The sequence below is a fragment of the Corynebacterium vitaeruminis DSM 20294 genome (assembly GCF_000550805.1).
GTDB lineage: Bacteria > Actinomycetota > Actinomycetes > Mycobacteriales > Mycobacteriaceae > Corynebacterium > Corynebacterium vitaeruminis.
Map to the genome: position 1 here is coordinate 2,340,857 of NZ_CP004353.1, position 113,867 is coordinate 2,454,723.

A 113,867-nucleotide genomic window follows, 5' to 3' on the forward strand; every position below is an offset into this window, starting at 1 on the left:
TCCGGCGTCGGTGGAGACGGCCAGGGGGACGGCGCCGCGGCCCGCGATGAGCGGCTCGGTCAGCGAGACCACGCCGGTATCGGGGCCGACGTCGAGCAGCCACTTGGCACCGGACTCGAGCGCGGAGGCGACGTCGCCCGGCCAGTTGGTCTCGGTGACCATGACGTCCTGGGCGTTGGCGCGCGCGAGGTCGGCGTCGAGGCCGACGGTCTTCGCCCACTCCACGACCTGCTCGACGCCAGCCTGCATGGCCGGGTGGTGGAAGCCGACCTGGACCGGGAGCGGGTTGACGACCGGCGCGAACGCCTTGCCGCCGCGCTCCTTGTTCTCGATGGCCTTGGCGTCCTTGGCTGCCAGCTTGCCCAGCAGCTGGATGACCTTCTGGTTGTCGTCCGGGCGGCCGACGAGCACGTAGCCGGTGCGGCCGTTGCGCAGGCCGACGACCGGGCGCACGTCGGCGTCGACGTCCGCGCAGGCCTTGGCGATGGCCTGCTCCAGCTGCTCGCGGGTGATCCCGTCGATGGAGATCATCGGCATGGCCTCGCCCTGGGCGACGAGCCCGGTCTGGCGGGCGCGGCGGGTGATGGCGGCGCCGATGAGCTGCGCCACGGCGAGCACCTCGGCGGCGCGGGTGAGGTCCTTGAGCGCGGTGACACCCAGGCAGCCCTGGGAGTGGCCGATGGCGGTGGCAGCGGACTCGAGGTCGAGGCCCTGGGACTCGAGCTGGTCGAGGACGGCCAGCTGGGAGACGAGGATGCCCGGCACGCTCACGGCCGCCTGGGTCGTGTCGATCCGGGCGTCCTCTGCGTTGGCCCAGGCCATCGGGTCGAAGCCGAAGGGGCGGGTGCCCGCCAGCTCGTCAGCGACGGGGGCGAGAAGGCTCGCGGCCTGTTCGACGATCGGGGTCACGGTGCGTGCCGCCCCGCGGGCGGTCGCCGTGCGCAGGGTCTTCAGCCAATCAAAGCCCTGTCCCGCGAAGACGAGGGCGAAAGGCTCTTCGCCGAAAGAAGCGACGAGGCGGTCTGTGCCACGCGCAGCCTGCATGCTGTGTTCGGTCACCGGAAAATACTCCTGTTTGACTTGTTCGTTGTCGTGTTGACGTTCTTGCCGTGTGGGTGGCGAACCAAAAAGGCTTTGGTCCCTCCCGCATTCGCGCGTCCCTGCCCGCGGCGGGCAAGGTGCGTCGATGCCACGGCACGCACACGCGTGCCACGACACCCAAAAAGTTTTGCCCACCTAATATGCCATAAAAGGTGAGGGTTTTGTCATCTTTCGAGTACCCCGGCGTGTCATAAATCTCAATTGATGCCCGCTATGACGATGTTGGCAATATTGGCAAAAACGCCTAGGAGCTGCGCAAAGCCTCTTCGACGGCCTGTTTCACGGCCTCGAGATCCTGCGCCCCATTCTCCCCCGCAGGCGTCTCGAAGATCTCGCACGGCCCCGCCTCTTCCGCGTCCGCCCGGACAGAAATCTTCTTCGCGGCCACATATTCGTCGAAATCGCAGGAGATGCTCATGACAAACAATTTTAGATGTTTTAAGCTAAGATTCTCCTTAACGTTTTCTTATTTCCTCACGCCTCATGTATAGGAACTCTTATATGCGCCACACCTTCGGCGTTGTTGGCGTCCTCGGCGCCGCGCTTCTGCTTTCCGCCTGCTCCACCCAGCAGGTCACCCCGCTCGCAGTCACCGTCAACGAGACCGCCACCGAGGCGACCCCCAGCGGCGTCTCCTCCCCCACCGCCACCGTCAGCGCCGATACGTCCACGCGGGTCACGGGCACCGCCATCACCATCGCCGCCGCCGAGCCCGTCGCCCACATCACCGGCGACCACACCGTCATGGGCTGCGGCGTCCCCTCGATCCACGCGATCGGCACCACCTTCTACAACGACGGCACCACCGCGTACACCGAGGACTGCGCCACCCTCATGAAGGCCCAAGCCGCCGCGGGCGAGGGCGCCATCCGCTGCCCCGGGACCACCACCTTCGTCACCGACCCCCAGGGCTGCCTGTCCAGCGCCAGCTCCTCCAACCCAGCGCTCGACTTCATCAACAACCTGCGCCTGCCCCAGTTCTGCGACATTTTCCCCCAAGACCGCAGCTGCTAGCGCTGTCGCTTGTCGACGGCCAAAGGCCGCGAACCTTGGCGTCGACAAGCAGCAGCCACCATCGGGTGGTGAGTTTCCTTTTCAACGCCTGCTCAGGGTAAGAAGAAAACTGAGCCGCGGCATCCCCCTCGCGCCGCCGCGCAAGAAAGGAACTCGCCATGAGCGTGAGCTCGGGACAGTATAAGAGCCCGTTTTTCCGTCAGATCCTCGCCTGGATCGCCCTTGTCCTCGGACTGCTCGTCATGTTCGCCGCGGGGATCTCCCTCGACAGCGTGCTGTTCGGCCTGGCCCTCATCGTGCCCGCCGGGTGGTGGTTCCTGCACGAGCGCGCCGTGAGACGCAACCCGACCGGCCCCCGACTCAAGCGCCACTGGGGCATGATCTCGGCCGTGGCGGCGGCGCTCTTCGTCGCGGGAGGGGCCGCCGCCCCCGACCCCGAGCCCACCGTTGAGCCTGCCAGCGACACGGCCACGGTAACCTCGACCAGCGCCGCGCCAACTGCCAGCAAGACGGCGAGCAAAACCACGAGCACGGCCTCAAGCACGACCACGCGCGCGACGACGTCCTCCGCCGAGCCCACGCCCACGATCCCGGCCACCGGCGAGGCCGTAGTCGCCGACCTCCCAGCGGCCGACGCCCACGCCGACGTCCCAGCCGTTACACCCGCCCCCGTGCAGCAGAACTTCGTCGCCCCGGTGGCCCCCGCGGCGGTGCCCGCGCAGGAGGCCCCCGCGCAGTCGGCCTACTACGCCAACTGCGCCGCCGCCCGCGCCGCCGGCGCCGCTCCCCTGTACGCTGGGTCCCCCGGCTACCGAGCCGCCCTCGACCGCGACAACGACGGCGTCGCCTGCGAGTAGCCCACTCCCCCAATCGCCGAAGCGGCCGGCCCCCGCATCGAGGACCGGCCGCTTTTTGTGCGCCTGGGGAGACTTGAACTCCCACGTCAAAAGACACTGGAACCTAAATCCAGCGCGTCTGCCAATTCCGCCACAGGCGCAAAGCATTCGTGGTGCGAGACGCACCCGATGCACGAATTCACAGTATAAGGGGTGCCCGCGCGTTTTTGCCAAATCCCCAATCGGGGTGCGGTTAACGCGCCTTTTTGAGGGCACGGTCCTCAAACTTTGGTTGGAACAAGGTAGAGTATCCCCTTGTGAGTTCCCAACCTGATACCCCGCGTCCAGCGTCGAAGGGCCGACACTTCAAAGTCCGCGTGTGGCACGTGTTGTTCCTCATCGTCCTCGTCGCGGCGACGTTGGGCCTCGCGTGGTGGCAATGGACGAGGTTCCGCTCCGGCTCGGGCACGTTCCAGAACCTAGGCTACGCCTTCCAGTGGCCGTTCTTCGGGGCCTTCTTCGTCTTCGCCTACAAGAAGATCCTCGAGTACGAGAACGACAAGTACGACCAGGAGCACGGGATCTCCGCCGACGGCGAGCCTGCCGAGCCGACCACCTACGTCGCGCCGGTGAAGAAGTCCGGCCCCGAGGAGATCGACGCCGACTTCATGCCCGAACGCCCCACCATGAGCGTTGAGGAATTCAACCAACAGTTTCAGCCGCGCCGTCATCGCGGGGAGAACAACTAGTTTTCAAGGATGAATATGACTAACTCGAACACCATTCACCCAGAGCGCAAGCGCCGCGTTGCCCAGGCCTTAAGGCTGTTCTCCATCGCGGCATGGGTCACCGGTGTGTGGCTCCTCGTGCTGGTTACCCGCATGATTCTCGACTACGGCCTGCACATGGACATCCCGACCTGGGCCCGCTACATCGGCCAGGTCCACGGCTTCTTCTACATGCTGTACCTGGTCGCCACCTTGAACCTGGGCACCAAGGCGCGCTGGGAGCCAGCGAAGTGGGTCGTCACCGCGCTGGCCGGCACCATCCCGTTCCTGTCCTTCTTCGTGGAGAACTGGCGCCGCAAGGAAGTGACCAAGGAGTTCCAGCTCGATCAGTAGCAGTCGCTTCACGACGACGCGCTGCCCCAGACGGCGCTTTTTCTTGCCCGCGGGATGCCCCGCGGGCTGTTTTCTTTTTGGCGCTGTCGCGCCGCGGCTAAAGCCTCCGCCCGGATTCCGGCAGACCGGCACCCGGCTTGCAAAGAAGCGCTTTTTTGACGAGCCCTCGCCCGAAAAACCGCAGGTGGCGTTTTCCCGGGACTGTCAAAGAAGCGCTCGTTTGCCCGAAACCCGCCAGCCGCACCGCCAGGTGCGCGGATTCGGGCCACGCCCCGGCAAATCGCCGCGCATCTGTGCCCCGCCCGCACCCAAACGCGCAGGTCGCCTCCCCGCGAAAACGACAAACGCGCGGATTCTGGCCGAGCCCGGCCAGAATCCGCGCATCTGAGTAAAAGGCTGCAGTCCTGGTGCCGCTAGGCGGCCAGCCCCCGGATCACCTCCACCAGCTGCGCCAGCGCACGCGCGCGGTGGGAGATCGCGTTCTTCTCCTCCGGCGCCATCTCGGCGGACGCGCGCCTGGTACCCGCGGCGTCCTCCTCGGCGGGGACGAACAGCGGGTCGTAGCCGAAGCCGTTCTCGCCCTGCTCTGCGCGCAGCAGGCGCCCCGGCCAGCGGCCCTCGACCACGTGCTCCTCGCCGGAGGGGGTCACCAGCGCGCACACGGAGACGAAGGCGGCCTGGCGGCGCTCGTCGGGCACGTCGGCCATCTGGGCCAGAAGCAGGTCGTTGTTGGCCTGGTCGTCGCCGTGGGAGCCCGACCAGCGCGCGGACAGCGTGCCCGGCATGCCGTTGAGCTCGTCGACGGCGATGCCGGAGTCGTCGGCGATCGTCACGAGCCCGGAGTGGGCGACGCCAGCGCGGGCCTTGATGAGCGCGTTGTCCGCGAAGGTCCGGCCGTCCTCGACCGGCTCCGGGTAGGATGCGACAGCGGACAAGGGCAGCACCTCGACGCCCGAGATCCCCGCGCCCTCGAGGATGACCACCAGCTCGCGGAGCTTCTTTGCGTTGTTGGAGGCAAGCAGGATTTGCATCTTTAGATCCCCAGCGCGGCCTTCTGGGCCGCGATCAGCTCGCGGCAGCCCTTCTCCGCGTAGTCGAGAAGCTCGCCGAGCTGGGCGCGGCCGAAGGTGTTGTGCTCGCCGGTGCCCTGGATCTCGACGAACTCGCCCGAGTCGGTCATGACCACGTTCATGTCCACCTCGGCGCGGGAGTCCTCCTCGTAGGGCAGGTCGAGGCAGACGTGGCCGTCGATGAGGCCGACGGAGACGGCGGCCACCGGCGGGAGCAGCGGCTCGCCCGGGACCACGCCCGCGGCCTTGAGGGCGGCGATCGCGTCGGCAAGCGCGACGTAGGCGCCGGTGATCGAGGCGGTGCGGGTGCCGCCGTCGGCCTGAAGCACGTCGCAGTCGATGTTGATGGTGTTCTCACCCAGCTCTGACAGGTCCACGGCGGCGCGCAGCGAGCGGCCCACTAGGCGGGAAATCTCGTGGGTGCGGCCCTTGACCTTGCCCTTCATGGACTCGCGCGGCATGCGCTCGTGGGTCGCGGCCGGGAGCATGGCGTACTCGGCCGTCAGCCATCCCTCGCCGGAGTCCTTCTTGAAGCGCGGCACGCCGAACTCGATGGAGGCGGTGCACATGACGCGGGTGTTGCCGAACTCGACGAGCACGCTGCCCGCGGGGTTGGTGGTGAACCCGCGGGTGATCTTCACGGTGCGCATCTGGTCGGTGGCGCGCCCATCGGCGCGGGTGAAAGTTTCAGTCATGGCTCAAACCTTACCCCGGCACGGGCGCCCAGCCAGGCGTAGCCGTCGACAAGCGACAGCTGGCTAGAGGGAGAGCTCGAGCCCCGGCGCGCCGAAGCGGATCTCGCCGTCGAACTCGCGGCGGGCGGCGGCGATGGCCTCGTCGGGGTCGCCCCACGGCGGGATGTGGACGAGCACCAGCAGCTTCACCCCGGCTAGGCGCGCGATGCGGCCGGCCTCCTCGCCGGACATGTGCATGTTCGGCGCCTTGCCCTCGCTGGTATCGCCCCAGGTCGCCTCGCAGAGGAAGACCTCGGCGCCGCGGGCGCAGGTGACGAGCTCGTCGGTGTAGGCGCTGTCGCCGGAGTAGGCGAGCACCTTGCCGGTGTGGTTATCCTCGACGCGCAGGGCGTAGGTCTCGATCGGGTGAATGACCGGGAACGGGGTGATCGTGCAGGCGTCGACCAGCTCGGTGTGGCCCTTGCGCCAAGCGGAGAAGGCGAAAGTGTCCGACATGTCGTCGACCTCGTCGAGGGAGTCGGCGCTGATGCGGCCCAGGTGAACCGGGGCGTCGGCGGGGCCGAGGCAGAAGTTGCGGCCCTTCGCCGGTGCCTCCGGGTGGAAGCGGCGCCACACGAGCAGCCCCGGGAAGTCGAGGCAGTGGTCGGCGTGCAGGTGGCTGAACACGACGTGCGCGTCGCAGGGGTCCTGGACCTCCTGCAGGCGTGCCAGCACGCCCGGACCGATGTCCATGAGCACGCTGGGCGCGTTGTCGAAGGAAAGCAGGTAGCCCGACGCCGGGTTGCCCGGCTGGCCCATGCTTCCGGAGCTTCCGAGAATGGTCACCTTCATGGGTTTTACTTTTTCATGAGTTCCGTCGATTTGTGGAATTTTGGCGTGGATTGCCTAAAAAATTACAGCCCCTTCGCGTGTTCGACGTGGGTCACATGCGGGCCGAGGAAGCGGGTCGACAGCTGCGCGAACAGCTCCGGGTCACCGGTCGACTCGAATACCTTGGTCGGTTGGGGGTTGTTGACCTCGTCGGCGAGCAGATCCATGTCGTTGAGCGTGCGCATGACGTCCTTGGTGGTCTCCTCGGACGAGGACACGAGCGTGACGTTGTCGCCGATAGCTAGCTGGATCACGCCGGTGAGCAGCGGGTAGTGGGTGCAGCCGAGCACGAGCGTGTCCACGCCCGCGGCCTGCAGCGGCTCCACGTAGGCCTCCGCGACGCCCAGGATCTGGCGGCCGGAGGTGATGCCGCGCTCGACGAACTCGACGAACTGCGGGCAGGCCTGCGCGTAGGCCTCGACGGTGGGGTTGACGGAGAAGAGGTCCTGGTAGGCGCCGGAGTTGATGGTTCCCTTGGTGCCGATCACTCCGATCTTGCCGTTGCGGGTGGTCGCGATCGCGCGGCGCACGGCCGGCTGGATCACCTCGATGACGGGCACGTCGTAGCGCTCGCGGGCGTCGCGCAGGCACGCCGACGAGGCCGTGTTGCAGGCGATGACGATCATCTTGCACCCGCGCGCGACCAGCTCGTCGGCGATCGCCAGCGCGTGCTCGCGCACCTTTTGAATCGGCAGCGGCCCGTACGGCCCGTTCTTCGTGTCGCCGATGTAGATGACCGACTCGTTGGGCATCTGCTCGATGATCTTGCGCGCCACGGTGAGCCCGCCCACGCCGGAGTCGAAAATTCCAATGGGGGAACTGGGGGTGATCTCCTGGTCCACGTGCATCCTTCTTACGTTGCTTTCGCTTGTCGACGCCTACGGCCTCGAACCCACAAACTCTACTCCGCCTCACCCGGGTTTTCTAGCGCTGCAGCCGCTTCTGCTCCCGGCGCGCCTTGAGCGCCGGCGGGTCGTCGGAGGTGATCACCGCGCCGGAGACGATGCCGCCGATCGCGCCGAAGAGGTGGCCCTGCCAGCTCACGCCCGCCTCCACCGGGAACACACCCCAGACGAGCCCGCCGTAGACGAACGCCAGCACCACGCCCAGGACCACCTGAACGAGCGAGCGGTTGAAGATGCCGCGGATGATGAGGTAGGCCAGCCAGCCGTAGATGAGCCCGGAGGCGCCGATGTGGGTGGTGCCCACGCCGCCGAAGAACCACGTGCCCAGGCCGCCGAGCACGCAGGAGATGGCCGTGACCTCCCAGAACACCCGCGCGCCAGACAGCCCGATGAGGAAGCAGAAGATGGCGCCGGGGACGGTGTTCGCCCACAGGTGCGCCCACGAGCCGTGCAGCAGCGGGGAGGTGAAGATGTGCCACAGCGAGGCGAGGTCGAGCGGGTGCACGCCGAAGGCGTTGAGCGCCCCGCCGAACACGCCGAAGTTGATGATGTGCACCATCCAGATGGTGGCCACGTAGCCGAACGCCAGCCCGATGCCCGTGCCCACCCGCGCGCTCGGGCCATTGACCACGGTGCCGTCGCGGCGGGTGCGGTGGGGCGACGCGTAGCTGCCGTACTCGTCGAAGGGGTTGTACTCGCTCACTGGTGCTGGGCTCCTCGCGGGGGTTAGGACTGTGCTATCTCGCGCCAGGCGGTCACGCCGTAGCCGGGGGCCGCCCCGCGCACGGCGTCCGCGATGGCGCCTGCCACCACCGTAGCCGCGGCGGCGCTCAGCTGCATCATCTCGGGGATGCCGACGCCCGTACCATCAGCCGTCGACAAGCAAAACAGCGTGTCGCCGTCGAGCGGCGAGTGGGCCGGGCGGACCGCGACCGCTATGCCGTCGTGGCCGACCATCGCCAGACGCTTGGCCTGCGCCTTCGAGATGGGCGCGTCGGTGGCGATGACGCCGATCGTGGTGTTGAGCTTGCTGGCCAGCGGCACGAGCTTCGAGAACGCCTCCGCATCCACGCGGGCGCCGTGCGGGTCGGCCCACAGGGCGCCGGACTCGGCGTCGACGACCGCGCCCACCGGGTTGGCCACGACGAAGGCCTCGACCGTCCACTCCCCCACCGCTACGTTCGCGCGGCCGAAGCCGCCGCGCAGGGCGCCCGCGGTGGCCGCGCACCCGGCGCCGACGGAGGTGCCGTTCGCCTCCCGCGCGGATTCTTCGGAGAAGGCCGCCTCCACCGCGCTCGCCCCGTCTTCGGCGGTGGGCCGGTGCGCGGCGTCGCCGACGAGGAGGTCGAAGATCACCGCGCCCGGCACGATGGGCACGATGGGTCCGGGGCGCCCCTCGCCCAGCACGGGGAAGCCGATGCCGCGCGACTCGAGCGCGCGCATGACCCCGCCCGCGGTGTCGAGCCCGTAGGCGGAGCCGCCGGTCAGCAGGATCGCGTGGACGCGCTGGACGGTGTTGGCGGGGTCGAGCAGGTCGGTCTCCCTGGTGCCGGGGCCGCCGCCGCGCACGTCCACCGAGCACACGGCGGAGTCGGGGGCGACGAGCACCGAGCAGCCGGTGTCGCCGAGGCTTGTGTGGCCGAGCAGCAGGCCGTCGATGGTGGTTTTCACGGCAGCGGCCCCATCATGGCGTTGAGCAGGGTCTCCTGGTTGTAGGCCAGCCACTCGACGAGGCTGTCACGGTCGGCCTTCGCCTCGGGCGGGCCCGCGACCTCGCTGGAGGCGAGGTAAAGGCGGATGTCGTTGGTGGCCGCAAGCCACGCCTTGGCCTGGTTCTCGTCGAGGGTGACGTTGACGGAGCCGTCGGGCCCGATCGCCTGGGCGATGACCTGCAGGTTCTCCAGCTTGGCGCGGGTGATGTCGTTCTCGTGGAGGGAGCGCAGAAGGGCGTTGTCGCCCTCGAACTCCTCGTCGCCCGCCTTCTCGAAATCGGGCAGCAGCCGCGCGAGCCCCGGGTCGGTGGGCGGCTCCTTGTGGCCCGAGGTGATTCCGGTGAGCTCCTCCAACGGGTCGCGCGGGACCGACTGCGCCCTGGCGATGAGCGCCTCGCTCACGGTGGCTGCGAGGTCGCCGAGCACCTCTCGCTCCATCGGCTCTAGCACGCAGGTGTACCGCGGCTTGGACAACAGCCCCTTCTTTTTCTTCCACGCCTGCATGGTCCCTCTTCCCCTACTGCCCTTTCTTCCCGTGCTTTCCCTTATTCTTTCGATGCCCTTGGTGGCATCCCTCTCGGCGCCGCTAGCCGCCCTGCTGCATCGTGGCCCACAGCCCGGCCGTCTGCAGCTTCTTCACGTCGGCCTCCACCTTGTCGCGCTCGCCGGAGGACACGACGGCCTTGCCCTCGGTGTGCACCTGCATCATGAGCTCGACCGCGCGCTTCTTGGAATAGCCCAGCACGGTCTGGAACACGTAGGTCACGTAGCTCATGAGGTTGACGGGATCGTCCCACACGATGCACATCCACGGGAGGTTTTCCGAGGACGCGACCTCGATCTCCACCCGTTCGTCCAGCTCAGGGGTGGCCATCGGCATGGACGCCGTGGGCACACCGAACTCGTTGGCGCGTTCGCTTTCATACATGCCTTTCATAGTAGTGCCATTTGCGGTTTCCCCACCTCCAGGTGGCTTAGCTTGTCGACGCCTACGGCAACGCACGTGCATTCCCACCCGAAGCCAGGTACAAATTGGATAAGGCATCCATTAATTTTCCCTTCGCCGAACGGAAACCCCGATGAACCACCTCACCGAGGCGCTCGATAACCTCACCCAGGCGCTGAACCTCGGGCGGCTTTCGATCTCCGCGCAGGTGTTCTTGCTCCTCAGCGCGCTCATCGCCGCGGTGCTTGGGCTTGCCGCGGGCGGGCAGCTGGGACCGGTGCTGCCCGCGCCGAGCGACCCGCCAGCCACCGGGATCGAGAAGCCCATCGACGCCTCGCGGCTCGACGCCGACGCCGAGATCAAGTCGACCCTGTTCCTGTCCATCGCCGAGACCCGGGCCACCGCAGGGCGGGGCCCGCTGGGCATGGGCGCCGACCTCGAGTCCCGCGCGCAGACCATCGCCGAGCGCAACGCACACGCCGGCAAGTACTCCCCCGCCGGCAGCCAGGCGGGCATGACGATCCTCCAGTCGGCCCTGCCCTACGACCAGGCGTCCGCGGGCGCGTTCATCACCGCGCTGCTGGCGGACCCGGCGAGCAACCAGGCCCTGGGCTCGGAGACCGCGACCAACGTCGGCATCGGCGTGGCCAGCGCCGAGGGGCAGACCTGGGTGGTCGTCGCGCTGTCCTAGGCGCCGCGGCCGCCGGGCGTAGCCGTCGACAAGCGAAAAACGCGCGGGAGACGACGAGCCGTGCTGAAAGAAGGGCTACAGTATGAGGGGTGACTGCTAACACATCAACGGCCCTTCTTACCGACATGTACGAGCTGACCATGCTGAAGTCGGCTCTCGCGGACGGCACCGCCTTCCGCCAGTGCACCTTCGAGGTCTTCGCGCGGCGCCTACAAAACGAGCGCCGCTACGGCGTCGTCGCCGGAACCCCGCGCGTGCTCGAGGCCGTGACCGACTTTGTGTTCACCGAGGAGCAGCTCGCCTCGCTCACCTTCCTCGACGAGCGCACCCTCGACTACCTGCGCGGCTACCGCTTCTCCGGGCAGATCGACGGCTACCGCGAGGGAGAACTGTACTTCCCCAACTCGCCGATCCTCACCGTGCGCGGCACCTTCGCCGAGTGCGTGATCCTCGAGACGCTCATCCTGTCCATCATGAACGCGGACTCCGCCGTCGCCTCGGCGGCCGCCCGCATGGTCACCGCCGCCGACGGCCGCCCGATCCTGGAGATGGGCTCCCGCCGCACCCACGAGGCCGCCGCGGTCACCGCCACCCGCGCCGCCTACCTCGCGGGCTTCGTGGGAACCTCCAACCTGGAGGCCGTCTACCGCTACGGCATCCCGGGCTCCGGCACCGCCGCGCACGCCTGGACGCTGCTGCACATCAACGAGGACGGCACCCCGAACGAGGAGGCCGCCTTCCGTTCGCAGATCGAGACCCTGGGCGTGGACACCGTCCTGCTCGTGGACACCTACGACATCACCAAGGGCGTGCAGACGGCCATCGGCGTCGCCGGCACTGAGCTCGGCGGCGTGCGCATCGACTCCGGCGACCTCGGCGTGATGACCCGCAAGGTCCGACAGGAGCTCGACGCCCTCGGCGCCTACAACACCCGCATCGTCGTCTCCTCCGACCTGGACGAGTACGCCATCGCCGGCCTGCGCGGCGAGCCCGTCGACTCCTTCGGCGTGGGCACCTCCGTGGTCACCGGCTCCGGCGCCCCGACCGCGGCCATGGTGTACAAGCTCGTCGAGGTGGAGGGCCACCCGGTGGCCAAGCGCTCCCGCGGCAAGAACACCGTGGGCGGCGGCAAGCGCGCGCTGCGCACCCACCGCGCCACCGGCACCGCCGTGGAGGAGGTCGTCTACCCCTTCAACGCCGAGCCGCCGACCTTCAACAATCTCAACGTCACCGAGCTGACCATCCCGCTCATGCGCGACGGCGAGATCGTCGAGGGGCTGCCCACGCTCGAGGAGTCCCGCGAGTACCTGGCCAAGCAGCTGGTCACCCTCCCGTGGGAGGGACTCGCCCTGTCGAAGGACGAGCCGGTGCTGTCCACCCGATTCGTCGGCTTCGACGCACAGTAGTACCCTGCCCCCGCTTTTAGACCCCAAAAGGTGTTGAGTGTCGCCCTCCCCCAGCCCTGAGTCCACCGACGTCCCCTTGACTAGCTCCACCACCGAGCTGCTCGCCCACGCCGTCGAGGCGCTGGGGGGTTCCACCCGCGCGGGGCAGGTGGCCATGGCGGAGGCCGTGACCAAGGCCCTGGAGTCGGAGCGGCACCTAGCCGTGCAGGCCGGCACCGGCACCGGCAAGTCGCTGGCGTATCTCGTGCCCGCCATCGCGCACGCCCAGGCCACCGACACCACCGTCATCGTCTCCACCGCCACCATCGCGCTGCAGCGACAGCTGGTCGACCGCGACCTGCCCCGGCTCGCCGACGCCCTCGAGCCGCACCTTGGCCGCCGCCCCACCTTCGCCATCATGAAGGGGCGCTCCAACTACCTGTGCATGAACAAGATTGGCGCCGCCGAGGACCCCGAGGACGCGCTCATCGACGAGGAGGAGCTCAGCTGGCTCGGCCGCCACATCGCGCGCATCCACGAGTGGGCCAACGAGACCGAGACCGGCGACCGCGACTCGCTCGACCCCGGCGTGCCCGACCTCGCCTGGAAGCAGGTGAGCGTCTCGGCGCAGGAGTGCATCGGCGCCAGCCGCTGCCCGCACGGCGAGGCCTGCTTCGCCGAGGCCGCCCGCCGCAAGGCCCAGGACGTCGACGTCATCGTCACCAACCACGCAATGCTCGCCATCGACGCCCTCTCCGACGCGACCATCCTGCCCGAGCACGACGTGGTCATCGTCGACGAGGCCCACGAGCTCGACGGGCGCATCACCTCCGTTGCCACCACCGAGATCGGCGTCACCGCGCTGACGATGTCCGCCCGCCGCGCAGGCAAGCTCGGCGCCAGCGGTTCCGACGAGAAGCTGGTCGACGTGGCCAAGGAGTGGGAGCAGCACATGCTCGGCCTCGAGCCGGGACGCCTCGAGGTGCTTTCCGACGAGCTGCGCCCCCTGCTCGTCGCCCTCCGCGACGCCATCTGGCGCTGCAAGGAGGCCATCGCCCACTCGCCCACCGGCGAGGCCGCCAACGACCCGGAGCGCAACGCCGAGCGGCTCTCGCTGGCCAACCACCTCACCGACCAGCACGACGGCGTGGTGCGCATCCTCGAGGTCTTCGACGAGGAGGACCCCGCCAAGCAGCTCGACGTCGTGTGGGTCAACCACGACGAGCGCCGCGGGGTCACGCTCAAGGTCGCCCCGCTCTCCGTGGCGGGGCTGCTCAACACCCGCCTGTTCGCCGAGAACACCGTGGTGCTCGCCTCCGCGACGCTGACCATCGGCGGCAACTTCGACGCCATGGCCGCCAGCTGGGGCCTGGCGAAGGGCACCTGGGACTGCCTCGACGCGGGCACGCCCTTCGACCCCGCGAAGGCGGGCATCCTCTACGTGCCCCGCCACGTCCCCTACCCCGGCCGCGACGGGCTCAGCGACCAGACGCTCGACGAGATCTACGAGCTCATCATGGCCGCCGGCGGGCGCACTCTGGGGTTGTTTTCCTCCCGCCGCGCCGCCGTCCAGGCCACGGAGGCCATGCGCGAGCGACTGCCCTTCGACGTGCTCTGCCAGGGCGACGATTCGACCGGCGTGCTCGTCGAGCGCTTCTCCAAGCAGGAGAACACCTGCCTGTTCGGCACCTTGAGCCTCTGGCAGGGCGTCGACGTCCCCGGTCGCTCCTGCTCGCTGGTCATCATGGACAAGATCCCCTTCCCCCGCCCCGACGACCCGCTGCTGCAGGCGCGCAAGGAGGCCGCCGACGCCGAGGGCCGCAACGGCTTCATGGAGGTCGCGGCCACCCACGCCGCGCTGCTCATGGCGCAGGGCGCGGGCCGTCTGCTCCGCCGGGTCAGCGACCGGGGCGTCGTCGCCGTCCTCGACAAGCGGCTGGTGGAGAAGCGCTACGGCAGCTTCCTGCTCAACTCCATGCCGCGCTTCTGGCGCACCAGCGATCCCCAGGTCGTCCGCTCAGCGCTCAAGCGCCTGGTTGCTTCCTAGCTTGTCGACGCCAAGGCAGTCTAGCTCAAGGGGCGGCGCAGCGCGCACACCGTGATCGAGTTGGGCGCCACCTCGGTGAACCCGGCGTCTTGAACCAGCACCGCGCCCTCCGCCGCGCAGCACCGCGCGAACTCGGCGGCATCCACCCCGCGCACCTGCAGGTCGAAGCCGGTTGCCGCCCACGCGCGGGCCTCCTCCTCGGTCATGGCCGCCGCGAGCAGCATGGAGGCGTGGCCTACCTGCGCGGCCGCCTTCCCCGCGGACATGGTCAAATCCCGGTCGACGTAGAGCGTGGGGACGTCGCGGACGGGGATCGTGGCGTAGTCGACCTGCGGCAGGTCGGTGTTGCCGATCTGCAGCTTCGCGATGAGCGGGTCGACCTCGCTCACCGCACTCGGGACGAAGGCCCGGGCCTGCGCGGTGCCGTGCGTGACCGTCACCCCGGGCAGGTTCTGGACGTGGGTCCAGCCGCTGTTCCTCGAGCGCCGGGCCACCTTGCGGATGCGGTGCCCGTACCAGTTCTTCAGCCCCTCCCAGAAGGCGCCGTCTTCGCCTGCTCGATCGTCGAGGCACACGCCGACGACCGCGCGCGCAGCGGCCGCGAGGACGTCGTTACGCGCGGGCGGGTCCTGCTTGGGCAGGTTGAGCACGATCTGCATGGCCTGGATCGTGCTGGGGTCGTCCGGGTCCTCGGGGTCGCGTTTCCAATTGCGATCCCCGCAGTAGGCGGAGAGACGCTCGTGGGCGATGGCGAAGGCGTCCTTAGACACGCTGCTCCAGGGGGACGCGGCGCAGGGTGCCCTCTTCCTCCTCGGCGGCGTCGATCTCGGCGCGGGTGATGCCCAGCATGTGCAGCACCTCGTCGAGGAAGGGCGAGTTGACGCTCGTGTCGGCGATCTCGCGCAGGGCGGGCTTGGCGTTGAAGGCGACGCCGAGGCCCGCGGCGGAGATCATGTCGATGTCGTTGGCGCCGTCGCCCACGGCGACGGTCTGGTGCATCTCGAGGCCGGAGTCGGCGGCGAACTCGCGGAGGAACTGCGCCTTGGCGGCGCGGTCGACGACCTTGCCGAGCACGCGGCCGGTGAGCTTGCCGTCGACGATCTCCAGGGTGTTGGCGCGCACGTAGTCGAGGTCGAGATCCTTGGCCAGGTCCTCGAGAACCTGAATGAAGCCGCCGGAGACCACAGCCGCCTTGTAGCCCAGGCGCTTGAGGGTGCGGATGGTGGTGCGGGCGCCTGGGGTGAGCTTGATGTCCTTGGCCACCTCGTCGATGACGGAAGCGTCAAGCCCCGCGAGGGTCTTCACGCGCTCGCGGAGGGAGTGCTCGAAGTCGAGCTCGCCGCGCATGGCGCGCTCGGTGACCTCGGCGACCTCCTTCTCCTTGCCCGCGTGGGCGGCGAGCATCTCGATGACCTCGCCGGTGATGAGGGTGGAGTCGCAGTCGAAGCAGATGAGCCGCTTGGAGCGGCGCAAAAGGCCCGCGCGCTCGATGGCGATGTCCACGCCCAGCTCCGGGGTGAGCTCGGCCAGCGCCTTGCGCAGCGGGATGCCGCCGCCGGGTGCTGCGTTGGCAACGGTGATCTTCATTTCGATGCCGGTGACGGGGTAGTCGGCGATTCCGCGAATGGTATCGATGTTCGCGTTGTAGTCGGCCAGGGTCTGGCCGATGCGGGAGATCGCCTTGGCGGAGACCGGGTTGCCGAGGATGACTACCTCATGGGTGGAGCGCGGGCGGGAGGACTCGGCGACGTCCTGAATCTCCACCGTGACCTTCTGCCCGTAGCCCTTGAGCGTCTCGTTCAGGCCCTCCTTGAGGGTGTCCAGCCCCTCCGGCTTGAGCCCCACGAAGGCGGCCAGCGAAAGGAAGCCGCGGAACTGGGACTGTTCCACGTCGAGGAGCTGGATCCCGTTGGCGGCGAGTACTCGGAAGAAGGCGGCGGTCACGCCCTGGCGGTCAGGGCCGGAAACGGTGACGACCGCGGGGGCGAGCCCCTCGCCCAGCGCCACGGTCAGGTTGGAAGCGTCAGTAGTAGTCACACACAGTATTGTTTCATGTGCCATCCCGGACACGCCAAAATCCCCCCATTTCGTCCAAGACGAAATGGGGGGATTTTCGTAATTTCAGTCAGCGAGGAAGGGATGCTTCCACTAGACGTTTGCTGGCTGCTTGTTCACCGGCTCGGTGTGGTGGCCAACGTGTGCCTCGCGGCGCATGCGCTCCACCATGTGCGGGTAGTGCAGCTCGAACGCAGGACGCTCGGAACGGATACGCGGCAGCGAGGTGAAGTTGTGGCGAGGCGGCGGGCAGGAGGTAGCCCACTCGAGGGAGTTGCCGTAACCCCACGGATCGTCGACGGTGACGATCTCGCCGTAACGCCAGGACTTGAAGACGTTCCAGATGAGCGGGATGACGGACATACCCAGCACGAAGGAGAAGATCGTGGAAACCTGGTTGTAGATGGTGAAGCCGTCGGACTCGAGGTAGTCGGCGTAACGACGCGGCATACCCATGTTGCCCACCCAGTGCTGAACCAGGAAGGTACCGTGGAAGCCGACGAAGGTCAGCCAGAAGTGAATCTTGCCCAGGCGCTCGTCCAGCATACGACCGGTCATCTTCGGGAACCAGAAGTACACACCGGCGAAGGATGCGAACACCACGGTACCGAACAGGGTGTAGTGGAAGTGAGCGATCAGGAAGTAGGACTCAGCGATCTGGAAGTCCAGCGGCGGGGAGGCCAGCATGATGCCGGTCAAGCCACCGAAGAGGAAGGTAACCAGGAAGCCGACCGCGAAGGTCATCGGGGTCTCCCAGGTGATGTGGCCGCGCCACATGGTGCCCAGCCAGTTGAAGAACTTCACACCGGTCGGAACCGAGATGAGGAAGGTCATGAAGGAGAAGAACGGCAGCAGGACGGCACCGGTGACGAACATGTGGTGAGCCCACACGGCCATGGACAGGGTACCGATGGACAGGGTCGCGAAGACCAGGCCGATGTAGCCGAACATGGGCTTGCGGGAGAACACCGGGAGGACCTCGGAGACGATGCCGAAGAACGGCAGTGCCAGGACGTAGACCTCAGGGTGGCCGAAGAACCAGAACAGGTGCTGCCAGAGCACGCCGCCGCCGTTACCCGGATCGAAGATGTGGCCGCCGAGCTTACGGTCGTACAGGACGCCGAGGGCCGCGGAGGTCAGCAGCGGGAAGATCATCAGGACGATGATGGAGGCAACGAAGATGTTCCAGCAGAAGATCGGCAGGCGGAACATGGTCATACCCGGTGCGCGGAGGCAGATGAGGGTGGTGATCATGTTGATCGCGGAAGCAATGGTACCGACACCGGTTGCGCCGACGCCGACGATCCAGAAGTCGGTGCCCACGCCCGGGGAGTGGATGGAGTCGGCCAGCGGCAGGTACATGGTCCAGCCGTAGTCAGCCGCGCCACCAGGGGTGAGGAAGCCGGCCAGCATGGCAACCACGCCGATCTGGGTGACCCAGAAGCCGAAGGCGTTCAGACGCGGGAAGGCAACGTCGGGTGCGCCAATCTGCAGCGGCAGAACGTAGTTGGCAAAGCCCCAGACGATCGGGGTACCGAACGCCAGCAGCATGATGGTGCCGTGCATGGTGAACAGCTGGTTGAACTGCTCGTTGGACAGGAACTGAAGTCCCGGGGAGAAGAGCTCTGCGCGGATGAGCAGAGCCATGAGGCCACCGACGAAGAACCAGACGAAGGACATCACGATGTACATGATGCCGAGCAGCTTGTGGTCGGTGGTGGTTAGCATTTTCCAGGCCAGCTCGCCCTTGCGGGCCCCGCCGGTCGGTGCGGGCCTGGTGGGCTCGGAGTAATTCTCCAGCCTTGGCGCCACAGCGGTCATACGATCCTCCTGACTAAGGGTTACCTCTACTACGAGAGTAAAGGCATCCAAAATTTACACTGCCTAATCCTATGGCAGCATAAGCCTTGAAGCCAGCCACTTCTGGCTGGGTTGCCCACTACTTTAACCGGCCAAAACACTTTTCCGAAACATTTTTAATGGCCAAAGCCACAAAGGACGCAGCTAGGCACCCTTTTGGCCAAATTTAAGTGACTGGCACCACATTTGTGACGCCTGTGAAGCGGGGTGAATACCCCCACCCGTAACCCCCCGTATGCCCCCAACAGTATTCAACCTAAAGGTTGATGATTGTGTCGCACCACGCGCTCCCCCACCAAAGAGGTTAGGCCGCGCAAAATGGGCAAGGCGGCACCCCACGCATCATGACAGATGCCCGAGGTGCCGCCGAATAAAATTAGGCTAGCCTGCTCTTTTTAGCGCGCCGACTAGAAGTCCCAGTCCTCATCGGTGGTGTTCTCCGCCTTGCCGATGACGTAGGACGAGCCGGAGCCGGAGAAGAAGTCGTGGTTCTCGTCGGCGTTCGGCGACAGGGCCGAGAGGATGGCCGGCGACACGCGGCACTCGTCCACCGGGAAGAGCCCCTCGTAGCCGAGGTTGTTCAGCGCCTTGTTGGCGTTGTAGCGCAGGAATCGCTTGACGTCCTCAGTCCAGCCCAGCGGATCGTAGAGATCCTCGGTGTACTTGGTCTCGTTGTCATAGAGGTCGTAGAGCAGATCGAAGGTGTACTCCTTCAGCTCGTCGCGGTGCGCCAGGTCGGTCTCCGCGAGCCCGACCTGGTACTTGTAGCCAATGTAGTAGCCGTGGACGGCCTCGTCGCGGATGATGAGGCGGATGATGTCGGCGGTGTTGGTCAGCTTGGCGTGGCTCGACCAGTACATCGGCAGGTAGAAGCCGGAGTAGAAGAGGAAGGACTCGAGCAGCGTCGAGGCGACCTTGCGCTTCAGCGGATCATCGCCTTCGTAGTAGGACAGGATGATCTTCGCCTTGCGCTGGAGGTTCTCGTTCTCCTCTGACCAGCGGAAGGCCTCGTTGATCTCCTTGGTGGAGGCCAGCGTCATGAAGATGTTGGAGTAGCTCTTTGCGTGCACGCTCTCCATGAAGGCGATGTTGGTGTACACCGACTCCTCGTGCAGCGTCTTCGCGTCCGGAAGCATCGACACCGCGCCCACGGTGCCCTGGATCGTATCCAGGAGGGTGAGGCCGGTGAACACGCGCATGGTGGTCTGCTTCTCGAGGTCGTTGAGCGTGCCCCAGCTCTTGATGTCGTTAGACACCGGCACCTTCTCAGGGAGCCAGAAGTTTCCGGTGAGTCGATCCCACACCTCGAGGTCCTTCTCGTCCTCAATCTCGTTCCAGTTGATGGCGCTCACGGGCTTGGGGTGAGAAGAGATATAGGAATCGTAGTTTTCCATAGCGGTGAATTGCTCCTAAACGTTTCTTCCAGCCACAGTCACAGTGTCGTGCCGCGCAACGTCCCTTATATATAGAGGTATCCTCCGGCGCGGCACCGTGGAAGGAAAATCGACGATATACAAGCGCTCAGCCTACTCTAAAAATCGGCCCAAAGCACCTCCCGCAAGCGCCCTCCCAGGGCCGCCAACTTCCCGTTTAATCATTCATAGATATGTGATGTTGCACACATTTCGCACCCGCGCCAGCGCCACCGATTTTCGCCACACCGCTCCCCTTAACCCAAAAAACGCGATTCCACCCGCCCATATAGAAGCCCGTGACCACGTCATTTAGATAACTGTCAATTAACAATACCCATTGATTGATTAGCTTTACCTCAATAAGGTGCGGGCGCAGAATTACCGGTAATGGTTGCCTAACCACAGCTGACGCGGCCAAAAACCGTCTTTACAATGCAGGTATGAGCATCAACGAGAAACTAGCAACCGCACTGAACAATCAAGTCACCGCCGAGCTCGAGGCCTCCGTCGTCTACCTCCAGCTGTCCTACATCCTCGACGACCTGAGCCTGACCGGCATGAGCTCTTGGATGAAGAAGCAGTCCAAGGAGGAGCAGGACCACGCCGACGCTTTCTCCCGTCACCTCCTCGACCGCGACTACACCCCGCAGATCGGCGACATCAACCCGCCCAAGGTCGACGTGTCCACCGCCATCGAGGCGTTCGAGGCATCGCTCGCCCACGAGCAGAAGGTCACCGCGCTCATTCGCGAGCTGGCCATCCTCTCCGACTCCGTCAAGGACTACGAGTCCCGCCCGCTGATCGACAAGTTCCTCCAGGAGCAGATCGAGGAAGAGGCCACCGTCAAGGAGATCCTCGACCGTCTGCGCATGGCCGACACCGGCACCGGCCTGCTCCGCCTCGACGACGAGCTCGGCTCCCGCTAGCATTCGCTTTCCGACGCCTACGGCGCCGTAGGCGTCGACAAGCAAACAAAAACTGCCTCCCACCTTTCGGTGCGAGGCAGTTTCCCTATGCCTTAAAGCATGCAGGAGACGCACCCCTCGATCTCCGTGCCCTCCAGCGCCACCTGGCGCAGGCGGATGTAGTAGAGGGTCTTAATGCCCTTGCGCCACGCGTAGATCTGCGCGCGGTTGATGTCGCGGGTGGTCACGGTGTCCTTGAAGAACAGCGTCAGAGACAGGCCCTGGTCGACGTACTTCGTGGCCACCGCGTAGGTGTCGATGACCTTCTCGTAGCCGATCTCGTAGGCGTCCTTATAGTACTCCAGGTTTTCGTTGTCCATGTGCGGCGCCGGGTAGTAGACGCGGCCGATCTTGCCCTCCTTGCGGATCTCGATCTTGGAGGCGATCGGGTGGATCGACGAGGTGGAGTTGTTGATGTACGAGATGGAGCCGGTCGGCGGCACCGCCTGCAGGTAGCGGTTGAAGATTCCGTCCGCCTGCACGTCCTTCTTCAGCTGCTCCCACTCCTCCGCGCTCGGGGTGTGGATGGAGGAGGCCGCAAACAGCTCCTTCACCCGCTCGGTCTTGGGCGCGAACTCGGCCGGGTCGAAGCGGTCGAAGTAGGCGCCGGAGGCGTAATCGGAGTCGGCGAAGCCCTCGAAGGCGTGGCCGCGCTCGACCGCCAGCTTGTGGGAGGCGCGCAGGCACTGGTACAGCACGGCGGCGAAGTAGGCGTTGGTGAAGTCCAAGCCCTCCTCGGAGCCGTAGTGGATGTGCTCGCGCCCCAAGAAACCGTGCAGGTTCATCTGGCCCAGGCCGATGGCGTGGGCCGCCTCGTTGCCCTTACGAATGCTCGGGACGGAGTCGATGGAGGTCTGCTCGGAGACGGCCGTGAGCCCGCGGATCGCGGTCTCGATGGTATTGCCGAAGTCCGGGGAGTCCATGGTCATGGCGATATTGAGCGAACCCAGGTTGCAGGAGATGTCCTCACCGACGCGCGAGTAGCTCAGGTCGTCGTTGTAGGTCGACGGAGTGTTGACCTGCAGGATCTCGGAGCAAAGGTTGGACATGTTGACCCGGCCCGCGATCGGGTTGGCCTTGTTGACGGTGTCCTCGAACATGATGTACGGGTAGCCGGACTCGAACTGGATCTCCGCCAGGGTCTGGAAGAACTCGCGGGCGTTGATCTTCTTCTTCTTGATCCGCGGGTCCTCGACCATCTCCTCGTAGTGCTCGGTCACCGACAGGTCGGCGAAAGGCACGCCGTAGATGCGCTCGACGTCGTACGGGGAGAACAGGTACATGTCCTCGTTGCGCTTGGCAAGCTCGAAGGTGATGTCCGGGATGACCACGCCGAGGGACAGGGTCTTGATGCGGACCTTCTCGTCGGCGTTCTCGCGCTTGGTGTCGAGGAAGCTGAGGATGTCCGGGTGGTGGGCGTTGAGGTACACGGCACCGGCGCCCTGGCGGGCACCCAGCTGGTTGGCGTAGGAGAAGGAGTCCTCGAGCAGCTTCATCACGGGGATGACGCCGGAAGACTGGTTCTCGATGTGCTTGATCGGCGCGCCCGCCTCGCGCAGGTTGGACAGGAGCAGCGCCACGCCGCCGCCGCGCTTGGACAGCTGCAGCGCGGAGTTGATGGCGCGGCCGATGGACTCCATGTTGTCCTCGATGCGCAGGAGGAAGCAGGACACGGGCTCGCCGCGCTGCGCCTTGCCGCAGTTGAGGAAGGTCGGGGTGGCCGGCTGGAAGCGGCCGGTCATGATCTCGTCGACCAGGTTGGAGGCGAGCTTCTGGTCGCCTGCGGCCAGCGTGAGGGCGACCATGCACACGCGGTCCTCGAAGCGCTCGAGGTAGCGGCGACCGTCGAAGGTCTTCAGCGTGTAGGAGGTGTAGTACTTGTAGGCGCCGAGGAAGGTGGGGAACCGGAACTTGTGCGCGTAGGCCTGCTTGAACAGGGACTTAATGAAGTCGAACTCGTACTTGCCCACGACCTCCGGGTCGTAGTACTTGTTCTTGATCAGGTAATCGAACTTCTCCTCCAGGTCGTGGAAGAAGACCGTGTTCTGGTTAACGTGCTGCAGGAAGAACTGGTTCGCGGCCTCGCGGTCCTTGTCGAACTGGATCTTTCCCTCGGCGTCGTAGAGGTTCAAAAGCGCGTTGAGCGCATGGTAATCAAGTTGCTCGGCGATGCTGGCCGGCTCGGCGACGAGGCGTCCGACGTTCATGCTCTTCTCACTCACTAGTACTACCGCACCTTTTCTTCTTGTAGTTTCACGTTCATTCAGTTATCCGCGAAGCAACCGCGCTGCGGGCCTGTGGCCCGCCGTCATTTCGCATTGTATATAGATCGCCCGACACGCACCGTGTGCGTTGGCTAGCTGGCCGTTTCCGGGACGAGGCCCAGCGACTCGGCGTTGTCTGTGAGCCCGCCTCGAACCAACCGAACGTCCTCCTCGGTGCCGAGAAGCTCGTAGCGGTACACGTAAGGCACCCCGCACTTCTGGGAGATGACGTCGCCCGCCTTGCCGAAGTCCGTGCCGAAGTTGGAGTTTCCGCCCGAGATCACCGCCCTGATGAGCGAACGGTTGTGCTCGTTGTTGAGGAAGCGAATGACCTGCCCCGGAACGGGCCTCGTGTTCTGGTGGCTGATCGAGGCCCCGCCGCCATAGGTGGGACAGACCAGCACGTAGGGCTCGTCCACAACAAGTTCCGGCTCGCTCTTGCGCATCGGGATCCGCTGGGCGGGGAACCCGAGCTTCTCCACGAACTTCTTGGTGTTCTCCGTGGCGGATGAGTAGTAGACGACGAGCATGGAATGCTCACCTTCCTTCGACATACAAACGCCCTCCCGCCATCGATGAACGGGAGGGCTGAACGTTCGAGGTTCTTGCCTTTGCCCTATGCGACCTGGGCAGCCAGCGAGCTGATGCGCTCCGGGCGGAAGCCGGACCAGTGCTCGCCGTTGGCCTCCACGACCGGGGCCTGCAGGTAGCCGAGCGCCATGACGTAGTCGCGGGCCTCGTCGTCAACGCTGATGTCCACCAGGTCGTAGTCGAGGCCGGCGCGATCCAAGGCCTTCTTGGTTGCATTGCACTGGACGCAAGCGGGCTTGGTGTAAACGGTAATCGACATGGCGTATCCCTCTAAAGTGTCAACGTTATAAGGTCGGGCAAAAACATTCGGCCAAACGAATCTTCGGGGGTTTCCTGACCCCGCTTCAACCGCGCGGACGGGACGTTTCCCACCCCTTCTAGCGGCCTTTTAAGGCCTCGCGCGGCGTTCGTGGCGACTGAGATAGACACTATACTTTGTGCCAAATTCCCGCAACCATCCCAACATGTAGTGGCTCCGGCAGGCATTTCCCCAGCACATCCTCGGCCACGGCACCACATGTTGCGACCCGACGCTCAGGAAAATCACACGATTGTGACTCCCTTAAATTACATTCCTGCGGTTTTCCTGCGAAGCGCCTCAAAACTATGACCTAATCCACTTTTTAATTCGATTGTGACGATTTCCTACCCCTCCGCGCCCGCCCAGACAAGCGCCTAACCGAAAACGCCGTTCGTCAAGAGCATACTCTTTACCCCTCCCCCACGCACTCCCCTCGGTTGCCACACGGCGCCCGCGGCGAGGGTGGGACGGGCTCCCCCAACGCCCCAGGGGCCCCTTTCCTTCACCGAGCCACCTGCCCATGCAAAAAGCGCCCGCCCCGAAGGGCGAGCGCTTTTCAAAAACCAAGGAATTAGCCCTGGCGAGCCTTGAAACGAGGCTCCTTCTTGTTGATCACGTAGACCTTGCCGCGACGACGCACAACCTGAGCGCCCGGCTTGTTCTTCAGCGACCGAAGGGACTTGCGGACCTTCATCGGGCGCTCCTTTCTTTAGATCCCGAACGCGAAGCAAGAAAGCTTCGCTACTTCTTTCAGCGGCGGCTTGTCACCCACCAAACGCGGCGAGGCAGCCAGCCACGACACGAGGAATTATGTTATAACAGTTCGCCCCCAAATACCAAACCCTCCCCCGCGACGGAAACTGCGAGGCGCCGCCGCCGCAAAACGGCCACCGCCCTGTTGCTTAATAGAAATTCGCTCTAGGATAGTCACCATGACTACTACTTCTGCAACCCAGCAAGCCATCATCGACGCCCTCGAGACCCGCCCGGAGATCATCCCGGCCGAGGAGGTCGCCCGGCGCGTGGAGTTCCTCGCCAGCTACGTCCGAAGTACCGGAACGAAGGGCTTCGCCCTCGGCATCTCAGGCGGCCAGGACTCGACGCTGGCGGGCAGGCTCGCCCAGCTGGCTGTGGAGAAGCTTCGCGGGGAGGGCCTCGAGGCCAGCTTCTACGCCATCCGCCTCCCCTACGGCGTGCAGGCGGACGAGGCGGACGCGCAGACGTCCCTCCAGTTCATCAAGCCCGATCACTCGGTGGTCATCAATATTAAGGAGTCCACCGACGCCGCCGAGCGCGCCACTGCCACCGCCCTAGGCGTCGAGGAGCTCAGCGACTTCAACAAGGGCAACATCAAGGCCCGTGAGCGCATGGTCGCCCAGTACGCGCTGGCCGGCGAGAAGCGCCTGCTGGTGATCGGCACCGACCACGCGGCGGAGAACGTCACGGGTTTCTTCACCAAGTTCGGCGACGGCGGCGCCGACATCCTCCCCCTCTTCGGCCTGTCCAAGCGCCAGGGCGCAGCCCTCTTGCGCCACCTCGGCGCGCCGGAGTCCACCTGGCAGAAGGTCCCCACCGCGGACCTGGAGGAGGACCGCCCGGCGCTGCCGGACGAGGTCGCCCTCGGGGTGAGCTACAAGGAGATCGACGACTACATCGAGGGCACCAGCGAGGTGTCCGAGGCCTCCCGCGCCCGCATCGAGCACCTGTGGAACGTCGGCCAGCACAAGCGCCACCTGCCGGTCACCCCGCAGGACACCTGGTGGAAGAACTAAAGATCACAGCAGCGCCCGCCGCACCCTCCCCGCGCAGCGCATGAGCTCGCGCCCGTACCCCGCGCCGTGCGTCACCGCGTGCACGGCCAGGGGGTGCAGCTGGTGCAGCGGGATGAGCTCCCGCCAGCCCGCGGGCGCGTTTCCCGCGGAGACGTAGCCGGAGAAGATCGACTCAAGGTACGGCGCCCCGAACAGGTCGAGCATCGCCAGGTCCGTGACGGGGTGCCCGCCGTGGGCGGCCGGGTCGATGAACACCGGCCCGGACTTGCCAAAGAGCAGGTTTCCCGCCCACAGGTCCCCGTGGATGCGGGCTGGCTCGCCGGGGAAGTCCACGGCCTTCAATTCGTCCATGAGGCAAGCCACCTCCTGGGCGTCGGAAAGCGACAGCGTGCCCAGCGCGACCGCCTTTTCGACGAAGAACAGCACGCGCTGGGACGCGTAGAAATCGAACCAGCTCTCGCGCGGGATGCACAGCTCTACCTGCGTGCCGATGTAGTTGGGGCCGTCCCAGCCCGCGGGAGGGCTGCCGAAGCCCGGCGCGCCGAGGGCGTGGATGCCAGCCAGCGCCACCCCGGCCTCGAAGGCGGACTCCGGCGTGGGCGCGACTGTCTCGATCGTCTCCGTCGCGAGGTACCCCTCCGACACCTCTATGACCCGGGCCACCGGCGCGCCCGCCTCACCCAACCACGAAAGCCCGGCGGCCTCCGCGAAGGCTGCACCGGGCTGTGAAGGGCGCTTGATAAACAATGCCGTTAGTAGCGCTCCGGCTCGTCGCCGAGCTCGAAGTAGCGCCCGGAGATCGACGTCGGGGTGATCTTGACCCAGTTGTACTTCAGCGTCGGGATCCACGGCTTGAGCGGCAGCGCGTCCGCCTTGTGGATCTCGGCGAGGTCGGTGACAACGCCTGCCTGCCCCTTGATGACAACGCTCCACGCGTTCTCGCCCTCGACGTGGTCGACCTCGAAGAGCACGTCGTGGTTGAGGTTCAGGCTAAACAGCTTGTTGCCCTCGGCCGTGCGGAAGTAAACGGCGCCCTCGCTGATGACGTAGTTGACGGGGAAAATGTCCATGTCATCCTTGCGGCGGACGACCAAGCGGCCCATCGACTGCGTGCCCAAGAACTCCATGGACTCCTCGGGTTCGAGGACGGTGATCGGATCGGTTCCTTCGATGTAAGTCATGTATCAATTCTCCCACCATGGCCGAGTCCTGCGGCACATCCACCCCTATTCGTGACCTAGGTTGCCCCCTTTAGGGTTGGTCGCCCCGGTCGCACTCGCTTGTCGACGCCCGACTCCTTCCGGGCGGGCCCGAACCGGGGTAGCAAGCCACCCGCCCTACTGAACGGTGACGTCGATGCCCGGCCCGTCGATCGGGCGCGGCTCGGTCAGCGGGTAGTGCAGGCGCTCGACGATCTCGTTGTTCTCGCCGATGATGAGCGCCGGCGCGCCCGGGAAGGACTCGGCGAGCTGGTAGGCCATGACGATGCAGATGTCGCCCGGCCGGCCCAAGCGGGCGGCGCCGCCGTTGAGCGCGAACACGCCCTTCTTGCCCGGCAGCGCGTAGGTGGTGAAGCGCTCGCCGTTGGTCACGTTCGCGACGTCGACGCGCTCGTACGGCTCGATGTTCGCCTCGGCCATGATCTCGGCGTCGATGGTGACGCTGCCGATGTAGTCGAGCTCGGCCTCGGTCACGCAGATGCGGTGGATCTTGCCGGAGATGAAGGTCTTCACTTGATGGGCCCCTCAGAGGTTGTTCAACAGAATTTGGAACATGCTATACGACGCCCTGACGGTTCTCCAACCCCAACTACTCCCGGCGGGGGTGCATTGACCCCGAACGCACAAAACCCGGTTACAGATCTCTCTGTAACCGGGTATCTGTGGAGCTAACGGGATTCGAACCCGTGACCCCCACACTGCCAGTGTGATGCGCTACCAGCTGCGCCATAGCCCCGCAGTGAATATGTTCCATATCCGCTTGCATGGGATATACTACGTCCACAGTGCATGAAAAAACAAAACGTGTGGTCACGGGCGGTTTTTGGACATGAAAAAACGGGGCCGCTTGGCGCGAACCCCGTTTCTTTTTTAGCGGTTAGGCGGTCGCCTGCTGGACCCAGGTCTCGAGCCCGGAGGTGACCTCGGTGCCGTTGATGAACACGCGCGGGGAGGACACCTGGCCGCCGACCTTGGTCAGGTTGTCGGCGTTGGCGGTGGCCTCGTCGCGGAAGGCTGCCATCTCGGAGCCGTCCTTGATCTTGTTCACGGTGTCGGAATCGACGCCGTACTGGGCGGCGACGTCGCCGAACTTGGCGTTGTCCCACTGGCCGTAGATGTCGGACTGGTCGGCAAGAAGCATGGCGCGGTAGTTCCAGTAGGACTCGGCGTTGCCGGTCTGCGCGATGAGCTCGGCGGCGGTGCCAGCCTTGGTGGAGTTGCCGTCCTCGGCGCCGCGGTCGAGGAAGTTAAGCGGGTGGATGGTGACCACGATCTTGCCGTCCTCGATGGCCGTCTTCATGTCGGCGTCGGTCGCCTTGGCCAGCTCAGCGCAGTGGGGGCAGGAGTAGTCCTCGTAGAGGTCGACCTGCTTCGCATCGGCCGCGGCATTCTCGGCGGCCAGCTTGATGGTGCTGCCCTCGGCGGTCACCGAGAACCTGACGGACTCCTTCGCGCGGTCGGCGTACTCGTTGTTCGAGGCCTGCTTGCCGTTGATGACGATGTAGGTCACGACGGCGACGATGACAACCAGCAGGGCCAGGATGGCCCACAGGAAGTTGTTCGACTTTTCGTTCGGGTTCTTGATCTTGTTACTCACTAATCCATCCTCGGTTGGGGACTTGGGGGCTTGCACCAGTTGCCAGCGCTACGGGTGCAGTGCAAACTTCCGGTACGGGCGGTAGGCCGTCCACATCGACATAAAGATAAAGACTACGTCGCGCAGAATGGTCAAAAGATAGTCCATTCCCTGACCATCCGGCGTGGCCTTCTCGCCGAAGCAGCCGCAGTCGATGACGAGCCCTCGGGCCCACGCCTGCGAGATGCCGACGATGAACAGCACGAGCACCGCCGTCGAGAGCCATCCCGCGTATCGTAGGAAGATGCCCAAGAACAGCAGCGCCGCGCCAGCGATCTCCAGCGGACCGATCACCTGCGCGATAAGCAGGGACCAGTCGGGGCCGAAGATCTCATACGCCTCGACGGACTGGGCGGTGTGAATGAGCCCCTGGGTGGACTTTTCCACCCCGGCGAGCAGCCACACCGCGGCCAACCCGAATCGGGATATGAAGCTTACGATCTCCCCCGCACGCCCGCGCGCGAGCGATAAGGGATTATCAACACTGTCAGCCACGCCTTGCACTTTAGTAGACCTTGCAATCTCTATGAAAGTAAGAGGCACGAATCAACCGAAAGTTTATGATGACATATCAACATAAACTTTCGGCCGATTCAACCCCTACGGGAAACTACGCGTTGCCACCTTGGAGAACCTCGGTCACCAGCGCTTGGGCGGCGGCCTGGACCTCCTTCAGGTGATCTTCGCCACGGAAGGACTCCGCGTAGATCTTGTACTTGTCCTCGGTTCCCGACGGGCGGGCGGCGAACCACGCGTTCTCGGTGGTCACCTTGAGCCCGCCGATCTTGGCGCCGTTGCCCGGAGCCTCGGTAAGCTTCGCGGTGATCGGCTCGCCAGCGAGCTCGGTCGCGGTGACCTGCTCCGGGGAGAGCGCCTTGAGGATCGCCTTCTGCTCGCGGTTGGCCTCGGCGTCGGTGCGGGCGTAGGCCGGGGCGCCGTACTGGGCCGCCAGCTCCGCGTAGCGCGCCGACGGCGTCTTGCCGGTCACGGCGGTGATCTCGGAGGCCAGGAGGTCCAGGATGATGCCGTCCTTGTCGGTCGACCAGACGGTGCCGTTGTGGCGCAGGAAGGACGCGCCCGCGGACTCCTCGCCGCCGAAGCCGACGGAGCCGTCGATAAGGCCCGGCACAAACCACTTGAAGCCCACCGGCACCTCGACCAGCTTGCGGCCCAGGTTGGCCACGACGCGGTCGATCATGGAGGAGGACACCAGCGTCTTGCCCACGGCGGTGTCGGCGGCCCAGCCCGGGCGGTGCGCAAAGAGGTACTCGATCGCGACGGCTAGGTAGTGGTTAGGGTTCATGAGGCCCGCGTCCGGGGTGACGATGCCGTGGCGGTCGGAGTCGGCGTCGTTACCGGTGGCAATGTCGTACTTCTCGCGGTTCTTGACCAGCGAGGCCATGGAGTTCGGCGAGGAGCAGTCCATGCGGATCTTGCCGTCGGTGTCTAGGGTCATGAACCGCCAGGTGGCGTCGACCAGCGGGTTGACCACGGTGAGATTGAGCTTGTGCGCCTCGGCGATGGCCCCCCAGTAGTCCACGGAGGCGCCACCCATGGGGTCCGCACCGATGGACAGGCCGGAGTTGCGGATGGCCTCGATGTCGACCACGTTCGGCAGGTCCGCCACGTAGGAGTCGAGGTAGTTGTGCTTGACGGTGCGCGGGTCGAGCACGCCCGCGACCGGGGTGCGCGAGACGCCGGCGAGGCCCGCGCGCAGCAGCTCGTTGGCGCGGTTGGCGATCCAGTCGGTGGCGTCGGTGTCGGCCGGGCCGCCGTTCGGCGGGTTGTACTTGAAGCCGCCGTCGCGCGGCGGGTTGTGGGACGGAGTGATGACGATGCCGTCGGCGCGCTTCGGGTCGGTGCCGGTCACGCCGCCCGCGAGCTTTGCGTTGTGGGCGAGGATGGCGTGCGAGACCGCCGGGGTGGGCGTGTAGCGGCCGCGGTCGTCGACCAGCACGGTGATGTCGTTAGCGAGCAGCACCTCGAGCGCGGAGATCATGGCCGGCTCGGACAGGGCGTGGGTGTCGCGGCCGATGTAGACGGGGCCGCCGATGTTGTTGGCGCGGCGGTAGTCGACGATCGCCTGCGTGGTGGCCAGGATGTGATCCTCGTTGAAGGCGGTGTCGAGCGAGGAGCCGCGGTGCCCGGAGGTGCCGAAGGAGACCTGCTGGTCGGGGTTGTTCGCGTCCGGCTTGCGGGTGTAATACGCCGTGACCAGCTCGGCGATGTCGATGAGGTCCTCGGGAAGCGCGACAAGACCTGCGCGGGGGTGTGCCATTGAAGTCTCCTTCACAACGGGGCAATCGTGAGGTTGCGGTTTTGTGCCCGAACAGGCGGGGGTGCCTGCCCGGTTTACCCCTATATTGTCCTCGCTTTTCCGGCTTCCTGCAGGCCGAAGTGGGCAAAACGATGCCCCGCCACCCCTAAAATTGCCAGCCCGCATGAAAGAAACCGGCCCCCGCGTTAACGAAAGGCCGGTTCATCAGCTCCGATGTACGAGGCGCGCCGCCGAAGGTGATCGTCGACAAGCACAATGCCCTAGGCGTAAAGGGCAAACCTCTTGAACGGGCGGAAGTAGGTCCACAGCATGAGGAAGATGTAGAAGCAGTCGCGGGCGATGGTCTTGGCGTAGTTCATGCCCACCTCGCTGCTGATGCCCTCATTGCCGAAGCAGCCGCAGTCGGTGACGATGCCGCGGCTCCAGGCCTGCGAGATGCCGACGATAAAGAGGATGAGCACGATCGTTCCCACCACCGACGACTTCCGCAGGAAGATGCCGAGCAGGAGCAGGACGCCGCCCGCGATCTCGAGCGGGGCGATAATGTGCGCGAGCCCGTTGGCCCACGCGTCGGAGAAGATGTCATAGCCCTTGATCGACTGCGCCGTCTCCATGTAATGGCCGAGCTTCGCGGTGCCCGCCTTGATCCAGATGTAGGCCATGTAAAAGCGGGCGATGAAGCTCACCGCGTCTAGCACCGTCGTTTTGTTGAGGGTGAACCGCTTCGCGTTGTCTGTGTTATTCGTAGTTGTAGTCACCCAGTCGACTGTAGCGAGCCTGAGCGGGCGCGCAAAGTGGTAATTCGTCACGTCTAGTGGCCGCGACGGGTTCCGGTGCATCGTTCTAGGCGCCGCGACCTGCGTGTTTCCTTGCTCACTAAGTTTGTTGTCACGTCCCCTAAATGAGACGAGGGTTACTCACTTTTGCATGAAATTCGAGGTGGCACAGGAGGCGCCTGCGGTGCCGGTGGAAGGCCGCGTCATATACTAAGACCCATGTTTCAAGCCTTCGCCGTCGGCCTCGGCGCCGCGTGCGGTGCGCTGGCCCGTTACGGCGTCACCGCCGCGCTCGGCGGCTCCGCGCTGGGTCTGCTGGGGGTCCTGCTCCTCATCAACGCGCTCGGCTCCTTCCTCATGGGCCGCTTCCGCCCGCCCGCGGTCTTTGGCACCGGTTTCCTCGGCGGATTTACCAGCTTCTCCGCGTTCGCCCTCGCGCTCACCGGCGCCGCGTTCCTCCCCGCCGCGGGCTACGCGGTGCTCACCGTCGTCGCCTGCGTCGGCTGCTGGTGGTTGGGCGATTCGCTTATCGACGCCAAGGCGGGCCGATGATCATCCTCGCCATCGCGCTCGGCGGATTCCTCGGCGGGATCCTGCGCTACCTTCTGTCCAAGGCACTGCCCGCGCTCTGGGGCACCTTCGCCGCCAACGCGGCGGCCTGCCTGCTCCTCGGCTACGCCTCGGCCGCCTCGCTCTCCCCCGCCGTCACGGCGCTTCTCGGCACCGGCATCGCGGGGGCGCTGTCGACGTGGTCGACGCTGGCCAAGGAGTTGGGCGGGCTCGGGAAGTCCCGCTCCTACCGGCGGCTCGGCGTCTACCTCGTGGGCACCGTGTTGGTGGGGGTCGCCTGCGTCATGCTCGGGCGAGCCCTCTAGGTCGGCCGAGCCCCTGCTCGCCCCCGCTCGCCCCTACTCCGCGATCGCCTCGAGCGGCGGGGTCTTCGCCGCGTTGCGCGCCGGCCACAGCGCCGCGATGATACCGACCACCCCGGCACCGATGAGCAGCAGCACCAGCTGCGAGTAGGGCACCGCGATCGTGTTCAGGCCCTGCGAGGAGAGCACCTTGAGGAAGGCCCAGCCCAGTCCGAGACCCAGCACGATGCCGGTGAGCGCCCCGTAGAGGGCGATCTGCACCGACTCGATGGTGATCATCGACCTGATCTGGGAGCGCTGCGTTCCCACCGCGCGCAGCATGCCAATCTCCTGGCGGCGCTCGATGACGTTGAGCGCTAGGGTGTTGATGATGCCGATGACGGCCACGATCACCGACAAGGCGAGCAGGGCGTAGAGGATGTTGAGCATCTGGGTGACGGAATCGACCTGCGCGCCCGCGTACTCCTTGGCGGTGCGCACCTGCACGACGAGGTAGTCGGCGACGGCCTGCTCGAGGTTGGGGCGCAGGTTCGGGTCGGTGCCGTTGACGAGGATCGCCACCATGTTGGCGCTCGCGTCGCGGGCGGTCTCCTTCACCGTGGCGTCGGAAAGCTGCATCTTGCCGAGGATCTTGCTGGGGCCATAGGTGCCGATGAGCGTGGCCTGTCCCAGGTCCTCGCCGAGCACGCCCACGACCGGGTAGGACTGGCCGATCTGCCAGCCGTTGGCGGCCGCGAAGTCGCGGTCGGCGATGAAGACGTCGGCGGGATTGAGGTCGAAGCTGCCCTCGGTATCGGTGAGGTTGATCTCCTTCGACAAGTCCCCGGTGCTCACGTAGGTCATCGACGGGATCTGCGGCGCCGGCGAGGTTACCGCGCTCTGGCCGTCGATAGTGACCTGCGAGTAGGCGATGGTGGCCATCGAGTCCACACCCGGGGTGTTCCTCACGGCGTCCGGGACGGCGACGGGGATGGGGAAGCTGCCGTCGCCGGGGCCGGAGAGCACGTAGTCGGCTTGGACCTCCGAGGAGACCAGGTCGTCGACGCTCGCGCGCATCGTCGCCGAGAGCATCCCGATGGCGGACACGAGCGCCACGCCCAGCGTGAGGGCGAAGGCGGTGGTCGCCGTCCGCTTCGGGTTGCGGCGGGAGTTCGTCGCCGCAAGCTTGCCGACGGCGCCAAAGGGAAGACCGATGATCCTGCCCAAGACCCCCACCACCGGGATAGAAAACGCGGGCGAGGCGAGGAAGAAGCCGACGATGCAAGCAAACGCCCCGATGCCCACCGCGATGGCGGCCTTCTTCGTGGACCAATCCTGCGCGGAGACCGCCAGCGCGATGATGGCGATGCCGCCGAGGATGCCGACGGCCCCGATGATCGTGCGCGCCACAAGCGAGGAGCCGGAGGCGGATTCCGTGGAGCGCATGGCCTCCACCGGACGGACGGAGCCCGCCTTCCGCGCAGGCGCCCACGCGCTGACGACGGTCACGACCGTGCCCAGCGCGAGCGGCACCAGAACCGACAGGGCCGTCAGCCCCATCGACGCGTTATCCAGGGGCATGCCCATCCGGGACATCACGTACTGGATGATCTGCACCAAGCCCGCGCCGGCGGCAACGCCCACCGCGGAGCCGATGACGCCGACGATGAGCGCCTCCACGACCACGGAGGCGGTGAGCTGGCGGCGGGACATGCCGAGCGCCCGCAGCAGCGCGAACTCCTTGAGCCGCTGCGCCACGAGCATGGCGAAGGTATTAGCGATGATGAAGGTGCCCACCAGCAGGGCGATGAGCCCGAAGGCGACGAGGAAGTAGTTGACGAAGCTCAGCGCGGTCCGAATCTGCTTGGTCAGGTCCGCGGAGAGAACCGAGGCCGCCTGGAAGGTGACCTCGGGATGGTTGGCCTGCAGGATGCCGACGAGGTCGGCGTCGTGCGCCTCCGACCCCTGCACCAGCACCGACTTCACTCCCCATTCGGAGCTGTAGATCGACTGGTAGGCGTCCGCCGCCATGAACACGCCGACCCCGTGGGACGCCCCGTCCTCCTTGGAGATGAGGCCGCTCACCGTGTACGTGTGTTGCGCGGTCGGGTCGACGACGATGAGCTGATCGCCCACCGCGATGCCGTATTTCTCGGCGGATCCCTCGTCGATGGCCACCTCGCCCTCGCCTACCGGGTTGTTGCCAGAAACGATCGCGCGGGCCTTGCCCACCGTATCCTCCGGCGGATACCACGGGCGCAAAGTCGAGGTGCCCGACCCGGTCTGAATCGGGTCTGCGGCCCCCTTGGCCACGACGACATCGGTGGACTCGTACAGGTTGGTCTTGGCCACAGCAGGGTCCTGCTTCAGCTCTTCCAGCTGCTGGGTCTTGATGAGCCCGGCGTCCGAGCTCGCCACCGCATCGACGCCAGCCAACGAGTCCGCGACGGCCGAGTCGAACACCGCGTTGAGCGAGGCCGTGAACATCATCGCGCCCGAGACGAACGCCGTGCCGAGGACCACGGCGATGACGGTCAGGAACAGGCGAAGCTTGTAGGCGAGCACCGAACGGATGCTCAAACGTGCCATCGTCACTTAGAGGTCCTCGATTCCGGACATCGTCTTGAGGATCGAGTCCACCGTGGGCTCACGAAGCTCGTGCACGATGCGACCGTCCGCGAGGAAGATCACGCGATCGGCATAGGATGCGGCACGCGGGTCGTGGGTCACGATCACCACCGTCTGCTCGTCCTGATCCACAGCCGTACGAAGGATGCTCAAGACCTCGGCGGAAGAGTTCGAGTCGAGGTTGCCGGTCGGCTCGTCACCGAAGATGATCTTGGGGCGTGCCACGAGGGCGCGGGCGCACGCCACGCGCTGCTGCTGACCGCCGGACAGCTCGGCCGGCCGATGGGAGAGCCGCTCAGTAAGCCCGAGCCGAGAAGTGACCTCGTCGAACCAGACCTTGTCGACCTTCTTGCCGGCGATATCCAGCGGAAGGGTGATATTCTCCGCCGCAGTCAGCGTGGGAACGAGGTTGAAGCTCTGGAAGATGAACCCGAGCCGATCGCGGCGCAGCGTGGTCATCTTCTTGTCATTAAGCCCAGCCAGGTCGGTGTCGCCGATGAAAGTAGACCCGCTCGAGACACGATCAAGACCCGCCATGCAGTGCATGAGGGTCGACTTGCCCGAACCCGAGGGCCCCATGATCGCGGTGAACTCGCGCGCAGCGAACTCCACGTTGATCCCCTTGAGCGCGTGGACCGTCGTGTCCCCCGAACCGTACTTCTTTTCTAGGTTCACCGCACGAGCCGCGACCGAAGAATTCATGTAATTACTCCTTGAAAGACAGTTAGAACTAGCCTACAGAGCAAGAATCTTCAGCCACAAAACATCGACAGCTGCCACCCCTGTGCTTTTTGCTTTTCGACGTCTATAGCAACGAAGGCCTCGGCAGGGGGTTCCTGTCGAGGCCTTGGTTTTTTTGAGTTTTTGGTCGGCGGTGTCTTACTCTCCCACACCCTCCCGGGTGCAGTACCATCAGCGCTGTTGGGCTTAGCTTCCGGGTTCGGAATGGGACCGGGCGTGTCCCCAATGCTATAACCACCGACACGATTAATTTGTGGTGTTTGTGTTATGCGGGATACTGCATAGTGAACGCGATACGTTGTGTTGTTTTTGTTTTGTTTTTGTTTTGTTTGATTATGTGTGTTGGTTGTTTGTCGGTAAATTAGTACCAGTCGCCTTCACACCTTACGGTGCTTCCAGGTCTGGCCTATCAACCCCATAGTCTGTGGGGTACCTCAAGTGAAACCTCATCTTAAAACAGGCTTCCCGCTTAGATGCTTTCAGCGGTTATCCCTTCCGTACGTAGCTAACCAGCCCTGCCACTGGCGTGACAACTGGCACACTAGAGGTACGTCCGTCCCGGTCCTCTCGTACTAGGGACAGCTTTCTTCAAGTTTCAACGCGCGCGGCGGATAGAGACCGAACTGTCTCACGACGTTCTAAACCCAGCTCGCGTGCCGCTTTAATGGGCGAACAGCCCAACCCTTGGGACCTACTCCAGCCCCAGGATGCGACGAGCCGACATCGAGGTGCCAAACCATCCCGTCGATATGGACTCTTGGGGAAGATCAGCCTGTTATCCCCGGGGTACCTTTTATCCGTTGAGCGACACCACTTCCACACGTAGGTGCCGGATCACTAGTCCCTACTTTCGTACCTGCTTGAGCCGTCACTCTCACAGTCAAGCTCCCTTGTGCACTTACACTCAACACCTGATTGCCAACCAGGCTGAGGGAACCTTTGGGCGCCTCCGTTACATTTTGGGAGGCAACCGCCCCAGTTAAACTACCCACCAGGCACTGTCCCCAACCCAGATCATGGGCCAAGGTTAAGGTGCTCAATCCGATCAGAGTGGTATTTCAACTTGCGACTCCACCCCACCTAGCGATGAGGTTTCATAGTCTCCCACCTATCCTACACAAACCGAACCAAACACCAATACCAAGCTATAGTGAAGGTCCCGGGGTCTTTTCGTCCTGCCGCGCGTAACGAGCATCTTTACTCGTACTGCAATTTCACCGGGCCTGTGGTTGAGACAGCAGGGAAGTCGTTACGCCATTCGTGCAGGTCGGAACTTACCCGACAAGGAATTTCGCTACCTTAGGATGGTTATAGTTACCACCGCCGTTTACTGGGGCTTAAATTCTCCGCTTCGCCCACACAAGGGTGGGCTAACAGGTCCTCTTAACCTTCCAGCACCGGGCAGGCGTCAGTCCGTATACATCAACTTCCACGTTTTCGCACGGACCTGTGTTTTTAATAAACAGTCGCTTCCCTCTATTCTCTGCGACCACCACCAGCTCAACCAGTCTGTCACCAGCAGTGGTCCCCCTTCTCCCGAAGTTACGGGGGCATTTTGCCGAGTTCCTTAACCACAGTTCACCCGAACGCCTTAGTATTCTCTACCTGACTACCTGTGTCGGTTATGGGTACGGGCCATGTATACACATCGCTAGAGGCTTTTCTTGACAGTACAGGATCACCAACATCCCCAAAAAAATGGGTACGCATCACGCCTGACCCTTTCATGCAACGCGGATTTACCTCTCGTTGCGGGCTGCACGCTTACACCACAATCCAGTAAGTGGCTTGGCTACCAACCTGTGTCACCCCATCGCTTGGCTACTACCACGTCAGGTCCCACGCAGCCCCACACACAATCAACAAGTTGACAACGTGTGGTTTTGGGTGGTTAGTATCCATGATTCACCAGTGGGCGCATATACACGGGTACGGGAATATCAACCCGTTGTCCATCGACTACGCCTGTCGGCCTCGCCTTAGGTCCCGACTCACCCTGGGAAGATTAGCTTAACCCAGGAACCCTTAGTCATCCGGCGGATATGTTTTCCACATATCAGTCGTTACTCATGCCTGCATTCTCACTCGCACACACTCCACACCATCAGTTACCCGGGCGCTTCACAGCGTGCACGACGCTCCCCTACCCAACCAGAAAAACTGATTGCCGCGGCTTCGGCGGTGTACTTGAGCCCCACTACATTGTCGGCGCAGAACCACTCGACCAGTGAGCTATTACGCACTCTTTCAAGGGTGGCTGCTTCTAAGCCAACCTCCTGGCTGTCTTCGCGATCCCACATCCTTTCCCACTTAGTACACGCTTAGGGGCCTTAACCGGCGATCTGGGCTGTTTCCCTCTCGACCAACGGAGCTTATCCCCCGCAGTCTCACTGCCGTACTCTGACTTCACTGGCATTCGGAGTTTGGCTGACATTGCTAAGATTGTGGTCCCGCTCAACCAACCAGTAGCTCTACCTCCAGGAAGAAACACACGACGCTGCACCTAAATGCATTTCGGGGAGAACCAGCTATCACGGAGTTTGATTGGCCTTTCACCCCTACCCACAGCTCATCCCCTCAGTTTTCAACCTAAGTGGGTTCGCGCCTCCACAGCATCTTACTGCTGCTTCACACTGGCCATGGGTAGATCACCCCGCTTCGGGTCCAGAACATGCCACTACAAACACCCTGGTTAGGATTCGCTTTCGCTACGACTACCCCACACGGGTTAACCTCGCGACATGCCGCTGACTCGCAGGCTCATTCTTCAAAAGGCACGCCATCACCCCACAAAGAGGCTCTGACGGATTGTAAGCACACGGTTTCAGGTACTATTTCACTCCCCTCCCGGGGTACTTTTCACCATTCCCTCACGGTACTTGATCCGCTATCGGTCAACTTAAGTATTTAGGCTTACCGGGTGGTCCCGGCAGATTCACAGCAGATTCCACGAGCCCGCTGCTACTCGGGGACAACAACAACCACCACCATCACACATCAACGTACGGGACTGTCACCCTCTACGGCAGGTCATTCCAAACCACTTCCGCTCGCGCAATGATAAAAATGGCTTCTAGCTGGCAGACTAAAAACATCGAAACCCCACAACACCACACACACAACCCCTGCCAGGTATCACATGCGCACGGTTTAGCCTCATCCACGTTCGCTCGCCACTACTAGCAGAATCATTACATTTATTTTCTTCTCCTACGGGTACTGAGATGTTTCACTTCCCCGCGTAACCCCCACACCGACTATGAATTCATCGGCAGGTAACCGCACATAACCACGGCCAGGTTTCCCCATTCGGACATCCTCGGATCAACGCTCTATTGGCAACTCCCCGAGGCTTAACGCAGCCTTACACGTCCTTCATCGGCTTAAGCTGCCAAGGCATCCACCGTGTGCCCTTAACCAAACAACACAACAACAGATACTTACAAACAAAAAACACTAAGAACAAAGAATAAAAAACAACAAACCCCCACCCCCAACACCACACAACAAAGTGCAGCGACATAAAAGGGGGTGGAAACAAATTGCATCGCGTCCACTATACAGTTCTCACACAACACACCCACACCACACAACAACAACCCACCACACAAACGTGGAAACGATCATCACCGCATCATGCAGGCCACCAGAAACACACATCATGCATGTTCCAGACACCCAACAGCATGCCAACCACAACGCACTTTCTTTGCCACCCTTACAGGTGCGACTTGTTTAACGTGTACTCCCACGATCAACGATGCCCCCCCTTTACGCACCCACAACACTTGCAGGCACCAACAACACGATGTTGTAAGGAAACATCCTTTAGTGGTGTGATCCACCTGGATAAAAACAAAATAAACAATTTGGTGGCAAACCTGCCACCACAAAATAAAACTCCATAGAAAGGAGGTGATCCAGCCGCACCTTCCGGTACGGCTACCTTGTTACGACTTCGTCCCAATCGCCGATCCCACCTTCGACCACTCCCTCCCAAACGGGTTGGGCCATGGGCTTCGGGTGTTACCAACTTTCATGACGTGACGGGCGGTGTGTACAAGGCCCGGGAACGTATTCACCGCAGCGTTGCTGATCTGCGATTACTAGCGACTCCGACTTCATGGGGTCGAGTTGCAGACCCCAATCCGAACTGAGGCCGGCTTTCAGCGATTCGCTCACCCTCACAGGCTCGCAGCGCGTTGTACCGACCATTGTAGCATGTGTGAAGCCCTGGACATAAGGGGCATGATGATTTGACGTCATCCCCACCTTCCTCCGAGTTAACCCCGGCAGTCTCTCATGAGTCCCCACCATCACGTGCTGGCAACATAAGACAAGGGTTGCGCTCGTTGCGGGACTTAACCCAACATCTCACGACACGAGCTGACGACAACCATGCACCACCTGTATACAGACCACAAGGGAAAACGTATCTCTACGCCGATCCTGCATATGTCAAGCCCAGGTAAGGTTCTTCGCGTTGCATCGAATTAATCCACATGCTCCGCCGCTTGTGCGGGCCCCCGTCAATTCCTTTGAGTTTTAGCCTTGCGGCCGTACTCCCCAGGCGGGGCGCTTAATGCGTTAGCTACGGCACAGAAGTCGTGGAAGACCCCTACACCTAGCGCCCACCGTTTACGGCATGGACTACCAGGGTATCTAATCCTGTTCGCTCCCCATGCTTTCGCTCCTCAGCGTCAGTTACTGCCCAGAGACCTGCCTTCGCCATCGGTGTTCCTCCTGATATCTGCGCATTCCACCGCTACACCAGGAATTCCAGTCTCCCCTACAGCACTCAAGTTATGCCCGTATCGCCTGCACGCCCGAAGTTAAGCCCCGGAATTTCACAGACGACGCGACAAACCACCTACGAGCTCTTTACGCCCAGTAATTCCGGACAACGCTCGCACCCTACGTATTACCGCGGCTGCTGGCACGTAGTTAGCCGGTGCTTCTTATACAGGTACCGTCACAAAAGCTTCGTCCCTGTCGAAAGAGGTTTACAACCCGAAGGCCGTCATCCCCCACGCGGCGTCGCTGCATCAGGCTTGCGCCCATTGTGCAATATTCCCCACTGCTGCCTCCCGTAGGAGTCTGGGCCGTATCTCAGTCCCAATGTGGCCGTCCACCCTCTCAGGCCGGCTACCCGTCGACGCCTTGGTAGGCCATTACCCCACCAACAAGCTGATAGGCCGCGGGCTCATCCCTAACCGAAAAAACTTTCCACAACCGACACTAAACGATTGTCCTATCCGGTATTAGACCCAGTTTCCCAAGCTTATCCCGAAGTCAGGGGCAGATCACCCACGTGTTACTCACCCGTTCGCCACTCGAGCACCCAGCAAGCTGGGCCTTTCCGTTCGACTTGCATGTGTTAAGCACGCCGCCAGCGTTCGTCCTGAGCCAGGATCAAACTCTCCACAAAAAACAAGAAAAAAACCTTGTCCAACATTCTGGGAAAGCCCAAAACCAAGCAAAAAAAACAAACAACCAGCACACCACCACACAAACAATGTGCAATGGCATAAAAAATGATTGTCCAAAAAAAAAGATGATACATGTGCACCCACCCGACGGGGCAAAAAGGCACACACAAAAGCCACTCACCAGTACCAGTAAGCACCCACCATCACAGCACAGTCTTTAACAAGCAAGCCACACTTGCCAGCCACACCACACCATAACAGCACACACAAACCACACCAACAAGCAACAAAAAAAGTACAAAATTGGCACACTATTGAGTTCTCAAACAACATGAACACGCAAAACGACAACCCCAACTTGAAGGGCAACCACTTCGCGGTCCGGTTAACCAACATATCATCCCGCTTGAACGAGAGTCAAACTCAAAGTTAACCAGGTTTCTTTGTCGCCTTCTAGCTACTGGCTAGCACCAGGCCGTCCCGGCGACTCGCACTAAGTTACTCACCACCGCCAGCTAACACAAATCCGCTGGTCAACCCGCCAAAGGCGAACGTCGACAAGCAAATGCTAATCGGAGACTCGCTCGATGGTGGCGCCGAGGCTCTGGAGGAACTCGACGAACTTCGGGTAGCCGCGGTCGATGTGGTAGACGTCGTGGACCTCGGTCGTGCCATCGGCGCACAGCGCGGCGAGCACGAGACCGGCGCCGGCGCGGATGTCGGAGGACCACACCGACGTGGAGGACAGCTGATCGACCCCGCGCAGGACAACATGGTGCCCGTCGACGGTCGCGTCCGCGCCGAGGCGCGTCATCTCGTCGACGAAGCGGAAGCGTGCCTCGAAGATGTTCTCCGTAATCACGCTCGTGCCCTTCGCGATCGCGGAGATCCCGATGGCCATCGGCTGAAGATCCGTCGGGAACCCCGGGAAGGGCAGCGTCTGGTAGTCGACCGCGATGGGACGGTGGTCCATGCGCACGCGGAAGCCGTTTTCGTAGGTCTCGATGTCGGCGCCGGCGACCTTGAGCTTTTCCAGCGGGAGGTGCAGGTGGCGCGGCGCGATGCCGCCCACGGTGATGTCGCCCTGGGTCATGACCGCGGCGTATGCCCACGTCCCGGCGACGATGCGGTCGCCGATGACCTCGTGGGTGGTGGGGTGGAGCTTGTCCACGCCGTCGATCGTGATGGTGGAGGTGCCCTCGCCCTCGATCTGGGCGCCCATGGCCTTGAGCATGAGGCACAGGTCAACGATCTCGGGCTCGCGTGCCGCGTTGTCGAGGACCGTGCGCCCCTTGGCCAGAACCGCGGCGGTGAGGATGTTTTCCGTGGCCCCCACGCTGGGGAAATCGAGGTTGATCTCGGCGCCGTGGAGCTCCTCCGCCTCCGCGACGACCGCGCCGTGCAGGATGCGCGTGGTCGCCCCCATCTTCTCCAGCCCCGACTGGTGCATATCCAGCGGGCGGGAGCCGATGGCGTCTCCGCCCGGCAGCGCTACGACGGCGCGCCCGCAGCGGGCGGTGAGCGGGCCGAGCACACACACGGAGGCGCGGAACTGGCGGACGGCCTCGAAATCGGCGTCGGAAGAGACCTCGGCCGGAGTGGTGATGGTGACGGTTGACCCTTCGATGGCGACCGTGCACCCGAGGCCCTCGAGGACGTCCTTCATGAGCGGGACGTCAAGAATCTCCGGACAGTTGGTTAGGACGGTGGTTCCCTCTGCCAACAGCGCCGCGGCCATGAGCTTGAGGACGCTGTTCTTGGCCCCGCTGACCTTGACTGCGCCGCGGAGCCGGGATCCTCCAGTAACAAGAAATCTATCCTTCACCCCCATAACCCTACCCAACCCTGCGACGAAGTGGCGGGTGCTCGTCTACGGTGGGCATTATGGCTGTTCACCTGACGAAGATCTATACCCGCACCGGCGACGACGGCACCACCGCCCTCTCCGATTTCTCCCGCGTGCCCAAGTCCGATCCCCGGCTCAACGCCTACGCCGACTGCGACGAGCTCAACGCCACCCTGGGCCTTGTCCTCGCGCTCGGCAACCCCTCCGAGAAGGTCGCGGCCACCGTGCGCCGCATCCAGAACGAGCTTTTCGACGCTGGCGCTGACCTCGCCACTCCCAATAAGGAAGATCTGGGCTACGAGCCGCTGCGCATCACTCAGGAGTACATCGACCGCCTCGAGCGCGATTGCGACGCCTACAACGAGACCCTCGAAAAGCTCGACTCCTTCATCCTGCCCGGCGGCACTCCGGCCGCCGCCTACCTCCACATGGCCCGCACCATCGCGCGCCGCGCCGAGCGCGCCGCGTGGGTGGCGGTCAAGGAGTTCCCCGAGACCACCAACGTGCTGCCAGCGAAGTACCTCAACCGCCTGAGCGACCTTTTGTTTATCCTCTCCCGCGTCGCAAACGACTCTAACGACGTGAAGTGGGTCCCCGGCGGCAGCCGCGAGGAGGCATAGCACTTTCTACAAAGACAGACGCGCCGGACTTCAGCTGGGAAGTCCGGCGCTCTCCTCTATTAGCCTTGGATCACGGCAGCGCGCCGATGCGGCGAGCAGCGTTGACCGCCTCGTAGCGGGTGTGCGCGCCCAACTTGCGCATGACGGAACGCAGGTAGCTCTTGACAGTCTCGGCGCCGATGCCCATCTCCTCTGCGGCCTCCAAGTTGGTGTGGCCGAGCGCGACGCAGGAGAGCACGTCGAGCTCGCGGGCGGACAGCTTGGTGGTCTGCTTGACCCGGACCGGGGCGACCATCTGGTCGCACAGCTCCTCGAGCTCGGCGCGGATGTCGTCCTGCTCGATGCGGTTGGCCAGCATACGCAGCTTGGAGTGGGTGGAGCGGATCTGCTCCCACTCGGCGCCGTTCATGAGGCGCCCCTGCTTGTTGGTGCCGGAGCGAACACCCTCGTTGCGGCGGGCAGCGGCATTGACCGCGAGATCCTGCTCCAGGGTGCGGGCGGTCATAGTGACCTCCTCGATCACCTTGTCGCCCAGGCGCACCGGCGAGTGGACGCCCACGTAGAGGACGCCGCGCACCTCGCGGTTGACGATCACCGGGACGGCGACGATGGAGTGCAGGCCCTCGTCCTGGATGATCGCGTCGTTTTCGTGGGAGATCACGTTGGCGCGGGTGTAGTCGCTCACGCCGACGGGGCGGCGGGTGGACAGCACGCGGCCGCCGACGCCCACGCCGGAGTCGATCACGAGGTTCTGGAGGGCTGGGGTGCGCAGGCCGATCCACTGGCTGATCTGAAGCCGGTTGTCCGGCAGAACGGTGGCATACATCGTGACCGGGATTCCAGTCGCGGTCTTTAGAGACGCCAATGCGGAACGGATTGCGTCATCATCTTCCTTGACGCGCTGTGCTTCCACGCTCATCCTCCTGAAAATCCCCCGCCTATTGGGGGGTGTCCACTCTTTTGGGGTGAAGTATAGCCACTCGTCGGGGGTATTGGAAACCCGTCATTTCAAAAAGTCAAACACAGATTTCGCTCCGGAGAACACAGCATCGGGGGCATTATTTGGGCGAAAATGCGAACTTGAACGGTTCACTACCCCCGCTGTCGGGACCGGCCCGTAAAGCTCATTTTTCCATGGTGTTGGAATTATTAGCCCGTTATAAAAGGTGCCATCAGGTGATTTAGAACAATATGCACAATCGTCAAAACATACTTTGGCCGATTTGTTCCTATCGAGCACCCCCGACAGAACTACACAACCGCCCTTACCCCCTCACCTCACGAAAACAAAAATTTGCACCCTTTGCCGCCCCGTTCTGGCAGCGTTCTGTGTTAGCAAGATCACTACCTTTCAGATTCGCAACGGTGAGACGGCAGAAAGCTTGTTAAGTAGACAAGCTGTTCTATTTGAAAAGACCACTCGGTCTAGCGAAACCGGGGAAAAGCATGTATTGTGTTGTCATCGCGTTCGGTAGCGCATGGCTACCAGCGCCTTTAACGAATTCACTGCTTTTAACTAAAGGAGCCTTTCAATCATGGCCAAGGTCTATGACAACATCCTTGACACCATCGGCAACACCCCGCTGGTGCGCCTTAACCGCCTCACCGAGGGCCTGGGTGCTACCGTTCTCGCCAAGGTCGAATTCTTCAACCCGGCCAACTCCGTGAAGGACCGCATCGGCAAGGCGATCGTCGACGCCGCCGAGGCGGCAGGCGAGCTCAAGCCGGGCGGCACCATCGTCGAGGCAACCTCCGGCAACACCGGCATCGCCCTCGCCCTCGTGGGCGCGGCCCGCGGTTACAACGTCGTGCTCACCATGCCCGAGACCATGTCCCTCGAGCGCCGCGTCATGCTCCGCGCCTACGGCGCTGAGATCGTCCTCACCCCGGGTGCCGCCGGCATGCAGGGCGCCGTGGACAAGGCCAACGAGATCGTCACCGAGCGCGAGAACGCCATCCTCGCCCGCCAGTTCGCCAACGGCGCCAACCCGGAGATCCACCGCCAGACCACCGGCGAGGAGATCTGGGCGGACACCGAGGGCAACGTCGACGTCTTCGTGGCTGGCATCGGCACCGGCGGCACCGTCACCGGCGCCGGCGAGACCCTGAAGAAGCACAACCCGGAGGTCAAGGTCTACGGCGTCGAGCCGGAGTCCTCCGCGCTGCTCAACACCGGCAAGGCCGGCCCGCACAAGATCCAGGGCTTGGGCGCCAACTTCATCCCGGAGGTGCTCAACCAGAAGATCCTCGAGGAGGTCCTCACCATCTCCAACGAGGACGCCATCGCCACCTCGCGCGCCCTCGGCGCCCAGGAGGGCATCCTCGGCGGCATCTCCGCCGGTGCCAACGTCAAGGCAGCCCTCGAGCTGGCCGCCCGCCCCGAGTTCGCGGGCAAGACCATCGTCACCGTGATCCCCGACTTCGGCGAGCGCTACGTCTCCACCGTCCTCTACGAGGACATCCGCGACTAATTCCTAGCGGAAACGCCACCCCCTTCAGGCATAATGTCCTGAAGGGGGAATTTTATTCTCCGGGTCCGCGTTGTGCTTTCCGACGCCACGCCCGCAGCGCCCTCACAATCGGCGCTGTTGGGGCGGCCTGCCCCTTCCCCGGCGGCCCCACCGCCGCCCCCAGGGAAGGTTTTCGCACAGAAAATTTCGCTGATAGGGTCGACATCTATGTACCGCTTAGTCCAGATGATCCGAGAGGATCTGTCCAACGCGCGCGAGCACGATCCCGCCGCGCGTGGCGATGTCGAAAACGCCATCGTCTACTCGGGCCTTCACGCCATTTGGGCGCACCGCGTCGCCCACTGGCTGTGGCTCCGCGGATTCAAGGGATTCGCCCGCATCCTGGCCCAGAGCACCCGCTTCCTCACGGGCATTGAGATCCACCCAGGGGCCACGATCGGCCGCCGCTTCTTCATCGACCACGGCATGGGCATCGTCATCGGCGAGACCGCCGAGATCGGCGACGGCGTCATGCTTTACCACGGCGTGACCCTCGGCGGGCAGGTGCTCACCCAGACCAAGCGCCACCCCACCATCGAGGACAATGTCACCATCGGTGCCGGCGCCAAGGTGCTCGGCCCCATCACCGTGGGCCGCGGCAGCGCCGTGGGCGCCAACGCGGTGGTGACCAAGGACGTCCCGCCGGAGCACATCGCCACCGGCATCCCGGCCAAGAACCGCCCGCGCGGCAAGGACGAGAAGATCAAGCTGGTCGACCCGGATTACTACATCTAAAGGACCCACTACGAAACATAGGCCGCCGCCTCCCGGAGCAATCGGTGAGGCGGCGGCCCTATTATCGTGTGCGTGCCGTGCTAGGCGACGAGGTCTTGGTACTCCGGGTTCTTCTTTATGAAGCCGTCCACCGCGGAGCAGGTCGGCACGACGCCAAGCCCGGCCTCGCGGGTGTCGTCGAGGGCGGCCTTGATCAGCGGCTTGGACAGCCCCTGCCCCTGGAACCCGTCGTGGACCACCGTGTGATTGAAGTCGCGTCGGCCCGCGCCCTCGTCCTCGCAGTACTCGCAGAATCCCGCGACGGTGCCGTCCACGAGGATCTCGTAGCGGGAATCTTCCTGGTTGTGGCGTACTTCCTGTGCCATAAAACGTCCTTTCCTCGGGCCGGGCGGCCCCACGCATAGATAAACACGACGTGCGTCTTGCTTATTTCCCATTGTGCACCAAAGCTGTGTGCCACGTCACCGTTTTATGCGTCAGGCCCAGTCCACGGGCAGCTGGGGCGGACGCCACATGGCGAGCTCGTACACGGCCCCCGACTCGTCCGGGATCGCCCCCAGGACCACGAAGCCGAGCTTCTCGTACAAGCGCGCGGAACGGGCCGTGGTGGCCTCCAGATACACCGCCTGCCCGACCGCCCGCTCGAGCCCGCTGCCGATGAGGGCGCGGCCCAGGCCCTGTCCCTGGGCCTCCGGGATGGTGGCCACCGTGTGCAGGTACCAATGGGGAAAGCGCGGCTCATACTTCGCCGTGCGCAGCTCCCTGAGGGCGTTGGCCACGAGGTCCGCGCCGAGGACGCGGACGTAGTCGCCGATCATGCCCATCTGGTCGGCGAGATTCAGGTGGTTTCCCGGCACGTCCCACAGCGCGCAGGCCAGCAGCTGCCCGTCGGCCCCCTCGACGACATCCACGTGGCCTTCCGGGTAAAAGTGCTTGCGCAGCTGGAAGATGAAGATTTCGCGCAGGATCTCGAACGCGTTGGCGTTCATCTTCGAGGTGATGCGCTGGTACGCGGGATCATGCTTGAAGGCCCGGGCAAGAACCTGCGCCACCTGCGGGAGCTCGCTCGTTGTGGCCTGCCGAATGCTAAAACTGTCAGTCATGATCCACCACCCCTTCGTCCCGCGGCCTTATGCGCGGGGTCAGAAATACGAACCTTGAACCCCCATTGTGCCAGAGCGCAGCGAAAAGCCCCAGCCTCAACGAATGAGAACTGGGGCTTTCCTGTGGTGGCACGGACCAGGATCGAACTGGTGACCTTCCACTTTTCAGGCGGACGCTCTACCAACTGAGCTACCGCGCCACTGCCAGTTAAACTGACGAGCGACCCTGACGGGACTTGAACCCGCGACCTCCGCCGTGACAGGGCGGCGCGCTAACCAACTGCGCCACAGGGCCATAATTTGCCGCAGGGAAACTCCCTTGCAACGAGTTGATACATTACACAGTCACTAGGAACGAGCGCAAATTAGCACGTCAGGGCGGTTATTCGCATTCGGCTGGGCAGGGCGGAGCCAAGGGAGCAGATGTCTTCTACCCCACACCTGGCGGACTGCGTACCGAAGGCGTCGAAAAGCGAAAAAGACCGCACCGAGTTGCTCGATGCGGCCATTCTTGGCGACCCTGACGGGACTTGAACCCGCGACCTCCGCCGTGACAGGGCGGCGCGCTAACCAACTGCGCCACAGGGCCATATGATTTTATTCAACTACCCCAAAAAGAGGTGTTGGTACTCCCAACGGGATTCGAACCCGTGTCGCCGCCGTGAAAGGGCGGTGTCCTAGGCCCCTAGACGATGGGAGCAGAACAGCGCGAGCGCATGCCAACTGGCACAATGCTCTTGCGGAACTGCGATGAACTTTACTAGAAAACTCTACAAACACAAAACCGCCGGTGACGAGGAGTTTTTGTGCTTTCGCTTGCCGACGCCTACGGCACGAAACCCCAGGACACGGCGGGTGTCAGTGCGGCAAATCGACGCGGAAACTAAGGATCTGCTCGCGGAGGATCTCCGCGTGCCCTAGGTGCTGGGCGAGCTCGCGAAGGACATGGAGAAGGATCCACGAGACGGTGAGGTCTCCCCGGCGGTTTCCCGACCAGACGTCGTCCAGCTGCGCCCCGTCGAGGGCCTGGTCGGAGGCCTTGATCGCCTTCCCATAGGCGCGGAGCACCGACTCGATGGTGTCGGTCTCCGCCAGGTCGAAGGAGGCGTCGGGGGTCCCGGCTATGCCAAGCTCGGCGCGCGGGATGCCCGTGCGCGCCTCCTGGAACCAGACCTGCTCCACGAAGGTGGCGTGCTTGACCAGCCCCAGCAGCGTCGTCTTCGACGGGACGAGCCGCACGCGGGCCTCGGTTTCGGTCACACCCTCCAGGCAGTGCGCGAGCGCGCGACGGTGCTGCGCGAGAAACTCGCGCAGCTGCACCATCATGGGCGCCGCGTAGAACTCGGCCTGGTCCGGATTCGAGGAAGGGTTCGCCATGCCGCCATCGTACCGGGCCGCCCCGACACGGATCCCCGAAAAGCTACTCGAATCTGAGCAGCGCCTGGAACATGCGCGGGTCGCGGTGGTCGAAGCCCGCGTTCGGCTGCTGCCGGTCGAGCGCGGCGATGGCCGCCATCTCCTCGCCCGTAAGCTCGAAGTCGAAGATGTCGATATTTTCGGCCAGGCGCTCCGCGTGGGTCGACTTCGCCACCGCAGCCACGCCCCGTTGGAGGTGCCAGCGCAGCATCACCTGGGCGACCGACTTCCCGTGAGCCTCGGCGGCGGCCACGATGGCGGGCGCGGTGAGGATCTCCTTGTTGCCCTGTCCGATCGCGCCCCAGGCCTGCAGGAGGGTGCCCTTCTCCGTAGAGATCTCGAGCATCCGCTTCTGCTGGTTGAAGGGGTGGATCTCGCGCTGGTTGACGGCCGGGACCACGTCGAAGTGGTGGACTAGGTCGAGGTAGCGGTCGGGGTAGAAGTTGGACACGCCCAGCGCCTTGATCTTGCCCTCGGCGTAGAGCTCCTCCATCGCGCGGTAGGCCCCGTAGTAGTCGCCGAAGGGTTGGTGGATGAGGTAGAGGTCGAGGTAGTCGGTGTCCAGCTTGCGCAGCGAGGTTTCGAAGGCCTGCTTGGCAGCCTCGTAGCCGTGGTCCTTGAACCAGAGCTTGGTGGTGAGGAAGATGTCGCCGCGGTCGACGCCGGAGGCCTTGATCGCCTTTCCGACGGCCTCCTCGTTGTAGTAGCGAGAGGCGGTGTCGATGAGCCGGTATCCCTGCTCGAGGGCCGCGGGGATGGCCCGGGCAACCTCCTCGTCGTTCATCTGGAAGACCCCAAGCCCCAGGGCCGGGATCTCGAGTCCGTTGTTGAGGGTGAAGTTCTGCATTGTGCTTAAGCCTCCGGGATGACGAAGTTGTTGTTGTTCTTATCCATGCTTGCCGGCTCCGGGCCGTTGCGGTGGCCGGTGTCGAGCGCGTCGATCTCCGCCAGTTCTTCGGCACTCAGCTCGAAGTCGTTGATGGCGAAGTTCTCCTCGATGCGGTGCGGCTTGACCGACTTCGGGATGGCCGAGCGCCCCTCCTGAAGGTGCCAGCGCAGCATGACCTGCGCCGGGGTCTTGCCGTGGGCCTGAGCGATCTTGCCGATGGTGGGATCGGTGAGCGTAGAGCGGCGATCCTCGCCCCAGCCCGGGTAGAAGGTGATGCCGCCGATGGGTGACCACGCCTGCACGAGGATGCCATCACGCTCGCGGGCGCCGTGGAAGTAGGGGTGGTACTCGACCTGGTTCACGGCCGGGACGACCTTTGCCACCTCGAGCAGCCGGTCGAGGTCAGAGTCCTGGAAGTTGGAGACGCCGATCGCGCGGACCTTGCCCTGGGAGTAGAGCTCCTCCAGCGCGCGGTAGGCCTCGAGGGTGGCGTCAAAGGTGTTGGTTGCTGGCTGGTGCAGGATAAACAGGTCGATGTAATCCAGCCCCAGCTTGGCCGAGGCCTTTTCGAAGGCGTGCAGGGTCTCCTCGTAGCCGTAGTCGGTGATCCAGACCTTGGTCTCGACGAAGATCTCCCCGCGCGGGATGCCCGACTGCGCGATAGCCTGCCCCACCTCGCGCTCGTTGAGGTACGCGGCCGCGGTATCGATGTGGCGGTAGCCGACCTTCAGCGCGTGGAGAACCGCATCAACGGTCTCCTCCGGCGCCGACTGGAAGACGCCGAAGCCCTGGGCCGGCATCTGGACCCCGTTGTTGAGGGTGAGCATTTTCATCAGTAGTCTCCTGTATCGTTTCACGTTAAATGGATATTCTATATCCATTTAATAGCCAGTATAACCCCGCTCCCGCCGTTGTCAACAGGTTCTCCAGGCGGGAAGGGGCCATTCGCCGGGCACGTTTCACCACGAGGGACAGGAACTGGAGCGGAAGGGTCGCGGCCTCAATCTCCGGGCGCGGCGGAGCAAAAACCCACGCACATCGGGGCCTTTCGCCGCCCAAAGCGTCGCCTCATCGGCCACTGGAAAGCGGACGCTTTTACGGAAGCCGCAGGCGCGAGCAGATCGCCGCCCCCAGGTGCAACACCAACCGAGCAGGCTTGGCGCGACCCACCATCCCGGCTAGCAGCCTCGGCCTTGGGTACCTAGTCGCCCACCAGGAAATCCCCGCACCTTCACCAAGCGCGGGCGGCTTCGGCAAGCGCATCCCGAACCCGGACGACGTCGGGATTCGTTTCCGCCCCAGGTCGCTGCACAAGGAACAGGGTATTCAGGGGAGGCTCCTCCGGGTCGTCGAGAAGCACGACCCGACCATCTTTGAGGTGCTCCTCGCAGATTGATTTGGGAAGGACGCTGTACCCCGCTCCCCCGGCGACCGCGGCGATGACGGCATGAAGATTTGGGACGGTGAGCGCCGCACCCGTCGGGGGATGCGGCTTTGCAAACACGGTGCGCCAATACCGGCGCACGATGGGCAGATCCTCCGCATACGTAACGAGCGGCACGCCCCGAAGCAGGGTGCACAGCGATTCATTTTGTTCCTGGAGCCGGTGCGCCCATTCCGGCGAGGCGACGAGGACGTACTCCTCGTTGGCGAGTGGGATCGATTCCAGCCGCAGCCCGCGGGGCCGACGCGTCGCGATGATGAGATCTTGCTGGCCAGCGCGCAGTTCTTCCACAAGCGTTTCGGTGAGCCCTTGACCGACCCGCAGCTGCACACCGTCCGCGACCAGGGACGATACCGATGGGAGCACCTTTGTGCATAGAAGCTCGGAGGGGCCCGCCAGATGCACCGGTGCGGAACGACCGGGAAGGAGCCCCGTCCCATCCTCGATCCCGGAAAGCGTGTCCAAGGGGGCGGCGACCAGCTCCGCGAGCTCATTCGCAAACGGGGTCGGCTCGACGCCACGGGATTGGCGGGTAAAAAGTTGCCGGTCAATGTGCTGCTCGAGGGAGCGAATTTGTGCGGTCACCGTCGGCTGCGACAGCCCGAGCTGCGCCGCCGCGGCCGTGAAGGACCCCGCCCGGTACACGGCGAGGAAGGTGCGAAGCAGGTTCAGATCGATGTGCCTCACGGCAGCCAAAGTCTTTGCGTGCGAACCGTCCATAATGCTCATATAGTAGCCCATTCCGACATCAGTATTTCTATCGTTTAGATAGCAAATACTATTAGAAAACAGATGCCTACCGTGAGTAGCCTGAAAACACAAGGGACAAGTTAACCCCCGAACGCAAGAGATAAGGACGAAACAATTGGCTTGTATCAACCCCAGCCCCTAGGGGCTCTGGACAGCAGAACCTTGGACCTCGTTGTCCACGAACACGTGTCGGCCCCGGCCCGGCACCCACCCCATCTCACAAAGTCACCTGACCAAGAAATACGAAAGAAGAGACAGTAACCATGACCACCCAAAACGCCATCTCATGGCCCGAGCGCTACCTGCCCGGCACCACCGACAACTTCGTCTCCAACGAAGTCATCGTCCAAGGGCTTACGGCGGACGCCGTCTGGCACTACCTTGTCGACACCTCCACATGGGAAAGCTATTACGACAACGTTTCAGATATCTCGTTCCCCTCCGATGGCGGCCCCATTCTCGCCGACGGCATCGAATTCTCCTTCGGCACCTTCGGTTTCCCTCCGCTTTCCGCACACGTCACCGAGCTCCAGGCACCGGCCGAAGGGATCCCCGGCCGCCTATCCTGGAACGCAAAGCAGGAAGGTGAACCCGCAGAGTTCCTCGACGTGCTCCACGCCTGGCTGGTGGAGGACCTGCCCGGAGGACGCGTGCGCATCCTCACCCAGGAGTCCCAGATCGGCGAACCCGCCGCGGCTCTCGCGGCCGAGCACCCCAACCCCATGCTCAACGGTCATCAGGCGTGGCTCGACGGCCTGGTCTCCGCCGCCCGACGTTAGACAAGAAGGAAGCGAATACTGATGAAAAGCCCCTTGACTGTAGCCGTGCTCGGCACCGGCATCATGGGCTCGGCGATGGCCCGCAACATCGCTCGCGCCGGACACGACGTTCGAGCGTGGAACCGCTCCGCGGAGAAAGCCGCCGCGCTGGCCTCGGACGGTATCTCCCCCTATGCCAGCCCGGCCGAAGCGGTAGATGGTGCCGACGTCGTGTTGACGATGCTTTACGACGCCAAGGCGGTGACTGAGGTCATCTCGCAGGCGGCGCCGTCCTTGCGACCGGGGACCTTGTGGATCCAATCCACCACGGTTGGCGCGACGGACGCCCGCGCGCTCGCGGAGCTTGCGGCCCAGCACGGGGCCGTCTTCTTCGATGCCCCCGTGTCCGGTACCCGCGAGCCGGCCGAGGCCGGGCAGCTTCTGGTCATCGCCGCCGGCCCCACGCAGCAGCGCCCCGTGGCCTCCCAGGTATTTGACGCGATCGGCGCCCGGACCCTGTGGACCGGCGAGGACGGTGCGGCGGGCAGCGCCACCCGGCTCAAGCTCGTCGTCAACTCGTGGGTCATTGCGGCCTCGAACGCGGCGGGTGAGATCGTCGCGCTCGCCCACGCCCTCCAAGTCCCCCCGCAGCAGTTCTTCGACCTCATCGCCGGCGGCGGCCTCGACCTTCCTTTCCTGAGGATGAAGGCAAACCTCGTCCTGGGCGATCGTATGTCTCCAGCAAGCTTCGCAGTCGATACCTCCGGGAAGGACGCCCACCTCATCCTGGACGCCGCCCGAGCCGCGGGCATCCGCCTCGATGGCATGGAGGCGTTCTCCGCGCGGCTCGACCGCGTGGACTCGCGAGGCTTCTCGAAGTACGACATGGCCGCCGCCTACCTCGCCAGCCTCCCCGAGTCGGACCACGAGACGCCGCAGAACTCCTAGCGATTGCGTGCGACTAGGCGCGCTCTTGACCGGCTAACCCCGTGGAGTCACCGTCGGAACGTTATCGGAACGTTAGTCGGACCAATCGGCTCGACTTTTGGCGATGGCTTCTACCAAGAGGGCGCCGCGGGCTTGGCGTTTCGCCGGGCGCAGCGCCCGGCTCTGAGCGCTCGCGAATCTTAGGAGCCTTGTGCCGCTTGAGATGCATCCTTGCAGGACAGTCCCCCAGAGACCACTCATGCCGTGGGGCAAGCACTTAGCACTTGCCCCACGGCATTAGTGACGATCACGTCGCGGCGGACGAAGCCGTCCCCGATCCGGGTGATCTGATTGTGGGCCCCGTGGGGCTCGAACCCACGACCTGCGGATTAAAAGTCCGTAGCTCTACCAACTGAGCTAGAGGCCCACTCGAAAATGCGACCGCGCCCGCGGCGCGATCACGCATTCGACCCACCCAATTTAACAGCTTCGCCGCTTGTTTGTGAAATTCCCGCACCCTTCCACACAATGGTAGGTAGACCGTACTACTTACCACTGGAGGACGCGTGCAACTTACCGCCCACGACAAGCTCGTTCGCGCCGCCGCGGAGGAGTTCTACGCCCACGGCATCCATGCCACCGGCATCGACACGATCACCGCGCGCGCTGGCGTGGCCAAGAAGAGCATGTACAACAACTTCCGCTCCAAGGAGGAGCTCGTCCTCACCTACATCGAGCACCGCCACCAGGAGTGGCTCGATCTCTTCGCCGCGCGCGCCGAGCACCTCACCGATCCCCGCCAGCGGTGCCTAGCCGTCTTCGACGCCTACCTCGACCACACCCACGCCGACTACCCGGAGGGCTTCCGCGGCTGCGGGCTGCTCAACGTCGCGGGCGAGCTGCCCGTGGGACACCCCGGCCGGGAGCTCGTCCGGCGGCACAAGGCGGAGATCGAGCAGATCTTCGTCAAGGAGCTGCGCGAGCTTCCGGACGCCGCCGACGACGCCACCCACCTGGCTGAGCTCCTGAGCTTCCTGCTCGAGGGGGCAATCTCCGTCGCAGGGCTCGAGGGCGACGGCACCCGCGTTCGGCACGCCCGGGCGCTGGCCGCCGAGGTGGTGGGCGCGCTGTGAACCGGCTCCTCCCCTACCTCGCCATCGCGCTCACGGCCGTCCTCTGGGGCACCACGGGCACGGCCGCGACCTTCAACTCCGCCGGCCCCCTGGCCATCGGTGCGGCGGCGCTCGGCGTCGGCGGGCTCCTCCAGGGCCTCATCTACCTCCCCGCAGTGCGCCGCCACGCCCGCGATCTCCCCTGGCGCGAGGTCGCGCTCGGCGCGGCGGCGATCTTCGTCTATCCCCTGTGCTTCTACTCCGCCATGCACCTCGCCGGCGTCGCGGTGGGCACGGTCGTCTCCCTCGGCCTCGCGCCGATGTTCGCAGGCGTCCTCTCGCGCGTCTTTCAGGGCACGCTTCTCGACGCCCAATGGTGGCTGTCCAGCGGGCTTGGGCTCGCCGGATGCGCGGTGCTGAGCCTTTCCAAGGACTCCCACGGCGAGCACTTCCTGCTGGGAATCGGGCTCGGGGTGCTGGCCGCCCTCAGCTATGCGGCCTACTCGCTGATCGCAGGGCACGTCATGAGCCGCGGGGTGCCGAGACCCGCGGCCATGGGCGCCATCTTCGGCGCGGGCGGCCTCCTGCTCCTGCCGGTGCTGCTGGTCCTCGGCCACGAGCTGGTCACCCCGCACAACCTGCCCTCCACGCTCTACCTCACGCTCGTGCCCATGTTCTTGGGCTACGTGCTCTTCGGCATCGGGTTGGAGAAGGTACCCGCCCACATCGCGATGGTCATCACCCTGGCGGAGCCGGCCGTCGCCACGCTGCTCGCGGTCTGCGTGGTCGGCGAGACCCTCAGCGCGCCCAAGGCCGCGGGCATCGGGCTGATCGGGGCGGCGCTGCTGGTGCTCGCGGTGCCGAGCCGAAGGCGTCGATAAGCAAAAGCAAAAGAGCCCACCCGAAGGTGAGCTCTGAAGCCGAGAAGGATTAGGCCTTCTTCATGGTGCCGGTCTCCTGGAAGCGCTGGTGGAAGCTCAGTGCCTCGCCCAGCAGGTGCGGGGTCTGCATGGTCTTCTTCTCCTTGGCGAATGCCAGGGCGCGATCGTAGTAGTCCTGCAGCAGCGGACGGTAGTCCGGGTGAGCGATGTCGATGATCTTCTGAGCGCGCTGGCGAGGTGCCAGGCCGCGGAGGTCAGCGTAGCCGTACTCGGTGATGATGACCTTGACGTCCTGCTCGGTGTGGTCCACGTGGGAGACGAACGGAACGATCGCGGAGATCGCGTCGCCCTTGGCGATGGACGGGGTGATGAAGGAGGAGATGTAGCCGTTGCGGGTGAAGTCCGCGGAACCGCCGACACCGTTCATCATGCGGGAGCCAACCACGTTGGTGGAGTTGACGTTGCCGTAGATGTCGGCCTCGATGAGGCCGTTGGTGCAGATGAGGCCCAGACGACGGACGACCTCCGGGTGGTTGGAGATCTGCTGCGGACGCAGGATGATCTGCTTCGCGTAGCGGGAAGCCTCCTCGTTCATGCGGTGAGCGTACTCAGGCGACAGGGAGAAGGAGGTTGCGGAGGCGACGGTCATCTTGCCAGCATCGATGAGGTCGACCATGCCGTCCTGGATGACCTCGGTGTAGGCGCGGATGTTCTCGAACTTGGAGTCGAGCAGGCCTGCCATCACGGCGTTCGGGACGTTGCCCACGCCGGACTGCATGATGTAGCCGTCGTAGGTCAGGCGGCCAGCGGCGACCTCGCCCTCGAGGAAGTCGAGGAAGTGGCCGGCGATCTGGCGGGACTGGTCGTCCAGCGGCTTGAACGGGGCGTTGCGGTCAGGAGCGTCGGTCTCGACCACGGCGACGACCTTGTCCAGGTCGATGTCGATGTAGGTGGTACCGATGCGCTGGCTCGGGTCGGTGATCGGGATCGGCTGGCGGTTAGGCAGGCGGTTGATGCGGTAGATGTCCGCCATGCCCTCGAGCTCCTCGGACTGCCAGGAGTTGACCTCGATGATGATCTTCTCGGCGTTGTCGAGGTACTCGACGTTGTTGCCGACGGAGGAGGAAGGAATGATGTGGCCTTCCTCGGTGATGCGAACGGCCTCGACGATGGCGACGTTCATCTGGCCGAAGAAGCCCTCTTCGACGTACAGGCCGGACTCGGACAGGTGGTAGTCAACGTAGTAGCTGGTGCCGTCGTTGATCTTGTTACGCATGATCGGGTCGGACTGGTACGGGGTACGCAGGCGAACCGCGTCGGCCTCGGCCAGGACACCGTCACAGTCAGGAGCGGTGGATGCGCCGGTGAACAGGTTGATCATGTACTCATCGCCGCGAGCGTGAGCTTCCTTAGCGCGCTCAGCGATAGCGGTGGGCAATGCCTTGGGGTAGCCTGCACCGGTGAAGCCGGACACGCCGACGTTGTCACCGTTGTTGACGAACTGTGCAGCCTCCTCAGCAGACATGACCTTGCCACGCAGCTGGGCATTTGCGATACGATCGGACATTCATCCTCCTAGACGGACATTTCTTGCGGTAGTGCAAAGCAGCAGGTTGTGAGACAGCACATGAACCCACCGTTTAGTTACGAAGAACACAATAACAGCATTAGCTGGGATTTGTGCCCCCTTCACCGGCCCTCCCCCCGCCATCACACCCGAATGAACGAATAGCCATTCCGGTCGATCCGCGAATTAGCAGGTCTTCGCGATTTTCGCGCATTTTCCTCGCACGGCGGGTGAAGTTTTGTATCGGAGGCTGTAAAAGGACACAATGTCTAACGTGACTGTGAAGATTGGTTCCCTAACCCTCAACTCCCCCGCTGTCCTGGCCCCCATGGCCGGCGTGACCAACGTGGCCTTCCGCACGCTGTGCCGCGAGCAGGAAGAGGAGAAGACCGGAACCGTCTCGGGCCTGTACGTCTGCGAGATGATCACCGCCCGCGCGCTCGTCGAGCGCAACGAGAAGACCTTGCACATGACCACCTTCGGCCCCACCGAGTCGCCGCGCTCGATGCAGCTGTACACCACCGACCCGGAGTACACCTACAAGGCGGCGAAGATGATCGTCGACGAGGACATGGCCGACCACATCGACATGAACTTCGGCTGCCCCGTGCCCAAGGTGACCCGCCGGGGCGGCGGCTCGGCGCTTCCTTACAAACGCCGCCTGTTCGGCAACATCGTCGCGGCGGCCGTCAAGGCCACGGAAGGCACCGACATCCCCGTGACGGTGAAGTTCCGCGTGGGCATCGACGACGAGCACAAGACCCACCTCGACGCCGGGCGCATCGCGGTGGAGGAGGGCGCCGCCGCCGTGGCGCTGCACGCCCGCACCGCCGCCCAGCGCTACTCCGGCGAGGCCGACTGGTCCGAAATCACCCTGCTCAAGGAGCACCTCGCGCACACGGGCATCCCCGTGCTGGGCAACGGCGACATCTTCAAGGCCTCCGACGCGCAGCGCATGATGGAGGAGACCGGCTGCGACGGCGTGGTCGTCGGCCGCGGCTGCCTGGGGCGCCCCTGGCTGTTCGCCGAGCTGTCGGCGGCGCTTCGCGGCGAGGAGATCCCGGCCGAGCCGACCTTCGGCGAGGTGACCCGGATCATCAAGCGCCACGCGCAGCTGCTCGCCGAGCACGACGGCGAGCGCAAGGCCTCCCGCGACCTGCGCAAGCACATGGGCTGGTACCTGCGCGGCTTCCCTGTCGGCGGCGACCTGCGCGCGGAGCTGGCGCGCGTTAACTCGCTCGAGGAGCTCGACCGGATCCTTGCCCCCTTCGCCGACTCCGAGGCGCTCGCCCAGGACGCCGACGGCGCGCGCGGCCGCCAGGGATCGCCCGCGAAGGTGTTGCTGCCCGAGGGCTGGCTCGACGATCCCGAGGACGAGACGGTTCCCGAAGGCGCGGAGATCATGCACTCCGGCGGCTAGTTGCTTTCCGACGCCTACGGTCCCTGGCCGTGAGGCGTCGATAAGCGGCAATACTTTTCTGTTTTCAATAACAGCGAGACCGTCTCTAGTGTTCTATAGTTTTGGCATGCGTACCGCTTACAAGGAGAACCTAGAGGCATTCGCGCATGATCTGGTCATCATGTGCGACACAGTGACGGCCATTATGAAGAAGGCGTCGGTGGGGCTTGCCGAGCGGAACCTGCAGGCGGCCGAGGAGGCACTGTCGCTCACCGACGAGCTGGACGAGATCCGCACCCGCTCCAACGCGCGCGCCGTCGAGCTGCTCGCGCTCGAGGGTCCTGTCGCCCGCGACCTGCGCCAGGTGGTCAGCTCCATCTACGTGGTCGAGGACTTCGACCGCATGGGCGTCCTGGCCAAGCACGTCGCGAAGACGGCCCGGCGCCGCCACCCCGACCTGGCCGTTCCTCAGGAATACCTGGGGTTTTTCACGGAGATGGCTAGGCTGTGCATCGAGATGATCGGGAAGGTGCGGGAGATCCTCCTGCAGCCCGACGCCGACGTGGCCATGATCCTCGAGCAGGACGACGACGCCATGGACGACCTTCACTCGCACCTCATGGCCGTGCTGACCAGCAAGGACTGGCGGTACTCCACCCGCGAGGCCGTGGACATGGCGCTCATGGCGCGGTTCTACGAGCGGTTTGCCGACCACTGCGTCAACGTCTCGGCCCAGATCGTCTTCCTCATCACCGGACTCAACCCCGACGCCTACCTGGCCAAGCGCCGCAAGGACGAGGAGGACGAGGAGTTCAACCGGCGCTTCGACGAGTTCGAGCGCCAGTTCAAGAACGACTAGCCCGGTCCGGCGGGGATTAATGCGCGGCCTCTCGACGTTTATAGGATTCGTCAACAAATTCTAGAAATGCTCGGGTGGTGTCGCGCCGCCCGAAAGGAAGAGACTGTCATGCGTATTGATCTGTGGTCGGATGTCGTGTGCCCGTTCTGCCTCATCGGCGAGCGGCACCTCGAGCTCGCCTTAGAAAAATTCCCCCACCGCGAGGACGTGGAGGTGGTCTGGCACAGCTTCGAGCTTGACCCCACAGCGCCCGCGCGCATCCCCGGCACGCTTGTGGAGATGATCTCCGCCAAGTACGGAACCAGCCCCGAGCAGTCGCGGCGCAGCCAGGAGGACATCGCCCGCCGCGCCCACGAGGTGGGCCTCGAGTTCAACTGGGAGCAGGCCAAGCCCGGCAACACCTTCAACGCCCACCGGCTCATCCACCTCGCCGCCGGCCGCGGGCTGGCTGACGAGGCCGCCAAGGCCTTTATCACCGCCTACTTCACCGACGGCGTGGCCATCGGTGAGAACGCCGCGCTGCGCGAGGTCGCGATCAAGGCGGGGCTGCCCGCCGACGAGGTCGACCGGGTGCTCGCGAGCGAGGAGTTCGCCGACGCCGTCCGCGGCGACGAGCAGCAGGCCCGCGCCCTTGGCATCAACGCGGTGCCCTTCTTCCTCTTCGAGAACAAGTGGGCGGTCTCCGGCGCGCAGCCCGTGGAGGTGTTCGTCCAGGCGCTCAATACGGTGTGGGAGGAGACGCACAAGGCCCCGGGCTTTGTCACCCTCGACGCGTCCGACGCTCCCGCCTGCGGGCCGGAGGGCTGCTAGGAGCGCTCCTTGAGGGTGATCTCCAGCGACTCCCAGCCGCCCACCGGGTAGCTCGCGCGCGTGCCGTGGGTGCCCGCGGCGATGGCGAAGCGCCCGAGCAGGGCGCGGAAGAACACCCGCAGCTCCATGAGCGACAGGCCGCGGCCCGGGCAGGCGTGCGGGCCGATGCCCCACACGAGGTTTTCCGGGGCGTTCTCGCTCGGGCGCGGCTCGTCGGGGCTCTCGAAGGTGCGCGGGTCGCGGTTGGCGCCCGTCCAGTGCACGTGGATCACCTCGCCAGCGGCGATCTCATCGCCTCCCAGGAGCGCCGGCCGCGTGGCCTTGCGGCGGTTGCTGACAAACGGGTCGTCGATGCGCAGGAGCTCGTTGAGGATCGCCTCGTACTCCTCGTCGCTAACGGCTTGGCTGAGGCGGTCCTGGAGCTCCGTGTGGTTGGCGAGCCCGTAGGCTATGACGCCCACGCAGGCCGCCATAGAGCCTAGGTCGCCCGCAGTCCAGTTGCGCAGCACGCTCACGAGCTCCTCGACGCTCAGCTCGCGTCCAAGGGAGCGGTCGCGGGCAAGCTCCGCCGTGACGTCCTGGTAGGCCCTGGGCCGCGCGCGGCGCGGCTCCACGACGCCGCGGACGATGGCGTCGTAGCGGCGGGCGACCTCGGCCGTGGCATCGCGATCGCCGGAGCGGGTGGCCGCCTGGTTGTCCTTGACCCACTGCACGAGCTCCCCGGCGAGGTCCTCGGGCCAGCCGAGCCAGCGCAGCATCCCGCGAACGGCAAAGCTGGCACCTAGCCCCATGACGGCCTCGACCGTGCCTGGCCGGAGGCCAGCGACGATTTCGGCGGCGGTTCGCGCAAACTCCGGCTCCGCCGCCCGAACGCGCTCGGGGCCGAGGTAGGAGTCGACGAGGCCGCGCCAGCGGGCGTGCTCCTCCCCGTCGAGCCCGTTGGGGAGCTGCAGGTGGGCGGAGACCGCGGAGCTGAAGGCCTCTGGATTAAGGGCCACGGTCTTGGCCTCCTCGTGCCCCACGACGAAGATCCCTTCATCCGTCCGCGCGACCGGGCACCCCTGCCCGTGCAGCCGGTCCGCGAACTCCCGTGGCGTAGTCATCGTGCTTCCCCTTCCCGGCGCACCCGCCGGTTTTTCGACGATCATTCTCTTGGCCAAGTCTACGTGCGCCACCGCGAAAGCAGCGGCACCCGCCGCCCCACGATGGGAGCGGCGGGTGCCGTGACGTGCTGCCGGGATTATCCGAAGCGACCGGAGATGTAGTCCTCGGTCTCCTTCTGGTCCGGGTTCTCGAAGATCTTCTTGGTCGGGCCGACCTCGACGAGGCGGCCGGGCTTGCCGGTGGCCTCGAGCGAGTAGAAGGCGGTCTGGTCAGAGACGCGGGCGGCCTGCTGCATGTTGTGCGTCACGATGACGATGGTGAACTCTTCCTTGAGCTCGTGGATGAGGTCCTCCACGGCCAGGGTCGAAATCGGGTCCAGCGCGGAGCACGGCTCGTCCATGAGCAGGACCTCCGGCTCGACGGCGATGGCGCGGGCGATGCACAGGCGCTGCTGCTGGCCACCGGAGAGGCCTCCGCCCGGCTTGTCCAGGCGGTCCTTGACCTCGTCCCACAGGTTGGCACCGCGCAGGGACTTCTCGGCCACCTCGCGCAGCTTCTTCTTGTTCTTCTCGCCAGCCAGCTTCAGGCCAGCGACCACGTTCTCCTCGATGGACATGGTCGGGAACGGGTTCGGCTTCTGGAACACCATGCCGATGGTGTTGCGCACGGACACCGGATCAACCTTCGAGTCGTAGATGTCCTGGCCGTCGAGCAGGATCTTGCCCTTGACGTATGCGCCGGGGATGACCTCGTGCATGCGGTTGATGGAGCGCAGGACGGTGGACTTACCGCAGCCGGAGGGGCCGATGAAGGCGGTCACGGCCTTGGCCGGGATGTTGAGGTTGACATCCTGCACGGCGTGGAAGTCGCCGTAGTAGATATTGACGTCGTCGAGAACGAGCTTGGACACGTTTTTCTCCAGGAATTCTTTTGTGTGGACGCCGAAGCTGTTACTGCTTGACGGAGAACTTGGCGGAAATGAGGCGGGCCGCGACGTTGAGGATCGCGATGATGAGGACCAGGGTGAACGCGGCGCCCCACAGCTTGTCGAGGACGGCATCGGAGGTGCCGGCCTTGTACATGTCGAGCATCATGAGCGGCAGCGAGGACTGCGGGCCGGTGAAGGCGTCCCAGTTGATGGCCTGGGTCGAGCCCACCAAGATCAGGACCGGCGCGGACTCGCCCATGACGCGGGCGACGGCGAGCATGATGCCGGTGACGATGCCGGACAGCGCGGTGGGCAGCACGATCTTCGCGATGGTCTTCCACTTGGGCACGCCGAGCGCGTAGGAGGCCTCGCGCAGGTCCATCGGGACCACGCGCAGCATCTCCTCGGTGTTGCGCACCACGACAGGGATCATGAGCAGCACGAGCGAGATGGCCACGGCCATGCCCGAGCGCTGGAAGCCCATGAGCACGATCCACATGGAGTACACGAACAGCGCGGCGACGATGGAGGGAACGCCCGAGAGGATGTCGACCATGAAGGTGGTGATGCGGCCGAGCCTTCCGCCCCTGTCGTACTCGACGAGGTAGACGGCGGTGAATATGCCGATCGGGATGGAGACGATCGAGGCGATGCCCACCTGCACCAGGGTGCCGATGATCGCGTGGAGCGCGCCGCCGCCCGGCTTGGTGTACATGATGCCGAGCTGGGAGCTGCCCCACCAGTCCGGGCTGAGCACGGGGCCGAGGCCGCGGAGGACCAGGTCGACGAGCACCCAGACCAGCGGGATGAGCGCGAGCGCCATCGTGGCGTAGATGAGGACCGTCATCACCTTGTCGGTGGTCTTGCGGGACGCCGAGATGCCGGTGAAGGTCTGCTTCGAAGCAAGCTTGTTAGTCATGAGATTCTTCCTTGTCCTCGCGCGCTACTTCTTGGAGACCAAGGATCGGGCGAATGCGTTCACGATGAAGGTCAGTGCGAAGAGCACGAGGCCCGCGGCGATGTAGGCGCCAGCCTTGATGTCGCTGTTGAACTCCGGCGCGGCGTTAGCGATCGCGGTCGCGAAGGTGGTGCCGCCGTCGAACAGGGAGAAGCGGAACGCGGAGGAGGGGGACACGACCATGTACAGGGCCATCGTCTCACCCAGCGCGCGGCCGAGGCCGAGCATCGAGCCGGAGATGAAGCCCGACATGCCGAACGGAAGCACCGTCATGCGCACGACCTCCCAGCGGGTCGCGCCCAGGGCCAGCGCGGACTCGATGTGCCCGCGCGGGGTCTGGACGAAGACCTCGCGGGCGGTGGCCGCGATGATCGGGAGGATCATGATGGCCAGCAGGACGCCACCGGTCATGATGTTGCGGGCGGTGTCAAAGGAAGGAGAGTTGGAGTAGGTGGCGAAGAGGAAGAATCCGCCGCCCCACGAGTTGATCCACTTGAAGAATCCGGAGAGGAACGGGCCAAGAACCTGCCAGCCCCAGAGACCGTAGACGATGGAAGGAACAGCCGCAAGCATGTCCACCAGGAAGCCGAGTGGCTTGACCGCGCGCTTCGGCGCGTAGTTGGTGAGGAAGATAGCAACGCCGAGCGCAATCGGCATCGCGATCACCAGGGAGAGGACCGAGATCAACACCGTGACCGCGAAGAGGTTCGGGATACCGAACTTCATCGAGTCCAGGTTGGAGAGGTCCCAGGCGTCCGAGTACGTAAAGAAGCCGGCGATGCCGCCTTCGTTGCGCATCAGGGACGGCACCGCGCGCCACAGGAGGAAGGCACCGATGGCTGCGATGAGCACCGTGATGATGGTCGCGGATGCGGTCGAGAGGAACCCGAAGATCCGGTCACCCGGGCGCTTGACGGACCCGTTCGACGACTGCTTGCTGAGCGGGGCGCTATGCTCCCCGCCAGCCTGCGAATCCTGGGCCGCCTCGCTGTCAAGGCGCTCCCTGGTGGGCATGTTCATGAGGAAATCCTTGCGGTGTATGAAGGGGTGTTACTTGATGGCGGCGATGGCGTCAGCCAGGCGCTTGCCGTGAGCGGAGTCCTTGGAAACCGGGACGAAGCCCAGGCTTGCCAGCTCGTCGTTCTGGCTGTTGAGCGCGACGGTCAGGAAGTCCTTGACCATGTCGGCGGTGCCAGCTGCGTCCTTGGCCTTGGAGTAGTCGGAGCAGACGATCTCGTAGGTGGTCAGGACCAGCGGGTATGCACCGGCGGTCTGGGTGGCGAACAGCTTGGTGGAGTCGACGACCATGTTGTTGCCCTCGGTCTTGAACTCGAGGCCGTCAAGCGCCTTGCCGACGGAGTCGTTGTTGAGCTCAACCGGACCGTTACCGAAGTCGAGCTTGGCGATGCCCATGCCCTTCTCCTGCGCGAAACCAGCCTCGACGTAGGTGATGGCGCCGTCGGTGGCCTCGACCTCGTTGGCGACACCGGAGGAGCCGTTAGCGCCGGCACCGACGGTGTTCGGGAAGGCCTTGCCCTCGCTGTCCCAGTTGCCGGTGGCGGCCTTCAGGAACTTCTGGAAGTTGTCGGAGGTACCGGACTCGTCGGAGCGGTAGACGACCTTGATGTCGGTGTCCGGCAGGTTCGCGCCCTCGTTCTCAGCCTTGATCTCGTCGGCGTTCCACTTGGTGATCTCGCCCTTGAAGATCTTGGCGACGGTGGCGGTGGACAGGTTCAGGGAATCGATGCCCTTGACGTTGTAGGCCACGGCGACCGGACCGATGACGAACGGGAGGTGCCATGCCTCGGCACCGCCGCAACGCTCCTGAGCCTTAGCCGCCTGGTCGTCCTTCAGAGCGGAGTCAGAACCGGCGAACATGACCTGGCCGTTGATGAACTGCTCCTGGCCGGAGCCGGAGCCGGTCGGGTTGTAGGCGAGGGATGCACCCGGGACGTTAGCCTGGTACTGGACACCGAAGTAGTCCATTGCCTTCTGCTGGGACGATGCGCCCTCGGCGACGAGCTGGCCAGTGGTGCCGGTCAGGCCCTCGATCTTGGAGGCAGAATCGGAGGAGCCGGAGGAAGCGGTGGTGCCGCTCTCGGAGCAGGCAGACAGCGCGACGGCGCTGACGGCGGTGAGAGCGAGCAGGGAGCGCTTGAGCTTAGAGTTCACGGGAAACCTTTCACGAGGGTTGAAGCCCCAAAAATATGTAGGCGAGTCCATAGAACGACCCCACGGTCATTCACAGATTGAAAACTTAAGACCCCCGAGTAACCAGCTAGAGCCCAAATGGTGAACTCCCCGTGAACAGCATTTGAGTTCTTGGCGAACAAGCCCCATTACCGCCGACCCTGTCCGCTTTTGCGCCCCCATTCCCCCGAATGTCACCCTAAAGTGGCGTTCTCATGCCCGGTTATGCCCTCCTTCCGCCGAAAATTCCGCCGAACCATACCGCTGGCCGCCGGAACCACCCCCCATTCGCGGGGCGGCCCGGCCGCCGCCCTAGCCGTCGACCGCCTGCGGCTCGTATACCACGTGGTGTTCCTCGGTCTGGAAGCCGAGGGCCTTGTAGGCGTTAACCGCGGGCCAGTTGTTCTCCTCCACGTAGAGGATGACCCGGTTCATGCCCGCGTCGTAGAGGTGACGCAGCCCGGCGCGCACGAGCGGGTCGCCGAGGCCGCGCCCGCGGAAGTCGCGGGCCAGGCCCACGACATAGATCTCGCCGAGGGTCGGGCTATGCCGCTTGAGCCAGTGGAAGCCAGCGATCGTGCCGTCGGTGACGAGGAAGAGCACGTCGTCGGGGCGGAACCACTCCACCCGCTGCGCCCGCGCGAGCCGGGCCGCGTCCCAGCCGCCCTGCTCGGGGTGCCAGGAAAAGGCCTCGTTGTTGGCCTTGAGCCACTGGCCATCGGCGTCGATAAGCTGCTCGCGCGCCTGCGTGAGGTTCATGAGCTCGAAGCCTTCGGGGAGCTCGACGTCGAAGTCGAGGGTGCTGGTGCCCATCACGAGCAGCCTGCGCGTGACCACCATGTGCCGGTCGACGCCGAGCTGCACCGCGGACGGCAGGTTGCCATGCGCCCAGATCTTGCGGATCCCGCGGCGGGTGACCTCGTCCGCCAGCTCGGTGCCGTAGCCCTTGCCGCGGTGGTCGGGGTCGACGACGAACTCGGCGCTGTCGCCGGAGATCGCGGCGAAGCCCACGAGGCATTCGTTGGTACCCGAGAGCTCGAAGATGCCGACGTGGGTGTGCCCCATCGACGGGTCCTCGAGGCCCAGAAGGTACTGCTCGGACAGGGGCGCGATGCCGTCGGTGGTCTTCGCCTTGCGCGCGATGATGAGCGCCTCGCTGGGATCCACGCCCTCCTTGAGGACAAATGATTCTTCCATCGATTTTTCCATGGCCTTCTTCCAACCTGCCTTTCGCAAACCCTGGGACGAGTGTGTGCATCGTCACCATCATTTCTACCGCTTTCGCCGCACCCGCGTCAGGGCTTCGCCGACGCAATCTCTCCCGGCAACCCGACACCCCGCCCCGCCGCCCCTCCCCGAAACCCCACTCCCAAACCTCTCACCAACCCCTCTCCCATACCTCCCGCTCCCTCCGCCGCGCCACGCCCGCGGCATCGCCAGCGGCAGCTGGTAAGAATAATAAGGTGAACAAAGCGCGCCGCATCCTCGTATCCTCGCTGTCCGTCGTCCTCGCGGTCGGCGGGCTGGGCTGGCTCGGCGACGCGGCCATGGCAACGCGGACGGAAAACGCCATCTCCCAGCAGGTCAAGCAGGAGGCGCGCCTGGACACCACCCCCAACGTCAACGTCTCCGGCTTCCCGTTCCTCCTGTCGTACGCCAACCACACCTTCAGCGACCTCACGGTGGGCATCTCGGACATCACGGTCCCCACGTTCGGGCTCGTGCGTTCCACGACGGTCCTCACCAAGGTCACCGTCACCAACGAGCAGATGTCCTCCGGCGTGCTCGACGGGGCCAAGGCGCAATTGATTGCGCGCAATGTGGGTCTCGACGGCGTCTCGATCGGACACCTGCTGGGAATCACGGATTTGGACGTCTCGAACCCCTACAACGTCTCGCCCGCCGGCGGCAACGTCAGCGAGGCACAGCTGATGGGCACCCCGGAGGGGTTCGACAAGCCGGTCACCGTGCAGGTCAAGCTGCGCCTTTCCGGCCCGACGTTCAAGATGACCCCGACCGAGCTCATCGACGGCCCCGCCGAGCGCCAGGAGGAGATCTTCAAAGACTTCACGCTCGAATTCGACACGAACACGCTGCCCATGGGTGCCCAGGCCAGCTACGTCTTCCTCTCCGGCGGCACCGTCTACTTCCAGTCCCAGGAACGCAACGTCACCGTCCACATGAGCGACCTCTCCCCCATCGTCGCCAAGCCGGAGGCCGTCCCCACGAGCGACTCCTAGCTCTTTTTGCTTTCGCTTGTCGACGCCTACGGCTAGATCCGCACGTCGAAGAAGCCGATCACCCAGCGCAGCTTGGAGATCGGGGTGGGCTTGACCTCCTCCTCCGGGGCGAAGACCTCGATCGCCTGCGGCACCGCGCCGAGGGTGATGGACCGAAACACCCCGGCCAGCTCGCCGTCCACCTGGAAGCGGCGCTCGTCGTCGCAGCGAAGCTCCACCTTCATGGCGTCGTCGAAGGTGAGCGTCCGTCGCGCCACGAGCTTGTTCGCCCACGGCGCGCGGCCCAGGCCCACCAGGTGCATCATCGACAAGACGCCTCCGATGCCGCTCAGCTTGCTCAGCGCGAACAGCCCTAGGCCCAGGTCGAAGGAGTTGCGCGGGTTGGTGACCACCGGCACCGGCCCGAGGAAGGTCCACGGGTTGGTGTTCGACGCGATGCACAGCGGCAGGGCGTCGGCCTCGAAGGTGTTGCCCTCGCGATCGGTCGCGCGGACGTCGATGCGGGGCGGGTGCTTGCGGGTCTTTCGCCACGCGCGCACCGCCACGCGCCAGTAGCGCAGGGGCGTGGCCGCGAACCCCCGCCGCCGCGCGCGCTCGACGCCCGCGATGACGTCGGCGTCGATGCCGAAGCCGGCGTTGACCGCGAACCACTCGTTCCCCCAGGTTCCCACGTCGATGGTGCGGGACTGCCCGCCGGCCAGCGCCCGGGCCAGAACCTCCGCGGCGTAGACCGGCTCGGCCGGGAACCCCAGGGCGCGGGCGAAGACGTTCGCCGATCCGGTCGGGATGACGGCCAGCCTGGGGATGGAACGGTCGGCATCGTAGGCGTCGACGGGCCCCAGGAGCCCGTTGATCACCTCGTTGACGGTCCCGTCCCCGCCCACGGCGATGACGACGTCGGGGGACTGCCCGGCGTAGCCGTCGACAAGCGAAGCGCAAATCTCGCGCGCGTGCCCCGGGTGATGCGTGAAGACGGCCTTCAACTCGAGGCCCGGTACCGCGCGCAGCGTGGGAACCACCTTGCTAAACAGCGCCTGGTTCTGGCTGGTGGAGTTCGGGTTCACGATAAGCAACGCGCGCATGGTGCCACCTTATGCGATGAGGCGAACCTCTTTCCACCTCGGCGCGCCTAGTGAAAACGCTGTGAGCGAACCCGGGCCGATTTGCGCGCAAGCGGCGATGGAAAAGGCCATCGCGTCGGCTACTGTGGGGAACATGAGTGATGAGAAATCCAACAACGTCCCAGGCGACACCCCCGGCGACGCGGCGGCAGCCGCCTCCAACCCGAAGGTCTCGCTGGCCGGAAGCGAGGCCGTGAGCAAGGCGGCCGAGCAGTGGAAGGACACCGCCCACCGCAACATCCCGGGTCTCGGCGACCTGCCCATCCCGGACGACACCGCCAACCTGCGCGAGGGCCCCAACCTCCACGACGAGCTGCTCGCGCTCCTGCCGCTGGTGGGCGTGTGGCGCGGAACCGGCCAGGCGGACTCACCCGAGGAGGGGGAGTACGCCTTCGGGCAGCAGATCACCTTCGCCCACGACGGCGAGAACTACCTCACCTACGAGTCCCGCATCTGGAAGATCGACGAGAACGGCGAGGCCTCCGACCTCGACGTGCGCGAGTCCGGGTTCTGGCGCATCAACTTGAAGGACGAGATCGAGGTCGTGCTCAGCCACTCCACCGGCGTGGTGGAGATCTTCTACGGCCAGCCCATGAACGAGCGCGCCTGGGAGATCGAGGCGGCCTCCACCATGGTCACCGCCACCGGCCCGGCCAACCTGGGCCCGGCCAAGCGCCTCTACGGGCTCATGCCCAACAACAACCTGGGCTGGGTCGACGAGCGGCTGGTCGACGGCGAGATGCGCCCGCGCATGTCCGCGGAGCTGCACCGGGTGATCGGCTAGGGCCTACTACTAGGGCCTACTACTAGGCGCCCAGCGCGCCCATGATGAGTGCCCTGATCTCGTCCTCGTTGTCGGGGCGCTCGAGCTTGACGTCGTCGATGCGGCGCACGCGCGCGGCGATGCGCACGGAGGAGACTAGCCAGACGCTGTCCGCGCGCAGGAGATCCTCGCGGCGCAGCTCCTTGGCCTTGCACCGCCACCCGTGCTGAGAGGCGTGCTCGAACAGGGCCGCCTGGGTGGTGCCGGGGAGGATGTCTCCGCCCGGGATCGGCGTGCGCAGCTTGTCGCCGCGGACGGTGACCACCGTGGAGGTCGCGCCCTCGAGGACCTTGTCGCCCTCCATATAAATAACGTCGTCGAAACCGTGGCCCCTCGCCCAGCGCAGCGCCGCCATGTTCGCCGCGTAGCTTAGGGTCTTGGCCCCCACGACCAGCCACGGGGCCACCGGCGAGCTCGTGGCCACGACGTTGCCCTCGTCGTCGGTGGAGGTGGTCTCCACCCGGTCGATGGTGTAGCCGCGGGGGCTGGTCATCACCTTCACGCCGTGCTGGCGCTGCTCGAGCACGTGATCGGAGATGGCGGTCACCGTGATCCACGCCGTGGGGATGCCCGTGGACGCCCGGCCGCGGGTGTAGGTCCACACGCACTTCGCGTCCCGGTCGGTGCGCTCCCGCCACTGCTCGAGGGCCTTGTTGGTGGCCGCGATCCAGTAGTCGAGGTTCGGCTCCGGCAGGTCGAGCAGGCGCGAGGAGGCGACGAAGCGCTTGGCGTGGCGCTCGAGGTTGCAGGCGTGGTCGCCGTGGAGCAGCAGGGTCTCAAACACCCCGTCGCCGCGGGTCACCGCCGCGTCGTCGAAGAACACCAGCGGGAGCTGGGGCTGATGGTTGCGGATGGAGCCGCCAAAGGGCTCCACCGCGATGATGATCGGTTCGACGGACTTTTCCGGGTTATTCGACGCCATATCTCTTAATTATGCCCGCTTCATCGCGCTACCATCGGTGGTTGTGAACAATTCTTCGCCACAGTCCGAGAACGCAACAACCATCAGCCCCGAAGTGGAGGAGGCGGCCTACTCCTCCCCGCTCATGTGCCTGCCCGGCGCCTGCGGGATCCAGGCGGAGTCCGCCCACCCGGCCTGGCGCGGGGTCGCATGGCACTACGGCGACCCGCTGGTCGAGCAGCGCTTTTTCGAATCGGGCGCGGGGCTCGTGGATCGCTCCCAGCGCCGCTTCATCGAGGTCACCGGCCCCGAGGCGGCGGCGTTCCTCAACAACCTGTTGTCGCAGAAGCTTGACGACGCCGCCGATGGCTTCAGCGCCCAGGCCCTCGACCTGGACGTCCAGGGCCACGTCCTCCACCAGACCTCGGTGACCCGCAAGGGCGAGGCGTTCTACCTTGACACCACGCCCGACAGGGTGGTTAGCCTCCTCGAGTACCTGCGGAAGATGATCTTCTGGTCCAAGGTGGAGGTTGACTACTCCGATCTCGCGCTGCTGAGCCTCGTGGGCCCGGAGCGGGAACAGGTGGCAGGCTCCGTCGCGGGCGACGAGCGGGTCGTCTTCTCCCGCGGGGTCGAGCGGGGGCTCGCGCGCATCGACCTCGCCGTTCGCCGCGCCGACCTGCTCGAGGTCGCCCAGGCGCTCGTCGCGGCGGGCGCCCACCCGGTGGGGCTCATGGGGTACACCGCCGAGCGGGTCAAGGCCCTCGAGCCGGAGGCCAGCATCGACCTCGACGAGAAGTCGATCCCGCACGAGGCCCCGTTCTTCATCCCCGAGGCGGTACACCTCCACAAGGGCTGCTACCGCGGGCAGGAGACGGTGGCGCGCGTGGACAACCTGGGGCGTTCGCCCCGCGTGCTGGTCCTCGCTCATCTGGACGGCTCCTCCCCCGAGCTTCCGGCCGCGGGCGCGGCCATCACCGCTGGGCCCGCTGGCCGCGCGATCGGGCGGCTGGGCACAGTCGTCCAGGACCACGAGCTCGGCCCCATCGCCCTGGCGCTGGTCAAGCGCAGCGCGCTGGCAGCCGACGGGCTGTGCTCGGGGGACACGGCCATCGCCATCGACCGCGACACCATCCCGCAGGAGGAGGGCGAGCGCCCCGGCCGCGCCGCCATCAACCGGCTGCGCTCCCAGTCCTAGCCCGGCTTGGGCCCCCGCGGCTTTCAGGAAAGTGGTGGGTGCGCCCCACCTTCGGGGGTGGTACACGATCGGCGCTTCGCTGGCTAGGCCGCCGGGCGCCGCCTCAAGGGGCGCGAGCGGAATCCCCACCATAATATGTGGCCACACCCGCGGGGCTAATCCCACGCCAGCGGCATTTTGGAGAAAAATTCCCGGTGCTCACCGGACCGGTGCGACAAACGCACCGTTTTCGGGCTATTGTGTCTAACAGGAATATATTGATTAGAAGCCCACGGGGTATCCGAATTCCCGGGATTACTCCGCTCACTCCAAGGGGGTCATGCCATGGGTCGCGGTCGCGCGAAGGCAAAACAGACCAAGGTTGCACGCCAGCTGAAGTACAACACTCCGAACATGGATTTGGATTCTTTGCAGCGCGAGCTGGCGAGTAAGTCCCCGAGCCGCAGCAATGACGAGGATTACGATCAGGACTACGAGGATCTCCCCGTCGATGATCAGTACGCGGAATACGCTGAATGGGTCGAGGACGAGGACGACGAGGAAGACGAGTCTGCGTCCCGCTGACGTCGTCGAACGCGCGTGATCCGAGCGAGGGTTTCCACCCTCGCTCTTTTCGTCGGGTGGGGCGAAACCCCGCCAAGTACAAAAGGGAGGCCGCCGGTGGGCGGTCTCCCTTTCTGTCTATGTCTAGAGCTCTGAACGCCCCGGGCCTGCCGGGGCTCAGTGACTCAGTGGCTTAGTAGCCCGGGTGAGCGTCGGTGAGGACGACGGACTCGGTGTCCTCATCGGTCGCGGCGCGGACGGTGCCCAGCTCCCAGGCGTCGATGTGGCGAGCGGTCAGCATCGCCAGCGCGCGGTCGCGGTCCTTCGGGGCGACGACGGCGACCATGCCCACGCCCATGTTGAAGGTCTTCTCCATCTCCTCCTGCGGGACCTTGCCCACGGTCTCGATGAGGCGGAAGATCTCGCCCGGGGTCCAGGTGCCGCGCGACAGCTCCGCGACCAGGCCCTCGGGGATCACGCGGGCGAGGTTGCCCGCGAGGCCGCCGCCGGTGACGTGGCAGAAGGTGTGCACCTCGCACTCGTCGGCCAGCGCCAGGCAGTCCTTGGCGTAGATACGGGTGGGCTCGAGCATCTCCTCGCCGAGGGTGCGGCCGAGCTCCTCGACGTGGCCGTCGAGCGGCATGCCCGCCTTCTCGAGCAGGACGTGGCGGGCCAGCGAGTAGCCGTTGGAGTGCAGTCCGGAGGACGCCATGGCGATGACGACGTCGCCGGAGCGCACGCGGTCCGGGCCGAGCAGCTCGTCCGCCTCGACGACGCCGACCGCGGTGGCGGAGACGTCGTAGTCGGTGGGCTCCATGACGCCCGGGTGCTCGGCGGTCTCGCCGCCCAGCAGCGCGCAGCCGGCCTGGATGCAGCCCTCGGCGATGCCGGAGACGATCTGGGCGACGTGCTCGGGGACGACCTTGCCGATGGCGATGTAGTCCTGCAGGAACAGCGGCTCCGCGCCGCAGACGACGAGGTCATCGACGCACATGGCCACGAGGTCGATGCCGATGGTGTCGTGCTTGTCCATGGCCTGCGCCACGGCCAGCTTGGTGCCCACGCCGTCGGAGCCCGCGGCCAGCAGCGGCTCGCGGTACTTGCCCAGCGCGAACAGCCCGGCGAAGCCGCCGAGCCCGCCGCGCACCTCGGGGCGGGTGGCCTTCTTCGCCAGCGGGGCGAACAGCTCCACTGCCTTGTCGCCGGCCTCGATATCGACGCCTGCTGCTGCGTAAGAAACGTTGTTGTCTGGGGTCTTCATGCCTTAGGCCCTACATGTCCTTATTAAAAGAGGTATTTGAGAATAATGCTGGTCGCGGCTTCCAAGGCGCTGCCGTTTCGCTTATCGACGCCTACGGCCGCTCGCCGCGTGAGTTTCTAGTCAATGCTAGCGCAGTTGCCCCGCTGCAAAGCCGAAACCAGCTCGGCGTTGGGGTTGCCCACCGGGAGCCCCAGCGGGTACTTGCCGTCGAAGCAGGCGGCGCAGAGCTCCTCGCCGGGCTGCTCGGTGGCCTCGATCATCGACTCAATGGAGACGTAACCCAGGGTGTCCGCGCCGATAGCGGCGCACACGCTGTCGATCATCTCCTGCTCGTCGTTCCCGGTCACCGCGTTGGCGATGAGCTCGCCGGGGCTGGCGAAGTCGATGCCGTAGAAGCACGGCCACTTCACCGGCGGCGAGGCGATGCGGACGTGCACCTCGGCGGCGCCCGCCTCGCGCAGCATGCGGATGAGCGCGCGCTGGGTGTTGCCGCGGACGATGGAGTCGTCGACGACGACGAGCTTCTTGCCCTGGATGACCTCGCCCAGCGGGTTGAGCTTGAGCCGGATGCCCAGCTGGCGCAGGGTCTGCGAGGGCTGGATGAAGGTGCGGCCGACGTAGGCGTTCTTCACCAGGCCCTGGCCGAAGGGGATGCCGGACTCCTGTGCGAAGCCGACCGCCGCCGGGTTGCCGGACTCGGGCACCGGGATGACGAGGTCGCCGTCGGCCGGCCACTCGCGCGCGAGCCTGCGGCCGATCTCCAGGCGGGTGGCGTTGACGTTGCGGCCGCGAATGGTGGAGTCGGGGCGGGCGAGGTAGACGTACTCGAACACGCAGCCCTTGCGGCGGGGCTCGGCGAAGCGCTCGGAGCGGATGCCGGACTCGTCGATGGCGACGAGCTCGCCGGGGAGGATCTCACGGACCAGCGAGGCGCCGATGATGTCCAGCGCGCAGGTCTCGGAGGCGATGACGTAGCCGCGGTCGAGGCGGCCGAGGCACAGCGGGCGCACGCCCTCGGGGTCGCGCGCGGCGTAGAGGGTGTGCCCGTCGGTGATCGTCAGGCAGAAGGCGCCCTTGATGCGGGGAAGCACCTCTCGAGCCGAGTCGAGCAGTGTCTTGCCGTCGGTGATCTTCTCGGCGAGCAGCGCGGTCATGACGTCGGAGTCGGATGGGTGGGAGTCCGCGTTGACCAGTTCCTTTTCCGCGGCCTCTTCCAGAAGCTGGAGGTAGTTGACCAGGTTGCCGTTGTGGCACAGGGCCACGTCGGTTCCGTCCGGGGCGACCCGGAACATCGGCTGGGAGTTCTCCCAGGTCACGCCGCCCGCGGTGGAGTAACGGGTGTGGCCCACGGCCACGTCTCCCTTGAGCGATTCGAGGGTCGGCTCGTCAAAGATCTGCGACACAAGTCCCAGGTCCTTGTACACGAGCACCTGGTCCCCATCGCCCACGGCGATACCGGCGGCCTCCTGGCCGCGGTGCTGCAGGGCGAAGAGACCGAAGTAGGTGAGTTTGGAGACTTCCTCGCCCGGGGCCCAGACGCCGAAGACGCCGCATTCCTCGCGGGGGGCTTGTTCTCCTTGGTCGTCGAAAGCGCCGAGGGTGTCGGCGCTGACCGGGGCTTTATCTTTGTGATTTATAGGCTGCTCAGTGTGTGCCACTTTCCTGATGTTAGTAGGTCGCCCCCGCCGCAAACAACCTCCTGCCAGCCCATGCGCCCCTGCGCCAGCCTCCGCCCCCAATCGTGGGGAGGGGCCGCCTAGCCCAGCCCGTCGACGCGGATGCCGCAGACCCGCTGCAGGTCATCGAACTGCCCGGTCGCGGTCCCCTCCACCCACGTCGGGGCTTCTATGTCACCGGAGAAGAGCAATGCGCCGAAGGTGACCATGAACGAGCACTCGTCGAGGATTGGCTCCCCGCACCACGACACATCGACTTTGTACGCCTCGTCCGCGCTCACGTCCGCCCACGACGAGAACGCGGCTGGCGTGGTGGAGGCTGCGTAGTTGAGCCGCTCGTCGAGGAGCCTGCGGATCTCCTCTTGGCTGCTGGCGAAGGAGTCGGCCAGCAGGAGATCGTCGAGTTCGTCGACGAGGTTGCGGGAACGCAGGAGGGCCTGCATAGCGATGACGGCGCGCAGCTCGGAGGCGTAGGTAGGCTCGATGGTTGCCACCACGCGCTGGGGAAACCCGCGGAATCCGCGCCACGCCTCGCAGGCAAGCGGTAGCGGGGCGCCGCGGGAGGTACCCGAGGTGACGAAGACCGCGGTGGCGTCGTCGGGCACCCAGCCCGCCAGCTCCGCCGCGGTGTGCAGGTGCGGGCACAGCACCAGCAGGATCGCGTCCTCAGTGGCGGCGTTCCAGCGGGCAAGGCGCACGCGCGCGGAGTAGATCTCCGCGGTGGTCGCGTCGATCTCACCGGGGCGGGCCAGCTCGCCCACGGGCGGCGACGCCGGGATGAGGAACGCGCCCGCGGGGTTGGACTCTTCAAGGAATCCGAGGTAGCGCTCGAGCGCTTCTTGATCTTTGGCGGCCACGAACACCGCCTCGCCCGGCGCCGCCGCGAAGCGGTCGTCGAGGGTCTTGCTCGCGAAGGAAGAAGGAAACGTGTCCACGGGGCTTAAAGTAAGAAGCCCCGCCGACACGCTTGCTGTGCTTTTCGACGCTACGTTCTATGCCCCAGGGCAACGCCGCCGCTAGGCCACCGTGGTGCCCAGGAGCGCACCGATCGCATAGGTGACCGCGAACGCCAAGGCGCCGCCGACCACCAGCCGGGTGACCGAGCGCAGCTTGTGCGCCTCGGAGAACATCGCGGAGATGGTGCCGGTGACGCTCAGCGCGAGCAGCGCGGAGATGAGGACCGCCGCCACGCGCCAGCCGTCGGGCACGACGAGGGCGACGATGAGCGGGAGCGCGGCGCCCACGGTGAAGGCGACTGCGGAGGCCCCGGCCGCGACCCACGGGTTGGTGAACTCGTCCTCGGACAGCCCCAGCTCGAGGTCGAGGTGGGCCTTGAGGTTGTCGTGCTCGCGCATCTGGTCGGCCGCCTCTTCCGCGGTGGCGCGGTCGATGCCCTTGCCCATGAGGATGTTGACGAGCTCCTCATGCTCGTCCTCCGGCATGTTCTCAAGCTCCCACTTCTCCTTTTCCACGAGTATCTTCTCGGTGTCCCGCTGCGCGGAGACCGAGACGTACTCGCCCAGCGCCATGGACACCGCGCCGGAGATGACGGCGGCGGAGCCCGCGACGAGGACCTCGCGCTGGGAGGCGCCGGTGGCGGCCACGCCGGTCAACAGGCCGGCGACGGAGACGATGCCGTCGTTGGCGCCGAGAACGCCCGCGCGCAGCCAGTTGAGCTTCGAGCCAACCTCGGCCTTGTGCGGTTCGGCGATGTCGCCGTGGGAAGCGGTTTGTTCGGGCTGCGAGGGGGTCATGATGGCTCCTTTCCCGTGAGCAACTCGTGGTGCATAAGACGTCTGTAGCCGGATCACTCCGGCCTCGGACTTACATACTTGCACGCCCGCGCATTTTTCGCACCCTATGAAAACCTACCCTAATCTGGGTTTTTGAGGTTATCGTAGCCAATGATGGGCAGCCACTGCCCCACTTCGCCCGCGCGCGTGCCCGAGGAGGAGACCTTCCCATTGCCCTCGAGCCGCTCGAGGCCGAGCGCGAGGCGCAGCCAGGTCAGCGGGTCGGTTTCCACCACGTTGGGCGGGGTGCCGCGGGTGTGCTTCGGCCCCTCGATGCACTGCACCGCCGCGTACGGGGGCACGCGCACCTCCACCGAATTGCCCGGCGCGATCTGCGCCAGCGTGCGCACCGAGAGCCGCACGGCGTTGGCCAGCACCGTGCGCGGCGGCTTGTCGACGGCCTCCGGCTCGCGCGCCCATTCCATTACCTCTGCCAGCGCCCGCCGGGTCTCGGCCGGGTCCGCCTTCTTTACTGCCATGCTCACCGATTCTAGGAGACACCCCCGACGCGCCCTTATCTTCGCCAAAACTGCTTGTTGCGGCGCGGCTGCCGGTAGAGTGTGCGCATGACTAATCGCTCCCCCGAATTGACGCTTCGTTTTCTCGCCGCCCCCACGGACGTGCTGATGGCCGGTAGCCACGGCGTTGGCGGCGGCCGAGTCTTGGAATGGATCGACAAGGCGGCCTACGGCTGCGCGGTGCAGTGGTCGGGGACCTACTGCGTGACCGCCTACGTGGGCCACATCCACTTCACCCGCCCGATCCCGTCCGGGCACATGGTCGAGGTGCGCTCGCGCATCGCCATGACCGGGCGCAGCTCGATGCACATCGTCAACGAGGTGCTCTCCGCCGACCCGCGCGAGGGCGTGTTCACGAGGGCCTGCGATTGCCTCGTCATCTTCGTGGCCAAGGATGCCGCGACCGGAAAGTCGACCGAGGTTCCGAAGTTCACTCCGACCACCGACGAGGAGCGCCGCCTCGAGGACGCCGCGAAGTCCCGCATCGAGCTGCGCTCCGCGATCGAGGAAGAGATGTGCAAGCAGACCTACTCCGGCCCGTCGAACGCTCCGCGGCTTATCACCCGCTTCCTCGCCAAGCCCACCGACGTCAACTGGGGCGGTAAGGTCCACGGCGGCACCGCGATGGAGTGGATCGACGAGGCGGCGGCCGCCTGCACCCAGGAGTGGAGCGGCGAGCACACCGTGGCGGTGTATGCGGGCGGCATCCGCTTCTACAAGCCGATCCAGATCGGCGACCTCATCGAGGTGGACGCCCGCATGATGCGCACCGACTCGCGCAGCATGCAGATGTCGGTGCACGTGCGCTCGGGCAACCCGCGCGAGGGCCGCACCAACCTCACGGAGGCCATCCACGCGACGATCTCCTACATCGCGGTGGACATCGACGGAAACCCGCTGGCAGCCCGCCAGTTCGAGCCGATCACGGAGGAGGACGTGCGCCTGGCGGGCCACGCCCAGACCCTGCGCGGGCTACGCGCGAAGTACGCCCCGAAGCCGCTCATCGTCAACCGGCTGAGCCAGCGCATCGGCTAGTTTTCTCCTAGTAAAGCGGCCGCCAGCGTAGCGTCGACAAGCGAAAGCGCCTTAGGCGACGACCATCCAGACGGCGACGAGGTGGACGACCGCGGCGACGATGGTAGCGGCGTGGAAGACCTCGTGGAAGCCGAGGATGCGCGCGCGGCGGCCGGGCCACTTGAAGCCGTACATGAGCGCGCCGAGCGAGTAGACGAGGCCGCCGGCGAATAAGAGCCAGACCACCGCCGGGCCCACCGTCGCCCACAGCTGCGGGATGAGCGGGACGATGAGCCAACCGAGCGCCAGGTAGACGACCACATCGAGCCAGCGCGGGTGGTTGATCCACCCCATGTTGAGGCCCACGGCGGCCAGCGCACCGACCCAGGCGATAAGCAGCATCCACCACTGGCTGGGCAGCGCGATGAGGCACAGGGGCGTGTAGGTGGCCGCAATGAACAGGGCGATCATCGAGTGGTCGGCGCGCCGCCACCAGTTGATCGCGCGCAGGCTCTTCCACGGGCCGCGGTGGTAGGCCGCGGAGACGCCGAACAGCCCCACGACGCCGAGCGCGTAGACGAGGACGCCCAGCGCTTGGAGCCACTGGCGGGTCATGAAGGCGTAGGTGACCAGCACCGACCCCGACACCACCGACAGCCAGGCGGCGACGAGGTGGAACCAGCCGCGCGTGACCGGACGCTGGCCGCGGTCGTACACCCAGCGAGTGAGCTGGACGAACGGGGGCTGATCGGCCGCGGCGCCGCCCGCCTCCACGGGGCGCGGCGCTGGGGGGTGTACCTCCGAAAACTCCACGGTATCCCCTGTGAGCTGGGACTTCATTGCTTGCACCTTCGATTCTTCCGTGCCGGCCGCGCACGCAATCCGCGGCCCGCCTTCCATAGACGCCAGCGTAACCTACGTTTGCGTAGGTTACAACCCCCGCGGCGGCCGCTTCCAGCCAGTGTCGACTAGGCAGCGCCTTATCGCTTCGAACCGCGGCGATAGCTTCACGCTGCCCATTAGCCCTCCCCACACAACCGGGACCCAGGAAAGATAGGCATACCTGATACATCAACAAAGAAGGAACCTGGGCAGGATCTCCCACCGTCCTTTCAGGAAACTTCCAGCCGCGACCCCCATGATTATTTTCATGGTCATCGCATTGAACCCCAATTCCCACGAAAACCCGCGCTCCCCGAAGCGCCCCGGCGCGCACCGCGCCGCTACCTCCCCCACGGCTACGGCCGAGGGCTCCGCCCTCTTTGCGGAGCGAACGCGAAGGCCGTGGGGCGGGCCCCGGATTAGCTGGCCCGCCACCATCGTCTACTCGGCCACCTGGGCGCTGTTCCTCGCCGTCACCGTCATGTGGGTGCACGCGGGCGGCATCAACGAGCTCAACGCGAGCGTCTCCCAGGCGCTCGGGTCCCTCGGCAGGCTGACCGGGCTGATCGGCTCCATGGCCTTGCTCATCCAGGTCTTCATGATGGCGCGCGTACCCTTCGTCGAGAGCGCCCTCGGCCAGGACCGGCTGACCACCATGCACCGCTGGCTGGGATTTAGCAGCTTTAGCCTCATCATGGTCCACATCCTCCTGCTCATCGCGCAGGACGACCAGTCGATCACCGGCATGGCGTCCACGTTCTGGGACATGACGTGGAACTACCCCGGCATGCTGCTCGCCGTCGCGGGCACCGCCGCCATCATCATGGTCGTGGTGACCAGCTTCAAGGCCGCGCGCTGCTCCATGCGCTACGAGAACTGGCACCTCATTCACCTCTACGGCTACCTCGGCGCCGCGCTCGCCATCCCCCACCAGCTGTGGAGCGGCTCCGACTTCATGGGCCACCCCACCATCACCGCCCTGTGGTGGGCGCTGTGGGGCATTACCGCCGCGGCCGTCATCGTCTTCCGCGTCGTCGTCCCGCTGGCGAGCTCCGCCTACTTCAACCTGCGCGTGAGCCAGGTCGACGTGCTCGACAACGACCTCGTTCGCGTGCGCATGACCGGCCGCCACCTCGAGCGAATGCGCGTCGCCGGTGGCCAGTACTTCAACTGGCGCTTCGCCGGGGAAGGCGTCACCCGCGCGATCCCGCTGTCCCTGTCCGCCTACCCCGACGGCCGTTCGCTCGAGATCACCGCGGCGATGGTAGGCGCCAAGTCGCATCGCTTGTCGACGCTAAAGCCGGGAACCCGCGTGTTCATCGAGGGCCCCTACGGCCGCTTCCACAAGCACACGAAGTCGCAGCCCCATACGGTGCTCCTCGGCTCCGGCACCGGCCTCATGCCGGTGATCTCCCTGCTCGAGACCCTGCCGGTTGACGGCACCGACATCGTCGTCATCGCCCGCGCATCCTCCAGCGCCCAGCTGCCCTACCACGCCCGCCTCGAGGAGCTCTGCGCCCTCAAGGGCGCCAAGTTCTACGCGCTCACCGGCCACCGCTCGCCCGGCTCCTGGCAGCCGACGGGCCACAGCCTCGACGACGACACGGCCTTCAAACGCCTCGTCCCGCACCTAGGCGAGTCCGACGTCTTCATCTGCGGCCCCAACGAGTGGATGAAGCTCGCGGCCGCATCGGCCCGGCGCGCTGGCGCCGGCGAGGTTCACTCCGAGAAGTTCGCCGTCTAGTCATTCCTCCCACACCACTTTCCCGAAAGACTCTGTCATGAAGAAAATCGCCTGGTGGGCCATGAGCACCATCACCGCCTGCGCCCTGCTGCTCGGCTACCACACCTCCCAGCCCGATAGCGAGGTCAACACCGCCGCCTACGCCCCGCTCACGCCGGGCACCAGCGGGGACACCACCACCTCCGGTTCCGCCACCGGAACCAGCACCGGCACGGCCGACACCGCCGGCTCCAGCGCCGCCACCGGCTCCACCTCGAGCGGCACCTCGACCACCACGGGCGCCTCCGGCACCTACACGGGCACCGCCGTCAACACCCGCTTCGGCCCGGTCCAGGTGCAGATCACCGTCACCGATGGCCAGCTGACCTCCGTCGACGCCATCGAATACCCGAACACCGACGGCAAGGACATCGCCATCAACTCGCGCGCTATCCCCGTGCTCAAGCAGGAGGCCGAGTCCGCCAAGAGCGCCAACATCGAGTCCGTCAGCGGCGCGACCTACACCTCGCAGGCGTACATCCAGTCGCTGCAGTCCGCCCTCGATCAGGCAGGTATCTAAGCCATGACCGCCGCGGTGTCCCACGAGGCGCGCCCCGTCATCCGGGTCGAGCAACACATGAACCTGCCCTTTTCCCTGAGCATCCGGCCCGCCCATGGGCTGGCCGCCGCCCCGGAGGACTGGAGCCTGCCCCACGCGGAAGAGATCCAGGCGGCCACCGATCGCGCCTTCGACATCATCGCCGCGGCGGATCGCACCTTCTCCCTGTGGAAGCCGGAGTCCGACGTCTCTAGGCTTGCGCGCTTCGAGGCCACGCTCGCGGAACTCGATCCCCAGGTCGAGGAGGTGTGGCAGCTGTGCGAGACCGCGGAGGAGCTCACCGACGGGCTGTTCACCGCCTTCTCGCGCAACGATAGTGGATCCGATCCCCGCAAGCAGGAGGCCATCTTCGACCCCACCGGCCTGGTCAAGGGCTGGGCGCTGGAGAAGGCCGCGGCCGCGCTTTCGCCGCTCCTCGACCTCGGCCTCGCCTACTGCCTCAACGGCGGCGGCGACATCATCGCCGCGGGCGCCAGCGCCCAGGCCCCGTGGCGAATCGGCATCGAGGATTGCCTCAACCCGACCGCGATCTTCTCCACGGTCCTGGTCCGCGACGGCGCGGTGGCCACCTCGGGCACCTACGCCCGCGGGCGGCACATCTACTCCCCGGCGCTGGGCGGGCAGACCGCCTGGACCGGCGCGCTCACGGTCTGCGGTCCCTCGGTGATGTGGGCCGACGTTTTGGCCACCGCGCTGTTCGCCAACCCGGGCTCCCACCAGCAGATCCTTTCCCGGTTTCCGGGATACGAGGTGACCCAGGATCGCCGCTTCTAGGGGGAGGCCACGGGAGCGGAAGAGGCCACAGAACTGGGGTGCGTAGGCGAAAAAGTTTGACCCCGCAGCCCAACCTTTGGCCCCACCCGCGACGCGGGATTTTGACCCTACCTCCGCCGATTGCGGGGGTAGGGCCTTCATGGAAATGTCTGCGACCACGGAACTGGAAAAGTGCGCGGGGCGACTAGTCCCCCGTGTCTACTACAACCTCTTCACTCCGCGCGGTGCTCTACCGCCTGCACACCATCGCCGGGGTGTTCGTCGCCCCGTTGATCGTCGTCGCCGCCCTCAGCGGCCTGCTCTACGCCTTCGCGCCGAGCATCGAGTCCTTCGCCTACCGCGACGAGCTCACCGCCACCGCCGGTGGCCCCGCCCACACCGTCGCGGAGCAGGCCGCCGCCGCGCAGGAGGTCCACCCGGACCTCGACCTCGCGATGGTGGAGGTCTCGGAGGATCCCACCGCTACGACGCGCGTGCTGTTCACCGACCCCACCCTCCCGAGCTCCAGCTACACCCGCGCCGTCTTCGTCGACCCGGGCGACCTCGCCATCAAGGGCGACCTCGTCCAGTACGGCAGCTCCCACGCGCTGCCGCTGCGCACGTGGATCTCGCAGGGGCACCGCAACCTGTGGCTGGGCACGCCCGGCCGCATCTACGCCGAGCTGGCCGCCTCGTGGCTGGGTGCGCTGTCGCTGGTCGGCGCCGCGTTGTGGTGGGGCTGGGCCGTGAGGCGTCGGAAAGCGAAAAGCAGCGACTCCGCGCGCAACCGCAACCTTTCCACGCACTCCGGGCTGGGAACCTGGCTGCTGCCCGGCTTCCTGTTTTTCACCGTCACCGGGCTGACCTGGTCGCTCGTGGCTGGCTCGCTCATCGGCGACGTGCGCACCCAGCTCAACTGGCTCGAGCCCAAGCCCGCCGTCTCGCTCAGCGCGGGCGACGCGGCGGCGGCCGCCAGCCCGCACGCCGAGCACATGGCCGCGGGCATGACCATGGCGCCATTCGCCCTCGATGAGGCCGACCGCGTGGTCGCCGCCGCACGCGAGGCAGGCCTCAAGGGGCTCATCGACGTCAAGCCGCCGGCGAAGGAAAACACCGCCTGGACGGTCAAGGAGGCCCGCGAGCCCTACAAGCTCCACAACTCCTCGGTGTCCGTCGACGGCGCGACCGGCGAGATCGTCGACACCGTGGACTATTCCCAGTGGCCGCTCGCAGCGAAGCTGACCAACTGGCTCATCCAGCTGCACATGGGCACGCTCTTCGGCCTGGCCAACCAGATCGTCCTCGGCATCATCGCCCTCGGGCTCCTCGCCGTCACCTTCGCGGGCTACCGCATGTGGTTCCTGCGCGGCCGCGGCCGCACGTCAGGCCGCCTGCCCTCCCCCGCCGGCGCGACCCGCCTGAGCCCCAGGGCGCTCGCGGGGTGGCTCGCGTTCCTCGTCGTCTACTCCCTCATCGCTCCCCTGTTCGGCATCAGCCTCGTCGTCTTCCTGCTCGGCGACTGGGCCTGGCGCGCGATCAGGGGGAAGAAGTCACCCGCTCGGAAGGAAGACAAGGACGCCGCGCCGGTGGGCAATTAGGATCAGGAGAATGACTCTCCGTTCCCGCATCGCGCTTCCCCTCGGCGCGTGCCTGCTCGCCAGCTCGCTGGCCGTCCCCGCGGCCAGCGCCCAGTCGGCCAACCTCCCCATCGGCTCCGCCCGCGAGGGCGCAAGCTCGGACGCCATCGACGCAAGCTCCGACTTCTCCGCCTCGACACTTCCCGATGGATCGTCGATTTCCGCGGGCTCCTCCAACTCCTCCGACCCGTGGCTGAGCTCCATCGGGGGCTCCTCCGAGTCGACCGCGAGCTCCCGCGGCGAGGGGCTGGGGAGCTCAATCGATGCCTACGAGACCAGCTCACGGCTATCGAGCCGGGGCCTCACGGAGTTCTCTTCCGGCGACTCCACCGGCGAAGACCCGGGTATCGACTACGGGACGAGCCCGAAACTGCTGGACACGCGCCACGTCGAGGACAACTCCTACGAGATCGACGTGTGGTCGCCCGCCAACCACACGGTGATCACCAACCTCCTCATCCTGCCCGCCGGGGGCACCGACAACCCGGCCCCGCGCCCCACCCTGTACCTGCTCTCGGGCGCCGACGGCGGCGTGGGCGTCAACTGGCGCACGGCCTCCGACTACGAGGACTTCTTTGCCGACAAGGACGTGCAGGTGGTCACGCCCATCGGCGGCGGCTCCTCGCTGTACATGGACTGGATGCGCGAGGATTTGTCCATGGGGGCGGCCCAGTGGCAAACCTACATCTGCGAGGAACTCCCCCAGGTCATGGACTTTGAGTTCCACGGCAACGGGCGCAACGCCATCGCGGGGATTTCGATGTCGGGCGGGCCCGCGCTGCACATGGCTGGCGCCTACCCGGGCCTGTTCTCCGCGGCGGCCTCCCTGTCCGGCTATCCGGCCAACTCTGGCCTGCTCGGCAGGATGTTTATCACCAACGTGGTCGACGGCAAGGGCGGAAGCTCCATCAACGCGCTCGGGCTGTTCACCGACCCCAGCTGGGAGGAGATCGACCCCTCGGCGCACCTCGAGCGCCTGCAGAACGTCCCGGGGTTCGTGGGCACCGGCGCGGGGATCCCCACCCTGCGCGATCTGACCGGCGATTGGGCGTGGTGGTTCTTCCTCGAGATCCTAAGCCAGGTCTTCTCCAACTACTTCACCCGCCAGGCGGAGTCGGCGGGGGTGCAGGTCGAGCGCTACTACACGGTCTTCGGCACCCACAACTACCTCAACTTCGAGCGCGAGCTGCGCGTGGGCTGGGAGCGGACGCTCGGCCCGGCCCTCGGCGTCGCGTAGCCTCACGCACGCTTCGACGGAAGTTAAATTTTGCCCGCCTAACAATGTAGGGTGGTGCGGGTGAAACTAGGCATCGCCCGCACCACCACCGTCCTCACCAGCCTGTGCCTTTCCGTGGCACTCGCCTCTGGCACGGCTGCCCCGACCCGCGCGCAGTCGGCCGACCTCCCGATCGGCTCGGCCCGCGAGGGCGCCAGCTCGGACGGCATCGACGCGGCCACCCGCGGGTCCACGGACACGCTGCCGGATGGCTCGTCGATAAGCGCGGGCTCCTCGAACGCCTACGATTCCTCCCTCGCCCCGCAGACCTACCCGCCCGCAAACCCGCAGGCGGAGGCCACCGCGCCGCTGTCGCTGGGCACGGACACCGGCGTCGACTACGGAACCTCCCCCACGCTTCTGGCCACCCGGCACGTGGCGGGGAACTCCTACGAGATCGACGTCTGGTCGCCCGCCAACCACGCCGTGATCACCAACCTGCTCCTGCTTCCCGAGGGCGGGCTCGACAACACCAGCCCGCGCCCCACCTTCTACCTGCTCTCCGGCGCGGACGGCGGCGCGAACGGCAAGAACTGGCGCGACTCCTCCGACTACGAGGGCTTCTTCGCGGGCAAGAACGTGCAGGTGGTCACGCCCATCGGCGGCGGCGGGAGCATGAATCTCAACTGGCTGGCCGACGACCCCACGCTCGGCCGCAACCAGTGGGAGACCTACATCTGCGAGGAGCTGCCGCAGATCATGGACACCCAGTTCCACGGCACCGGCCGGGACGCCATCGCGGGGCTGTCCATGTCCGGCGGCCCCTCGATCCACATGGCGGGCGACCACCCCGAGCGCTTCCACGCCGCGGCCTCGCTGTCCGGCTTCCCCGCCAACTCCGGCCAGCTGGGGCGGCTGTTTACCAGCGACCTCATCGAGAGCAAGGGCGGCGACCCCGCCAACGCGCTCGGCGACCAAGCGAATCCCGCGTGGCTTTCCATGGACCCGGTGGCAAACCTGGACAAGCTGCGCGGCCTCAGGCTCTTCGTCGGCACCGGCGCAGGCTTGCCGACGCTACGCGACCTGACCGGGGACTGGTACGGATTCATGTGGCTGGAGATCCTAAGCCAGGTGTTCTCCAACTACTTCACCCGCCAGGCCCAGGCCGCGGGCCTCGACGTCAACCGCTATTACACCGTCTTCGGCGCCCACAACTACACCAACTTCGAGCGCGAGATGCGCGTGGCGTGGGAGGAGACCATCGGGCCAGCGCTGGGGCTGGCCTAGAGGGCGAGGGCGCGGCGCCGAAGGCGTCGATAAGCATGCAAAAGACGCCGCGAGCGCGACGCCTTTTGATGAGCCTTACATCGATGGATTCGGTCGATACCTACCGCCTTTCTCTTGGTGAAGCTTCTTACCAGAGGCCCAGCGCCATCCACCACGGGATGCCGATGGCCACCCAGATAAGCGCGTACATGAGCCCGAGAACGAGTCCCACGCGCCACCACAGGCCCAGCTCCACGTAGCCGGTGCCGAAGTAGATCGGTGCGGGGCCGTTCCGGTAGTGGGTGAGGCACCCGAAGATCGTCGGGATAGCGCCGAGGAAGACCGCCAGCGGGACGCCGGGGAGCCCGAGCGAGAGTCCGACGCCGAAGAACACGGCGAACATGGCCGCGGCGTGCGCCGTGCCCGAGGCGAACATGTAGTGGGCCACCGCGTAGAGCAGCGTGAGCAGGACGAACGTGCCCAGCGTGCCGAAACCTAGCCCCTTGACCCAGGAGCCGACGTTGTCGCCGAACCAGCCGACGAATCCCAGCTCGCCTAGCTGCGTGCCCATCATGACCAGCGCCGCGAACCACACCAGGGTGTCCCAGGCGGCGCGCTCGGACTTCATGGCTTTCCACGTCAGCGTGCTGGTGAGCAGGAGGATCGCAAGCCCCAGGAACGCGACGGCGGTGGAGGAGATGAAGTCGCCGCCAAAGATCCACAGCACGATCATGAGCAGGAAGACCCCGAGCGTGATCTACTCGCTGCGGCACATCGGGCCGAGCTCCTTCAGCTCGGCGGCGGCCGCCTTGGGCGCCTCCGGCGTCTTGGTCAGGCGCGGCTTGTCCATCACATAGACCACGAGCGGGACGAGCGCCACCGCGACGAGCGCGGGCACCGCCGCGGCGAGGAACCAGCCGGTCCAGCTCACCTCCACGCCCTCGTTGGCGGCGAACTTGGCCGCCATCGCGTTGGGGGCCGCACCGGTGAAGAACACCACGGAGACCGCGAGGTTCATGTTGTAGCCGGTGAGCGCGAGGTAGCTGCCGATGTTGCGGTAGGTCGACGGGCCGTCCGGGTGCGAGCCGGACTTGAGGCAGATCGACTTCGTGATCGGGTAGACGATCCCGCCCGCGCGGGCGGTGTTGGAGGGGATGAACGGCGACAGCGCCAGGTCGGTTAGCCCCAGGCCGTAGGCGAGGCCGAGCGTCGAGCGCCCGAAGATCCGCACGAACTGCAGCGCCATGCGCGTGCCCAGCCCCGAGGAGATGACCGCGCGCGAGACGAAGAACGCGGAGACGATGAGCCAGATGGTGGAGTTCGCGAACCCGGACAGCGCCAGCGACATGGACTTGTCGGGGTTGCCGGGCGAGAGCACCTGGGTGGTCGCGCTCAGGGCGATCGCCGCCACCGACAGCGCGCCCATGGGGGCGGCCTTGATGATAATCCCCACGATGGTGGCCACGAAGATCGCGAACAGGTGCCACGCGTTCGGCTCGAGGCCGCTGGGGGTGGGGATGAACCAGATGACCAGGCCGACGACCGCGGTGGCGAGCAGGCCCTTGGCGCTGATCTCCGAGGCCAGCTTCTGCGGGGCGGGGGCGTCCATGGCGGCAGGAGGGGCGTTACCGGGAACCTTGTCCGGCGGTGCCGGAGGGATGAGGGTACTCACTTGATGTACCTGACCTTCTCGTAAAGATCCTCAAGGATGGCCTCCTTGCGCTCGTTGTACTCGGCCTTCTTCTGAGTGTAGAGGTTGTTGCCGTGGGCATCGATCGACACGATCAGCGGCCCGAACTGCTTGACCCGCATGACCCAGAGGGCCTCGGGCATGCCCAGCTCGCGCCAGTGGGACTCCTCGACCTCCTCGACCTCGGTGGCGGCGATGACGGCGTTGCCCGCGGGGAACACGCAGTGCAGCGCGCCGAAGTCCTTGCATCCGGCCTCGGTGTTGGGCCCCATGGAGCCCTTGCCCACGATGAGCCGCACGCCGGTCTGCTCGATGAAGTCGTACTCGAACATCTCCATGCGCATGGAGGTGGTGGGGCCGACGGAGACGACCTCGAACTTGTCGTCCTCGCCCTCCACCGGCTGCATGATCGGCCCGGCGTGGAGGATGGCCCCGCCCTGGAGATCGACGGGGAGCTTTCGCCCGAGCTCGACGAGCCGGCGGTGTCCGACGTCGCGGCAGGTGACGATGTGCCCGTCGAGGAAGATGACATCGCCTGCGTGGATGTCCTCGAGGTCCTCGCGGGAGATGGGGGTGTGGAGGGTCTTGGCCTCGCGCTCGCTCATGATGCTTGTCCTTTCTGCTCGTCGGTGGGCTACAGCTCGAAGCCTGCGTGGGTGAGAAGTTCGTAGTTGAGGTCGCGGTCGAGGCGGATGGTGCCGCGGCGGTGCGACCAGCAGCCGGTGTTCACCGCGACCGAGAGCACGGAGGGGTGGCGGGCGGAGTTTTCGATGTTCACGCCCATGACCGAGCGCCTGCCGCCCAGGCCCTGCGGGCCGAGCCCTAGGTCGTTGATGGCCGCCTCGAGGTTGGTCTCGAGCTCCGCGACCAGCTCGTTTGAGTTGTGCGACTGCACCGGGCGCATGAGCGCCAGCTTGGACATGAACGCCGCGGTGTCGATCGAGGTGCCGATGCCCACGCCGATGAGCATGGGCGGGCAGGCGTTGACGCCGTAGGAGGTCATCACGTCGAGGATGAACTTCATCGCGGCCTCGTAGCCCTCGCCCGGCATGAGGGTCTTGCCCTGGCCGGGCAGGGAGCAGCCGCCGCCAGCGAGGTAGACGTCCAGCTCGATGCCGTCGGTGTCCGGCACCAGCTGGGTGTACAGCCACGGCGAGCGGGTGCCGATGTTGGTGCCCGGGATGTACTCGTTGAAGGTCTCCACCGAGTTGCGGCGCAGCGGCGCGGTCTCGGAGGCGCGGCCGATGGCCTCCTTGAGCGCGGGCTCGAGCTCGGAGAGGTACGGGAAGTCGGTGCCGACCCGGGCGAAGATCTGGATCTGGCCGGTGTCCTGGCACGACGGGCGGTTGAGCTCGAGGGCGAGCTTCTGGTTGCGCTGCATGGTCGCGTAGATCATCTTGGCCATCGGCTGGTCCTCTTCCTCCGCCAGCTGGCGCAGGCGCGCCTCGACGTCGTCGGGCAGCTTCTTGGACACCAGGTCGGTGAACTTCGCGATGCGGTCGATGAGCAGCGACGCGCCCTGGCTGAACTCGCGGCCCAGGGTGGAGGGCTTCTGGGTAGACGGGGCGAACTCCACCTTCACGGGCTGGTTGTCCGCGGGCTGGGAGTCGGCCGGCGCGGACGCCCGGCGCTTTGCGCGCTCGGGTACGCCGCGCAGCGCTTCGGATGCGACGGTGGTCGTCATGGGATTGGATCCTTCACTCGTAGTGATCTCTTCTTGTCACCACCGAGTCTCGCTCCCAGGCGGGGCCCCGATCATCCCAACGCTTCCGGAGTTGTGCGCCCGAAAGAAGCCCCCACCGCGCCGCGAGGCGTCACCGAATGCCCCGTGGGCCCGAAGATTTACCCATCCGCCAGCCGCGCCAGCCGCTCGCCCACCAGCGCCGCCTGCTCGCCCAGCTCGCGGACCTGCTCCAGCACCCGCCGGTGCTCTTCCGCGCTCACGCCCCCGCCGTGAGGACCCGGATGGTCACCGAGCTGCTCCTCGGGGTGCGCGAAGCGCTCGTGGAAGGTCTCGTCAACCTGGCCTAGGTCCACGCCCCGCTCCGCGAGCTCGCGCAGCTGGCGGCGGTATTGGCTGGCGGTCTTGTTGAACGCGCGCTTGAAGGCCACGCCGAAGGCCTTGACGTCGGGGAACCCGCTCTCGCGCGCGACGTCGGTGATGGTCAGGTCGGTCTCCCCGAGCATGCGCACCGCCTGGGCTAGGCGCACGCGGGTGATGTGCTCGCTCAGCGGGATGCCCATGTGGCTGGAGAAGATCTCGGAGAAGTACGTCGGCGAGTACCCGGCGCGCTGGGCGAGCTGCTTCAAGGTCAGCCGCTCCCGGTAGTGCTCCTCGATGTAGCCGGTCGCGCGCCGCAGCACCTCCACGTAGCCCTCCTCCCCCATGAGCGCGACGGGGAAGACGGCCGGGTCGTGGAAGGATTCGAACAGCGTCGCGACGATCTCGGCGAGCAGCGCCTCCCTGCGCGCCGCGGCCGCCGGCCCCGCCTTCAGCCCCTCCTCCATCAGCCGCGCGCTCATCGCCCGCAGCCTGCGGAACTCGGCGTTTCCCTGCGTGCGGGGCGTCGACCGGCACGCGAAGTGCGGGATGACGCCGCTGTTGAAGCTGGAAACGTAGTCGGGGTCGAGGTGGAGCAGGAGCGCCTGGGCGCTGCTCGCGCCGGGACCTGCCTCCAGCGACATGGTCGCGTGTCCCTCGTTCGAGTTGAGGACGGCCACGTCCCCGCGCCCCAGCACCGCCACGCCGCCGGCGGCGCACAGCTCCACCTTCCCGCCGAGGATCACCAAAAGTTCGATCTGCGGGTGCCAGTTGTAGTGGTAGGAGCCGATGTCGTAGACGTACTGCCGCGTCTCGGCACGCCGGGCCGGCGGGTTGTGCTCGACGTAGAACTCTGCGCGCGGTGAATCCATGCCTCCATCGTATCGGCGTCGCGGCGCCCGCGATCGAAAGATTTACCTATTCGAAAAACGACGCCGGCGCCCCAGAAAATCGCGTTCCGGTGCCGCAAGGCGTCGAAAAGGCAAAGCATGCTTGTCGACGATCACCGAAGGCAAAAACACCCTACGAACTGGGAAAATCACAATCTCAGACCGCTTTGAGAGGGCCGGAAAAATGCCCTTTATTAAACTGTTCGCCCATACCCAGCTTTCTCCAATGTTTGCCCACGTAGCGCCCCACGAGCGAGGGAGCGGAGGAATATCCCCTGCGTATCCCTCATTTTTTAAGCTGGACACCGACTGAACCGGGTCACAGCGTTCTGCCAGAATCGCCAGAAAGGCACGTTTCCTCAGGTCACGCCCCCAACTTAGGTGGTTGCACGGTCTAACTTTCGGTGGTTAACTTCATGTCATCGGCACGGAAACAAACGCCGTCCGAGACATGAACGTCACAATCGAATGGCTTGAGCGGAGGCTCTCAGACGGGAGCTTCGATCACGCGAAGGGCCAGTCGAGAAGAGATTTCCGCGAGAGGGAAGTGGTCAGATGGAAGGTAGCCGGAGATAGTCTTGGCCGACACGCTCTAGGTGTTGGGAGAGGCTGATCCACCCGAGTTGAAGCTTAGGAACAACTCGCCCCCCGATGTGAATCGAAGGGGAAAGTTGCATAGACGTTGAGGGGCGTCGCTTTAAGTGCAGCGATTCTTAAGATGCATGAGATTCCTTTTTTGAGAGACATCCTTTCTTTCTGAGGGAGGTCACCCCAGGTAGCCACCACCGTCACGGTGGGAAACGGCAGCCGGGGTGGCCTTTTCCATTGCCCCTAGATGGGCAACACCTCCTCGAGGAGGTTGATGATCTTCATGTCGTCCGGCTCCATCTTCGGCGCGAAGCGACCCGCGACCTCGCCGTCCGGGGAGACCACGAACTTCTCGAAGTTCCACTCGATGTCCGGGCCGTCGCCCTTGAGGAACTGGTAGAGAGGGTGCGTGTTCGGGCCGTTGACGTCGGCCTTCTTCAGGATCGGAAAGGTCACGCCGTAGGTGGTCTGGCAGAACTCGGCGATCTCCTCGTCCGAGCCGGGCTCCTCCTCGGCGAACTGGTTGCACGGCATGGCGATGACGAAGAGGCCGCGGTTGGCGTAGTCGTCGAAAAGCTCCTGCAACGCCTCGTACTGCGGCGTGAGGCCGCACTTGGACGCCGTGTTGACGATGAGGAGGGCATGGCCTTGCCAGTCCGCCATGGTGGTGGAGCGGCCGTCGTTGAGGGTAACCGGGATGTCGTAGATGCTCATGCCTGCCAGCGTAGGCGAAGTATCAGAGCAGCAAGGCGTAATCGGCGGGCTGGGCGCCGCGGGCCACCGCCTGCTCGACCGCGCGGAGGAAGTCCGCCCGCACGGCCTCATCACCCAGCTGCCGCGCCGACACCGACAGCCGCACCAGCTCGCTTTCTTGCGCCTGGCGCTCGGCGGTGCGGATGACGAAGTTGCGCCACCACTTCTTCGCGCCGTAGCCCTCGCCGATGGACACGTTGCGGCAGCTTAAGAGCTCGCCGGAGTCCATGTAATACATCCCCTGCCGCGAGGCGACCACCCGAAAGCCGTAGCTTTTCGACGCTTCCAAGGTGCCCGGCGACAGTTCCCAGCGCGGGGGCGCGAAGATGTCGAAGTCGAATCCCAGCCGGTGCATCTGGCGCGTGGCGCCGGCGAGCCGGAGGTTGGCCTCGTGCTGCTTGAGCCGGGCGAACTCGGCGCGGCGGCCCTGGGCGGTGACGTCGAAGCCGTTGAGGATGAGGCACCTCCCCGCCGCCTGCTGGGCCTGAAGCCACACGAGGGTGCGCTTGTCCTTGGCGAGGTGCCAGTGGGCGCCCACCCGCGGGGCGATGAGAAGGGAGACGGGGATTCCCTCGGCGTCGAGTGCGTCCACCAGCTTTCGTGTCGAGGAGAGGGACTGGTCGAAGACGCTGGAGATGGACGCGAGAAGCCGGGGCATGGCTGCATTATCACACAGCCCGCCCGGCTTGTCTTTTCGTGTTTAGGCCTCTAGCCCCGTCGCCTGGTTGACCACCCAGCCCCACTCGAAGGCGGTCTGGCGCCACTTCTCGTAGCGGCCCGACACTCCCCCGTGGCCCGCGGCCATCTCGGTCTTGAGATAGAAGTTCCCGCCGGTGGCGGTGGCCCGCAGCTTCGCGATCCACTTCGCGGGCTCGACGTAGAGCACGCGGGTGTCGTTGATGGAGGTGGCGGCGAGGATGTTGGGGTAGGCCGTGGCCTCGACGTTCTCGTAGGGGGCGTAGGAGGCCATGTACTCGTAGACCTCCTTGTCGTGCAGCGGGTCGCCCCACTCCTCCCACTCCCCGACCGTCAGCGGCAGCTCGGGCATGAGCATGCTGGTCAGGGGGTCGACGAAGGGGACGGCCGCGAGGATCGCCTTGAACCGATCGCCCGCCATGTTCGCCACCGCTCCCACGAGCAGCCCGCCCGCGGAGCCGCCCTCGGCGACCAGGTGCTCGCGGTCGGTGATGCCCTGCTCGAGGAGGGCGTCGGCGACGTCGATGAAGTCGAAAAAGGTGTTCTTCTTGTGCGCCATCTTGCCGTTGTCGTACCAGGCGCGGCCCATCTCGCCGCCGCCGCGGACGTGGGCGACGGCGAAGATCATGCCGCGGTCGAGCAGCGAGAGCCTCGCCACCGAGAATCCCGGGTCGATCGAGTGCTCGTAGGAGCCGTAGCCGTAGAGCAGGGTCGGGTTGGGCCGGGTCAGGTCGAGGTCGGCGCGGTAGACCAGCGAGACCGGGACCTGCGCCCCGTCGCGTGCCGTCACCCACTTGCGGCGGGAGGTGTAGTCCTCGCGGTTGAACTCGCCGAGCACCTCCTGCTCCTTGAGCAGCGTGCGCTGCCCGGTCGCGATGTCGAGGTCGTAGACCTGCGAGGGCGTGGTGAACGAGCCGTAGGACAGGCGGATGACCGGGGCGTCCCACTCCGGGTTGCCGAGCGACGCGACGGAGTAGAGCTCCTCGTCGAAGGCGACCTCCTCGAACTCGGTGAACCCGCCCTCGTCGAGCCGCATGACGGCGAGCCTTCCGATCGCGCCCGCCCGGTAGCCCAGGGTGATGTGGTCGCGGTAGGTGTCCACGCCCTCGATGCGCTGGTCCTCGCGGTGCTCGACGAGCGGGTGGAGGTCCGCGATCCCGAGGTCGCCCTCCTCGCGGCCCGAAACCGGGGTCCAGCCGACCGCGAAGTTCGGGCCGGTGGCGTTGTGGGTGACCACCCAGACGTCCTCGCCGGCGACGACCGCGTGGTCGATGTCCACGTCGAGGCCGTCCTGGCGGCGGTGGACGCAGCGGAATTCCGCCTCCGGGGTGGCCTGCTCGATGGCCCACAGCTCGGTGGTGGTCTTCGACCCCGAGGCGATGACGATGTACTTTTCCGAGCGCATGCCGCCGACGCCGACGTTGAAGCGCTCGTCCGCCTCGTAGAACACCCGGACGTCCTCCTCGACCGGGGTGCCGATCTTGTGGCGCCACACCGAGTCCGGGCGCCAGGCCTCGTCGACGCGCTGATAGAAGAGGTAGTCCTCCCCGATCCAGGTGGCGCCGTAGAAGACGCCCTCGATCACGTCGCCCAGGTGCTCGCCGGTGTCGAGGTCCTTCACGCGCAGGGTGAAGCGCTCGTCGCCCTCGGTGTCGGTGGAGTACGCGAGGAAGCGGCCGCTCGTGGTGATCGACGAGGCCCCCAGCGCGAAGAAGTCGTGGCCCTCGGCCAGCTGGTTGAGGTCTAGGAGGATCTGCTCGCCCACGACGGGCTCCCCCTCGGGGATGACCGGCGGGGTCCAGGCGTCCTGGCCTTCCTCGACGGGGATGCGGCAGGAGTAGGAGTAGCTCTTGCCTTCCTCGGTGCGGCCGTAGTACCAGTGCTTTCCCACGCGCACCGGGACCGACATCTCGGTCTCCTTCACGCGCGACTTGATCTCTTGGTAGAGGTTCTCCCGCAGCCCGGCGAGGTGGGCCGTCTCCGCCTCCACGTAGGCGTTTTCCGCATCCAGGTAGGCGACGGTCTCGGGATCCTCCTTGTCCCGCAGCCACTCGTAGTTGTCCACGAAGTCGTATCCGTGGTGAGAGCGGGTAATGGGGTGGATCGGTGCTGCCGGGGGGATGTTGGTCATGACAGACTATCGTAGCCCGTCGCCGCCGGCGGCGTTCCTCGCCCCCGAAACACCACTGCCCTCCCGCGCGATGCGGGAGGGCAAGCGAAATGCTGCTAGACGCAGCAGCCGATCCACTCGTTGAACTTGCGGCCGGTGATGCGCTCGAAGGCCTCGACGTAGCGGTCGCGGGTTGCCTCGACCACGGAGCCCGGGAGGCTCGGCGGCGGGGTGGTCGAGTTAATGTCCCAGCCGGACTTGGGGCCGGTCAGCCAGTTGCGCACGAACTGCTTGTCGAAGCTCGGCTGCACGCGGCCCGGCTCGTAGCCGTCGGCGGGCCAGTAGCGGGAGGAGTCCGGGGTGAGCACCTCGTCGGCGAGCACGAGCTTGCCTTCCTCGTCGAGGCCGAACTCGAACTTGGTGTCGGCCAGGATGATGCCGCGCTCCTCGGCGATCTTGGCGGCCTGGGAGTAGATGTTGATGCTGGCCTCACGCAGCTCCTCGGCGCGGGCCTGCCCCAGCTTCTCGACGACGGCCTCGAAGGTGACGTTCTCGTCGTGGTCGCCGATCTCGGCCTTGGTGGCCGGGGTGAAGATGGGCTCGGGCAGCTTGGAGGCCTCGACCAGCCCCTCGGGCAGCGCGACGCCGCACACGGACCGGCTCTCCTGGTACTCCTTCATGCCGGAGCCGGTGAGGTAGCCGCGGACCACGCACTCGAAGGGGAGCATCTTCAGCTTCTTGACCACGATCGCGCGGCCGAGGACCTCCTCGGGGATCCGCTCGTCGTCGATCGGACCCGCCAGGTGGTTAGGGAAATCGATGTGCTCGAAGAAGTACATGCTCATCGCGGTGAGCACGCGACCCTTGTCGGGGATTTCCGGCTCCAGGATGTGATCGTATGCGGAGATGCGATCGGTGACGACCATGAGGAGGGTGTCATCGTCGATCTCGTAGATCTCACGAACCTTGCCTGCGGAGACATGGCTGTACTGGGAAAGTTCAGGACGCATAAGGATGAAGTCTAGCCCCATCATGGCGCCCGCGGTAATTATGGCGTGAGATATTCGACTCGTTCGGGCCCTCCCCGCGCGCAAACGCGCGGATTCCGGCGGGCGCCGGCCTAACGCCGCGCGTATCGCCCCCGCGGCGCCGGGTTTTCGCAGGTGGTCAGATGTGCTGCCCCACAGATGCGCGGATGGTGGGAGGGGCCGCGCCAGAATCCGCGCGTTCGCGCCGCGCCCCGCCGCGCCGTCAAAAATGCGCGCGTGTGCCAGGAAACCTCACGCAAAACCCCAGGTGGTCAGATCCGCAGCCCGTCAAGAAAGCGCTTTTTTGCGGCGGAGAGAGCCCCGGGGCCGAAGGCGTCGGCAAGCAGAAAGCACAAAGCCCCGCACGAGGCGGGGCAATGAGGCAAGGAGGGGCTAGAGGATCTCGCCGGGGACGTAGTTGGCGGCCTCCGGGTAGCGGTTGACCAGGTCGCGGATGCGGGCGAGGACGCGATCGACCTGGGACTCGGCGGAGCCGATGAAGGCGTGGCGGTCGGCGAGGGCCTCGTCGAGCTGCTCTCGGGTCATGGGCAGGCGCTCGTCGGCGGCCAGGCGGTCGATGAGGTCCTGCTCGCCGCCGTTCTCGCGCATGTTGAGCGCCACGGCCACGGCGTTCTCCTTGATGACCTCGTGCGCGGTCTCGCGGCCCACGCCCGCGCGGACGGCGGCCATGAGGATGCGGGTGGTGGCTAGGAACGGCAGGTAGCGCTCGAGCTCGCGCTCGATCATCGCCGGGAACGCGCCGAACTCCTTGAGCACGGTGAGGAGGGTCTCGAACTGGCCGTCGATGGCGAAGAACGCGTCCGGCAGGGCCACGCGGCGGATGACGGAGCAGAACACGTCGCCCTCGTTCCACTGCTGGCCGGACAGATCGGCAAGCATGGTGAGGTAGCCGCGGAGGATGACCTGCAGGCCGCCGACGCGCTCGCAGGAGCGGGCGTTCATCTTGTGCGGCATGGCGGACGAGCCGACCTGGCCCTCCTTGAAGCCCTCGGTGACGGTCTCGTTGCCGGCCATGAGGCGGATGGTGTGCGCCAGCGAGGACGGGCCGGAGCCCAGCTGGACCAGCGCGGACACGGCGTCGAAGTCGAGCGAGCGCGGGTAGACCTGGCCGACGGAGTCGAAGACGCGCTTGAAGCCCAGGTGGTCGGCGATGAGCGTCTCCAGCGAGGCCAGCTTGGCCTCGTCGCCGCCCATGAGGTCGAGCATGTCCTGCGCGGTGCCCATCGGGCCCTTGATGCCGCGCAGCGGGTAGCGGCCGAGCAGCTCCTCCACGCGCTCGATGGCGATGAGCATCTCCTCGGCGGCGGAGGCGAAGCGCTTGCCCAGCGTGGTGGCCTGGGCCGCGACGTTGTGGGAGCGGCCCGCCATGACCAGGGTCTGGTACTGGGCGGCGCGCTCGCCGACGCGGGCGACCACGGTGACGGCCTTGTCGTGGATGAGCTCGAGCGAGCGGTAGATCTGCAGCTGCTCGACGTTCTCCGTCAGGTCGCGGGAGGTCATGCCCTTGTGGATGTGCTCGTAGCCGGCCAGCGCGTTGAACTCCTCGATGCGGGCCTTGACGTCGTGGCGGGTGACCTTCTCGCGCTCGGCGATGGAGGCCAGGTCAACCTGGTCAACGACGGCCTCGTAGGCGCTGATCGCCTCCGCGGGGATGTCCACGCCGAGGTCCTTCTGGGCGCGCATCACGGCGATCCACAGCTGGCGCTCCATGACGATCTTGGCTTCCGGGCTCCACAGGTTGGAAAGCTCCGCGGAGGCGTAGCGGTTGGACAGGACGTTTGCGATCTTCTTCTTTTCAGCCACGTCGGACATTATCGCACGTTGGGGCCCCTTATTCCATAACGCGGGCCTCGCCCTAGCCCCGCCGGCCATAGGGCGTCGACAAGCGGGCTAGCGCGAGATCCAGGAAGCGATGCGGCGGCAGGCCTCGCGGGTCTCGTCGGCGGGCGTGCACAGCGACAGGCGCACCCACTTGTGCCCCTCGAACGGGTCGAAATCGATGCCGGGCGCGACCGCGACGCCGATCTCCTCCACCCACCGGTGCGCGAGCTCCTCGCTGTCGTCGGTCAGCTTTTCCACGTTGAGCCACAGGTAGAGGCCGCCGTCGGGGTCCGCGTAGGTGTCCAGCCCGAGCTTCGGCAGCTCCTCGAGCAGCACGGCGCGCGCCTCGCGATAGCGCTCCACGTGGTCGTTCAGTTCGCTTATCGACGCCTCGCCAAAGGCGGCCACGCCCGCCACCTGGGACACCGCGGGTGCGCACAGCGACAAGGACGCCTGGAGGTTGGTCAGCGGCTCGACCAGGTTCTCCGGCACGATCATCCAGCCCACGCGCCAGCCGGTCATGGAGAAGTACTTGGACAGGGTGCCCACCACGATCGCGTCGTCGCTGAACTGCCGGGCGGTGACCGTTGGGCGGCCGAAGGAGATGCCGTGGTAGTCCTCGTCCGAGATGAGCGCGCAGCCGTTGTCCTCGCACCAGCGGGCGATCCGCTCCAGCTCGGCGGGGTCGATGATGGTGCCGGTGGGGTTGCCCGGGCTGGTGACGATGACCAGCTTCGGTTTCTCGCCCTTTTCGGCCAGCTCCTCGAGCATCGTCGCGGTGGCTTGGAAGCGGGTCTCGGCGCCGACCTTGAGGTAGGTGATCTCCGCGCCGAGGGAGGCGAGGATGTTGCGGTAGGCCGGGTAGCCCGGCGCGGTGATGGCCACCCGGTCGCCGTGGTCGAGCAGCGCCAGGAAGGCGTTGGAGAAGGCACCGGAGGAGCCGGTGGTGATGATGACCTGCCCCGGCGAGGTGTCCACCCCGTAGGTATTCGAGTGCCAGTCGGCCACGGCCTCACGCAGGCGGGCGTCGCCGACCACCTCGGTGTAGCCGAGCGGCTCATCGAACAGGGCCTCGCTCACGGCCTCGAGCGCCGGGCGCGGGGCGCCGGTGGACGGCTGGCCCGCGCACAGCATGATCGTGTCCTTCCCCTCGCGGCTGCGCTGGTGGATGATGTCCAGCATCTGCATGACGCGGAACGGTTCGACCTGGCTGCGAAGTGAGGGGTTAAGCATGGGAAATAGGTTAGTCCATGGTTCCGAAGGTCTCTAAGTCCGAAGGGGCTCCCGCGGCGAGCACGAGCTCGCCCGCGACCAGCACGTCGTCGGGCTGGGCCGTGCGGAACTGCCCGCCCGCAGGGCGAATGGCAATGATTTGCACGTGGGTGATATCGGATACCTTCTTGCCCAGCAGCGACACCGGCGGGGCCACCTTGACCACCGCGTAGTCGGAGTCGAACTCGGCGTACTCCTGGAGGCGGCCGTTCATGAGGTGGGCGATGCGGCGGCCGGTGTCGTGCTCGGGGCGGATCACGTGGTGGACGCCGATCTGGCGCAGGATCTTCCCGTGCGAGGGGCTCATCGCCTTCGCCCAGATGCTGGGCACGTTGAAGTCGACGACGTTGGAGGCCGTCAGCAGCGAGGCGCCCATGTCGGTGCCGATGGCGATGACCACGCGGGAGGCCTCGTGGACCGAGAGCTGCTTGAGCGCCTCCGGGTTGGTGGTGTCGGCGACGGCGGCGTAGGTCAGAAGCGGCGCGGCCTCGTTGATGCGGGCCTCGGAGGAGTCGATGCCTAAGACCTCGACGCCGGAGCGCACGAGCTCCTCGCCCACGGCCATACCGAAGCGGCCGAGCCCGAGGATCACCACTGCGGGGCGGGGGTTGCGACGAAAACTAACCAATGATCGGCCTTTCTACGGCGTAGGAATACATGCGGGTGGTCTTGCGGGCGGCCAGCGCTGCGACGAGCGCGACCGGGCCCACGCGGCCGGCGAACATGAGCACGACGAGCAGCAGCTTTCCCAGCGCGGGAAGCGCCGCCGTGATGCCCGTGCTCAGCCCCACGGTGGCGAACGCGCTGATCACCTCGAAGCTCAGCTGCATGGTGGCGAACTCCGGGGCGATGAACAGCATGAGCATGATCGCGAATCCAACGAACAGCGAGGCGAGCATGAGCACCGCCATCGCCTGGCGCACGGTGCGGTTGGGGATGCGGCGGCAGTGGACGAGCACGCTCTCGTCGCCGCGGATCTCCGCGACCATAACGGCGAGCAGGACCGCCGCCGTGGTGATCTTGATTCCGCCCGCCGTACCGCCCGAGCCGCCGCCGATGAACATGAGGAAGTCCGTGAGCACGAGCGTCGACGGGTGCAGCGCGCCGACGTCGACGGAGTTGAACCCGGCGGTGCGGCTGGTCACGGAGTGGAAGAAGGAAGCCAGCAGCTGGGTCTTGAGGTCGAAGCCGCTCATGACGCCGCGGCGCTCGATGGCGTAGGTCCCCACCGTTCCCAGCACTAACAGCACGGCCGTGCCGATGAGCGTGAAGATCGCCGTGAGCGACAGGTGCCCCACGTGCATCCCCGCGCGGCGCTTCCGGTAGCGCACGTACAGCTCCAGCAGGAGCGGGAAGCCCAAGCCGCCGATGATGATCGCCGCGGAGATCGGCAGGATGATGCCGAAGTCGCCGACGTACGGCACGAGGTTGTTGGAGCGCAGCCCGAAGCCCGCGTTGTTGAAGGCGCTGATCGCGTGGAAGGAGCCCTCCCAGATCGCCGCGGGCCAGGCCGAGCCCAGCGCGTGGAAGCGCAGGGTGAGCACGAAGGCGGTGATGGACTCCACCAGCGCCGTGAAGCTGATTGTGGCCACGAGCAGGTTGCGGACGTCGCCGAGCTGGGCGCCGCGGCCCTCGGCCTCGGCGTTGAGGCGGTCGCGAAGGCCCAGCTTGCCGCTGATGAACCAGCCCGCCAGGGTGGCCAGCGTCATGATGCCCAGGCCGCCCAGCTGGATGAGCACAGCGATGACGGCCTGGCCGAAGTGGGACCAGTAGGTCGCGGTGTCGACCACCGCGAGGCCGGTCAGGCAGACGGCGGAGGTTGCCGTGAACAGCGCGGTGATGAAGTCGGCCTGGGCATCGCCCATGCGGGAGACGGGCATATACAGGATGGCCGTCCCGATGATCACTAGCGCCGCGAAACACCCGGCGACCAGCCGGGATGGGGTAACGCGCATTGAAGCGATGCTACTCCCTGAGTTTTTCCTGAACAATCTGAAACGGGGGGATTTCATATCTCCAGGCACCTCCTCGCGGCTGGCCGTAGGCGTCGACAAGCGAGCTAGACGCTGATCTTTCCCTCGACCGCGGGCAGCGCGATGTCGGAGCGGTAGTGCCCGCCGTCCATGGCGATGTCCTTGAGCACGGCGTAGGCGTTGTCGCGCGCGTCGGCTAGGGTGGCGCCGGTGCCGATGACGTTGAGTACGCGGCCGCCGGCGGAGACCAGCTCGCCCGCCTCGTTGCGCGCGGTGCCCGCGTGGAGCACGGCCTCGCTGTCCGCGCCGGTGATCACGTCGCCCTTGCGCGGGCTGGCCGGGTAGTTCTCGGCGGCGAGCACGACGGTGAGCGCGTAGCCGTCCTCCCACTCCAGCGGCGGGAGCTCGGCGAGCTTGCCCGTGGCCACGGCGTTGAGGACCTCCGCCAGCGGGGACTTGAGCAGCGCGAGCACCGCCTGGGTCTCGGGGTCGCCGAAGCGGCAGTTGAACTCGACCACGGCCGGGCCCTCCTTGCCCCAGGCCAGGCCCGCGTAGAGCAGGCCGGAGTAGGCGCAGCCGCGGGCGACCATCTCGTGGGCGACCGGCTTGCACACCTCGTCGACGATACGGCGCACGCCGTCCTCGGGCAGCCACGGCAGCGGGGTGTAGGCACCCATGCCGCCGGTGTTCGGGCCCTCGTCGTTGTCGTAGGCGCGCTTGTGATCCTGCGCGGGCAGCAGCGGGACCACGACCTCGCCGTCGACCAGGCAGAACAGCGAGACCTCGGGGCCGTCGAGGAAGCTCTCGAGCAGCACCGGGTTGCCCGCGGCGAGCACGGCGTCAACATGTGCGCGTGCGGCCGCGCGGTCGTCGGTGACCACGACGCCCTTGCCGCCGGCGAGCCCGTCGTCCTTGACCACGTAGTGCGGGCCGAAGTTGTCCAGCGCCTTCTCGATCTCCTCGTCGGAGGCGCCCGGGGTGATCTGCTCCGCGCGGGCGGTGGCCACCCCGGCGGCGGCCATGACATCCTTGGCGAAGGCCTTGGAACCCTCGATGCGGGCGGCATCCTTGTTGGGGCCGAACACGGCGAAGCCGTTCTCGCGCAGCGCGTCGGCCACGCCCGCGACCAGCGGGATCTCCGGCCCGACGACGACGAGTTCCGCCTCGACCTTCTTAGCGAGCGCCAGCATCGCCTGCGGATCGTCGACCTTCGCGGCCTCCGGGTGGCAGGTGCCGAGCGCCTCCATCCCGGCGTTGCCCGGGGCGAAGTGAAGCTCGGTGGTGGCGGGGTCCTTCGAAAGGCCTAGGGCCAGGGCGTGCTCACGGGCGCCCGATCCGATTACAAGAATGCGCATGGTTAGGAATTGTAGCCGGTTGGCATTTCGCTTTACGACGCCTACGGCTGTGATGCCCCACGTAAAAGCGAACGCCGCCCCGCGCGGATGCGGGGCGGCGGAAGCGCGAGCGGAATTCGCTCGTATGACTAAAGGACCGGCAGCTGCGGGATGATCTGGCCCGGGATGGTGCCGCGGGAGACCAGCGCGTTGTAAACGGTGCCCCAGAAGGCGAGGCTGATGCCGAGGCTCAGGGCGGCGCCGACCAGGCCGAGGCCGGTGGAGGAACCCGTCTCGGCGGACAGGGCGACGGGGGCGGAGGAGGTCTGCGCGTTGGCCGCGGGGACGGCGGTGGCGACAAGGGCGACGGAGGTAGCAGCGGCGACGACGCCACGGCGGAGCTTGAGGGACATGGGTTTTCTCCTTAGAGGTTTCGGGCTGAAAACTTTCTCTCACATTATAGATTTCGGTTTTCGTTCCCACCTGTTATATTCACCGATTCAGTCTGGCGGGGGCGGCGGAGGTGACCCGGATCCTGGGGTGACCGACTATCCTCGGGACTCATGAGTAGCGTATTCACCAAGATCATCAACGGCGAGCTGCCCGGCCGCTTCGTCTACCGCGACGAGAAGGTCGTCGCCTTCCTCACCATCGAGCCGCTGGCCTACGGCCACACCCTGGTCGTCCCCATCGAGGAGGTCGACCGCTGGACCGACATGGCGCCGGCCGACTGGGTCCACCTCAACGAGGTCGCCCAGCGGGTGGGCAAGGCCACCATCGCGGCCTTCGGCAGCCCGCGCGCGGGCTATATCATCGCCGGCTTCGACGTCCCCCACACCCACATCCACGTCTTCCCCACCTCGAAGATGAGCGACTACGACTTCTCCCAGGCCATGGGCATGAACGACACCGACCCCGCCAAGATGGACGAGGCCGCCAACGCCCTGCGCCGCGAGCTCGGCACGGACGAGTCCGGCCGCCGTGCCTAGGTGGGTTCACTGGGTGCCCACCCGCGGCACCCTGCCCGCCTCCCCGCCGTGGCGCGAGGACCAGGTGCCGGTGATGTTCATCCACGGCACCATGGCCTCCCCCGGCAACTTCGAGATCCCGGCCCGGCTTCTCGCCCGGCGCGGGATCCCCTTTTTCGCGCCCGGGTTCGGCGAGCGCGGCACCGGCGACCTGGGCGCCTCGCTCCGTGAGCTGCTGCACGTCGTCGACGCCCACCCCGCAGACCAGATCGACATCGTGGGCCACTCCCTCGGCGGACTGCTCGGCCTGCAGATCGCGCAGGCCCGGCCGGGGCGCGTGCGCACGCTGGTGGGGCTGGGCGCCTGCTACCGCGGGGTGCCCCGGCGCCCGCGCTTCCCCCGGCTCACGCGCAACCTCCTTGGCGCGGCCTACGTGCAGCTGACGGAGGTGGAGCGCTTCTCCGACGCCGTGCCGGAAGGCACGCGGGTGGTCTCGATCCTCTCCGACGCCGACGCCGTGGTCCCGGGGGCCTCCTCGCGCCTAGGCGAGGTCGTGGCCGTGCGCGGGGTACGCCACGAGCGGCTGCCGCAGCTGGGCGCCGCGATCGTGCAGGCCCTGGGGTACTAGCCTCTTGGTTTCAGCCGCACAGTCACGCAGACGCGCAGACGCGCGGATTGTGGGAAAGCCCCCGCCACAATCCGCGCATTTTCAATTCGATCCCTTTCGCGACCTGCGCGTTTGCTCCCTCCCGCGGGGCTTCGCGTGAAAAATGCGCGGATTCCGGTAGGGCAACAACCGGAACCCGCGCATCTACCCCCTCCCGCGCCCGCCACCGCGGAACGGCTACTCCACAACCGGTGTCATGGGGATCTCTACCCGGAAGGTGGTCCCCTCCCCCTTCACGGAAGACACCGAGATAGCGCCGCCGTGCGATTCGACGAGCGACTTCGTGATCGCCAGCCCTAGGCCCGAGCCGCCGGTCGCGCGGGTGCGCGAGGTGTCGGCGCGGTAGAAGCGCTCGAAGATGTGGGAGGCGTCCTTCTCGCTCATGCCGACGCCGTCGTCGGTCACGTTGACCACGACGCTCGGCGCGGGGCCGCTCGGGCGCACCAAGGTGCCCTCGCCCACCGAGATCTCCACGCTCGCGTCCTCGCCGCCGTGCTTGAGCGCGTTGACCACGAGGTTCGTGAACACCTGGTGCAGGCGCGCGGCGTCGCCCATGACCATCGGGACGTTGGTCACCTCGGACTTGACCGCGATGTTCCGGCCCGGGTAGGCGGCCCGCAGGGAGCTGGCCACCGAGAGGTTGAGCTCCAACAGATCGACGGGCTTTTCCTCGTGGCGAGCACCCTCGGCGCGGGTGAGCGCGAGCAGGTCCTCGACGAGCAGGCTCATGCGGCTGGCCTCGGACTCGATTTTGTCCACCACTAGGTCCGCGTCCTTGGTCGCGCCGGAGCGGTACAGCTCGGCGTAGCCCTTCACGCTGGTCAGCGGGGTGCGCAGCTCGTGGGAGGCGTCGCCGACGAAGCGGCGCATCTGGTCTTCCTTTTCCTGGAGCTCGACAATCGACTGCTGCAGCCGCTCGAGCATCTGGTTGAGCGCGAGCGCCAGCGAGCCGATCTCGGTGTTGACCGGCCACTGCGGCACGCGTCGGTCGAGGTCGCCCTTCGCGATGGCGGTGGCGGTCTCCTCCACCTCGCGCAGCGGTCTCAGCGTTCGCTTGATCGCGTAGAAGGCGATGAGCGCGAGCAGCACGAGGATGATGAGGCCGATCACCAGCTCGCCGATGGCAAAGCTGCTGAGGATCGTCGACTCCCTGCTGATGTCCTTTGCCACCACGATGATGCGCCCGTCGGACACGGACGTCGCCACCGCTCGCCACTCCACCTTGTCGGTGGAGTCATCGGTCGACTGCACCGTCCTCGGACCGGTGTTGGCGTAGAGCCCCTCGAGGTTCGGCGAGGAGTTCTCGTTGCGCCCCGGGTTCACGCTGGTGGAGCCGTCGGGATAGATCCACGCGACCCAGAAGTCGTTGGGCGGCAGCGCCGTGCGGTTGCCGTAGACGGAGAAGATGTCCTGGTTGGTGGCCCACCCGCTGAGCGCGCGGTTGAGATCGCCGTCCACGCTCTCGTAGGTGACGTCCTGCAGCGTGCGCTGCGCCGCGATGGAGAAGGCGAACAGGCCCATGCCCGAGATGACCAAGACGATGATCATGAGCGCGACGCTCAGCGGCGTGCCCTTGGTCTGGCGCGCCGTCCGTACGCGGTCGCCCATCCTGTGAAAGCGGTCCGCGACCGCACCGAAGCGAGTCTTTGCCACGTATGTCGCCCGTCGCCCTAGCTGCGCGGGGTGCGCAGGACGTAGCCGACGCCGCGCACGGTGTGGATGAGCGCCGGGTCGGAGGTGTCGATCTTGCGGCGCAGGTAGGAGATGTAGGACTCCACGACGTTGCCGTCGCCGCCGAAGTCGTAATGCCAGACGTTGTCCAGGATCTTGGCCTTGGACAGCACGACCTCCGCGTTGAGCATGAGGTAGCGCAGCAGGTTGAACTCGGTCGGCGAGAGCTCAACGACCTCGCCCGCCTTGGTCACCTCGTGGGTGTCGTCGTTCAGGGTGAGGTCGGCGTAGGTGAGCGTGGCCTCGTCCTCGACGTCGCCGGTCACGGCGGCGCCGCGACGCAGGATCACGCGCAGGCGGGTGATGACCTCCTCCAAGGAGAACGGCTTGGTCACGTAGTCGTCCGCGCCGATCGTGAGGCCGTGGATGCGGTTTTCCACCGCGTCCTTCGCGGTGAGGAAGAGGACGGGGCCGTCGAAGCCGGCGGCGCGCAGCTTCGGCAGCAGCTCGAATCCGTCCATGCCGGGCATCATCACGTCGAGGATGAAGGCATCCGGGTTGAACTCCTCGGCGACCTCGAGGGCCTCGATTCCAGAGTTTGCCGTGGCCACCTCGAAGCCCTGGAACTTGAGGCTCACGTTGAGCAGTTCCACGATGTTGGGCTCGTCGTCGACCACCAGGACACGGGTTGCGCTATCACTCATAGAATCCATTTTTACCTACATACCTCGGTTTCGTGCGATTTTGGTTCACCGCTTAGTCAACAGAACGCCGCTGAGCGTGGCCTTACCCATTACTGGACAATCGCTGTGAGTTTCATCCCCACTCGATGTGCTCGAGGTCGAGCCCCTCGCGGCGGGCGTGCTCCTCGATGAGTTCGAGCAGGTAGGGCGCGTGCCCCTTATAGGTCTCCTCCCATCGGGGGTCGGCGACGTACATGCGCGCGATCAGCACCTGCTTCGCCGTGGAGACGTCGTACCACTGCCCGATCTGGGCACGGTGGCGCGCTACGAGCTCTTCCGCTTCCGCGCTGCCCGGCTTCACGCCGTTGTCGCTTGCCGACGCCAAGGCGGCCACGAAATCGTCCTGCTCGGCCTTCACCCGCTGCCAGTCCTCGAGCGTCATGCCCTTCTGGACCTCCTGCGACTGGGCCCATTCCTTGGTGTGTCCCCAGCGCTGCTCGGCCTCCTCCTGGTAGCCGGGCATGTCGTCGCCGAAGACCTTCTTGATCTCTTCCATGGTGATCTCCTGTTCTCGTTGCTGGGCGATGATCTCGTCGAGATGCGTGATCATCGTGTGCACCGTATCGAGCTGAGCCGACAACACCTCGCGCTGCCGCTTGAGCCGGTCGATGCGGCTTTTCGCCGACGACTCCTCGAGCAGCGAGGCGATGTCCGCCAGCGGCAGCCCGGCGCTCTTGTAGACGACGATCGCAAACCCGGTCTGCAGGTCGTCCTCGGTGTAGAGCCGGTAGTCGCTCGTGGTCCGCCAGCCCGGCACCAGGAGCCCCTTGGTCTCCCAGTGCCGCAGCGTCCGGGGTGTTACCCCGAGGATCTCGGCGGCCTCGCCGATGGTGTATTCGCTCATCTCGTGCACGTTCCTCATTCAACTGCTTGCCGTCGCGTCAAGGTCAAGGGTAGCGGACAAGATTGAAACTGTAACGTCCGTTCGGTACAGTTTCCTTTCATGGCAACAACCTCGAAAAACAGGTGGGCGTTCCTCGGCGTCATCTCGATGGGGCTCCTCCTCATCGCCGCGGACAACTCCATCCTCTACAGCGCGCTGCCCACCCTCGAGCAGCAGCTGCACACCACCGAGCTCGAGGGGCTGTGGGTCATCAACGCCTACCCCCTCGTCCTCGCGGGCCTCCTGCTGGGAACCGGAACCCTCGGCGACCGCATCGGCCACCGCCTCATGTTCGAGCTCGGCCTCGGCGTCTTCGGCCTCGCCTCGCTCATCGCCGCCTTCGCCCCCAACCCCGAGGTCTTGATCGGCGCCCGGGCGCTGCTCGGCGCGGGGGCTGCGACGATGATGCCCGCCACCCTGGCGCTCATCCGCACCACCTTCGCAGACCCCAAGGAGCTGGGCACCGCGATCGGCGTGTGGGGCTCGGTGGCCACCATCGGCGCGGCCGCGGGTCCCGTCGCGGGCGGGCTGCTGCTCGAGCACTACTGGTGGGGCTCGGTGTTCCTCGTTAACCTGCCCATCGTCGCGTTCGCGCTGGCGGCCACGCACCTCATGGCTCCGGCCAACGACCCCAACCCGGCCAAGCGCTGGGACCTTGTCACCTCCCTCTACGCGATGCTCGCCATGGCCGGGCTGGTGCTGGCCATCAAGGAGCTCGCCCGCGGCGACTTCGCCCTCGCCGCCGCGGCGGTCGCCGTCGCCGCGGCCGGGGTGGCGTTCTTCCTGCGCCGCCAGCGAGCGCTGCCCGACCCGCTCATCGCCTTCGACGTCTTCGGCAATCGGCTCTTCCTCGCGGGCGTCGTGGGCGCGATGCTTTCGATGTTCGTCCTCGCCGGGGCGGAGCTTCTCACCACGCAGCGCTTTCAGCTGGCCGCCGGCATGACCCCGCTCGAGGCGGGCTACATCAACGGCGCGATCGCCATCGCGGCCTTCCCCACCTCCATCTGGGGTGGCGCCAATCTCCACCGGGTGGGCTTCCGTCCGCTCATCTCCGGCGGCTTCGCGCTCATCGCTCTGGGGTTGCTCGCAGCACTTGCCAGCCTGCACGCAAGCTTCGGCGGGTTCATCGCGGGCGTGGTGGTCATGGGGCTCGGCATCGGGCTGACGATGAGCGTGACCTCGACCGCGATCATCGGCTCCGCCCCCAGGCACCGCGCGGGCATGGCCAGCGCGCTCGAGGAGGTCTCCTACGAGTTCGGCACCCTGCTGGCCGTGGCGGTGTTGGGCTCGCTCATGTCCGCGTTCACCGCCCGCAGCGCCCTCCCGCGGGCCGAGGCCATCGACCAGGCCTACCTTGACACGATGTCCGTCGCGGTTATCGTGGCAGTCATCGCCACCGCCTGCACCTTCTACCTCTTGAAGGGCAACCCGAAGGAGACCGAGTATGCGCACGAGTAAGAAGGAGCACTTGCTCCTGACCGCCATTGGTATCGTCGACAAGCACGGCCTCGAAGCGCTCACCTATGAATCGCTGGCGGAGGCCTCGGGGCTGAGCAAGTCGGGGCTGATCTACCACTTCCCCTCGCGCCACGCGCTGCTGCTGGAGATCAACCGCTACCTCGCGGCTCAGTGGGAGGCCCAGCTCACGGCGGCGGCCGGGGCGCCCATCGAGGAGCTCGACGACGCCGCCAGGGCGCGCGCCGCGGTGAGGGTGTGCAGCTCCAACGCCACCCGCGCGGACCTCCTTTTCGCCCTCGACGCCTCGCGCGAGCCCGAGTTCAACGAGATCTGGGAGAAGGTCTTGGGCGACTGGCAGCTGCCGCGGGCGATGATCCTCACCGATCCCCGCCGCTACCTCGTCCACCTCATCGGCGACGGCCTCTGGGTCCACGACCACATCAACGGGTTCGCCCTCACAGAAAAAGAGCGCCAGTCGCTGATTGCTGCAGCGCTGACGCTTATCGACGAAAAACCTTCGGCCTAGAGCTTCGGGATATTACGGAGGTTGGAGGAGGCCATGTCCAGCATGTGGCCGACGCCACCACCGAAGACGGTGCGGGTCGCGGCCTTGGAGAAGCCCATCAGCATGTCGAAGGTGATGTTCGGCGGGATGGACAGCGCGTTCGGGTCGGTGACCACGTCGATGAGCACCGCGCCCGGGTAGGCGAAGGCCTCCTCGAGCTGGGCGCGCGCTTTCTTCGGGTCGGTGATCTTGACGTGCTTGATGCCGATGGCCTCCGCGATGCCAGCGAAGTTCACGTGATCGTGGTCGGTCTCGTGCTCCGGCATGCCCTGGACCAGCATCTCCAGCTTGACCATGCCCAGCGAGGAGTTGTTGAAGCAGACGATCTTCACCGGCAGCTCGTGCAGCTTGACGGTGAGCAGCTCGCCCATGAGCATCCCGAGCCCGCCGTCGCCGGAGAAGCTGACCACCTGGCGCCGCGGCGAGGAGGCCTGCGCGCCGATGGCCTGCGGCAGGGCGTTGGCCATGGTGCCGTGGCGGAAGGAGCCGATCAGCTCGCGCTTGCCGTTCGGGGTGATGTAGCGGGCGGCCCACACGTTGCACATGCCGGTGTCCACGGTGAACACGGCGTCCTCGTCGGCGATCTCGTCGACGATGTTGGCGATGAACTCCGGGTGGATCGGCACGTGGCGGTCCACCTTGGAGGTGTAGGCCTCCACGACGTCGTTCAGCTTCTTGTGATGCAGCTTGAGCATCCGGTTGAGGAAGGAGCGGTCCTGCTTCTCGTCGACGTGGTCGATGATCGCGCGGATGGTGGCGGCGACGTCGCCGGTGACCGGGTGGCTGATCTTGGTGCGGCGGCCGATGTGCGAACCGTCGATGTCCACCTGGGCGACGTTCTTGCGCGGCAGGAAGTCGTTGTAGGGGAAGTCGGTGCCTAGCAGAATGAGAAGGTCGGCCTCGTTGGAGGCGTCGTGGCAGGCGCCGTAGCCGAGCAACCCGGACATGCCCACGTCAAACGGGTTGTCGTACTGGATGTACATCTTGCCGCCCAGGGCGTGGCCGATCGGGGCCTTGATCTTCTCCGCGAGCGCGAGGACCTCCTCGCGGGCGTCCTTGACGCCAGCGCCGCAGAACAGGGTGACGGTCTTGGCCTGGTTGATGGCCTGGACCAGGTCGGCGGCCTCGGCGGCGTCCGGGTAGACCACCGGGCGGCCGGAGGAGATCTTGGAGGCGACGAAGGTGTCGGCCTCCGCCTCCTGCATGGAGATGTCGCCGGGTATGACCAGCACGGACACGCCCTTGCCGGACATGGTCGACTGGATGGCGTGGTGGAGGATCACCTCGCCCTGGCGGGCGGAGTTGACCATCTCGCAGTAGCCGGAGCACTCGTTGAACAGCAGCTCCGGGTGGGTCTCTTGGAAGAAGGTCGAGCCGATCTGGCGCGAGGGGATGTGGCTCGCGATGGCCAGAACCTTCGCACCGTTACGGTGGGCGTCGTAAAGCCCCTGGACGAAGTGGGTGTTGCCGGGGCCGCACGACGCCGCGCACACGGCAAGCTTGCCCGTAACCAGCGAGTCCGCCTCGGCGGCGAAGGCGGCGGCCTCCTCGTTGCGGACGTGGATCCATTCGATCTTCGAGCGCCGCACCGCGTCGACGATCGGGTTGAGGCTGTCGCCGACTAGGCCGTAAATGCGCTCGACGCCCTGCGCCTCCAGCGTGTCGACCAGCTGCTCTGCATAGGAACGAGCCATGAGCTATCTTCCTTTCGTTGTGGTGTCTCCCACCACTGTGCACCCGTTTTGGTTAGGTTTGCCAACTTTCGATTCCAACTACACAGGCAACCCTCAGGTGTGACCGATCAGACACAAACCAACATCCGCCTTGCGTGCCGCTGCGACCAGCGGCGTTAACCGATATGTTTGTCGTATGACTGTTGCCACCGCGCCCTCGTCCCGCCGCACCGACCGCGCCACCGTGGTCGCCTGGGGCCTGTGGGACATGGGCTCGGCCGCCTTCAACGCGGTGCTGGTGACCTTCGTGTTCTCCGTCTACCTCACCGACTCCGTGGGGCTCAACGTCCACACCTCCGCCACCCCGTCGACCTGGTACTCGCTAGCCATCGCGCTCTCGGGCGTCGCCATCGCGCTCGTCGCGCCCGTCATGGGGCAGCGTGCCGACGCCAGGGGTAAGCGGCGCCAGAGCGTGCGCAGCTGGACGCTGCTCACCTTCGCCCTCATGCTCGCGCTCTTCGTAGTGCGCAACGACGCCCCGGACTACTTCTGGGTGGGCATCACGTTGATGGCGATCGCCTCGGTGACCTTCGAGCTTTCCGAGGTCTCCTACTTCGCCATGCTCAACCAGGTCTCCACCCGCGAGAACGTCGGGCGGGTCTCCGGCTTCGGCTGGTCGCTGGGCTATTTCGGCGGCATCATCTTGCTGCTCATCTGCTACGTCGGCTTCATCGCGGGCTCCTCCGGCGGCCACGCCGGCCTGCTGCGCGTGCCCTCCGAGGGTGGCTTCAACATCCGGCTGGTCGCCGTCGTCGCCGCCGTGTGGTTCCTCGTGCTCGCCCTGCCGGTGATGTTCCGGGTCCCGGAGGTCGCCCCCAACCCCGAGCTGGAAACCGGCGGCGTGGTCTCCTCCTACAAGGTGCTCATCGCCACCCTGAAGGAGCTGTGGCACACCGACCGCAACTCCCTGCGCTTCCTGCTCGCCTCGGCGGTATTCCGGGACGGGCTGGCGGGCGTGTTCACCTTCGGCGCCATCCTCGCCGTCACCGTCTACGAGTTCCGCCCCGACCAGGTCCTGCTCTTCGGCGTGGCCGCCAACGTCATCAGCGCCATCGGCGCGCTGGCGTGCGGCACCTTCGACGACCGCTTCGGCCCCAAGCCCGTCATCCTCGTCTCGCTCGCGAGCATGGTCGCCTGCTCGGTCGTCCTCTACTTCGTCCATGGCCCGCTCATGTTCTGGATCTTCGGGCTCGCGCTGTGCCTGTTCGTCGGCCCCGCGCAGTCCGCCTCCCGCTCCTTCCTCTCCCGGCTGTGCGAGGAGGGCCGCGAGGGGCAGCTCTTCGGCCTGTACACCACCACCGGCCGCGCGGTGAGCCCGCTAGCGCCCGCGGCCTTCTCGCTGTTCACGGGCGTCACCGGCTCCGATCGCGCGGGCATCTTCGCCATCGCGCTCATCCTCGTGCTCGGACTGTGGCTGCTCACGCGGGTGCGCCAGCCCTCCTGACGCGCGGAGGCTCCCGCCGGTACGCTGTAGGCCTATGACGGCCTCCCCCACCGACGACCCGGCCGCCCCGGGCGCCGACGAGACCCCCACCGGTGTCTTCCAAGCGATCGGCGAGCTCGCCCGGCGCGGCGCCGACGACGAGCCCGCGGCCGCCACCATCGACGTGGCCGCCGCTCCCCCGCTCGCCCCCTGGCTCCCGTGGACACCTTCGACCGCGAACAGATCAGCGGCGTGCTCGACATCTGCGCCCGCATCGGCGACATCCTCATCCAGGCGGGCACCACCAACTCCGATGCCTGCGCCCACGGCCAGGCGGTGGCGGAATCCTTCGGCGTGTGGAACGTGCACGTGGA

General features: G+C 65.7%; 104 protein-coding genes, 7 tRNA genes, 3 rRNA genes and 2 pseudogenes (2 of these 116 running past the window's edge). 38 read left to right on the forward strand and 78 right to left on the reverse strand.

Annotated features, from left to right (window positions below):
- Both B843_RS10585 and B843_RS13860 read right to left on the reverse strand, forming a co-directional pair.
- Window positions 1-1,059: the beginning of a type I polyketide synthase gene (locus B843_RS10585; protein WP_025253474.1), read on the reverse strand. Its footprint begins 7,992 nt before the window's first position; 1,059 of the gene's 9,051 nt are visible here — the first part of the coding sequence; its start codon is at window positions 1,057-1,059; its stop codon lies beyond the left edge, outside the window.
- A gap of 286 nt (window positions 1,060-1,345) precedes the next feature.
- On the reverse strand, window positions 1,346-1,519 hold the full coding sequence (locus B843_RS13860) for a hypothetical protein (RefSeq protein ID WP_155895150.1): 174 nt from the start codon (window positions 1,517-1,519) through the stop codon (window positions 1,346-1,348).
- Window positions 1,520-1,602: 83 nt separating this feature from the next.
- On the opposite strand from B843_RS13860, the gene B843_RS10590 reads away from it, so the two are divergent.
- Both B843_RS10590 and B843_RS14125 read left to right on the forward strand, forming a co-directional pair.
- Window positions 1,603-2,115, forward strand: coding sequence for a hypothetical protein (locus B843_RS10590; RefSeq protein ID WP_025253475.1), 513 nt, complete (start codon window positions 1,603-1,605; stop codon window positions 2,113-2,115).
- Window positions 2,116-2,279: 164 nt separating this feature from the next.
- Window positions 2,280-2,972: an excalibur calcium-binding domain-containing protein gene (locus B843_RS14125; protein ID WP_244877325.1), complete on the forward strand. Its 693-nt coding sequence runs from the start codon at window positions 2,280-2,282 to the stop codon at window positions 2,970-2,972.
- Between the two features lie 58 nt (window positions 2,973-3,030).
- Here B843_RS14125 and B843_RS10600 read toward each other — a convergent pair.
- Window positions 3,031-3,112 (reverse strand) — tRNA-Leu (locus B843_RS10600).
- 156 nt (window positions 3,113-3,268) lie between these two features.
- On the opposite strand from B843_RS10600, the gene B843_RS10605 reads away from it, so the two are divergent.
- Window positions 3,269-3,700: a hypothetical protein gene (locus B843_RS10605; protein WP_034651517.1), complete on the forward strand. Its 432-nt coding sequence runs from the start codon at window positions 3,269-3,271 to the stop codon at window positions 3,698-3,700.
- 15 nt (window positions 3,701-3,715) lie between these two features.
- Window positions 3,716-4,072 (forward strand): DUF3817 domain-containing protein, encoded by a 357-nt coding sequence (locus B843_RS10610; RefSeq protein WP_025253478.1) that lies wholly within the window; start codon window positions 3,716-3,718, stop codon window positions 4,070-4,072.
- A gap of 413 nt (window positions 4,073-4,485) precedes the next feature.
- Here the strand turns inward: B843_RS10610 and rdgB are convergent, their stop codons facing one another.
- The 8 genes from rdgB to clpS all read right to left on the reverse strand — a co-directional run bounded on the left by rdgB (window position 4,486) and on the right by clpS (window position 10,252).
- Entirely contained in the window at window positions 4,486-5,103 is a 618-nt protein-coding gene (gene rdgB, locus B843_RS10615; protein WP_025253479.1) for an RdgB/HAM1 family non-canonical purine NTP pyrophosphatase, read from the reverse strand.
- 2 nt (window positions 5,104-5,105) lie between these two features.
- Window positions 5,106-5,837, reverse strand: a complete 732-nt coding sequence (gene rph, locus B843_RS10620; protein ID WP_025253480.1) for a ribonuclease PH — start codon at window positions 5,835-5,837, stop codon at window positions 5,106-5,108.
- A 63-nt stretch (window positions 5,838-5,900) separates the two neighbouring features.
- Window positions 5,901-6,668, reverse strand: a complete 768-nt coding sequence (locus B843_RS10625; protein WP_025253481.1) for an MBL fold metallo-hydrolase — start codon at window positions 6,666-6,668, stop codon at window positions 5,901-5,903.
- Between the two features lie 62 nt (window positions 6,669-6,730).
- On the reverse strand, window positions 6,731-7,549 hold the full coding sequence (gene murI / locus B843_RS10630; RefSeq protein WP_025253482.1) for a glutamate racemase: 819 nt from the start codon (window positions 7,547-7,549) through the stop codon (window positions 6,731-6,733).
- Between the two features lie 82 nt (window positions 7,550-7,631).
- Window positions 7,632-8,243 carry a rhomboid family intramembrane serine protease gene (locus B843_RS10635; RefSeq protein WP_051483584.1) on the reverse strand — a complete coding sequence of 204 codons (612 nt, stop codon included), beginning with the start codon at window positions 8,241-8,243 and terminating at the stop codon, window positions 7,632-7,634.
- 95 nt (window positions 8,244-8,338) lie between these two features.
- Window positions 8,339-9,283 carry a P1 family peptidase gene (locus B843_RS10640; RefSeq protein WP_025253484.1) on the reverse strand — a complete coding sequence of 315 codons (945 nt, stop codon included), beginning with the start codon at window positions 9,281-9,283 and terminating at the stop codon, window positions 8,339-8,341.
- On the reverse strand, window positions 9,280-9,828 hold the full coding sequence (locus B843_RS10645) for a DUF2017 domain-containing protein (protein WP_025253485.1): 549 nt from the start codon (window positions 9,826-9,828) through the stop codon (window positions 9,280-9,282). Before B843_RS10645 ends, B843_RS10640 begins: the two co-directional genes overlap by 4 nt.
- Before the next feature lie 82 nt (window positions 9,829-9,910).
- Entirely contained in the window at window positions 9,911-10,252 is a 342-nt protein-coding gene (gene clpS / locus B843_RS10650) for an ATP-dependent Clp protease adapter ClpS (RefSeq protein ID WP_025253486.1), read from the reverse strand.
- A 151-nt stretch (window positions 10,253-10,403) separates the two neighbouring features.
- Between clpS and B843_RS10655 the strand changes: the two genes are divergently transcribed.
- From B843_RS10655 to B843_RS10665, 3 genes are all read left to right on the forward strand, one after another.
- Complete coding sequence (locus tag B843_RS10655; protein ID WP_025253487.1) at window positions 10,404-10,961, forward strand: CAP domain-containing protein; 558 nt, start codon at window positions 10,404-10,406, stop codon at window positions 10,959-10,961.
- Between the two features lie 89 nt (window positions 10,962-11,050).
- On the forward strand, window positions 11,051-12,367 hold the full coding sequence (locus tag B843_RS10660) for a nicotinate phosphoribosyltransferase (RefSeq protein ID WP_025253488.1): 1,317 nt from the start codon (window positions 11,051-11,053) through the stop codon (window positions 12,365-12,367).
- A 37-nt stretch (window positions 12,368-12,404) separates the two neighbouring features.
- The gene (locus tag B843_RS10665; RefSeq protein WP_051483501.1) at window positions 12,405-14,393 is read left to right on the forward strand and encodes an ATP-dependent DNA helicase; all 1,989 of its coding nucleotides are present in this window, start codon (window positions 12,405-12,407) and stop codon (window positions 14,391-14,393) included.
- Window positions 14,394-14,413: 20 nt separating this feature from the next.
- On the opposite strand, the gene B843_RS10670 is transcribed toward B843_RS10665, so the two are convergent.
- The 4 genes from B843_RS10670 to nrdF all read right to left on the reverse strand — a co-directional run bounded on the left by B843_RS10670 (window position 14,414) and on the right by nrdF (window position 19,702).
- Entirely contained in the window at window positions 14,414-15,163 is a 750-nt protein-coding gene (locus B843_RS10670; RefSeq protein WP_025253490.1) for an aminoacyl-tRNA hydrolase, read from the reverse strand.
- A complete protein-coding gene (gene serB / locus B843_RS10675) occupies window positions 15,156-16,454 on the reverse strand; it encodes a phosphoserine phosphatase SerB (protein WP_051483502.1) in 1,299 nt (432 codons plus the stop codon). The genes B843_RS10670 and serB overlap by 8 nt, the downstream gene beginning before the upstream one ends.
- 87 nt (window positions 16,455-16,541) lie before the next feature.
- Window positions 16,542-18,269 (reverse strand): aa3-type cytochrome oxidase subunit I, encoded by a 1,728-nt coding sequence (gene ctaD / locus B843_RS10680; RefSeq protein ID WP_025253492.1) that lies wholly within the window; start codon window positions 18,267-18,269, stop codon window positions 16,542-16,544.
- A gap of 446 nt (window positions 18,270-18,715) precedes the next feature.
- Window positions 18,716-19,702 carry a class 1b ribonucleoside-diphosphate reductase subunit beta gene (gene nrdF, locus B843_RS10685; protein ID WP_025253493.1) on the reverse strand — a complete coding sequence of 329 codons (987 nt, stop codon included), beginning with the start codon at window positions 19,700-19,702 and terminating at the stop codon, window positions 18,716-18,718.
- Window positions 19,703-20,163: 461 nt separating this feature from the next.
- Between nrdF and B843_RS10690 the strand changes: the two genes are divergently transcribed.
- Window positions 20,164-20,649, forward strand: a complete 486-nt coding sequence (locus tag B843_RS10690; RefSeq protein WP_025253494.1) for a ferritin — start codon at window positions 20,164-20,166, stop codon at window positions 20,647-20,649.
- Window positions 20,650-20,741: 92 nt separating this feature from the next.
- Here B843_RS10690 and nrdE read toward each other — a convergent pair whose 3' ends face one another.
- From nrdE to ykgO, 4 genes are all read right to left on the reverse strand, one after another.
- The gene (nrdE, locus tag B843_RS10695) at window positions 20,742-22,895 is read right to left on the reverse strand and encodes a class 1b ribonucleoside-diphosphate reductase subunit alpha (RefSeq protein ID WP_025253495.1); all 2,154 of its coding nucleotides are present in this window, start codon (window positions 22,893-22,895) and stop codon (window positions 20,742-20,744) included.
- Window positions 22,896-23,044: 149 nt separating this feature from the next.
- Window positions 23,045-23,482: a class Ib ribonucleoside-diphosphate reductase assembly flavoprotein NrdI gene (gene nrdI / locus B843_RS10700; protein WP_025253496.1), complete on the reverse strand. Its 438-nt coding sequence runs from the start codon at window positions 23,480-23,482 to the stop codon at window positions 23,045-23,047.
- An 86-nt stretch (window positions 23,483-23,568) separates the two neighbouring features.
- Window positions 23,569-23,802 (reverse strand): glutaredoxin-like protein NrdH, encoded by a 234-nt coding sequence (gene nrdH / locus B843_RS10705; RefSeq protein ID WP_025253497.1) that lies wholly within the window; start codon window positions 23,800-23,802, stop codon window positions 23,569-23,571.
- 613 nt (window positions 23,803-24,415) lie between these two features.
- Entirely contained in the window at window positions 24,416-24,538 is a 123-nt protein-coding gene (gene ykgO / locus B843_RS10710) for a type B 50S ribosomal protein L36 (RefSeq protein ID WP_005511141.1), read from the reverse strand.
- Window positions 24,539-24,776: 238 nt separating this feature from the next.
- Here ykgO and nadE point away from each other — a divergent pair, with 238 nt between their 5' ends.
- A complete protein-coding gene (gene nadE / locus B843_RS10715; protein ID WP_025253498.1) occupies window positions 24,777-25,616 on the forward strand; it encodes an ammonia-dependent NAD(+) synthetase in 840 nt (279 codons plus the stop codon).
- Between the two features lie 3 nt (window positions 25,617-25,619).
- Here the strand turns inward: nadE and B843_RS10720 are convergent, their stop codons facing one another.
- The 8 genes from B843_RS10720 to B843_RS10755 form a co-directional block, all read right to left on the reverse strand.
- The gene (locus tag B843_RS10720; protein WP_025253499.1) at window positions 25,620-26,363 is read right to left on the reverse strand and encodes a fructosamine kinase family protein; all 744 of its coding nucleotides are present in this window, start codon (window positions 26,361-26,363) and stop codon (window positions 25,620-25,622) included.
- A gap of 5 nt (window positions 26,364-26,368) precedes the next feature.
- Window positions 26,369-26,797 carry a pyridoxamine 5'-phosphate oxidase family protein gene (locus tag B843_RS10725; protein WP_025253500.1) on the reverse strand — a complete coding sequence of 143 codons (429 nt, stop codon included), beginning with the start codon at window positions 26,795-26,797 and terminating at the stop codon, window positions 26,369-26,371.
- 156 nt (window positions 26,798-26,953) lie between these two features.
- Window positions 26,954-27,349 (reverse strand): aspartate 1-decarboxylase, encoded by a 396-nt coding sequence (locus B843_RS10730; protein ID WP_025253501.1) that lies wholly within the window; start codon window positions 27,347-27,349, stop codon window positions 26,954-26,956.
- Between the two features lie 150 nt (window positions 27,350-27,499).
- A tRNA-Ala gene (locus tag B843_RS10735) sits at window positions 27,500-27,572 on the reverse strand.
- A 141-nt stretch (window positions 27,573-27,713) separates the two neighbouring features.
- The gene (locus B843_RS10740) at window positions 27,714-28,433 is read right to left on the reverse strand and encodes a DsbA family protein (protein ID WP_025253502.1); all 720 of its coding nucleotides are present in this window, start codon (window positions 28,431-28,433) and stop codon (window positions 27,714-27,716) included.
- Window positions 28,434-28,481: 48 nt separating this feature from the next.
- A complete protein-coding gene (locus B843_RS10745; RefSeq protein ID WP_051483585.1) occupies window positions 28,482-28,967 on the reverse strand; it encodes a MauE/DoxX family redox-associated membrane protein in 486 nt (161 codons plus the stop codon).
- 115 nt (window positions 28,968-29,082) lie between these two features.
- On the reverse strand, window positions 29,083-30,750 hold the full coding sequence (gene pgm / locus B843_RS10750) for a phosphoglucomutase (alpha-D-glucose-1,6-bisphosphate-dependent) (protein ID WP_025253504.1): 1,668 nt from the start codon (window positions 30,748-30,750) through the stop codon (window positions 29,083-29,085).
- Window positions 30,751-31,010: 260 nt separating this feature from the next.
- A complete protein-coding gene (locus tag B843_RS10755; protein WP_276652566.1) occupies window positions 31,011-31,508 on the reverse strand; it encodes a DoxX family protein in 498 nt (165 codons plus the stop codon).
- A 237-nt stretch (window positions 31,509-31,745) separates the two neighbouring features.
- Here B843_RS10755 and B843_RS10760 point away from each other — a divergent pair, with 237 nt between their 5' ends.
- A complete protein-coding gene (locus B843_RS10760) occupies window positions 31,746-32,078 on the forward strand; it encodes a fluoride efflux transporter family protein (RefSeq protein ID WP_025253506.1) in 333 nt (110 codons plus the stop codon).
- Window positions 32,075-32,401 (forward strand): fluoride efflux transporter FluC, encoded by a 327-nt coding sequence (locus B843_RS10765; RefSeq protein ID WP_155895152.1) that lies wholly within the window; start codon window positions 32,075-32,077, stop codon window positions 32,399-32,401. The genes B843_RS10760 and B843_RS10765 overlap by 4 nt, the downstream gene beginning before the upstream one ends.
- A 33-nt stretch (window positions 32,402-32,434) precedes the next feature.
- On the opposite strand, the gene B843_RS10770 is transcribed toward B843_RS10765, so the two are convergent.
- The 6 genes from B843_RS10770 to murA all read right to left on the reverse strand — a co-directional run bounded on the left by B843_RS10770 (window position 32,435) and on the right by murA (window position 43,000).
- Window positions 32,435-34,966 (reverse strand): ABC transporter permease, encoded by a 2,532-nt coding sequence (locus B843_RS10770; RefSeq protein WP_025253508.1) that lies wholly within the window; start codon window positions 34,964-34,966, stop codon window positions 32,435-32,437.
- A gap of 6 nt (window positions 34,967-34,972) precedes the next feature.
- Window positions 34,973-35,707: an ABC transporter ATP-binding protein gene (locus B843_RS10775; protein WP_025253509.1), complete on the reverse strand. Its 735-nt coding sequence runs from the start codon at window positions 35,705-35,707 to the stop codon at window positions 34,973-34,975.
- 164 nt (window positions 35,708-35,871) lie between these two features.
- Window positions 35,872-35,988, reverse strand: a 5S ribosomal RNA gene (rrf, locus tag B843_RS10780).
- A gap of 100 nt (window positions 35,989-36,088) precedes the next feature.
- Window positions 36,089-39,173 (reverse strand): 23S ribosomal RNA (locus B843_RS10785).
- 481 nt (window positions 39,174-39,654) lie between these two features.
- Window positions 39,655-41,174 (reverse strand): 16S ribosomal RNA (locus tag B843_RS10790).
- Together the 16S, 23S and 5S rRNA genes form the textbook arrangement of a ribosomal RNA operon.
- A 569-nt stretch (window positions 41,175-41,743) precedes the next feature.
- Window positions 41,744-43,000 (reverse strand): UDP-N-acetylglucosamine 1-carboxyvinyltransferase, encoded by a 1,257-nt coding sequence (gene murA / locus B843_RS10795; protein WP_025253510.1) that lies wholly within the window; start codon window positions 42,998-43,000, stop codon window positions 41,744-41,746.
- 59 nt (window positions 43,001-43,059) lie between these two features.
- Here murA and B843_RS10800 point away from each other — a divergent pair, with 59 nt between their 5' ends.
- Complete coding sequence (locus B843_RS10800; RefSeq protein ID WP_025253511.1) at window positions 43,060-43,641, forward strand: cob(I)yrinic acid a,c-diamide adenosyltransferase; 582 nt, start codon at window positions 43,060-43,062, stop codon at window positions 43,639-43,641.
- A gap of 70 nt (window positions 43,642-43,711) precedes the next feature.
- Here the strand turns inward: B843_RS10800 and ramA are convergent, their stop codons facing one another.
- Window positions 43,712-44,554, reverse strand: a complete 843-nt coding sequence (gene ramA / locus B843_RS10805; protein WP_025253512.1) for an acetate metabolism transcriptional regulator RamA — start codon at window positions 44,552-44,554, stop codon at window positions 43,712-43,714.
- Between the two features lie 622 nt (window positions 44,555-45,176).
- Here ramA and cysK point away from each other — a divergent pair.
- Together cysK and epsC are read left to right on the forward strand one after the other, a co-directional pair.
- On the forward strand, window positions 45,177-46,112 hold the full coding sequence (gene cysK / locus B843_RS10810) for a cysteine synthase A (protein WP_025253513.1): 936 nt from the start codon (window positions 45,177-45,179) through the stop codon (window positions 46,110-46,112).
- A gap of 207 nt (window positions 46,113-46,319) precedes the next feature.
- Window positions 46,320-46,886: a serine O-acetyltransferase EpsC gene (gene epsC, locus B843_RS10815; protein ID WP_025253514.1), complete on the forward strand. Its 567-nt coding sequence runs from the start codon at window positions 46,320-46,322 to the stop codon at window positions 46,884-46,886.
- Window positions 46,887-46,966: 80 nt separating this feature from the next.
- Here the strand turns inward: epsC and B843_RS10820 are convergent, their stop codons facing one another.
- From B843_RS10820 to B843_RS10865, 10 genes are all read right to left on the reverse strand, one after another.
- Window positions 46,967-47,251, reverse strand: coding sequence for a GNAT family N-acetyltransferase (locus B843_RS10820; protein WP_025253515.1), 285 nt, complete (start codon window positions 47,249-47,251; stop codon window positions 46,967-46,969).
- Between the two features lie 111 nt (window positions 47,252-47,362).
- A complete protein-coding gene (locus B843_RS10825) occupies window positions 47,363-47,989 on the reverse strand; it encodes a GNAT family N-acetyltransferase (protein ID WP_025253516.1) in 627 nt (208 codons plus the stop codon).
- Window positions 47,990-48,113: 124 nt separating this feature from the next.
- Window positions 48,114-48,189 (reverse strand) — tRNA-Phe (locus tag B843_RS10830).
- A gap of 21 nt (window positions 48,190-48,210) precedes the next feature.
- Window positions 48,211-48,284 (reverse strand) — tRNA-Asp (locus tag B843_RS10835).
- Between the two features lie 217 nt (window positions 48,285-48,501).
- Window positions 48,502-48,578 (reverse strand) — tRNA-Asp (locus tag B843_RS10840).
- A gap of 35 nt (window positions 48,579-48,613) precedes the next feature.
- Window positions 48,614-48,689: transfer RNA gene (locus B843_RS10845), tRNA-Glu, on the reverse strand.
- A 158-nt stretch (window positions 48,690-48,847) separates the two neighbouring features.
- On the reverse strand, window positions 48,848-49,366 hold the full coding sequence (locus B843_RS10850) for a DinB family protein (protein WP_025253517.1): 519 nt from the start codon (window positions 49,364-49,366) through the stop codon (window positions 48,848-48,850).
- A 43-nt stretch (window positions 49,367-49,409) separates the two neighbouring features.
- Entirely contained in the window at window positions 49,410-50,252 is an 843-nt protein-coding gene (locus B843_RS10855) for an aldo/keto reductase (protein WP_025253518.1), read from the reverse strand.
- 5 nt (window positions 50,253-50,257) lie between these two features.
- Window positions 50,258-51,127, reverse strand: coding sequence for an aldo/keto reductase (locus B843_RS10860; protein WP_025253519.1), 870 nt, complete (start codon window positions 51,125-51,127; stop codon window positions 50,258-50,260).
- 398 nt (window positions 51,128-51,525) lie between these two features.
- Window positions 51,526-52,467 carry a LysR family transcriptional regulator gene (locus B843_RS10865; protein ID WP_034651060.1) on the reverse strand — a complete coding sequence of 314 codons (942 nt, stop codon included), beginning with the start codon at window positions 52,465-52,467 and terminating at the stop codon, window positions 51,526-51,528.
- Between the two features lie 284 nt (window positions 52,468-52,751).
- Here B843_RS10865 and B843_RS10870 point away from each other — a divergent pair, with 284 nt between their 5' ends.
- Together B843_RS10870 and B843_RS10875 are read left to right on the forward strand one after the other, a co-directional pair.
- A complete protein-coding gene (locus B843_RS10870; protein WP_025253521.1) occupies window positions 52,752-53,267 on the forward strand; it encodes an SRPBCC family protein in 516 nt (171 codons plus the stop codon).
- A gap of 21 nt (window positions 53,268-53,288) precedes the next feature.
- A complete protein-coding gene (locus B843_RS10875; protein ID WP_025253522.1) occupies window positions 53,289-54,194 on the forward strand; it encodes an NAD(P)-dependent oxidoreductase in 906 nt (301 codons plus the stop codon).
- A 333-nt stretch (window positions 54,195-54,527) separates the two neighbouring features.
- Here B843_RS10875 and B843_RS10880 read toward each other — a convergent pair.
- Window positions 54,528-54,600, reverse strand: a tRNA-Lys gene (locus B843_RS10880).
- Between the two features lie 139 nt (window positions 54,601-54,739).
- Between B843_RS10880 and B843_RS10885 the strand changes: the two genes are divergently transcribed.
- Window positions 54,740-55,306, forward strand: a complete 567-nt coding sequence (locus B843_RS10885; protein ID WP_025253523.1) for a TetR/AcrR family transcriptional regulator — start codon at window positions 54,740-54,742, stop codon at window positions 55,304-55,306.
- Complete coding sequence (locus B843_RS10890; RefSeq protein WP_025253524.1) at window positions 55,303-56,166, forward strand: DMT family transporter; 864 nt, start codon at window positions 55,303-55,305, stop codon at window positions 56,164-56,166. Before B843_RS10885 ends, B843_RS10890 begins: the two co-directional genes overlap by 4 nt.
- A gap of 49 nt (window positions 56,167-56,215) precedes the next feature.
- Here the strand turns inward: B843_RS10890 and B843_RS10895 are convergent, their stop codons facing one another.
- Window positions 56,216-57,733 carry an acetyl-CoA hydrolase/transferase family protein gene (locus B843_RS10895; RefSeq protein ID WP_025253525.1) on the reverse strand — a complete coding sequence of 506 codons (1,518 nt, stop codon included), beginning with the start codon at window positions 57,731-57,733 and terminating at the stop codon, window positions 56,216-56,218.
- 274 nt (window positions 57,734-58,007) lie between these two features.
- Between B843_RS10895 and dusB the strand changes: the two genes are divergently transcribed.
- The 3 genes from dusB to B843_RS10910 all read left to right on the forward strand — a co-directional run bounded on the left by dusB (window position 58,008) and on the right by B843_RS10910 (window position 60,801).
- Window positions 58,008-59,153, forward strand: coding sequence for a tRNA dihydrouridine synthase DusB (dusB, locus tag B843_RS10900; protein WP_025253526.1), 1,146 nt, complete (start codon window positions 58,008-58,010; stop codon window positions 59,151-59,153).
- Between the two features lie 106 nt (window positions 59,154-59,259).
- Window positions 59,260-59,991, forward strand: a complete 732-nt coding sequence (phoU, locus tag B843_RS10905; RefSeq protein WP_025253527.1) for a phosphate signaling complex protein PhoU — start codon at window positions 59,260-59,262, stop codon at window positions 59,989-59,991.
- Window positions 59,992-60,099: 108 nt separating this feature from the next.
- Window positions 60,100-60,801 (forward strand): DsbA family oxidoreductase, encoded by a 702-nt coding sequence (locus B843_RS10910; protein ID WP_025253528.1) that lies wholly within the window; start codon window positions 60,100-60,102, stop codon window positions 60,799-60,801.
- Here B843_RS10910 and B843_RS10915 read toward each other — a convergent pair.
- The 6 genes from B843_RS10915 to mshD all read right to left on the reverse strand — a co-directional run bounded on the left by B843_RS10915 (window position 60,798) and on the right by mshD (window position 67,178).
- The gene (locus B843_RS10915; protein ID WP_025253529.1) at window positions 60,798-61,904 is read right to left on the reverse strand and encodes a cytochrome P450; all 1,107 of its coding nucleotides are present in this window, start codon (window positions 61,902-61,904) and stop codon (window positions 60,798-60,800) included. The genes B843_RS10910 and B843_RS10915 overlap by 4 nt on opposite strands.
- 137 nt (window positions 61,905-62,041) lie before the next feature.
- The gene (gene pstB, locus B843_RS10920; protein ID WP_025253530.1) at window positions 62,042-62,815 is read right to left on the reverse strand and encodes a phosphate ABC transporter ATP-binding protein PstB; all 774 of its coding nucleotides are present in this window, start codon (window positions 62,813-62,815) and stop codon (window positions 62,042-62,044) included.
- Window positions 62,816-62,855: 40 nt separating this feature from the next.
- Window positions 62,856-63,752: a phosphate ABC transporter permease PstA gene (pstA, locus tag B843_RS10925; protein WP_025253531.1), complete on the reverse strand. Its 897-nt coding sequence runs from the start codon at window positions 63,750-63,752 to the stop codon at window positions 62,856-62,858.
- Window positions 63,753-63,776: 24 nt separating this feature from the next.
- Entirely contained in the window at window positions 63,777-64,811 is a 1,035-nt protein-coding gene (gene pstC / locus B843_RS10930; RefSeq protein ID WP_025253532.1) for a phosphate ABC transporter permease subunit PstC, read from the reverse strand.
- 30 nt (window positions 64,812-64,841) lie between these two features.
- Complete coding sequence (pstS, locus tag B843_RS10935; protein ID WP_025253533.1) at window positions 64,842-65,963, reverse strand: phosphate ABC transporter substrate-binding protein PstS; 1,122 nt, start codon at window positions 65,961-65,963, stop codon at window positions 64,842-64,844.
- Between the two features lie 330 nt (window positions 65,964-66,293).
- Window positions 66,294-67,178, reverse strand: a complete 885-nt coding sequence (gene mshD, locus B843_RS10940; RefSeq protein WP_051483503.1) for a mycothiol synthase — start codon at window positions 67,176-67,178, stop codon at window positions 66,294-66,296.
- Between the two features lie 266 nt (window positions 67,179-67,444).
- On the opposite strand from mshD, the gene B843_RS10945 reads away from it, so the two are divergent.
- On the forward strand, window positions 67,445-68,221 hold the full coding sequence (locus tag B843_RS10945; RefSeq protein WP_034650960.1) for an LmeA family phospholipid-binding protein: 777 nt from the start codon (window positions 67,445-67,447) through the stop codon (window positions 68,219-68,221).
- 32 nt (window positions 68,222-68,253) lie between these two features.
- On the opposite strand, the gene B843_RS10950 is transcribed toward B843_RS10945, so the two are convergent.
- Entirely contained in the window at window positions 68,254-69,303 is a 1,050-nt protein-coding gene (locus tag B843_RS10950; protein WP_025253536.1) for a diacylglycerol/lipid kinase family protein, read from the reverse strand.
- Window positions 69,304-69,436: 133 nt separating this feature from the next.
- Here B843_RS10950 and B843_RS10955 point away from each other — a divergent pair, with 133 nt between their 5' ends.
- Complete coding sequence (locus B843_RS10955; RefSeq protein ID WP_025253537.1) at window positions 69,437-70,126, forward strand: FABP family protein; 690 nt, start codon at window positions 69,437-69,439, stop codon at window positions 70,124-70,126.
- Between the two features lie 22 nt (window positions 70,127-70,148).
- Here B843_RS10955 and B843_RS10960 read toward each other — a convergent pair whose 3' ends face one another.
- Window positions 70,149-71,087: an aminodeoxychorismate lyase gene (locus B843_RS10960; protein ID WP_025253538.1), complete on the reverse strand. Its 939-nt coding sequence runs from the start codon at window positions 71,085-71,087 to the stop codon at window positions 70,149-70,151.
- Window positions 71,088-71,130: 43 nt separating this feature from the next.
- Between B843_RS10960 and ygfZ the strand changes: the two genes are divergently transcribed.
- Together ygfZ and B843_RS10970 are read left to right on the forward strand one after the other, a co-directional pair.
- Window positions 71,131-72,264, forward strand: a complete 1,134-nt coding sequence (gene ygfZ, locus B843_RS10965; protein WP_244877326.1) for a CAF17-like 4Fe-4S cluster assembly/insertion protein YgfZ — start codon at window positions 71,131-71,133, stop codon at window positions 72,262-72,264.
- A gap of 324 nt (window positions 72,265-72,588) precedes the next feature.
- Window positions 72,589-72,828: a DUF3073 domain-containing protein gene (locus tag B843_RS10970; RefSeq protein WP_025253540.1), complete on the forward strand. Its 240-nt coding sequence runs from the start codon at window positions 72,589-72,591 to the stop codon at window positions 72,826-72,828.
- A 172-nt stretch (window positions 72,829-73,000) separates the two neighbouring features.
- Here the strand turns inward: B843_RS10970 and purM are convergent, their stop codons facing one another.
- The 5 genes from purM to B843_RS10995 all read right to left on the reverse strand — a co-directional run bounded on the left by purM (window position 73,001) and on the right by B843_RS10995 (window position 78,016).
- Window positions 73,001-74,068, reverse strand: a complete 1,068-nt coding sequence (gene purM, locus B843_RS10975; protein WP_025253541.1) for a phosphoribosylformylglycinamidine cyclo-ligase — start codon at window positions 74,066-74,068, stop codon at window positions 73,001-73,003.
- A gap of 116 nt (window positions 74,069-74,184) precedes the next feature.
- Entirely contained in the window at window positions 74,185-75,705 is a 1,521-nt protein-coding gene (purF, locus tag B843_RS10980; protein WP_051483587.1) for an amidophosphoribosyltransferase, read from the reverse strand.
- 119 nt (window positions 75,706-75,824) lie between these two features.
- Entirely contained in the window at window positions 75,825-76,679 is an 855-nt protein-coding gene (locus B843_RS10985) for a hypothetical protein (protein ID WP_025253543.1), read from the reverse strand.
- Window positions 76,680-76,760: 81 nt separating this feature from the next.
- Entirely contained in the window at window positions 76,761-77,498 is a 738-nt protein-coding gene (locus B843_RS10990) for a VIT1/CCC1 transporter family protein (RefSeq protein ID WP_025253544.1), read from the reverse strand.
- Window positions 77,499-77,617: 119 nt separating this feature from the next.
- On the reverse strand, window positions 77,618-78,016 hold the full coding sequence (locus B843_RS10995) for a sterol carrier family protein (protein ID WP_025253545.1): 399 nt from the start codon (window positions 78,014-78,016) through the stop codon (window positions 77,618-77,620).
- Window positions 78,017-78,103: 87 nt separating this feature from the next.
- Between B843_RS10995 and B843_RS11000 the strand changes: the two genes are divergently transcribed.
- The gene (locus B843_RS11000) at window positions 78,104-79,090 is read left to right on the forward strand and encodes an acyl-CoA thioesterase (RefSeq protein ID WP_025253546.1); all 987 of its coding nucleotides are present in this window, start codon (window positions 78,104-78,106) and stop codon (window positions 79,088-79,090) included.
- A 51-nt stretch (window positions 79,091-79,141) separates the two neighbouring features.
- Here the strand turns inward: B843_RS11000 and trhA are convergent, their stop codons facing one another.
- Window positions 79,142-79,909, reverse strand: a complete 768-nt coding sequence (trhA, locus tag B843_RS11005; RefSeq protein WP_025253547.1) for a PAQR family membrane homeostasis protein TrhA — start codon at window positions 79,907-79,909, stop codon at window positions 79,142-79,144.
- 310 nt (window positions 79,910-80,219) lie between these two features.
- On the opposite strand from trhA, the gene B843_RS11010 reads away from it, so the two are divergent.
- The 6 genes from B843_RS11010 (at window position 80,220) to B843_RS11035 (ending at window position 87,186) form a co-directional block, all read left to right on the forward strand.
- Window positions 80,220-81,695, forward strand: coding sequence for a ferredoxin reductase family protein (locus B843_RS11010; protein ID WP_169729853.1), 1,476 nt, complete (start codon window positions 80,220-80,222; stop codon window positions 81,693-81,695).
- Between the two features lie 61 nt (window positions 81,696-81,756).
- Complete coding sequence (locus B843_RS11015; protein ID WP_244877327.1) at window positions 81,757-82,254, forward strand: FMN-binding protein; 498 nt, start codon at window positions 81,757-81,759, stop codon at window positions 82,252-82,254.
- 3 nt (window positions 82,255-82,257) lie between these two features.
- Complete coding sequence (locus B843_RS11020) at window positions 82,258-83,067, forward strand: FAD:protein FMN transferase (RefSeq protein ID WP_025253550.1); 810 nt, start codon at window positions 82,258-82,260, stop codon at window positions 83,065-83,067.
- A gap of 194 nt (window positions 83,068-83,261) precedes the next feature.
- Window positions 83,262-84,644, forward strand: coding sequence for a PepSY-associated TM helix domain-containing protein (locus B843_RS11025; protein WP_025253551.1), 1,383 nt, complete (start codon window positions 83,262-83,264; stop codon window positions 84,642-84,644).
- 10 nt (window positions 84,645-84,654) lie between these two features.
- The gene (locus B843_RS11030; protein ID WP_025253552.1) at window positions 84,655-85,920 is read left to right on the forward strand and encodes an alpha/beta hydrolase; all 1,266 of its coding nucleotides are present in this window, start codon (window positions 84,655-84,657) and stop codon (window positions 85,918-85,920) included.
- 54 nt (window positions 85,921-85,974) lie between these two features.
- Window positions 85,975-87,186 carry an alpha/beta hydrolase gene (locus tag B843_RS11035; RefSeq protein WP_169729854.1) on the forward strand — a complete coding sequence of 404 codons (1,212 nt, stop codon included), beginning with the start codon at window positions 85,975-85,977 and terminating at the stop codon, window positions 87,184-87,186.
- A 127-nt stretch (window positions 87,187-87,313) separates the two neighbouring features.
- On the opposite strand, the pseudogene B843_RS11040 reads toward B843_RS11035, so the two are convergent.
- The 14 genes and pseudogenes from B843_RS11040 to B843_RS11105 form a co-directional block, all read right to left on the reverse strand.
- Window positions 87,314-88,774 (reverse strand): annotated as a pseudogene (locus B843_RS11040) (DASS family sodium-coupled anion symporter).
- A 59-nt stretch (window positions 88,775-88,833) separates the two neighbouring features.
- Window positions 88,834-89,460 carry a L(+)-tartrate dehydratase subunit beta gene (ttdB, locus tag B843_RS11045; protein WP_025253554.1) on the reverse strand — a complete coding sequence of 209 codons (627 nt, stop codon included), beginning with the start codon at window positions 89,458-89,460 and terminating at the stop codon, window positions 88,834-88,836.
- Between the two features lie 29 nt (window positions 89,461-89,489).
- Entirely contained in the window at window positions 89,490-90,539 is a 1,050-nt protein-coding gene (ttdA, locus tag B843_RS11050; protein ID WP_081751578.1) for a L(+)-tartrate dehydratase subunit alpha, read from the reverse strand.
- 158 nt (window positions 90,540-90,697) lie between these two features.
- Window positions 90,698-91,768 carry an AraC family transcriptional regulator gene (locus tag B843_RS13310; RefSeq protein WP_025253556.1) on the reverse strand — a complete coding sequence of 357 codons (1,071 nt, stop codon included), beginning with the start codon at window positions 91,766-91,768 and terminating at the stop codon, window positions 90,698-90,700.
- 849 nt (window positions 91,769-92,617) lie between these two features.
- Window positions 92,618-93,088 (reverse strand): glutathione peroxidase, encoded by a 471-nt coding sequence (locus B843_RS11060; RefSeq protein WP_025253557.1) that lies wholly within the window; start codon window positions 93,086-93,088, stop codon window positions 92,618-92,620.
- Between the two features lie 22 nt (window positions 93,089-93,110).
- A complete protein-coding gene (locus B843_RS11065; RefSeq protein ID WP_025253558.1) occupies window positions 93,111-93,785 on the reverse strand; it encodes a DUF2334 domain-containing protein in 675 nt (224 codons plus the stop codon).
- Window positions 93,786-93,827: 42 nt separating this feature from the next.
- Window positions 93,828-95,954 (reverse strand): S9 family peptidase, encoded by a 2,127-nt coding sequence (locus B843_RS11070; RefSeq protein ID WP_025253559.1) that lies wholly within the window; start codon window positions 95,952-95,954, stop codon window positions 93,828-93,830.
- Window positions 95,955-96,049: 95 nt separating this feature from the next.
- Window positions 96,050-96,943, reverse strand: a complete 894-nt coding sequence (locus B843_RS11075) for a phosphoribosylaminoimidazolesuccinocarboxamide synthase (RefSeq protein ID WP_025253560.1) — start codon at window positions 96,941-96,943, stop codon at window positions 96,050-96,052.
- A 411-nt stretch (window positions 96,944-97,354) separates the two neighbouring features.
- Window positions 97,355-98,794 (reverse strand): adenylosuccinate lyase, encoded by a 1,440-nt coding sequence (gene purB / locus B843_RS11080; RefSeq protein ID WP_025253561.1) that lies wholly within the window; start codon window positions 98,792-98,794, stop codon window positions 97,355-97,357.
- Between the two features lie 78 nt (window positions 98,795-98,872).
- Window positions 98,873-99,991: a pyridoxal phosphate-dependent aminotransferase gene (locus tag B843_RS11085; protein ID WP_025253562.1), complete on the reverse strand. Its 1,119-nt coding sequence runs from the start codon at window positions 99,989-99,991 to the stop codon at window positions 98,873-98,875.
- Window positions 99,992-100,046: 55 nt separating this feature from the next.
- On the reverse strand, window positions 100,047-100,703 hold the full coding sequence (locus tag B843_RS11090; protein WP_025253563.1) for a potassium channel family protein: 657 nt from the start codon (window positions 100,701-100,703) through the stop codon (window positions 100,047-100,049).
- Window positions 100,696-102,030, reverse strand: coding sequence for a TrkH family potassium uptake protein (locus B843_RS11095; protein ID WP_025253564.1), 1,335 nt, complete (start codon window positions 102,028-102,030; stop codon window positions 100,696-100,698). Before B843_RS11095 ends, B843_RS11090 begins: the two co-directional genes overlap by 8 nt.
- Window positions 102,031-102,134: 104 nt before the next feature.
- Complete coding sequence (purD, locus tag B843_RS11100) at window positions 102,135-103,403, reverse strand: phosphoribosylamine--glycine ligase (RefSeq protein WP_025253565.1); 1,269 nt, start codon at window positions 103,401-103,403, stop codon at window positions 102,135-102,137.
- Between the two features lie 128 nt (window positions 103,404-103,531).
- On the reverse strand, window positions 103,532-103,795 hold the full coding sequence (locus tag B843_RS11105; RefSeq protein WP_025253566.1) for a hypothetical protein: 264 nt from the start codon (window positions 103,793-103,795) through the stop codon (window positions 103,532-103,534).
- 150 nt (window positions 103,796-103,945) lie between these two features.
- Here B843_RS11105 and B843_RS11110 point away from each other — a divergent pair, with 150 nt between their 5' ends.
- Window positions 103,946-104,371, forward strand: coding sequence for an HIT family protein (locus B843_RS11110; protein WP_025253567.1), 426 nt, complete (start codon window positions 103,946-103,948; stop codon window positions 104,369-104,371).
- Window positions 104,372-104,384: 13 nt separating this feature from the next.
- The gene (locus tag B843_RS11115) at window positions 104,385-104,978 is read left to right on the forward strand and encodes an esterase/lipase family protein (RefSeq protein ID WP_244877328.1); all 594 of its coding nucleotides are present in this window, start codon (window positions 104,385-104,387) and stop codon (window positions 104,976-104,978) included.
- Between the two features lie 216 nt (window positions 104,979-105,194).
- Here B843_RS11115 and B843_RS11120 read toward each other — a convergent pair whose 3' ends face one another.
- The 3 genes from B843_RS11120 to B843_RS11130 all read right to left on the reverse strand — a co-directional run bounded on the left by B843_RS11120 (window position 105,195) and on the right by B843_RS11130 (window position 108,275).
- Window positions 105,195-106,670 (reverse strand): sensor histidine kinase, encoded by a 1,476-nt coding sequence (locus B843_RS11120; RefSeq protein ID WP_404825187.1) that lies wholly within the window; start codon window positions 106,668-106,670, stop codon window positions 105,195-105,197.
- A gap of 17 nt (window positions 106,671-106,687) precedes the next feature.
- Window positions 106,688-107,392: a response regulator transcription factor gene (locus B843_RS11125; RefSeq protein WP_376780242.1), complete on the reverse strand. Its 705-nt coding sequence runs from the start codon at window positions 107,390-107,392 to the stop codon at window positions 106,688-106,690.
- Between the two features lie 112 nt (window positions 107,393-107,504).
- Window positions 107,505-108,275: a MerR family transcriptional regulator gene (locus B843_RS11130; RefSeq protein WP_025253571.1), complete on the reverse strand. Its 771-nt coding sequence runs from the start codon at window positions 108,273-108,275 to the stop codon at window positions 107,505-107,507.
- Window positions 108,276-108,374: 99 nt separating this feature from the next.
- Here B843_RS11130 and B843_RS11135 point away from each other — a divergent pair, with 99 nt between their 5' ends.
- On the forward strand, window positions 108,375-109,772 hold the full coding sequence (locus B843_RS11135) for an MFS transporter (RefSeq protein ID WP_025253572.1): 1,398 nt from the start codon (window positions 108,375-108,377) through the stop codon (window positions 109,770-109,772).
- Window positions 109,759-110,298: a TetR/AcrR family transcriptional regulator gene (locus B843_RS11140; protein WP_025253573.1), complete on the forward strand. Its 540-nt coding sequence runs from the start codon at window positions 109,759-109,761 to the stop codon at window positions 110,296-110,298. The genes B843_RS11135 and B843_RS11140 overlap by 14 nt, the downstream gene beginning before the upstream one ends.
- Here B843_RS11140 and B843_RS11145 read toward each other — a convergent pair.
- Window positions 110,295-112,031 (reverse strand): pyruvate dehydrogenase, encoded by a 1,737-nt coding sequence (locus B843_RS11145; protein WP_025253574.1) that lies wholly within the window; start codon window positions 112,029-112,031, stop codon window positions 110,295-110,297. The two genes, B843_RS11140 and B843_RS11145, sit on opposite strands and share 4 nt — an antisense overlap.
- Window positions 112,032-112,206: 175 nt before the next feature.
- Between B843_RS11145 and B843_RS11150 the strand changes: the two genes are divergently transcribed.
- Window positions 112,207-113,514 carry an MFS transporter gene (locus tag B843_RS11150; protein ID WP_025253575.1) on the forward strand — a complete coding sequence of 436 codons (1,308 nt, stop codon included), beginning with the start codon at window positions 112,207-112,209 and terminating at the stop codon, window positions 113,512-113,514.
- A 106-nt stretch (window positions 113,515-113,620) separates the two neighbouring features.
- Window positions 113,621-113,867, forward strand: a pseudogene (thrE, locus tag B843_RS11155) (threonine/serine exporter ThrE); it runs 1,135 nt beyond the window's last position.

What these genes read in the sequence shown, in the direction of transcription:
- B843_RS13860 (WP_155895150.1), bottom strand. Translation starts at nt 1,519, where the DNA reads ATGAGCATCTCCTGCGATTTCGACGAATATGTGGCCGCGAAGAAGATT.
- B843_RS10590 (WP_025253475.1), top strand. Translation starts at nt 1,603, where the DNA reads ATGCGCCACACCTTCGGCGTTGTTGGCGTCCTCGGCGCCGCGCTTCTG.
- B843_RS10610 (WP_025253478.1), top strand. Translation starts at nt 3,716, where the DNA reads ATGACTAACTCGAACACCATTCACCCAGAGCGCAAGCGCCGCGTTGCC.
- rdgB (WP_025253479.1), bottom strand. Translation starts at nt 5,103, where the DNA reads ATGCAAATCCTGCTTGCCTCCAACAACGCAAAGAAGCTCCGCGAGCTG.
- rph (WP_025253480.1), bottom strand. Translation starts at nt 5,837, where the DNA reads ATGACTGAAACTTTCACCCGCGCCGATGGGCGCGCCACCGACCAGATG.
- B843_RS10625 (WP_025253481.1), bottom strand. Translation starts at nt 6,668, where the DNA reads ATGAAGGTGACCATTCTCGGAAGCTCCGGAAGCATGGGCCAGCCGGGC.
- B843_RS10645 (WP_025253485.1), bottom strand. Translation starts at nt 9,828, where the DNA reads ATGCAGGCGTGGAAGAAAAAGAAGGGGCTGTTGTCCAAGCCGCGGTAC.
- clpS (WP_025253486.1), bottom strand. Translation starts at nt 10,252, where the DNA reads ATGTATGAAAGCGAACGCGCCAACGAGTTCGGTGTGCCCACGGCGTCC.
- B843_RS10655 (WP_025253487.1), top strand. Translation starts at nt 10,404, where the DNA reads ATGAACCACCTCACCGAGGCGCTCGATAACCTCACCCAGGCGCTGAAC.
- serB (WP_051483502.1), bottom strand. Translation starts at nt 16,454, where the DNA reads ATGGCACATGAAACAATACTGTGTGTGACTACTACTGACGCTTCCAAC.
- ctaD (WP_025253492.1), bottom strand. Translation starts at nt 18,269, where the DNA reads ATGACCGCTGTGGCGCCAAGGCTGGAGAATTACTCCGAGCCCACCAGG.
- nrdF (WP_025253493.1), bottom strand. Translation starts at nt 19,702, where the DNA reads ATGGAAAACTACGATTCCTATATCTCTTCTCACCCCAAGCCCGTGAGC.
- B843_RS10690 (WP_025253494.1), top strand. Translation starts at nt 20,164, where the DNA reads ATGAGCATCAACGAGAAACTAGCAACCGCACTGAACAATCAAGTCACC.
- nrdE (WP_025253495.1), bottom strand. Translation starts at nt 22,895, where the DNA reads ATGAACGTCGGACGCCTCGTCGCCGAGCCGGCCAGCATCGCCGAGCAA.
- nrdI (WP_025253496.1), bottom strand. Translation starts at nt 23,482, where the DNA reads ATGCTCGTCGTCTACTACTCATCCGCCACGGAGAACACCAAGAAGTTC.
- nrdH (WP_025253497.1), bottom strand. Translation starts at nt 23,802, where the DNA reads ATGTCGATTACCGTTTACACCAAGCCCGCTTGCGTCCAGTGCAATGCA.
- ykgO (WP_005511141.1), bottom strand. Translation starts at nt 24,538, where the DNA reads ATGAAGGTCCGCAAGTCCCTTCGGTCGCTGAAGAACAAGCCGGGCGCT.
- nadE (WP_025253498.1), top strand. Translation starts at nt 24,777, where the DNA reads ATGACTACTACTTCTGCAACCCAGCAAGCCATCATCGACGCCCTCGAG.
- B843_RS10725 (WP_025253500.1), bottom strand. Translation starts at nt 26,797, where the DNA reads ATGACTTACATCGAAGGAACCGATCCGATCACCGTCCTCGAACCCGAG.
- pgm (WP_025253504.1), bottom strand. Translation starts at nt 30,750, where the DNA reads ATGGCACACCCCCGCGCAGGTCTTGTCGCGCTTCCCGAGGACCTCATC.
- B843_RS10760 (WP_025253506.1), top strand. Translation starts at nt 31,746, where the DNA reads ATGTTTCAAGCCTTCGCCGTCGGCCTCGGCGCCGCGTGCGGTGCGCTG.
- B843_RS10765 (WP_155895152.1), top strand. Translation starts at nt 32,075, where the DNA reads ATGATCATCCTCGCCATCGCGCTCGGCGGATTCCTCGGCGGGATCCTG.
- B843_RS10770 (WP_025253508.1), bottom strand. Translation starts at nt 34,966, where the DNA reads ATGGCACGTTTGAGCATCCGTTCGGTGCTCGCCTACAAGCTTCGCCTG.
- B843_RS10775 (WP_025253509.1), bottom strand. Translation starts at nt 35,707, where the DNA reads ATGAATTCTTCGGTCGCGGCTCGTGCGGTGAACCTAGAAAAGAAGTAC.
- B843_RS10800 (WP_025253511.1), top strand. Translation starts at nt 43,060, where the DNA reads ATGGCTGTTCACCTGACGAAGATCTATACCCGCACCGGCGACGACGGC.
- cysK (WP_025253513.1), top strand. Translation starts at nt 45,177, where the DNA reads ATGGCCAAGGTCTATGACAACATCCTTGACACCATCGGCAACACCCCG.
- epsC (WP_025253514.1), top strand. Translation starts at nt 46,320, where the DNA reads ATGTACCGCTTAGTCCAGATGATCCGAGAGGATCTGTCCAACGCGCGC.
- B843_RS10820 (WP_025253515.1), bottom strand. Translation starts at nt 47,251, where the DNA reads ATGGCACAGGAAGTACGCCACAACCAGGAAGATTCCCGCTACGAGATC.
- B843_RS10825 (WP_025253516.1), bottom strand. Translation starts at nt 47,989, where the DNA reads ATGACTGACAGTTTTAGCATTCGGCAGGCCACAACGAGCGAGCTCCCG.
- B843_RS10850 (WP_025253517.1), bottom strand. Translation starts at nt 49,366, where the DNA reads ATGGCGAACCCTTCCTCGAATCCGGACCAGGCCGAGTTCTACGCGGCG.
- B843_RS10855 (WP_025253518.1), bottom strand. Translation starts at nt 50,252, where the DNA reads ATGCAGAACTTCACCCTCAACAACGGACTCGAGATCCCGGCCCTGGGG.
- B843_RS10860 (WP_025253519.1), bottom strand. Translation starts at nt 51,127, where the DNA reads ATGAAAATGCTCACCCTCAACAACGGGGTCCAGATGCCGGCCCAGGGC.
- B843_RS10865 (WP_034651060.1), bottom strand. Translation starts at nt 52,467, where the DNA reads ATGAGCATTATGGACGGTTCGCACGCAAAGACTTTGGCTGCCGTGAGG.
- B843_RS10870 (WP_025253521.1), top strand. Translation starts at nt 52,752, where the DNA reads ATGACCACCCAAAACGCCATCTCATGGCCCGAGCGCTACCTGCCCGGC.
- B843_RS10875 (WP_025253522.1), top strand. Translation starts at nt 53,289, where the DNA reads ATGAAAAGCCCCTTGACTGTAGCCGTGCTCGGCACCGGCATCATGGGC.
- B843_RS10895 (WP_025253525.1), bottom strand. Translation starts at nt 57,733, where the DNA reads ATGTCCGATCGTATCGCAAATGCCCAGCTGCGTGGCAAGGTCATGTCT.
- phoU (WP_025253527.1), top strand. Translation starts at nt 59,260, where the DNA reads ATGCGTACCGCTTACAAGGAGAACCTAGAGGCATTCGCGCATGATCTG.
- B843_RS10910 (WP_025253528.1), top strand. Translation starts at nt 60,100, where the DNA reads ATGCGTATTGATCTGTGGTCGGATGTCGTGTGCCCGTTCTGCCTCATC.
- B843_RS10915 (WP_025253529.1), bottom strand. Translation starts at nt 61,904, where the DNA reads ATGACTACGCCACGGGAGTTCGCGGACCGGCTGCACGGGCAGGGGTGC.
- pstA (WP_025253531.1), bottom strand. Translation starts at nt 63,752, where the DNA reads ATGACTAACAAGCTTGCTTCGAAGCAGACCTTCACCGGCATCTCGGCG.
- pstC (WP_025253532.1), bottom strand. Translation starts at nt 64,811, where the DNA reads ATGAACATGCCCACCAGGGAGCGCCTTGACAGCGAGGCGGCCCAGGAT.
- mshD (WP_051483503.1), bottom strand. Translation starts at nt 67,178, where the DNA reads ATGGAAGAATCATTTGTCCTCAAGGAGGGCGTGGATCCCAGCGAGGCG.
- B843_RS10950 (WP_025253536.1), bottom strand. Translation starts at nt 69,303, where the DNA reads ATGCGCGCGTTGCTTATCGTGAACCCGAACTCCACCAGCCAGAACCAG.
- B843_RS10955 (WP_025253537.1), top strand. Translation starts at nt 69,437, where the DNA reads ATGAGTGATGAGAAATCCAACAACGTCCCAGGCGACACCCCCGGCGAC.
- B843_RS10960 (WP_025253538.1), bottom strand. Translation starts at nt 71,087, where the DNA reads ATGGCGTCGAATAACCCGGAAAAGTCCGTCGAACCGATCATCATCGCG.
- B843_RS10970 (WP_025253540.1), top strand. Translation starts at nt 72,589, where the DNA reads ATGGGTCGCGGTCGCGCGAAGGCAAAACAGACCAAGGTTGCACGCCAG.
- purM (WP_025253541.1), bottom strand. Translation starts at nt 74,068, where the DNA reads ATGAAGACCCCAGACAACAACGTTTCTTACGCAGCAGCAGGCGTCGAT.
- B843_RS10990 (WP_025253544.1), bottom strand. Translation starts at nt 77,498, where the DNA reads ATGACCCCCTCGCAGCCCGAACAAACCGCTTCCCACGGCGACATCGCC.
- B843_RS10995 (WP_025253545.1), bottom strand. Translation starts at nt 78,016, where the DNA reads ATGGCAGTAAAGAAGGCGGACCCGGCCGAGACCCGGCGGGCGCTGGCA.
- B843_RS11000 (WP_025253546.1), top strand. Translation starts at nt 78,104, where the DNA reads ATGACTAATCGCTCCCCCGAATTGACGCTTCGTTTTCTCGCCGCCCCC.
- trhA (WP_025253547.1), bottom strand. Translation starts at nt 79,909, where the DNA reads ATGAAGTCCCAGCTCACAGGGGATACCGTGGAGTTTTCGGAGGTACAC.
- B843_RS11010 (WP_169729853.1), top strand. Translation starts at nt 80,220, where the DNA reads ATGGTCATCGCATTGAACCCCAATTCCCACGAAAACCCGCGCTCCCCG.
- B843_RS11015 (WP_244877327.1), top strand. Translation starts at nt 81,757, where the DNA reads ATGAGCACCATCACCGCCTGCGCCCTGCTGCTCGGCTACCACACCTCC.
- B843_RS11020 (WP_025253550.1), top strand. Translation starts at nt 82,258, where the DNA reads ATGACCGCCGCGGTGTCCCACGAGGCGCGCCCCGTCATCCGGGTCGAG.
- B843_RS11030 (WP_025253552.1), top strand. Translation starts at nt 84,655, where the DNA reads ATGACTCTCCGTTCCCGCATCGCGCTTCCCCTCGGCGCGTGCCTGCTC.
- ttdB (WP_025253554.1), bottom strand. Translation starts at nt 89,460, where the DNA reads ATGAGCGAGCGCGAGGCCAAGACCCTCCACACCCCCATCTCCCGCGAG.
- ttdA (WP_081751578.1), bottom strand. Translation starts at nt 90,539, where the DNA reads ATGACGACCACCGTCGCATCCGAAGCGCTGCGCGGCGTACCCGAGCGC.
- B843_RS13310 (WP_025253556.1), bottom strand. Translation starts at nt 91,768, where the DNA reads ATGGATTCACCGCGCGCAGAGTTCTACGTCGAGCACAACCCGCCGGCC.
- B843_RS11060 (WP_025253557.1), bottom strand. Translation starts at nt 93,088, where the DNA reads ATGAGCATCTACGACATCCCGGTTACCCTCAACGACGGCCGCTCCACC.
- B843_RS11065 (WP_025253558.1), bottom strand. Translation starts at nt 93,785, where the DNA reads ATGCCCCGGCTTCTCGCGTCCATCTCCAGCGTCTTCGACCAGTCCCTC.
- B843_RS11070 (WP_025253559.1), bottom strand. Translation starts at nt 95,954, where the DNA reads ATGACCAACATCCCCCCGGCAGCACCGATCCACCCCATTACCCGCTCT.
- B843_RS11075 (WP_025253560.1), bottom strand. Translation starts at nt 96,943, where the DNA reads ATGCGTCCTGAACTTTCCCAGTACAGCCATGTCTCCGCAGGCAAGGTT.
- purB (WP_025253561.1), bottom strand. Translation starts at nt 98,794, where the DNA reads ATGTCCGACGTGGCTGAAAAGAAGAAGATCGCAAACGTCCTGTCCAAC.
- B843_RS11085 (WP_025253562.1), bottom strand. Translation starts at nt 99,991, where the DNA reads ATGCAGATGCTGGACATCATCCACCAGCGCAGCCGCGAGGGGAAGGAC.
- B843_RS11095 (WP_025253564.1), bottom strand. Translation starts at nt 102,030, where the DNA reads ATGCGCGTTACCCCATCCCGGCTGGTCGCCGGGTGTTTCGCGGCGCTA.
- purD (WP_025253565.1), bottom strand. Translation starts at nt 103,403, where the DNA reads ATGCGCATTCTTGTAATCGGATCGGGCGCCCGTGAGCACGCCCTGGCC.
- B843_RS11105 (WP_025253566.1), bottom strand. Translation starts at nt 103,795, where the DNA reads ATGTCCCTCAAGCTCCGCCGTGGCGTCGTCGCCGCTGCTACCTCCGTC.
- B843_RS11110 (WP_025253567.1), top strand. Translation starts at nt 103,946, where the DNA reads ATGAGTAGCGTATTCACCAAGATCATCAACGGCGAGCTGCCCGGCCGC.
- B843_RS11125 (WP_376780242.1), bottom strand. Translation starts at nt 107,392, where the DNA reads ATGAGTGATAGCGCAACCCGTGTCCTGGTGGTCGACGACGAGCCCAAC.
- B843_RS11130 (WP_025253571.1), bottom strand. Translation starts at nt 108,275, where the DNA reads ATGAGCGAATACACCATCGGCGAGGCCGCCGAGATCCTCGGGGTAACA.
- B843_RS11135 (WP_025253572.1), top strand. Translation starts at nt 108,375, where the DNA reads ATGGCAACAACCTCGAAAAACAGGTGGGCGTTCCTCGGCGTCATCTCG.
- B843_RS11140 (WP_025253573.1), top strand. Translation starts at nt 109,759, where the DNA reads ATGCGCACGAGTAAGAAGGAGCACTTGCTCCTGACCGCCATTGGTATC.
- B843_RS11145 (WP_025253574.1), bottom strand. Translation starts at nt 112,031, where the DNA reads ATGGCTCGTTCCTATGCAGAGCAGCTGGTCGACACGCTGGAGGCGCAG.
- B843_RS11150 (WP_025253575.1), top strand. Translation starts at nt 112,207, where the DNA reads ATGACTGTTGCCACCGCGCCCTCGTCCCGCCGCACCGACCGCGCCACC.